Below are 115343 nucleotides of genomic sequence, written 5' to 3' on the forward strand. Positions count from 1 at the left end.
AAGTGGGTTGCGAAGAGCTCGCGCCGCTTTCGGGCGCCTGCTGATTGGTTTCTTCTGCCATGTTGCGTATCCTTCTCCGCCGGCTGTTCTCCGGCGGTGACAATTTTTTGATTGCGGACAGCCTGGGCTGTCACCAGTGGCGGCTCGCCCGGGGGCGTGGCCGCCTGTAAAACTAAGCGCTGGCCGGAGCCGACTCTTCCTGAGCCGCGGGTGCAGCGGGTGCCTCTGCAGCCTCAACGGCAGCCGGCTGATCGCTCACCTTGGTGCGGCTGGCGCGAATGGCCTTGATCTTGTTGAGGCGCTTCTCTTCCTCATCCATGCGCACGGTGATGAACTTGATCACCTGCTCGGTTACGCGCAGGCGGCGCTCCAGCTCTGCCACCAGCGGGCCATCGGCATCGACGGTGAGCAGAATATAGTTGCCTTCGCTGAACTTGCGAACGAGATAAGCCAGCTTGCGGCGGCCCATCTTCTCGGTGGAGCGAATTGTACCGCCGCCGTTGGTCACCGTCTGTTCGAGGCTGGCGATGATCTTGTCCACTTCTTCTTCCGCCAGGTCGGGGCGGACAATAAACATCACTTCATAAAAACGATCCATGTGCTTCTCTTTTCCCTGAGAAACCGGCAGCGGTTAGCCGTCTGCTTCTCGAATAAATTCTGTTACGCCGCCGGGCCGTTGTTTTCCCTGCGGTTGAACTCGTTCATGGCCACGCCGATACCGCGCGTCACCACTGTTTCCACGGCCCGGGCGGTGCGTTCCAGCGCGCCGTCGAGCGTGGCCAGATCTGCCTTGCGCATGGGCGTCAGCAGATAATTCTTACCCTTGCGGAAGAGGTCATCCTCCCCCGAAGGTCCTACGCCAATCCGTACCCGCGGCCAGTCCGCAGTGCCAAGCGCCGAACAGATAGAGCGAGCGCCGTTGTGGCTGGCCGGGCTGCCGCGCTCCCGCACGCGAATGGAACCAATCGGCAGATCCAGCTCGTCATACAGCACGAGCAGGTCGCGCACGGGGTCGGCATTCAATTCACGAACCAGAGCGGAGACTGCAACTCCGCTCAGGTTCATATAAGTCTCAGGCTTGGCGAGAATCACTTCGCGTCCCCCGAGTTGAATCTTGCCGGTGAGCGCCTGGCAGCGGCGATTGCTCACCACTGCATTGTGCTCGGCGGCGATGGCGTCTACCGCGAGAAAGCCGGCATTGTGCGGCGTGAACTGGTACTCGATGCCCGGATTGCCGAGACCCACCACCAGAAACACACCGGGCACTTACTTCTTGGCCTCGTCGGTCTTGCCCTTCTTGGCCACTTCCGGCTCGGCCGGACCCGCGGCGGCCAGTGCATCGGCCGAAGGGGCTGCTTCTTCCTTGACCGAAACGATATGCGCCACGGTGTTGCTCTCGTCAGAGATGTACTTGAGCTTGTCGCCGTGCGGCAGGTCGGCCACGCGCAGAATGGTGCCGAAGGCCAGCTCGGTGATATCGACATCGATGTGGCTGGGAATGTCATTGGGCAGGCACTCGACTTCGACCTCGCGCAGCACCTGATCGAGAATGCCGCCCTGGGTCTTCACGCCCACCGGCGTACCGGTCAACTGCACTGGCACCGAAACACGAATCGGCTTGTCGAGCGCGATGCGCTTGAGGTCGATGTGAATCAGGTTGCCCTTGATGGGCTCATACTGCCAATCGACAATCATGGCCTTGGTCTGCGTCTTTACGCCGCCAATTTCAAGGTCAAAGATCGAGTTGTGGCCCGTTTCAGAATGCAGAATGCGGGTGATCTGCTTGGGATCAAGCTCGATGGCCTGGGGCGGCTCGGCCGCGCCGTACACCACGGCGGGGATGCGGCCCCGGACGCGCACGCGGCGCGCTGCGTTTTTGTTGAACTTGCCCTCGCGGGGCGTTGCGGAAACAACTTCCTGAGTAATCATGCTCTCGCTTTTTCCTTTCGGGCACGGGAAGAATAGCTTTTAGCTGTTAGCTACTAGCTTTTAGCTGTTAGCTCTCGGCTCGTTTGCTGTCTCTTTCGTCCGCTCCCTTTGTGTACGCTCTGCTTCCGCAGAAAACGCGTATTTAGTTTTGGCATACCAGCTAATAGCTAAAAGCTAGTAGCTAACAGCTTGTTAATTGAACAGCGAACTGACGCTGGTCTCCATGTGAATGCTCTCGATGGTCGCGGCCAGCAGGCCGGAGACCGAACGAACCTTAATCTTTGCCACGCGCTGCGCCTCGGGGCGCAACGGAATGGAATCGGTCACGACCAGCTCTTCAAGCCGCGAGTTGGCGATGCGCTCGATGGCCGGGCCGGAAAGCACGGCGTGCGAAGCGCATGCGTAAACTTTGGTGGCGCCTTCCTGCAGCAGCGCATCGACGGTCTTGACCAGCGTCCCTGCCGTGTCCACGATGTCATCGACAATGAGGCAGGTGCGGTCTTTGACGTCGCCGATCACATGCATCACTTCGGTCACATTGATGTCGGTGCGGCGCTTGTCCACGATGGCCATGGGCGCATCGACCTTCTGCGCAAAGTGCCGGGCGCGCTCGACGCCGCCAGCATCGGGGGAAACCACGGTGAGATTGGGCATGTTCAGCTCACGAAAGTAGCTGACCAGCACCGGGCTCGCAAACATGTGGTCTACCGGAATATTGAAGAAGCCCTGAATCTGGGCCGCGTGCAGATCCATGAAGAGCGCGCGGTTGGCCCCGGCGGTCGTGATGAGGTCGGCGACCAGCTTGGAGGAGATGGCCACGCGAGGGCGGTCCTTGCGGTCTTGCCGGGCATAGCCGTAATAGGGCACCACCACAGTGATGCGGCCGGCCGAGGCGCGCTTGAGCGCGTCAATCATGATGAGCAGCTCGACCAGATTTTGATCGACGGGGTAGCAGGTGGGCTGCACCAGGAAGACGTCAGCGCCGCGCACGTTCTCAAGCAACTGAAAGTAGATTTCGCCATCGGCGAAGCGCTGCAGCTTGGTTTCGCCCAGCGTCACCCCCAGATGCTCGCAGACCTTTTCTGCCAGGTCGCGATTGGCCGAGCCGGCAAAGATCTTGAAATGCTTGTCACCGCTCAGGCTGAAGCGGCGGCGGCTCGACGTGGCCGCGCTGCCCTTGGCGCGCGTGGCCTGAGCCGTGGAAGAGCCTGTGGCTTCCTGCATCTCGGTGGTGGTGGTCGTGGGCGTCACTGTTTCCGTTGCTTCCGTCTTCACTAGAGTCCTCCCAAGCTGGTTGGCGTTGGTGTCCCTGCGTTTCACCGGCGTCCTGCTGCCGGAACTTAACATCAGGCAGACCTGGCCGCATGGGTTGCTGCGGAACAGTATGCCTGTAGCATCACTGGCTGGGCGACTAGGATTCGAACCTAGACAAAGTGCTCCAAAGGCACTTGACCTACCATTAGTCGATCGCCCAGTAAAAACTGGTTTCTGCTAGAACTTGTGGCCCGGCGGCGTAGACTGCTCCACCACCATCGAACTCCAGTACTGCCCGCGCGGAAGGGTTTCGGTCCGCAACGAGCGAATGCCGTGTTCGGTGAGCCGCTGCTCGGCGGCTTTGGCGGCCGCTTCGGTCCGGTAGAGGCCAAACAGGGCCGATCCGGAGCCGGACAACGCGGCATAGAGCGCGGACTGCTCCGGGCTGCTGGAATCCGCAAGTATGCGCTTGATAGGACCGAGTGAGGGATGCTGACGAAACACGACTTCTTCAAAGTCGTTTTCAATCCCGGTACGGACAAGCGCGAGAACTGGATTCTCGGCAAGATCTTCGCCAACAGGCAAGACACCGGAGGAGTGCGGCTCACACATGGCCGAAGCCAGAGCACGACTCAACTGAGATAGTTTATCGGACGCCTGCAGGTGGGTCAATTTCTTATAGAAAGCCATCCCCGGCGCGGGACCGGCCGGAAGGGTGTACAGCGCGTCCCAGTCGCGAAAAGCCTGCGGTGTGGATACCCCGACCTCGGGCAGCGCCAGCACGCAGGGCATGGCCGGCAGATCGGGCAGCGGATAGACCTCTTCGCCGCGACCGACCCCCAGCACCGAGCCGCCGATAAGAAACAGCGGCACATCGGAGCCGACCTCAGAGGCGAGCAGCAGCTTTTCCGGGCCAGACAGGCCGGCGGCTGCCCACTCGGGCCGAGCGGAGAGCTCGCGCTCCAGCGCCACCAGCGCCGCCGCCGCATTGGCCGAACCAGCGCCGAGACCGCCCTGCACGGGTAGCCGCTTCTCTATGTGGATGGTCACGTCGGCCGCGATTTCGGTGACCTGGAGAGTCTTCTCGACAATTTTGTAGGCGGTGTTGCGCTCGGCGTCGCCGGTGGCCGTGGAAGGCACGCGCGCGTCGTTGCTCGTGAGCGTGAGGGTACGCTTGCGGCCAGCGACCGGCGCGGCGGAGACGGTTACCAGATCATGCGCCGCCACGGTCTGGTAGAGCGTGGTGAGCGCGTGATAGCCGTCAGCGCGGCTGGGTCCGATGGCCAGCCCGAGATTGATCTTGCAGTACGAGCGAACGGTGGTCGACATGCAGGTGTGATTGTAATGGCCTTACAAGGAGCACGCACACCTGCGTAGAATGACCCGGAGTTTTCAGGAGGGCGTTCTTGCCGCGGATTCCGGGTTGGCTCAGGAAGCATTGGGTATCGCTGGCGGTGGTTGCGCTGCTGCTGATTCAGGTGGCGCAATTCACTTATGTAGTGCATCGCGAGTCGCTTACGTTTGATGAAGGCGACCACTCCTTCTCGGGCTACATGATGTGGAAGACTGGCGACTATGGGCTGAATCCCGAGCATCCGCCGCTGGTGAAGCTGCTGGCCGCCGTACCGACGCTGGGGCGGCAGCTTTGGACGCCGCCCTTGCAGGGCCGCTTCTTCAAGAACGAAGCTTATCTGGATGGCCGCGACTGGCTGGCCCGCAATGATGGCGGGAGCCAGCATCTGGTCTTTGAAATGCGCATGATGACGGGGCTGCTCGCCGTGGGGCTTTCGCTGGCGGTCTTTTTTATGGCGCGCGAGTTCTTCGGGACCGGCGCGGCGCTATTTGCGCTGACGATGGCGAGCTTTGACCCGAACCTGCTGGCGCACTCCGCGCTGGTGACGACGGATATGGGCGTGACGCTGTTCTTTCTGACGTCGATCTATGCCTTTTACCGCTACGTGAAGAAGCCGGGCTGGGGACGCCTGCTGCTGGCCGCACTCTCGGCCGGGCTGCTGATTGCGAGCAAGCATTCGGGCATTCTGCTGGCGCCCATGCTGGTGGTGCTGATTGCGTGGGAGGCCATTGCGGCAGCGCGCGGGCAGCGCGGGCGCACGGCATTGCGGCTGGCGGGAGCGCTGGTATTTATCCTCGTGGGCGGCGTGCTGGTGCTGTGGGCGTTTTATGGCTTCCGGTATGCTGCCCGGCCTGCCGGGCTGGAGCTGCATCCCTCGCTGGCGGCGTATGCGGCGGGGCTGAGCCACTTTGACCAGTCGGTGATTTTGACCTTTGCGCACTGGCACCTGCTGCCCGAGTCAGAACTGATGGGGCTGGTGGACGTGAAGCTGATGGCGCAGGGGTATCCCACCTACATTCTGGGCCACGTGTATGCGCATGCGGTGTGGTGGTACTTCCCGGTGGCGGTGCTCATCAAGACGACGCTCGGACTGCTGGCGCTGCTGGCCCTGACGGCCTTTGCTCTCGTGACCGGACGCCTGCGCCGGGGGCGCGAGGTGGCTTACCTGGTGCTGCCTGCGGCGCTCTACTTTGCGATTGCGATGTATGCGGGCATGGACATTGGCGCGCGCCACGTGTTGCCGCTCTATGCGATGGCCGCCGTGCTGGTGGGCGGGGGTATCATGGCGCTCGCACGGCGCGAGGGGCGATGGGTTCCGGCATGGGCCGCCGTCTGCGGACTGCTGGTTTCGGCGCATGTGGCCTCGGCGCTTTCGGTGTTTCCGAACTATCTCGCGTATGCCAATCGCGCGTGGGGTGGTCCGGCGAATGTGCATAACCTGCTCAGCGACGCCAATGTGGACTGGGCGCAGCAGCTCTATCAGGTGAAGGAGTGGCGCGACCGGCATCCGGGGCAGCCCTGCTGGTTTGCCTACTTTGCGAATCCTGAGATCAGGCCCTCGGTGTATGGCATCGACTGCCAGATGATGCCCACGGCCGACACCATGTGGATGGGCGGATCGAGCCTGGTGCCGCCGGTGATTCATGGGACGGTCTTTATCAGCGCGGGTGATCTGAGCGGCTGCGAGTGGCCGAGCAATCAGTTGAATCCTTACCGGCCTTTTCAGCATGCCAAACCGGTGGCGATGATCGACTACGGCGTGATGGTCTATCAGGGCACCTTTGCCGTGCCGCAGGCGGCGGCGATGAGCCGCGCACAACATGCCGAAGCGCTGCTGGGCCAGCACCAGCCGCAGGCCGCGCTCGCCCTGGCGCAGCAGGCGGTGACGATCGACCCGCAAAGCATGTTTGGGCAGACGGCGCTGGGCGATGCCGAGGCGGCGTTGGGGCAGAAGCAGCAGGCCGTGGCAGCATGGAGGGCAGCGATAGCGGTCGCGAAGAAGATGAGTCCGGCCGCGCAGAAGGGCTTTGTGCCGGATCTGGAGAAGAAGGTCAAAAGCATGTCGTGAGGCGGGGAGCGCGGAAGGACGCCTAGTAGAATCGCTCCATTGATGTCCTCTTCCGCGCAGCCTCCGGTGAACTCGCCTGCCCCCGATCCGCGATGGCGGCAGGCGATGCGCCTGTTGCGGCCCTCGCACAGCCACTCGGCCTTTACCGCGACCGTGCTGCTGATGGCAGCGGCGATGCTGTCGCGCGTGATCGGGCTGGTGCGGGTGAAGTACATTGCCTGGCTGCTGGGCACGGGCGCGACCGCCGACGCCTTCAACGCGGCCTTCATGCTGCCGGACAAGCTGCAGTACTTTCTGGTGGGCGGCGCGACTTCGATCATCTTTATCACGATGCTCAACCGATATCGCAGCGAGGGCCGCGAGGCTGAGGGCGAGCGGGTGATGTCGGTGATTCTGAGCACCATGCTGGTGGTGCTGGGCACGGCGATTGTGATTGCCGAGTTCGCGGCGCCGGCCTACGTTCACCTGGTGCTGCACGGCTTCAGGAGCGACCCGGGCAAGGCGGCGCTGTGCGTGCGGCTGACGCGCATTCTGCTGCCGGCGCAGCTCTGCTTTCTGGCCGGAGGCGTCTTCAGCGCCGTGCTGCTGGTGCGCAAGCAGTTTGCGCTGCAGGCCATTACGCCACTCATCTACAACGTGGGCATCATTGTGGGCGGGCTGCTGCTGGCGCGGCATCTGGGCGCGTCCGCTCTGGCGCTGGGCGCGGTGGCCGGCGCGTTTCTGGGTCCCTTTCTGCTCAATGCCATCTGGGCGCACCGCGCAGGCATGCGCTTTCGTTTTGAGATCGACCTGAAGAACCCGGGGCTGCGCGAGTGGGTGGGGCTTTCACTGCCGCTGATGCTGGGCGTCTCGCTGGTAACGGCCGATACCTGGATCATCAACTACTTTGCCTCGAGCACGAATGGCGCGGTGACGCTGCTGACGTATGCGAAGCAGTTCTTTAACGCGCCGGTAGCGCTGGGGCAGGCGGCGGGCGCGGCCTCGCTGCCGTTTCTGGCTTCGCTCTTCACGGAGCGCAATGTGCCGGCCTTCAGCAATGCCGTAAACCGGGCGGTGTCGCGCATTCTGGCCTTTTCACTGCTGCTGACGGGCTTCATGCTGGCCATGGGGTTTCCGCTGCTCGACCTGATTCTGCGAGGCGGCAAGTTTCAGCGTGCGGACTCTCATGCCATGGCGCTCTACTTCAGCGTCTTCTCGCTCTCGCTCTGCCTGTGGGCGGCGCAGGCCATCTATGCACGCGCCTTTTATGCGGCAGGCAACACGCTGCTGCCGATGATTGCGGGGACTGCTGTGACGCTGGCCTCGCTGCCCGTCTATTGGCGGCTGTACCACTCGATGGGGCCGCTGGGGCTGCCGATTGCGTCGGACATCGGCATTCTGCTGCAGACGCTGACGCTGGCCGTGCTGCTGCACAAGAAGCGGATGGTCTCGATTGCCGAGCTGGAATACGGCGAGATGGGCCGCGCGCTGGCGGCCTCGGCCGTGGCGCTGCTGGTGCTGCTGGGGCTGCGCCGCGTGATTCCGTTCCATTCAAGGCTCGAAGAGCTGGGCCTACTGGTGCTGGCCACCGTGATCTGGCTGGGGGTGGGCCTGCTGGTGCTGCGCGTGACCGGGTCGGCGCTGCCCGATCAACTGCTGCGGCGCTTTCGGCGGCGGGCCACGTGAGATCGCAGCCGATGATTTGGATAAGAGTGAAGGTAATCCGCATTCTGTTACCTGTTGCGAGAAGGATGACGACAGGCACACGCTGAGATGACTGTGAGTGCCTATACTGATGGGGTATGACGTTGACTCCCATGACTGCTCCTCGCAAAATGATTCGTTCTCACATGCTGCGCGAACGCGCGGAGCGTTTGCTGCCAGGCGGGGTGGATTCCCCGGTGCGGGCCTTTCGGGCGGTGGGCGGCGAGCCGCCCTTTCTGGTAAAGGCCGAAGGCGCCTGCCTGTGGGATGCGGACGGGAACCAGTATCTGGATTATTTCGGCTCGTGGGGGCCGATGATTCTGGGCCATGCGTTTCCTCCAGTGATTGAGGCGATTCAGAAGCAGGCGGCCTTCAGCACGAGTTTTGGCGCGTCCACGCCGTCAGAGGGTGATCTGGCGGAGCTGGTGGTGCGCGCGTATCCCTCGATGGAGAAGCTGCGCTTTGTGAGCTCGGGCACCGAGGCCACGATGTCAGCCCTGCGGCTGGCGCGGGCCTATACGAAGCGCAAATACATCGTGAAGTTTGATGGTTGCTATCACGGCCACTCCGATGGCCTGCTGGCCAAGGCCGGCTCAGGGCTGGCGACGTTTGGCATTCCCGGCTCGGCCGGAGTGCCCGAAGAGATTGCGCAGCTCACGCTGACGCTGCCTTTCAACAACCTCGACGCGGTGGAAGCCGCCTTTGCCGCGCACCGGAATGAGATTGCCTGCATTATTGTGGAGCCGGTCGCGGGCAACATGGGCTGCGTGGTTCCGGACGAGGGCTATCTGCAGGGGCTGCGCGAGCTGACCCGGCGCGAGGGCGCGCTGCTGATTTTTGATGAAGTGATGACGGGTTTTCGCGTGGCCTTTGGCGGCGTGCAGGAGCTGCGCCAGGTGCGGCCGGACCTGACCACACTGGGCAAGATTGTGGGCGGCGGCATGCCGTGCGGCGCCTTTGGCGGCCCGGCGGAAATTATGGACCTGCTGGCTCCGCTGGGGCCGGTGTATCAGGCGGGCACATTGAGCGGCAATCCCCTGGCAATGGCTGCGGGCATGGCGACGGTGAGCCACCTCGAAAGCAGCAAGGAATGGCTGTATCCCCAACTGGAACAGATGAGTGCAGCGGTGGCGCAGGGCGTGGCCGAGGAAGCTGCGCGGGCGGGGATTCCGCTCACCACGAACCGGCAGGGATCGATGTTCACGTGGTTCTTCACCGGGCAGCCCGTGCGGGACTATGCCACGGCCGAGAGCTGCGACACGCGGCGGTTTGCGCAGTTCCATCGGGGCATGCTGGATCATGGCGTGTGGCTGCCGCCGTCGCAGTTTGAGGCGGCTTTTCTGGGCGTGGCGCACACCATGCACCATGTGGAGCAGACGGTGACGGCAGCGCGGGAAGTATTTGCCGCGATGCAGAGCTAGATTCTTGGGTTCGGAACACGGACCCGGGGCACATAGCCTGTGCCCGAACGGCCAGTTCTTCTAGCCTGGGGGCCAGTGCATGGCGCGTCCGCCGAGGACGTGCATGTGCAGGTGATCGACGGTCTGGCCGCCATCGGGGCCGGTGTTGATGACGGTGCGGAAGCCTTTGCCGAGTCCCTGCTGGTGGGCGATTTCGCTGGCAACGTTGAGCAGGTGGCCGAGCAGAGAGGCGTCAGAGCGGGTGGCCTGCGCATGCGACGAGATGTGGCGGCGCGGCACGATCAGCACATGCACGGGAGCCTGCGGGCTGATGTCAGCAAAGGCGATGGCGTGCTCATCTTCATAGAGCTTCTTTGCGGGAATCTCTCCGGCGATGATCTTGCAAAAAAGACAGTCCATGGCACTGGTTGTATCACGGTGCGGGCGGGTGCGGCTGGGCGACTCTGGAGACGGGCGGCCGGGTGCCTCATAATAGAGGAGGTTCAGATTTCCGGAGCGCGGACACTCCCTCGAACCGCGCACCCGCTGCGCGAACTCCACTTATAGATCAGCGAGCACTCAAAGAACAGCATGGCATTGAACTGCGGAATTGTCGGACTGCCCAACGTGGGCAAGAGCACCATCTTTAACGCGCTGACGGCGGCCAAGGCCCAGGCGGCGAACTATCCTTTTTGCACCATCGACCCGAACGTGGGCGTGGTGACGGTGCCGGATGAGCGGCTCGACAAGATATCCGCTATCTGCAAGACCAAGCGCACGGTGCCGACGACGATGGAGTTCATCGACATTGCCGGCCTGGTGGCCGGAGCGAGCAAGGGCGAGGGGCTGGGAAACCAGTTTCTGGGGCACATTCGCTCGACCGACGCGGTGGTGCATGTGGTGCGCTGCTTTGATGACCCGAACGTGATTCACGTGGCGGGCGGAGTGAATCCGCTGAGCGACATCGACGTGATCAATACGGAGCTGCTGCTGGCGGATCTGGATTCAGTGGAAAAGCGCTACGCCAAGGTGGAGAAAGCCGCCAAGAGCAGCAGCGACCACAAGGTGAAGGTGGAAGCCTCATGCCTGGCCAAGCTGCTGGCCGCGCTGCAGGAGGGCAAGCCCGCCCGCACGGTGGAGCTGACCGACGAAGAGAAGCCGGTGGCGCGCGATCTGTTTTTGATCACCGCGAAGCCGATGCTGTACGTCGCCAACGTGGATGACGCGGGCCTGAGCGGACACAACCCGTATGTGGATGCTGTGGAGAAGCGGGCCGCCGAGGAGAACAGCCAGGTGGTGCGGCTCTCGGGCGCGATGGAAGCCGAGATTGCGCTGCTGGAGCCGGCCGAGCGCGCCGAGTTTCTGGCCGAGATGGGATTGCAGGAGCCGGGATTGAACCGGCTGATCCATGCGGGCTACCGGCTGCTGGACCTGATCACGTATTTCACGGCGGGCGAGCAGGAGTGCCGGGCGTGGACGATTCGGCGCGGGACGAAGGCGCCGGGCGCGGCGGGGGTGATTCACTCGGATTTTGAGCGCGGGTTCATTCGCGCGGAAGCCTACCACTGCGACGACCTGTTCACGCTGGGCAGCGAGCAGGCGATCAAGGACAAGGGCCTGTACCGGTCGGAAGGCAAGGAATACGTGGTGAAGGATGGCGATGTGCTGTTCTTCAAGTTCAATGTCTAGTTGCCAGTTGTCAGTTTTCAGTCCCCAGTTTTCAGTTGCCGGTGATCAGTGAACGGACAGCCCCGGCGCCCCGAGGCTGTCCGTTTCCGGGTAAACTAGCACTGCATGATCCTGCCGTTTGTCCGCGATCTGCTTGCGGATCTGGAACACACTGCCTCGTTTGAACAGGCGCAGCGGCATCTTTCGCTGAGCCGTGGGCGCAGACGTGTGTCTGGACTCACCTCGACGGCACGCTCCCTTTACATTCCTCTGCTGGCCCGGGCGGCCAAGGTGCCGGTGGTGCTGCTGGTGGCCGACAACAAGGCCGCCGATGCGATGCACCTGGCGCTGCGGGCCGGGTGCGAGCTGACGGGTGCGATTGCCGCGGAGCGCGTGCTGAAGCTGCCGGCGCATGATGTGCTTCCCTTTGAAAACATGTCGCCGCACCCGGAGGTGCAGGAGCAGCGCGCCACGACGCTGTGGAAGATTGCCACGGGCGATGCCGCGATTGTGATTGCGCCGGTCGAAGCGGCGGCGATGAAGCTCTTCCCTGCCCCGTTTTATGGCGGCCTGGCGCAGGTGCTGCGGCGCGGCGAAGAGATCGACGTAGACATGCTGCTGACACACCTGGCCTCGGTGGGCTACGAGCAGGTGGACGTGGTGGAGATGCCGGGGCAGTACACACGGCGGGGCGGCATTCTGGATGTGTATTCGCCCGAGGCCGACCGGCCGGTGCGCATGGAGTTTTTTGGCGATGAGATTGAGACGATGCGCAAGTTTGACCCCGAGTCGCAGCGCTCGCAATCGCCGCTGGATGAGGCGCGGCTGCTGCCGCTGACGGAGACTCCGGTGACGGAGCGTCTGCTGGCGGCGGTGCATGCGCGGCTGAGCGGCGCGCGCTTTGAGACGAATGACGAAGGGGAGATGGTCGCCGAGATGGTGGCGGCGGGCGGCGTTTCGGTGTTTCCGGGCTGGGAGTTTTTTGCCGGAGTAGCCGGAGCGAACAAGACGCTGCTTGATCTGTTCCCGCGCTGCGTGCTGTTTGTGGAAGAGCCTGGGATGATCAAGAACCAGGTGGAGCGCTGGTGGAACAAGGTAGAGCAGCGCCATGACCGGTCGAGCATCGGTACGCTGATTCGCCCGGAAGACATTTATCTGCGGCCGGAGTTGCTGGAGGCGCAGCGGAAGTCGCATCCGGGGCTGGACATTGATCAACTGGGCGCGGTGGATGTGCTGGAAGACGATGAGACGCTGGGGGAGATTGCCTTCTCGTCACGTCCGACGCTGCGTTTTCATGGATCGATTCCGGCATTTGTAGAGCAGATAAAAAACCTGATGCAGCAGGAGACGCGCATGCTGCTGGCCGCGCCCAACCAGGGCGAGGTGGAGCGGCTGGCGACGCTGCTGCGCGAGTATGAACTGCCCTACCGGCTGGGCAGCCGCGTGATGCACACGGGCAGCGAAACCATGTATGACGAGGCCAGCCACCTGGGCGGCGATCTGCGCACGCCGATTATTTTGCGCGCGCCGATCGCGACGGGCGTGAGCCTGCCGGACGCAAATCTGGTGGTGTTTGGCGCGAACGACCTGAATGACGAAGCCGATGTGACGGCGCGGCCGGCGGCGCGCAAGTCAAAGACGGCGGCGTTTATCTCGGACTTTCGCGATCTGGCCGTGGGCGACTACGTGGTGCACGTGGAGCACGGCATTGCGCGCTATCTGGGCCTGAAAGAGATTGCGCAGGACGGCACGACGCTCGAGTTCATGATTCTCGAGTTCGCCGAAGAGGCGAAGCTGTATGTTCCGCTGACGCGGCTGGACCTGATTCAGAAATACCGCTCGACGGAGTCGGGCCCGGCGCCGGTACTGCATCGGCTGGGCACGCAGCAGTGGGCCAAGACCAAGGCCCGCGTGAAGAAGGCCATGCAGGACATGGCCGATGAGCTGCTGAAGCTGTATGCGCAGCGCAAGGCGGCGCAAGGGCACGCGTACTCGGCTGACAATGAGTTTCAGCGCGAGTTTGAGGATTCCTTCGACTACAACGAGACGGACGACCAGCTCTCGGCGATTGCCGACATCAAGCGCGACATGGAATCGACCACGCCGATGGACCGCCTGCTGTGCGGCGACGTGGGCTACGGCAAGACCGAAGTGGCGATGCGCGCCGCGTTCAAAGCCGTGCAGGATGGCAAACAGGTGGCGGTGCTGACGCCGACGACGGTGTTGAGCTTTCAGCATTACGAGACGTTCAAGAAACGCTTCCGGCAGTTTCCGATTCACATCGAGATGCTGTCGCGTTTTCGCACGGCCAAGGAACAGAAGTTGATTGTGGAACGTGTGGAAGCCGGCGAGATTGACATTCTGATTGGCACGCACCGGCTGCTCTCAAAGGATCTGAAGTTTCATGACATCGGCCTGCTGATTGTGGATGAAGAGCAGCGCTTTGGCGTGCGCCATAAGGAACGTCTGAAGCAGTTGCGCGCGCAGCTCGATGTGCTGACGATGTCAGCGACGCCGATTCCGCGCACGCTGCATATGTCGCTGGTGGGGCTGCGCGACATGAGCGTGATTGAGACTCCGCCGAAGGACCGCATGGCGATTCAGACCATCGTGGCGAAGTTTGATGAAAAGCTGGTGCGCTCTGCCGTCGAAGTGGAGCTGGAGCGCGGCGGGCAGATCTATTTCGTTCACAATCGCGTGGAGACGATCTATGAGATTGCCGCGAAGATCCAGGAGCTGGTGCCGCATGCCCGCATCACGGTGGGGCATGGGCAGATGGGCGAAGCAGAACTCGAAAAGGTGATGCTCGCCTTCATGAATCACGAGTACGACGTGCTGGTGGCGACGTCGATTATTGAGAACGGGCTGGATATTCCGCTGGCGAATACGATTCTGATCAATCGCGCGGACCGGCATGGACTCTCAGAGCTGTACCAGTTGCGCGGGCGCGTGGGACGGTCAAACCGGCGGGCGTATGCGTACCTGATGATTCCGCCGGAGCAGGAGCTGACCGAGATTGCGCGGCGCAGGCTGGCGGCGCTGAAGGAGTTCAGCGACCTGGGAGCGGGCTTCAAAATTGCGGCGCTTGATCTGGAACTGCGCGGCGCGGGCAACATGCTGGGCGGCGAGCAGAGCGGGCACATCGAGGCTGTGGGCTTTGAGCTTTACACCACGATGCTCGAAGAGGCCGTGAACAAGATGAAGGGCCAGGAGACGGTGGAGCGTCCGGTGACGCAGTTGAGCCTTGGCATTCCGCTGCGCATTGATGACAGCTACATTCCGGAAGAGAATCAGCGGCTGCGCATGTACAAGCACATTGCGGGCGCGCAGGATGAGCGCGCAATTGCGGGCATTCGCGCGGAGCTGGTAGACCGCTACGGCGCGCTGCCCACGGGCGTGCGGCACCTGCTCGATGCCGCCGAGCTGCGCATTGCGTGCGAGCACATGGGCGTGGCCCAGGTGGATCGCAAGCGCGACCAGATTCACCTGAAATTTACAGAGAAGGCTAGCATCGATCCCGGCATCCTGATGAAGCTGGTGTCAAAGAACGCGAAACGCGGCGCGCAGTTCACGCCGCAGGGCGTGCTGCGCTTCCCACTGAGCGGGACTGATCCGGAGAGCATCTTTACGGAACTGCGTGTGCTGCTGGATGATCTGGCCACCCAGCCAGCAGCGGCGCGCCAGGGTGCATCCTAAGTAAATTGCAAAGCGGCGGCGCAGAGTTGCCGCAGCCGGATGGTATGCCTGTGGGCAACCGCTAAGATGTTCGATAGAATCCTCTGTCGCCGCACGCAAGGGCAGCACCGATGGAAAGGGTGAACCAAAAGCACAATGAAGAGCAGAGTACGCAAAGCAGTTTTTCCCGCCGCGGGTTTCGGAACCCGCTTTTTGCCGGCAACCAAGTCCATCCCCAAGGAGATGCTGCCGCTGGTTGATAAGCCGATCATTCAGTACGGCGTGGAAGAAGCCATTGCCGCCGGCTGCGACCAGATCGTGATTGTGACCGGGCGCGGCAAGTCGGCCATCGAAGATCACTTTGATATCAGCTATGAGCTTGAGAACACGCTGGAAAAGCGCGGCAAGAAAGAGCTGCTTGCGGTCTCTCGCAATGTGTCCAATATGGTGCGCCTCTCGTATGTGCGCCAGAAGGAAGCGATGGGCCTGGGACACGCTGTGCTGATGGCGCGCGATCTGATTGGGGATGAGCCGTTTGCGGTGATCCTGCCCGATGACGTGATTGATGCGAAGGTGCCTTGCCTGAAGCAGATGATTGACCAGTACGACAAACTGCAGGGCTCGATTCTGGCCACGCAGGTGGTGGAAGGACCGGCCATCTCTTCGTATGGCGTGATTGACGGCACGCCGCTCAAGGATGATCCGCGGGTGATGGAAGTGAAGGGGCTGGTCGAGAAGCCGAAGATGGAAGAGGCTCCGTCGAAGAATGCCATTATCGGCCGGTATGTGCTGACGCCCAAGATCTTTGAACTGCTCGAGAAGACGCCTCTGGGCGCGGGCGGCGAGCTGCAGTTGACCGATGGCATCAAGGGCCTGCTGCAGAGCGAGAAGGTCTACGGCTACACCTTCGAAGGCAAGCGGTACGATGCGGGCGACAAGGTGGGCATGCTGACAGCTACGGTGGATTTTGCGCTGAAGCGCGACGATCTCGGCCCGAAGCTGCGCGAGCATATCCAGTCGCTGGGCCTGTAGAAATTCCAGCAGCAGAAAGCAGAAGACCCGGCGCGCAGCCGGGTCTTCTGCGTCTGGTTGTGGTTTTCGAAGCCTGAGCATTTCACGGCGACGCTTCGTGGAAGTGAAAAAGGTAAGGCACAGGGGCTAAAGCCCGCTGATTATTTCGCCGATATTACGGCACGGCTGAAGCCGTGCCCTGATACAGCGCGAGGCGTGCCGCAGACTGCCGCGTGGTGTTCCGCGAGCCAACGCTGCGTCGCGCTTTCAGCCAGACGGGGCTGCACGCCCCCCCTCTAAAACAGCAGGTTTCCTTTGCGCGGCAAGGGCAAGCCGAAGTGCTCATAAGCAGCGCGCGTGGCGACGCGGCCGCGCGGCGTACGGTCAAGAAATCCATGCTGAATGAGGAACGGCTCGTAGACCTCTTCGAGCGCATCCTGCTCTTCGGCGAGGGTGGCGGCGAGCGTGTTCAAGCCTACGGGTCCGCCATCATATTTCTCAATGATGGTGAGCAGGAGGCGGCGGTCGAGATCATCGAATCCGTGCGCATCCACTTCGAGCAGTTCGAGCGCCTGCATGGCGGTTTCACGATTGATTTCGCCGGTGCCGCGCACCTGGGCAAAGTCGCGCACGCGGCGCAGCAGGCGGTTGGCGATGCGGGGTGTGCCGCGCGAGCGCATGGCGATTTCAGCCGCGCCATCGGCATCGATGGGCACGTGCAGCACCTCGGCCGAGCGCTGCACGATCACGCGCAGGTCGTCGTCGGTGTAGAACTCCAGACGCAGCAGAATGCCGAAGCGCGAGCGCAGGGGCGAGGACAGAAGCCCGGGCCGCGTGGTGGCGGCGACGAAGGTGAAGGGCTTGATGTCCATGACATGGGTGCGCGCGGCCGGGCCCTGGCCGATGATGATGTCGAGTTTGTAGTCTTCGAGCGCGGTGTAGAGCTTCTCTTCGAGCACCGGCTGCAGGCGATGGATTTCATCGAGAAAGAGCACCTGCTTCTCGCGCAGGTTGGTGAGGATGGCCGTGAGGTCGCCCTGAATCTGGAGCGCCGGGCCGGAGGTCTGCTGAAAGCCGACGGAGAGTTCATTGGCAATGATGGTGGCGAGCGTCGTCTTGCCCAAGCCCGGAGGTCCGAAGAGCAGTACGTGATCGAGGGCCTCGCCGCGCGAGCGGGCGGCTTCGAGAGCAATGGCTAGCTGCTCCTTGGCCTTGTTCTGCCCGATGAATTCGCGCAGGTGGGTGGGGCGCAGCTTGAGCTCAAAGGAATCCTCCTCATCCGCGCGGGCCGCGCTGATGAGCCGCTCCGTATCGAGGGATTGCTTGCGGGCCGGGTCCCGGCCGGGGGTGGAAGAACTGCGGACCATTTGTCCCGAGTCTAACGGCAGCCGGAGACGATGGGAAGAGTTGGATAGAAACGGCGCAATGACGAGGCTCAGGAGATGCGGGGCGTTCTGGGCGCCATGGCCCGCCGCGCCGCTGACGTGGAGCCACCGGCCGGTGTCTTCAAAGTGGAGAATGCGGCGGGCGGCGGCGAATCCACGCAACAGATAGGGCCGGCCTCCATAATGGTCATGACGCTGCCGAGCACATCGCTGTGGCGGCTGAAGATGGGCGCGGCCGTGAGGCAGAGGGAGACGCGAGTTCCATCGGCCTGACGGTAGTCCAGTTTTTCAAAACGCACCATGCGCGCCTCGCGCATGGCCCGCATCAGCGGGAGGGTGCCCCAGTCGAGAGGCTGGCCCTCTTCACTCAGCGCGTGCCAACAGGCACCGGCGGCGGGCTCGTCAGGATGCAGGATGGGGTGACCGAGCAGCAACTCTGCGCGGGCATTCGCGAGTAGCACCCGGCCTTCAGGAGCTGTCGCCGTGACAATGCCGACCGGAACCGCATGGAAGACGGCGAGCAGGCTGGCCTGCGACTGCTGGAGCAGCTCTTCGGCACGCTTGAGATCATCGATGTCTTCGACCACTCCGTACCAGCGAATGATGCGGCCCTGTTCGTCGCGGCGAGGCGCGCCGCGGCCCCGCACCCACTTGAACTTTCCGTGTGGGGTACGAATGCGGTACTGGCGGTACTGAATGTCTACAGGTGCGCCGGTAGCAACAGAGTGTAGCCAGAGAGGCTGAATGCGCGGCAGATCCTCGGGATGCACGGCGGTGAGCCAGCCGTGGCCCATGGATTGCTCCGGTGTAAGCCCGGTCAGCTCTTGCCACCGGTGGTTGGCTGTCATGAGATTCCCTGCTGCATCGCAGGTCCAGTTCACCTGCGGATTGAGCTCGACGGTGTGCCGGTAGTGATCCTCGCTCTCACGCAGGGCATTCTGCGCAAGCCTGCGTTCGGTGATGTCGATGAAGGAGAGAGAGACGCCCACAACCTCATTGGCCTCGTCGCGGGCTGGCTGAAAAGACACCAGCGCGGTACCGGCTTCCTCGGGCGTGCAGACGCGGGAAAGCGGCACTTCCAGATCGCTGATGCATTCGCCATCGAGCGCGCGCTGGATGGAGGGCTTCATCTCTGCGGCAATCCGAGGCATGGCCTCGTCAATATTCCGGCCCACAAAGCTGATGGCGGAGGTGCCCATCATCTGCGCCAAGCGCTTGTTCACGCTGGTGAAGCGCATTTCACGATCAAGAAAGCAGAGACCGACAGGCGCGGCGTCATAGAGCGCCTGCAAGTGCGCGAGACGGCGCGAGGCGGAGTTGTCGAGACGGAACTCCTCATCAGTGGAAAGCGCGCCGGAGCCGCTCATAACAGGCGGAGTCAGCTCCATGCGCTCAAGAAAGACACCGAGGTGCGCGGCGGGCATGGGACGGCCAAAGAGCCAGCCCTGGCCGACGTCGCAGCCGAGCCACTGCAGCATGCGCTCCTGGTCGGGAGTTTCGACGCCCTCGGCGACGGTTCTCAAGCCGAGTGTCTGGCCGAGGCCGAGCACGGCAGAGACGATCTTGCGGCTCTCTCGCCGCTCGACCATGCAACGCACGAAACTCTGATCGACTTTAATGACATCGAAGGGTAGCGCCTGCAGGTGCTTCAGACTGGAATAGCCGGTGCCAAAATCATCGACGGCAAGCAGCAGACCGAGCGATTTCAAGTCAGCGGCAATGCTGGCGGCGCGATCAAGATTGTCAATGAGCGCGCTTTCGGTGATCTCCACCGTCATGCGCTGTAAAGGATATTGCGCGGCGGAAGCCGCAGCTTCAAACATTTGCGGCAAGGTGTCGTCGCGCAACTGCAGCGGAGAGACATTGACGCTGAAATGCAGATGGTCGGGCAGTTCGACGGCGGCGGCCATGACATGACGCAGGAGATTCCGGGTGAGGGGCGTGATCAGGCCGGAACGTTCTGCGAGAGGAATGAACCGGTCTGGCAGAATCAGCTCTCCGCTGGGATGTTGCCAGCGAATCAGCGCCTCAAAACCGACCACCCGGCCAGTCTTCATCTCAAAATAAGGCTGGAAATGGGGGACAAGCTCGTCCCGCTCCAAGGCCCGTTCAAGATCTGACTTCTTCAAAGCCATCAGAAACCTTCTACGTCGTGAACAAAAACCACCAAGCCTATTACGAATATCGAAGGGTTGATGATTTTCCTATGGCTAATTCAGGGGAGTAGGGATGACGCTGTTAGCTCGGAAGTGCGCGCGAAGAGCTGAGGCCCTACGGTAACCACTTTGCAATCAGCACGGAAAGACTGCCGAGGCTAAGAACGGCTTGCGCCGCCAACAGCGTGGCGGACAACACAAAAAATGGCTTGCGAAGGCGGCTCTCGAGCGCGTCCGCCCAGACTCCGCCTAAAAACGTCAGGAGAAAGGGCAGAGCCCAGAGCCAGGGACTGCCCTCCATGGCGGGCAGACGCAAGAGAGCCAACAGCAACAAGAGGACAAGAGGCACGGTGTTGCCGAAGTATCGCGAGCGGGGAAAGATTCCATAAAGGATTAAGGCGATAGCGAACGCGGCGGTCAAAGATAGTAATTGGGGCAACCACTGGCCGCTGGACAAAGCCTCTGGCAAGGGACGCAGAGAAAAGCCAACATGCGCGAAAGCATGCGTAAACACTGCGGCGAAAACCGATGAGCGAAAGCCGGTCTCTGCCCAGAGGAGCAGCAGTGCGCCGGCCGTCCAGGTAAATACCAGTCCGGGCAGGTATTTGCGCTGCTTCTCTGCCAACCAGATGAGCAGCAGCGTGCCGGGAATGATGGCCACCAGAAATGCGACCAGATGCGCGGCCGCCGTGAAGCCGAGCGTAACGGTCAACAGCAGGATGCGCTTGCGCCACTTGCGGCGCGGCCCTTGCATGGCATGAGCCACGCCAATCGCGGTGTAGAGCGAGGCGAAGAGTCCGAAGGCCGCGAGGATTTCATTGTTGGGCGTGGCGCTGGCGGCCAAAAGGGGCGGGGTGAAGCAGTAGAAGCCGAGCGCGATGTATCCGCCGGGGTTGCCGTAGAGCCGGCGCGTGACCCACCAGAGGCATCCGCCGAGAGCGAGGCCCGCCAGCATAAAAGGCAGGCGTATGAAGAAGGCCAGAGATGTGACGCCGGTCGAGGCTGCGGCCAAAGCGGCGGAAGCGCGGCCCGTCGCGAGCTGATCGAGCGCGACCGGCAAACCGGCCAGCCGGTAGCCCAGGGTGCCGTCATAAACAGGAGCGCATGGCGTCGCGGATGCCGGCTGAGGCGCGACTCCCCAAAGGCTTGCTCCGCAGGCGGCGAATTGGCGCGCCCGGGGTGTGAGTGGAGTGTGCGTGCTGATCCAGAAGCCCTGCCCGAGGAAGAAAAGCAGCAGCAGCGCAGCCACGCGCTGCGGAAAATTGAACCGGAATTTGCGCAGCCGCTGGGCAGGTAAATGAGACATTGCGATGAGATCGACAAGGGCCAGTGTAATACGCAGGGATTGCTAGAGTTCTGTACCCTCGTTCAACATTGCGACGTATTCCGTGTAGCGATACACCCTATTTCGATTGCGCCCGCTGATTTCATGAAGAATGTTCAAACGAATCAACTCTTCGAGGGCGCGGTTCACTGTGGGCAGGCTGAGCCTGGTCTGCCGCACTAATTGATTCGCCGTTGTGAAGGGCGTGTACTGCAAGGATTTCAAAACCAATAGCAGGGATGCCTGCTTGACTCCTTTGTTGGTAAGCCGGCCTTCATCTGCGCGAAATAATTGCAGCACCCGTTTTGAGAGTTCCACGGCCTGTTCAGCCGTAACCGCGATCGCTTCAAGAAAAAACTCGATCCACTGCTCCCAGTTACCCTCCAAGCGAACCTGCTGTAGAAGTTCGTAGTAGCGGGTCCGGTTTCGTTTGAGATAGAGCGATGGATAGAGCAGTGGCTCCGACAATACCTGCCGTTCGACGAGGAGAAGAGTTACCAGCAATCTGCCCATTCTTCCATTCCCATCCAGAAACGGGTGGATGGACTCAAACTGCAGGTGCAGCATGGCCGCATGAATCAGCGTTGGGAACTCCTGCTGGCCGTCATGGAGAAACTTTTCGAATGCATTCAATGCATCGTGCATTTCATTCACAGGCGGAGGAACGTAGGTTGCATTGCCCGGCCGGCTGCCGCCAAACCAGTTCTGCGTCGTTCGGAATTCGCCCGGAGTCTTGTCGCTCCCCCGGCCGGTTCGCAAGAGCCGCTCATGCATTTCCCGTATCAATCGAAGCGACAGAGGAAATCCACCCTGTAGGCGCTCCAGACCATGCCGCATGGCGTCCAGATAGTTGAATACCTCGCGAATCTCCTGCTGATGCTCGGGGAAAAATTCATCTGCCTCAAACAAGAGCAATTCGGAAAGGGTGGATTGCGTTCCCTCAATTTGAGAGGAGAGCACAGCCTCTTTTCTGCTGTAGAACGAGATGAAGAGATTGGTATCCGGAAGAACCCTGCTGATGCCGTCCAGGCGACCCAGCATACTGTCTGCTCTTGAAAGCGCGTTGCGAATCTCTGGAGTCCACTGGATTGGAGGATCAGGAGGCAGCGGCGAAGGGAAGAAGGCGTTGAAGGGTTCCTCCGACTTCGGGAGTTGCTTTAAGAACCGGCCCTGTAAGCCTCGCATCACAGGGCTATCGTAAATTAAAAAATAGAACATTTTTTAATTTACGAGCCTCGCTAGTAACTTTTTTTTATTAGAGAGCTGCCTGGCAACCGCAGCGCGCCGTAACCCACTGATTCCAGTGGGCCGCCAAGCCCGCTGTACGCGAGCTAAGCCATGATTTATCATAGAGATAGTCTTCGCCGCGGCCAGCTCACTCCATTGGCGGCATAGGGCGATTCTCAGCAAACGATATGGCAGACGATCAGAATCCTCAGCTTCCGCTCGGTAATGGTTCGGGCGGCGACTCCACGGGCGGCCCTAACGGCGGCGCCATGAACCTGGTGCCCATCAACATTGAAGAGGAGATGCGGCGCTCGTATCTCGACTACTCGATGTCGGTGATCATCGGCCGCGCGCTGCCCGACGTGCGCGACGGCTTCAAGCCCGTGCATCGCCGCATTCTCTATGCCATGCACGAGATGGGGCTGCAGCATAACAAGAAGTACACCAAGTGCGCGAAGGTGGTTGGCCAGGCGATGGGTGTGTACCACCCCCACGGCGACTCTGCCATTTATGACACGCTGGTGCGCCTGGCGCAGCCCTTCAGCCTTCGCTATCCGATGATCGATGGCCAGGGCAACTTCGGGTCAGTGGACGGCGATCCGCCGGCAGCGATGCGCTATACCGAGTGCCGCATGATGCGCATTGCCGGGGAGATGCTGGCCGATATCGACATGGAGACGGTGGACTTTACCCCGAACTATGACGAGTCGACGCTCGAGCCCACCGTGCTGCCCACAAAGATTCCCAACCTGATCGTGAACGGCTCGAATGGCATCGCGGTCGGCATGGCGACGAATATTCCGCCGCACAACCTGACCGAGGTGATCAACGCCACGATCGAGATGGTGAACAATCCGCATGCCGGGCTGGCCGAAGTGCTCCAGCACGTGCAGGGGCCGGACTTCCCGACGGGCGGATTTATCTATGGGCGCAGCGGCATTGCCAATGCTTACCGGACTGGGCGCGGCCGCTTCCTGATGCGGGCCAAGGCCTCGATTGAGCAGTTGCCGCAGGGCCGCAGCGCGATCATCGTGACCGAGATTCCTTACCAGGTGAACAAGGCCAAGCTCATTGAGCGCGTGGCCGACCTGGTGAACGACAAGGTGATTGACGAGATCTCGGACATTCGCGATGAGAGCGACCGCGACGGCATGCGCATTGTGATCGAGCTGAAGCGCGGCGCCGAAGCGCAGATTGTGCTCAACCAGCTTTACAAGCACACGCAGATGCAGGAGAGCTTCTCGATGATCTTTCTGGCCGTGGTCAATGGCCAGCCGCGCGAGCTGCCTCTGCCGGATGCGATTCGCCACTTTATCGATCACCGCGTCGATGTGGTGCGCCGCCGCACGGCCTACCTGCTGCGCAAGGCGCGCGAGCGCGAGCATATTCTGCTCGGCTACCAGATTGCGCTCGACCATCTCGATCACGTCATCAAGATCATTCGCGGGTCGAGCTCCCGCGCCGACGCACGCGAGAACCTCTTCCAGTTCTTCTCAGGCCGCACGATCACGGTGCGCGACGAGGCGCTGGCCGGGGTCAAGCTCGATCCTCAGAAGTATGCGATTGACCCGGCCACGATGATCGAGGCCACGCTGACATTGAGCTATCGCCAGATTGACGCGATCCTCGAACTGCAGCTCTACCGCCTCACCCAGCTCTCGATTGACGAGCTGCTCAAGGAACTGGCCGAAGTTCGCGAGCGCATTGCCGAGTACGAGTCGATTCTGGCCTCGGAGAAGAAGCTGCGTTCGGTCATCGTGAAGGAGCTCGAAGACGTTCGCAAGGCCTACGGCGATGAGCGCCGCACGCAGATTGTGGACGAGACCGCCGAGTTGCAGCTCGAAGACCTGATTGCCGATGAGCAGGTGGCGGTGACGGTTTCGCACTCCGGCTACCTGAAGCGGACGCCCATCTCGACCTACCGCCAGCAGAAGCGCGGCGGCACGGGCCGCATGGGCATGAAGACGCGCGAAGAAGACTTTGTGCAGCAGTTGCTGGTGGACTCCACACACGCCTACCTGCTGTGCTTCACCAACACGGGACGCGTGTACTGGCTCAAGATTTACGAGATTCCTGACGTGGGCGCGGCCGGCAAGGGCAAGTCGATTGCCAGCCTGCTCAACCTGCAGCCGGGCGAGCAGGTGCGCGCCATCATGGCCGTGCGCGACCTCACGGAAGAGGGCAAGTTCATCTTCTTTGCGACGCGCAACGGCACGGTGAAGAAGACGCCGCTCAAGGACTTCTCCAATGTCATGGCGCGCGGCATCATCGCCATCGGCATTGACGAAGAAGATGAGCTGATGGGCGCGACGATTACCGATGGCAGCCAGATCGTTTTTCTGGCGACGCACGAAGGCATGGCGATTCGCTTTGATGAGAACGATGTGCGCTCGATGGGCCGGCCGGCCCGCGGCGTGCGCGGCATCGACCTCGGCAAAAAGGATCACGTGGTCGGCATGGCCGCCACGCCCAAGGATCGCGGCGTGGGCGATGATGGCAAGGCCTGCGCCTGTCTGATTCTGAGCGTGACCCAAAATGGCTACGGCAAGCGCACCGATGTGGATGAGTACCGTCTGCAGACCCGCGGCGGCAAGGGCGTAATCAACGTGAAGACGACGGCCAAGAACGGCAAGGTCGTCTCGATTCAACTGGTGGATGACACCTCGGAGCTGATGGTGATCAGCCAGTACGGCAAGATCATCCGCATTGACACCAAGGGCGTGCGCGCGGCCGGACGCTCGACGCAGGGCGTGCGCCTGCTGAATCTGGATACGGAAGACAAGGTGGCCGCGGCCGTCGTGATTCCGCCGGAAGAGGCCAAGGAAGAGCCGGAGACCGGCACGCTGCTGCAGTAATGGCAGGGTGGTTTCACCCGATTAAAAAGGGCGCCTCGAAAGGTGCCCTTTTTACTTTGCAGCGGGATGGCATCTGAGAGAGTGGAGTAGCACCAAGAATTTCATGCAGGAGCATCGTATGTTTGACACTGTGAATCTGGAAGACGCGCGCCGCGTGATCGCCGCCGCCGAGAAGAAAGCGGCCGCCATTGGCCAGCCCATGAACATTGCCGTGGCCGATGCCGGAGGCAACCTGGTGGCGCATGTCCGGATGGATGGAGCGTGGCTTGGCTCGATCGATATTTCGATCAAGAAGGCTTACACCTCCCGCGCCTTTGACATTGCCACGAAAGATCTGGCGACACACTCGCAATCGGGCAACCAGTTTTTCGGCATTCACGCCTCAAACAACGGCAAGATCATGATTTTTGCCGGCGGCATTCCCCTCAAGCGCGACGGGCGCGTGGTGGGCGCGATTGGCGTGAGCGGCGGCTCGGGCGAGCAGGATCACGCGGTGGCCGAAGCAGGAGCCGCGGCCCTGTAATTTTGGCGGCTGCGCTGGAGCACTTAGGCTTTGGCGCGGCCTGCCCGGAAGAGTGTAGATCGCGCAAGAGGCGGAAACCGGAGTAACCATGGCTCCGGGAAGCGGACGATCCGCTCATTGACCCTGCAAAACCACACTCCTACACTAGAGTTGGAGACCTGTCCCGCAGGGCAGGCTGAGACGCCCATGGCACCGGAAACCCGCATCAGCCCTCGCGAGCGGCTGGTGCTCACCTCGATCATCGAGCATTACATCGAAACCGGCGATCCGGTGTCGTCGCAGGCGGTTGCGCGCGATTTTGCGCATCGCAACGGGATGAGTTCGGCGACGATTCGCAATGTGATGGCTTCGCTGGCGGAGAACGGCCTGCTGGAGCAGCCGCATACGTCCGCAGGGCGCATTCCGACGCCGCGCGCTTTCCGCTACTACGTGGAGCATCTGGGCGCGGTGGGCGCGCTGGCTGGTCATATCGTGGGCGCTCCTCTGGGACAACAGCCCGTGGCGCTCTCTGACAACCGGCGCGAACAGATTGATGAGAGCTTTTCGGGCGTCCACACGAGCCAGCAGTTTCTGGAGCGCACCTCACACGTGCTGGCGCTGCTCTCGAGCGGCGTAGGCATTGCCTTTGCGGCTCTGCGAGAGACGCATGCGCTGGAGCACATTCACTTCTCGCGCCTTGCGCCCAATCGCGTACTCGCCGTGGTGGTGACGGTCAGCGGAGTGGTGCTGGACCGCATGCTGCTGCTGGACCACGACCTGTCGAGCGCGGAGCTGGAAGTCTCAAGCCGCTTTTTGAATGAGAACTTTCATGGCTGGCCGATTGACTCCATTCGGACCGAGCTGAACACGCGGCTGGAATCGGAGCGGAATGAATATGACCGGCTGATGCAGTCGCTGCGCGAGCTGCACCGCAAGGGCGCGCTCGACAACGCCGCCGAGCCGGTGATTTTTGTGGAAGGCGTGGGAAACCTGCTCGATCACGAGGCAGACCGCGACCGGCTGCGTGCCATGCTGGCGGCGCTGGAGACCAAGCAGCGGCTGATCGAGCTGCTGACGGCTTATCTCGACGCGCGGCAGAAGAACGTGCGTGTGGTGGTGGGCCTGGAAGAAGCCATGCCGGAGATGGAAAACCTGGTGCTGATTGGCGCGCCGGCCCGCGTGGGCGAAGAGAGTATGGGCACGGTTGCTGTGCTGGCCCCGACGCGCATCCATTATCAGGAGACGATTGGAGCCGTCTCCTACATTGCCCAGTTGTCTGCCCGTCTGCTGCAGCCGCCGCAATAGGCGCTGTTTTGTTGCGCGGGGGTTACGCAGCGGATTTGGGCGGCGGCTCTCGATTCCAGAGTGCCATTTAGACTGAAACCAGAACCGAATCACGGGAAAACGACTATGAGCCGTAAATTGCACGAAGAAGAACTGACTCCGGAAGGCATGGACGCCGCACAGAACGCAGATCCAGCCGGCGATCCGGTAAGCGAGAACGAAGGCGCGCTACCTGCCGCCGAGCCACAGGCACAGATTTTGCAGGAAGAGGTCGAGCGCCTGCGCGCTGAGCGCGATGCGGCGCTGGCCGACCGCGAGGCCTTTCAGGATCGCCTGGCGCGCCTGCAGGCGGAGTTTGACAATGCCCGCAAGCGCGAGGCCAAGGAACGCAGCGAGTTCCGCGACTACTCCGTGGCGAGCACGGCAGAGGCATTTTTGCCGGTGCTGGACAACTTTCAACTGGCGCTGGCCTCGACCGGCACGGCCGAGCAGTTGCGCATGGGCGTCGAGCTGATTGTGAAGCAGATGGATGAGGCGCTGCGTTCGCTTTCAATTATCCCCATCGAGACGGTGGGCGCGCAGTTTGATCCGCGCGTGCATGAAGCGCTCGAAATGGTGGAGCGCGAGGACGTGCCCGATCATCAGGTAATTGAGGAAGTTCGCCGCGGCTACCGCATCCGGGAGCGCCTGATGCGCCCGGCGTTGGTGCGCATCGCGAGCAACTCCAAACAGACACAGGCATGAGCAGAACGGCAAACGTGACCAAACTCGACTATTACGAAGTCCTCGGCGTAGAACGGACCGCGAACGATCAGGAGCTGAAGACGGCTTATCGCAAGCTGGCGCTGCAGTATCATCCTGACCGAAACCCGGGCAATCCTGAGGCGGAAGAGCAATTCAAGGCCTGCAGCGAGGCTTACCAGGTGCTCAGCGATCCCCAAAAGCGAGCGGCCTATGACCGCTTTGGCCATGCCGGGGTGAATGGCGGCGGCCCGGCGGCGGGCGGCTTTGACGGCTCGCCTTTTGGCGGCTTTGAGGACCTGGGCGACATTTTTGGCGACCTGTTTGGCTTCAATGTCGGCGGGCGCGGCAGCCGGGGCGGCAACTCGCGCGTGCAAAAGGGCCGCGATGTGCGCTGCGACCTCACGCTGGCCTTTGAAGAGGCGGTGTTCGGCAAGGAGACGCACGTCACCATTCATCGCCGCGAGGCGTGCGGAGACTGCAACGGCACGGGCGCGGCGGCCGGGCGCGGACCCGTCACCTGCGGCCAGTGCCAGGGACGCGGCCAGGTGCGCTATCAGCAGGGCTTCTTCTCGATTGCGCGCACGTGCAGCGCCTGCGGCGGTTCCGGACAGGTGATCAGCGACCCGTGCCCTACCTGCCGGGGCGATGGGCGCGTGGACAAGCAGCGCAACATCGCTGTGCATGTGCCGGCGGGCGTGGAAGACGGCACGCGCATTCGCTACCAGGGTGAAGGCGATGTGGGCCGCTTTGGCGGTCCGGCGGGCGACCTGTACGTGGTGCTGTCAGTGCAGCCGCACAAGTTTTTTGAGCGCGACGGCAATGACCTGCACTGTGCGATTCCCATCTCGTTTCCTCAAGCCTCGCTGGGCACCGAGCTGACGCTGCCCTCGCTCGACGGCGAGGTACGGCTGAAGATTCCCGAGGGCACGCAAAGCGGCAAGGAGTTTCGCGTGCGCGGCAAGGGCGTGCCGCACCTCAACGAGCATGGACGGGGCGACCTGATTGTGCAGATTGTTGTGCAGACGCCGACCAAGCTCAGCAAGGTGCAGAAGGAACTGATGCGCCAGTTGAGCGACTCGCTCACGGTGGAGAACACGCCGACCTCGCGCAGCAGCCTGTTTGAGAAGGTGAAAGAGATCTTCTCGTAGCGATTCGATTTACGACATCCGCGCCCGGCCTTTGAAGAAAGGGGCCGGGCGCATTGTTTTATGGGAGTGAATTTCGCTGCCTGCCGCGCTTTCCTCCGCACCTTCGACGGGGTGGCTCACATCCAAAAAAGGCAGAAGGAGTACATGCATCATGCCGAAGATTGTTCGCTTTCATGCATTGGGAGGCCCGGAAAACCTGCGCATCGAAGAAGCCGCGACGCAGCAGCCGGGCGAAGGAGAAGTTCGTTTGCGCGTGCAGGCCGTGGGCCTGAATCGCGCCGAGTCGATGTACTATCACGGCTACTATCTGGAGCAGCCGGCGCTGCCCTCGCGGATCGGCTACGAAGTTTCGGGCATCGTCGAGGCAGTGGGTACCGGTGTCGATGCCGAGTGGGTGGGCCAGCGTGTTTCCACCGTACCGGGCTTTTCGCAGAACCGCTACGGCTCGCTTGGCGAAGAAGCCATTGTGCCCGCTTACAGCGTGCAGCGCTACCCGGAGAAGCTATCTCCGGTGGAAGGTGCGGCCATCTGGATGCAGTACCTGACCGCCTACGGCGCGCTGGTGCCGCTGGGCAAAATTGGCAAGGGCGACTTCGTGCTCATCACTGCAGCATCGAGCAGCGTGGGCCTGGCGGCGATTCAGATCGTTAAGGCAGAAGGTGCGGTTGCCATTGCCACCACCCGCACCTCGGCCAAGAAAGCGGAACTGCTCGCGCTCGGCGCGGACCATGTGATCGCCACGGAAGAAGAAGATTTGCCCGCGCGCGTGCACGAAATTACAGGCGGCAAGGGAGCTCGGGTGATCTTTGATCCCGTCGCCGGGCCCTATGTGGAGAAGCTGGCCGAAGCCGCTGCCGACCATGGAATCATCATCGAGTATGGCGCGCTGTCGATGGGGCCCACACCGTTTCCGCTCATTCCGGCGCTGCACAAGGGCTTGACAGTGCGCGGTTACACGCTGCATGAGTTCACGCTTGACCCGGCAAAGCTGGGCGAGGCGGTGCGCTATGTTAACGAGCGGCTGAACGACGGACGCCTTACGTTGAAGATCGCGAAGGTCTTTCCGTTTGAAAAGACGGTCGAGGCTTATCAGTACCTGGAATCGAACCAGCAGATCGGCAAGATCGTGATTCAGGTGAGCGAATAGCTCAAGCTCGGGCAAACCGGGGCGCGGTCACGTCCGGGCCCCGGTCTGAATCAGATACCGGCAAACCAGGCATAGCCGCCATCGGCCGCGCCTGATCCCTTACCGTAGCCCTTAAGGCTGCTGACCACGGTAATCTGCGAGAGAAATTCGACGCTTTTGTAGCCGATCTGACGCGGCAGGCGCAGGCGCAAGGGAGCACCGGTGAGCGGGGTCATGTCACTGCCATTGATGCCATAAGCAATCAGGGTCTGCGGATGCATCGCCTCGTACATGTCGATGCTGTCCCAGTCCCACTGCCCCTGAAAGGAACGGTAGACGACGTAGCGTGCTTCGGGTTTGACACCCACAGCCTTCAGTAGATGCGAGAGCGGTGCGCCGGTCCATTCTCCGATGTAAGACCATCCCTCCTCGCAGGAGAGCATGGTGACTTGGGAGCGCGCAGGCAGAGCGCGAATGTCTGACACGGAGAAAGAGGCAGGTTCGGCGACCAGGCCATCCACCTTGAGACGCCAATCGCGAAAGCCATTCCTCTCCATCTGGAAATACTCCGGAGTGAGGGCGGGAGCGATCTCATTGCGAAACGGTGGCCGCGTAATCTGGCTGGGCGAAAATTCACGGGCCAGGGCATTGCGCTCAAAGAGCCGCTGCGTGGCGTAGCTGAGCGTCTCTCCCGGACCATAGAGCGTGCCGGCATCGGGCGGAATCAACCCAAACCTGTCCGCCAACTTGCCGGCGAGGGCCAGACCTCCGACTCCCGCAGTGGCGGCCACGCCCGCGGTAAGAAATTTGCGGCGATTCATCCGGCTCATGCTGCCTCCTGATTGCTTTTGCCGCCGCTGACCCGGCCCGTGATCATGGCGCAGGTGCGGCGCAGGAATCCGGCGCGGGCCACCATCAGCAGATGGAAAAATACGAAGAGCGTGAGCGCGATGGAATCAAAGAAGTGCAACGTGCGCGCCGATTGCTGGCCGCCCAGCAGCTCCACTGCCCAGGGAAAGGCCGCGTCAAAGCTCAGCGACATCGCAAGGCCGGTCCAGACCACGAGCGGCACCAGCCCGAAGATGACCGCGAGATAGGCGATGCGCTGCAGGGGATTGTAAGAGTGCGCCTCGGCCTCGGCGGGCTTGCGAAAACCGAGGTGGACGCGCAGAGCGGCCCGCCAGCCACTGCGGTTCTCTGCAGGCCATAGGTTTCCGCGGAAGTGGCCGCTCCACAAACCCCAGGCCACATAGATCAATCCTGTGAAGACGAGCAGCCATGCGGCTTCAAAGTGCAGATAGCGGCTCCAGCCGTTCTGATCGGGAAGCACGAAATGGTAGCGGGTGGGCACCATGTCCCGGGAAGAAGGCACGGGCAACTGGAAGAGCGGCTTGCTCCAGTCATCGCCCGTCTCGCCCCAGTAGAAACGCGGATGTGAGAGGAGAATTTCAACACCGGAGAGCAATAGCGCAAAGAAGCACAGGGCCGTGGCCCAATGCGTCACCCGCACCAGCAGGGCATGCCGCTCTGGGGCGTGCGCCGCTTCGCCTGCGGATTGCGGGGCTCTCAGAGCGCTGGCGGTGATGGCTGAGTCTCCCATAGCTGAGGATGGTAGCACTCAGAAATTGCCGAGGACAGGGAGAAATCGTGTTGGGAGAATTGCCGGAGGCAAAGCAAAAAGCCGCGCACAGGGGTGCGCGGCTTTGTTGTGGAATCCTGCAGGCGCCTAGGCCTTGGTCTGCGTTTGTGTGGTGGTCACCGCATCGGTCTTGGCGGCGGCGTTCTCCTGCTTGGCGGCATCGGGCTGGCCCTTGATGCCATCCTTGAAGCCGCGAAGACCTTCGCCCAGGCCCTTACCGAGTTCGGGCAGTTTGCGCGGGCCAAAGATCAGCAGCGCGATCACGAGGACGATGATCAGGTGAGTCGGTGTAAAGAGATTGTCCATTATTGAGAATGCCTCCCGCGCTCTGTGTTGCCCCGGGCGCGATGGGTGTAACCCTGCGAATATTGTCTCACACGGCCGGACGGCAACAGGGCGTATTGGTTATACGCGGTTTTGATGGCAGCCGGATTCCTGCACGGCCTTGCCGGCTCAGTTTGCCTTGGCGCGAGCCTGAAGCGCGGCGGAAACCTTGGCGTAGAAGCTGGCCAGATCTTCGGCGGGGCCCATCGTGAGGCGTCGCTGCACCTTGAGCAGGGGGTAGAGCTGGGAGCCGCTGACCTCAATGACCGGCATGGACAGGTCACTGCCCGGATACACCGCCATCACCCAGTTGCCGGGATGATTGTGCCGGAAGACCTCGCCGAAATAGCCGCCCCAGAGCCTGGTGGCCCATTCGAGGTCGCTGCCGGTGCCGGGCTTTTCGGCCGCCAGAACGGTGTCGAGCCGCGCGACCGACTCGGGCGAAAAGTCGAGCATCATGCCGTGCGACTCGGCCGCCTGCCGCACTGCCTCCTGGGCAAAGGCGCCCATCATCTCGTCCAGGGACCCGAACTGTTGTTGTTGAAGCCTGTCTTTGGCGCTCATTTCCTTTAAGATTATCGTGAATCGCCCCTTTGGCTCGAAAGAATGGCTGCCGGTCCTTTCACGGGACAGCAGACGAGAGGGGCATGTATCTTGAAATTGGATTCGCAGTTCGGCAACGCCGCCGGCCCTGTGGGCTTCTGGCTGGGTCGTGGTGCAGTCCCGGAGGTCTCACCGTTTTGAAATCCTTGCGCACGATGCTTTTCGCGCTGCTTCCCGGAGCTGTTCTGGGCACGGCCAGCCTGCTGACGCCCGCCGCCTTTGCGGCTGCACCCGCGGCACCCGCTCCGCAATATGTGCCCCCCACCGTAGCGGTGACCAACCCGCTCGCCGACGTGAAGTACAACAACAAGTGGGAGATCTATGGCGGCATGGCCTACTCACACTTTGATGCCGGCCCGCAGTTGATTCAGGGCGCGAGCCTCGGCGGCGTGGATGCGCAGGTGGCCCGCTTCTTCAATAAGCGCTGGGCGGCCGTGGCCAACTATCGCGGCTACTTTGGCACCAGCGGCGTGCAGCCGAATGTGTACAACATTCGCGGGCCGTTTGTGGCCGAGCACATGTTCGTTTTTGGGCCGGAGTACCGCGCCATCTATAACCAGCACCTCTCGCTGAACTTTCACGCCTACGCAGGCGGAGCCTATGGCGACTTTCAGCGTGCAACGGCTCCGCTGACCAACCCAGAGGTGCAGAGCCAGCTCGGCCTTTACACCAATCAGTTCAGCATTGCCAGCGTGATCGGCGGCTCGCTGGACCTGAACCGCTCGGCGCGCTGGGCCTTCCGCATTGAGCCGGATGCGACGCTGACCCGCTTCAACAATCCGGGCGGCCCGACGGGCATTCAGCAGCAGTTTGCGCTCTCGGTGGGCGTGGTCTACCGTATTGTTCCGCACCCGAAGGGCTACAAGAAGCCGGTGCACCCGCACCATCACCGCCGCTTCGGCGTCTTTTAAGCTGCTCGCCAATACAGAGAAACCAGCACCCGGCCTGATGCGCCGGGTGTTTCTTTTGCGTGCCGTAAGCGCCATGCACGGCTGCTCGTGAAGGGCTTGCGGAGCGCTGATAATTTCCTCACATTGACCCCCATTCCGGCTGGATTTACCGTAAAAGGTTCACACTTCTTCTTTTCAGGGTCATCTTCCAGTGTCTACTTCCGCACCTGCCGCTCTTCGCAAGACCGCCCTCAATGCCGTACACCGCCGCCTCGGCGCCAAAATGGTCGACTTTGGCGGATGGGATATGCCGGTCGAATACTCCGGCCTGATTGCCGAGCACATGGCTGTGCGCACAGGCGTGGGCCTGTTTGACGTGAGCCACATGGGCGACATTCAACTGCGCGGCCCGGGCTCGCTCGATGCCGTGCAGCATATCTGCATGAATGACGCCTCAAAGCTCGCCGTGGGCCAGGCGCATTATTCGGCCATGCTCTACCCGCAAGGCACCTTCGTGGATGACGTGATCGTGCACAAGTTCAGTGATAACGACTACCTGATCGTCATCAATGCCGGCACGCGAGAGAAAGACTACGAGTGGATTCGCTCGCACGCGCAGCCCTTTCACTGCCACGTGAGCAACTACAGCGACCTGTATACGCAGCTCGCCATTCAAGGGCCGCGTGCCGCTGAAACGCTGGCCAAACTGACCAGCGTGGACCTGGCGGCCATCAAGAACTACCGCTTCACCTGGGGCACGGTCTGCAACCTGCACAATACGCTGATTGCCCGCACCGGCTACACCGGCGAAGACGGCTTTGAGATTTATATTCCCTCAGACGAAGCGACCAGCGAGCGCGTGTGGAACGAAGTGCTCGAAGCCGGCAAGGAATTTGGCATTGTGCCCTGCGGCCTGGGCGCGCGCAACACGCTGCGGCTGGAGTCGGCCATGGCGCTGTATGGGCATGAGATTTCGCAGGATATCGACGTTTTTGAGGCGGGTCTTGACCGCTACTGCAAACTGGACAAGGGCACCTTTGTAGGCTCTGAGGCGCTCAAGCAGGTGGTGGCGCAGGGCGGCCCGAAGCGCAAGCTGGTGGGCCTGGAGATGATTGACCGCGGCATTGCCCGCGACGGATACCGCGTGCTCAATGACACACAGCAGGCAGTGGGCTATGTAACCAGCGGATCGCCTGCCCCGTTTCTCAAAAAGAACATTGCCCTGGCCTACGTTCCCACGGAGCTGGCCACACTCGACCGCGAAGTTTTCGTTGAGATTCGCAACAATCCGGTGAAAGCACGCATCGTCCCCACACCTTTTTACCGCCGGCCCAAAAAGCAGGCGTAACGTCATCGGCAGCAGCGTTGCATCGACTCTAGAATTGGAGAAAGACCGGATATGGCATATCCCGCGAATTACCGTTACACCCGCGAGCATGAGTGGATTGAGATCGACGGCAAAACAGGCACCGTCGGCATCACCGATTACGCGCAGAACTCGCTCGGCGACATCGTGTTTGTGGAGTCGCCCAAGGTTGGCGACAAGATTGAAAAGGGCAAGGTATTTGGCAGCGTGGAGTCAGTGAAGGCTGTCTCGGATCTTTACGCGCCTGTCTCCGGCACCGTAACGGCCGTGAATGAAGAGCTGGCCAACGCGCCCGAGAAGATCAACACCGATGCGCACACCGCATGGATCATGAAGATTGAGCTGAGCGACGCCGCCGAGGCCGAGAGCCTGCTCGACGCCACCGCTTACGAAGCATTTGTGAAGGAAGAGACGGGCCACTAAGCCCGTCTTTTGCCAACAGAAGGATCAGAATGCGTTATCTGCCCAAATCTCCGGCCGATCGCGAGGCAATGCTGCGCGAAATCGGCGCTGCCTCGATCGACGAACTCTTCGCCATCATTCCGGAAGAGTTTCGCCTCACGCGCGACCTCGCGATTCCCCGCCAGATGGGCGAATCAGAGATTGTCGACCACTTTCAGGCCGCCGCGGCCCGCAACGCCAATGGCTATGCCAGCTTTCTGGGCGCCGGCGCTTACCGGCACTACCGCCCGGTACTGATTGACACGATTGTGCAGCGCGGCGAGTTCCTCACCTCGTACACGCCCTATCAGGCGGAGATCACACAGGGCACGCTGCAGGCCATCTTTGAGTTTCAGACGATGATCTGCGAGCTGACCGGCATGGACATTGCCAATGCGTCGATGTATGACGGCTCGACCGGAGCGGCGGAAGCTGTGATGATGGCGATTCGCGTCACCGGACGCGACAAGGTACTGGTGTCCCGCTCGGTGCATCCGGAGTATCGCGAGGTGATGCACACCTACGCGCAGCACCAGGGCCATGACGCGGCGGAAGTCGAGTACATTCGTGAAGGCGCGCAGGCGGGCCGCGTGGATCTGGCCGCGCTGGAAGCTGCCGTGACCGAAGAGACCGCGTGCGTGCTGGTGCAGTCGCCCAACTTCTTTGGCGTGATTGAAGACATTCCGGCCATTGCTGAAATTGCTCACAAGAAGGGCGCGCTGCTGATCGTCTCCATTGCAGAGGCGCTCTCGCTTGGCGCGGTGCGGCCTCCGGTCGAGGCTGACATTGTTTCGCTCGAAGCGCAGTCGTTTGGCGTGGCGCTCAGCTATGGCGGCCCCTATTGCGGCGTGCTGGCCGCAAAGGAAAAATACCTGCGCCAGATGCCCGGCCGGCTGGTGGGAGAGACCAAAGACTCCCAGGGACGCCGCGGCTTTGTGCTGACGCTTTCAACGCGCGAGCAGCATATTCGCCGCGAGAAGGCGACCTCAAATATCTGCACCAACCAGGCACTGGTGGCGCTGATGGCGACCGTCTACATGACGATCTACGGCAAGCAGGGTATCAAGGATCTGGCCCTGCAGAATCTGGCCAAGGCGGATTATGCCGCGAAGACTCTGGGCCAATCGGGCAAGCTGCTCTTTGCGGGGTCGCCGCGCTTTCACGAGTTTGTGCTTGAAACCAGCGAGACGCCGGCACAGGTGAACGAGCGGCTGCTCGAAGAGAAGATCATCGGCGGACTGCCGCTCGGCAAGTGGTATCCCGAACTCGGCCATGCGGCGCTGTGGTGCGCCACCGAGGTGACCACACGCGAGCAGATTGACCGCGCCGCACAGGTATTGGCCCACGCACCGGCGCTGGCTGCCCGGTAAAGAAGGGATTTGCAATGTCTACTGTTACAGAAGAGAAGTTCACCGGCACGCCGCGCAAGGTGACGCCGCACATCACGCAGAACGAGCCCCTGAGCTTTGAGAAATCATCGCCGGGCAAGAAGGCCTATCGCCTCGCCCCGCTGGACGTGCCCGAGGTAGACGCGAAAGCCTTGCTGGGCGATGCCGCACGCGAAGACACCGGCACGCTGCCGGAGCTGAGCGAAATTGAGATCATCCGCCACTTCACGCGGCTCTCCACCTGGAATTACGCCATCGATCTTGGCATGTATCCGCTGGGTAGCTGCACCATGAAGTACAATCCGCGCGTGAACGAGTTTGTGTCACGGCTCGCGGGTATCGCGGAGGCGCATCCTTACCAGCCCGAGGCTCTTTCACAGGGCGCGCTGGAGGTCATGCAACTCTTGCAGGACTGCCTCATCGAGATCACCGGCATGGATGCGATCACGCTGCAGCCGGCGGCGGGCGCGCATGGCGAGTTCACCGGAATCCTGCTGATTCGCGCGTATCACGAGTCGAAGGGCAACGCGCGCAAGCACGTGATTGTGCCTGACTCGGCGCACGGCACCAACCCGGCCACCGCGGCGGTTTGCGGCTACGAGGTTATCAACCTCAAATCGAACCCTGATGGCGGCATTGATGTGGCCGCGCTCGAAGCCATTGTGAATGAGGAGACGGCAGCGCTGATGCTGACCAACCCCTCGACCATTGGCGTTTTTGAAAATCAGATTCACAAGATTGCCGACATTCTGCATGCCAAGGGCGCGCTGCTCTATATGGACGGCGCGAATATGAATGCGCTGGTGGGCAAGACCCGCCCCGGCGACTTTGGCGCGGATGTGATGCACCTGAACCTGCACAAGACCTTCTCAACGCCGCATGGCGGAGGCGGTCCTGGTTCCGGGCCGGTGGCCTGCAAGAAAATTCTTGAGCCGTTTTTGCCCACGCCCGTGGTCGAGCGCGGCACGGATGGATTGTTGCACCTGAACTATGACCGTCCGCAGAGCGTGGGCCGCGTGCGCATGTTCTATGGCAACTTCGGCATGTTTGTGCGCGCGCTCGCCTACATTCTGGCCAATGGGCCGGACGGTCTGCGCCAGACCACCGAAGATGCGGTGCTCAATGCGAACTACATTCGCGCCAAGCTCGAAGATTTGTATGAGCTGCCGTACAAGACACCGTCCATGCATGAGGTGGTCTTCAGCGACAAGCGCCAGACGAAGAATGGCGTGAAGACGGGCGACCTTGCCAAGCGGCTCATCGATTACGGATTTCATCCGTACACGACATCGTTTCCGCTGATCGTGCCGGGGGCGTTGATGATTGAGCCGACGGAGAGCGAATCCCGCGAAGAGCTGGACCTCTTCATCGACGCCATGCGCCAGATCGCGCGCGAGGCAGAGGAGAATCCTGAGCTGATCACGAGCGCTCCGCACTCGACGCGCATCTCGCGGCTGGATGAAACCACCGCGGCCCGCAAGCCGGTGCTGCGCTGGAAGGGTCCTGCCGCGGGTACGCCGCTCACGCCGGACAACTCTCCGGCGAAGGAGTGGTAGCTTCTGATGTCGATTTTTCATGAGCGGCGCGACGAGCTGGAGAAGCATGAATTCATGATGGGCACGGCGCGCGGCCGTCTGGCGGTCGCGCTCGATACCCTCACGGATGCACTGATCCTCGTCGGGCAGCACGGCGTGTATTGCATCTCGAATCGCAACCCTTCGAAGCCCGCGCTCGATCTGCAGACCGTGACCAGCGAAATCAATGGGGCGAAGGAACTGATTCAATCCGTGATGGAAGAGCTGCGGCAGGCTCGCGAAAAAGAGCTTGGCGAGCAGTCATCGTCGTGACTATGCCAGCTCGCCGGTAAAGTCGCGCGCGGGTCGCACATCGACGATTCCCCACAGCATGGCGCGATCCTCTTCCGCAAGGTTTGTGTCGCTTATGCTGTGCGGTTCTGCAAAGCTGCGCCAGACCACCACGGCATGCTCGCTGGCGGCGTGGCGCACGGCGCAGGCCAAACGCGCACGGTATGCCGGGGTTGCCCCGTCCATGATGTTGGAGAGGCTCAGCCCGTCAAAGCTGCCAGCAGGGCACGACTCAAGATACGACGCCGCATCGCTATGCATAAACGTGATGCGGGTGGAGTGCTCGCAGGGTAGCCCCATCAGCTCGCCCAGCAGCAGCATGCGAGCGTAGGGGTTCCATGCGTTTTCGTGGCGTGCAAAGCCTCGCGCCAACCTGCGCCGCAGTACCTGGCCGAAATGCGGCGGCAGGACCTCAAGAAATTTCGCAGAATAGACGGCGCGAAGCACCGGATGGGAGAGCAGCACATCGCACCCGGTGCGAAAGAGCGGCGTGTCGAGTTGCTGCCGCCAGAAGAGCGTCTGCTCTTCAAGATTCTGCATGGCGAGAAATTTCTCCAGCCTGCGGGTTTGCCATCCGGCCAAGGGAGCTAATTGCCGGGCCATGCGAATGGTGCGCTCGGCATCACCAGGGCGCAGCCGCGCACCATGCACGCGAGCCTGCGCATACTGCAGCTGCACAGGATTCAGATCGCACGCCACCACCGGATGCCGGCCTGCCAGCCGCAAGGCTGTATCTCCGGCAGACGCAATGCAGAAGACGCGCTCTGCTGCTGCGAAAGCGGCGCACTCGATCTCAACATCTTCGTACATCTGACCGAAGAGCAAACGGAAGGGCGCAGTGCGCCATCCTCGCGGCGCCCCCTGAGGCGAAACTGGGGGCGCATGGAACGTACCCTGCTCCCAGGCTGTCATCGGCATCTCTGGAGTGGCTTTTGTCACCATCTTCGTCTCTCGCACTTATCTCCCGGACCATGCGCCGCCAATCCAGACCAGCAGCAGAAAAGCGACGTTCTTGATCACCATGCCCGCTGGGTCATGAATGAGATGCCGCGCCCAGAAAATTCCATTGGCGTTGAGCGCCAGCAGCAGCCCGGCCTGCGTCAGCGCGCAGGCTGCCGGAGCGTCACCGCTCAACACCCACAGTGCAAGCGACATTTCCACCAGCCCCAGCAGGCGCAATAGCAACACGGCCCGCTCGGCGGTGCAGCCGGGCAGCTCAATCATCATGGCAAATTGCGAGGGCATGCGCCCCAGCAGCTTGCACCAGAGGCCTTCGTAGGCCCACACGGCTGCGATGCTGACATGAATCAGCGCTAATGTGGGCATGGGCAACAAGGGCAGCATCAGGTGCGGCTCTCCTGCCGCTCGCAAGTGCGCTCATTTTGGGTTTGCATGCTGGCCAGAATGTGGCGGTGCAACTGCGTGAGAAAGTATTTCTCCAGCGGCCTCCAGAGCCACCGGGGATGCATGCGGGACTCGTAATGGGTCGCCAGCGTCACGCTGCAGCCCTCTAGCTGCGGCGCAAGCTCATAATAGCCATCGAGGGCACGTACGCCGTCTTCGATGCCCAGGTTCTGGTCAAGCACTCGAAAGCAGAGGGTGCGAGGCGGAGCCATGACGGTCACCTGCTTCATCAGCGAACCGCCCCGGTAGACGCACTGCACCAGCGCACCGGCTCCGTTCTTCTCGCCTCGCACCCCGAGCGGCTGTGGCAGCACAGCGCGCAATGGCCAGCGCAGGGGTGCCGGGGCTTCCTCATAAAACACGATGCGCCGCCATGCCTCCGGCTGCGAGACCGTGAAAAGGCTCTGGGTTTCGACCAGCTCTGTCGCCGTGCGCCCGGCAAAGACACGCGCCATGCGGTTGCGCCAACCAGTGCCCGGAACCGGTGTAGGCATCATTGGAGGCGGTGCTGCCGATGGCGAGGAAGCCTCTTCGCGCAGTGTCTCGTGCAGGGTCATGGCCGTTCCTGCCGGGGATGGCCTGCTTCCGGGTGATAAGAAGCGGGCCGATCTCAGGCGTAGGCTCAACTTGCCACGAGACGGTTCGCGGAGATGTGACACGGGTCACGGAAGCGGGTGCTGTGACACAAACTTCATTTGTGACGGTGAAAGACGAAAATATCAGAATGGGAGAAGAAGGAATGGTGCGCCCGGAGAGATTCGAACTCCCGACCTAATGCTCCGGAGGCATTCGCTCTATCCAGCTGAGCTACGGGCGCGCTCTTTCAGCATACTACGGGTCGCGGAAGCCGGTCAGCAGAAGCGGGCTCGGGGAAAGAGCAATCAGGCCGCAGCACTGTGGCGGGTTGCCGGGCCGGGAAAGTCGCTCGGGCAATACAGAGATGCCGACATGCCCCGCGTGAAGCGCTCTGAAGCGGCGGCGTACTCCGAAACCCGGGCCTTTCTGCTACACTCAAGAAAGCCTGTGGCATAAACGAGGGCCCAATACCAGGGTGGCCGTCGCACAGGTTCCTCACCAACAAAATCGGGGAGTGGCTCAGCCTGGTAGAGCACCTGGTTCGGGACCAGGGGGTCGGAGGTTCAAATCCTCTCTCCCCGACCATTCTTTTTCGCGGCAGTCAACTTCTTCTTGATGGTCAATTTATTTCAGAACCATTAGGACAGCATCCAGCGAGCGCGTAGATGCTGTCCTATGGCTGCTCAACCGCGTGTACCCGACGGATATGGCCGAGGCGTGGTCGTCGCCGGGGAATGACCGGCGTCCACGCCTCCGGTGGCCGGGCTTGTGGGCACTGACTTGTAAATCAATGCATTCCCTTTCTCGCTCACAAGCTGAATCAGATGCCTGCTGAGCAGATAATCGGCCTGCGTCGCATCGGAGCCTTTCATGTTGATGGCGAAGTTGACGGCGTAGAATTTGGGATTCTGCCTGAGAAATTTCGAAACCCCTTCTACCGGGAGGTCGGGATTGATTGCCTTCCAACGCTCGACCTGATGTTCGTTAGTGGGGTCTCCAAATCGAACGTTCGTGGGTAAAGTCAAATAGACGATGCGGTTACGCTGCGCAGCAGGAAGTTGCTCCATAAGCGCGAACCACGTGTCTCCATTGATGATCACAATTGGGCAGGTTCCGGGGATGCTTGCTACTGCGGGCTCATAGTTGAACCTGTTTTCGAGTCCGCGCATATAGCCGAGATCCAGCACCAGCGCCACAGCAAGGATGGCGGGAATCGTGCGCCGAAAGAAACGGTTGATCCGAATGGATCCGCAGACGATAGCTACTGCACCAATGATGGTTGCAATGCAGTAGCGCGCGTTGAAGGTTTTGGTGACCACCACGCTGAAGGCAAACACGATCAGGGGAAAGAGCATGATCCCCGTCCCAATCGCCCAGAATCCTACCTGGTCTTTTTGAAGGTCCGGCTCTTCTACCGCATGCTCGCGTCCCAAAAGGCGCCCCACTCCGATCAGAACTAGCGCAAAGATGACAATCACCGTGTAAGGAATGCCGTCCATGAATATTCTTTTTGTTGACTGAAGCAAACTTGCGATCGTTGGATGCGCATAGTAGCTGGGACTTCCTGAGTCATTGGCAACAAAATGGCTCATGGTCGAAATCAAGGGGAGCCATGCAAAGATGGATGCCCCCGCGAAAAAGAGTGCGATCCAGACTCCGGGCCGGAAGGTGCGGCGTTTCAGTGAATAGAAGATCTCGATGCCTCCCAGACACGGCACCAGCAACACAGCATAGAAATGAAGCGATATACCAAGAGCTAAGAAAAGAACAATGGCGACATAGCGCCACCATGATTTCTTTTGTTCAAGGTCATTCCAGAAGACAAGGGCCACCGCAAAGCATGCGGTAACAAGATCGTACGGTCTGATATTGAGCACGTATGGAAGAAGCCCCTCGAGCAACAAGCAAAAGCCGAGCGCGCCTAGCGCAAGCCCAAAATACCGGCGGATAAGAATGAACGCGCAGAAGCCTGTGACGAAAACGCTTGTGATCTCTGGAATACGCAACACACGGTAGCCGCCGCCCAACCCCTTCGCCAGAAAATGCAACAACAGAGGAAAGACGGGCGGAGCAAATTCTGAGCCGTGCGCGATGGCCGAGTAGACCGCTTTTGCCGAAGGCTGGCGGCTAGCCCACACCGAGAGAACCTCGTCCATCCACAGCACGGTATGTCCTGCAAAGTACAGACTGCAAGCCAGATAACCGATCGCGAAGATCGCCAGCGAACTATATATGAGCAGATTTTCCGATCTTTTTGAACTCATGCCGTTCAATTCGCGTTTTTCCATTTTGCCAGTCAATCTCATGCTCCTCTTCTCCGGCCAATCCTTGCTGGAGGGCAGCTACAGCGGCCCACCCCATAGCTCAGTCGACCACTTACATCAAGATGGGCCGCAGCATGAATGGTGCCAACCAAGTCTCTGGATATTTATAACAACGATTCATTTCTGAAGACGCAATCCGGCGGCCAAAGCACATGGAAATCTCCCGAAGCTGCCTCGCGCTGCTACCGCATGTGATCTACATAGGCGCAGACGCGATGGATTGCGCCGTCGCCTCGTCAGAATATGGGACACCGGGGCAGGAGTTTAGCCGTACTAACAGGCGATGCCGCTTCTCGTTTGAGAGAAGCGGCATCGGGGTGGAGTGTTGAGGATGAACCGGCTCAGTGCAGGTCCACCGTGGCATGCAAGGGCGTCGCCGCGGACGAAGGTCCGGCGTAGACACGGTAGGTGCCGGGCAGCAGTTTCCAGCCAGACTTCTGCACGTCGTAGACCTTGAGCATCTGCTCAGGAATCGTGACGCTGACGGTCTTGGACTGTCCGGGTTCGAGGCTCACGCGGTCCCAACCCACCAGGCGGCGATAGTGCTCGCCGGCTGCTGCGGGCAGCGATGCGTAGACCTGGGCAATTTCGGTGCCCGCGCGGTCGCCCGTGTTCTTCACGGTGAAGGTGGCGACCGGCTGGCTGCCGCTGTTCTCCAGCTTGAGCCCCGAGTAGGCATAGGTGGTGTAGGAAAGGCCAAAGCCAAAGGGGAACAGCACCGGCTTGTGCTCGGCCTGATACCACTTGTAGCCCACCTTCGCGCCCTCAAAGTAGTTCACCGAGTAGGTGGAGGCAACGTCTGTCTTGCCATTTACCGCGCCCGTACCCTGCCCCTTGTCTCGGGCCGGCAACGGAGCAATGACCGGACGGGGAAGCTCCTGCTCATTGAGCGGGAAGGTAATCGCCAGCTTCGCCGAGGGGTTCACGTTGCCCACCAGCACGGCTGCCAGAGCCCGCTGACCGCTGCTGCCGGCGTACCAGGCATCCACTACGCCCTGTACCTTGCTGATCCACGGCATGGTGACGGCGCTTCCATTTTCGAGCACCACAATGGTGTGGGGATTGGCCGCCGCCACGCGCTCGATGAGCTCATTCTGATTGCCCGGCAGCGAGAGGTTCGGCAGGTCCATGCCCTCGGACTCCCACTGGTGAGCAAAGACAATCGCCACATCGGCGCTGCTGGCCAGTTTCGCCGCCGAAGCCAGATCGGTGCCAGGATCATAGTTGATCTGCGTGCCCGGCATGGCCTTGCGCAGAGCCTTCAGGGGCGAGGTCGGGAACCAGATATGCGCCTGCCAGTAGGTGAAGCGGCGTCCTGGAGGAGCAATGGCGTTGCCGCCCGGAGGGTCAACCTGCGCGGAACCGCCGCCGGAGAGCATGGCGATATCGGCGTGACCGCCGATGAGCGCAATCTTATGTACATGCGCGCTGTTCAGCGGCAGAATGTGGTTGTCATTCTTGAGCAGAACGATGCTCTTCTCTTCCACCTTCTGCGCGACGTGGAAGCCCTTCATAACGTTCACGACGCTCTTTTGAATCGGATGATCGACGACGCCGGAGACAAACTCGGCATAGAGCACGCGGCGCGCGCTGTCATTGATCTCAGCCATGGAAACCTGGCCATCTTCGACTGCCTGCTTGAGCTTGGCGCCGAAGTAGGTATCCATGGGCTCTTCGTTGTCGAGACCGGCCTTGATGGCCTTGACCGTGCTGTGCGTGCCACCCCAATCTGACAACACAAAGCCCTTGAAGTCCCATGCATCCTTGAGGGTGTCGCGCAGCAGATATTTGTTTTCGCAGGCAAAGTCGCCATTGACGCGGTTGTATGAGCACATAACCGCGCCGGGGTGCGCAATACCAATGGCGATATGGAAGGCGAGCAGATCGCTTTCCTGCATGCCCTTCTTCGAGATGATCGCGTTGACGATGTTGCGGCCCGTCTCCTGATCGTTCATGGCATAGTGCTTGATGTCGCCAATCACGTGCTGGGCCTGTTCGCACTTCATCAGGTGGCCGACCATGGTGCCAGCCAGCAGCGGATCTTCGCCTGCATACTCAAAGTCGCGTCCGTCGCGCGGATCGCGCGTCAGATCGACGCCGCCGCCGAGCGTCATATCATAGCCCTGCGCGCGCAGCTCGCTGCCGATCACGCCGCCATACTGGCAGGCCAGTTGAGGGTCCCAGCTCGCGGCCAGACCGAGATCAGAAGGCAGCGCCGTCGAGTAACGGCCATTCGCGCCGCTGCCCCGCACGCCATACGCCGCGTCTGACATCACGATGGGAGGAATGCCGAGCCGCGGCACGCCCGGCACATACCCGGCGCCACCGTTGGCAAAGCGCGTGAGCGGCATCTGCCAGTTGGGCACACCGGCCATACCGTTGCCGTGCAGCAGCGCCAGCTTTTCATCGAGCGTCATCTGCTTGAGCGCCAGATCGGCGCGCTGGCTGGCCGAGAGCGATGGATTCATCCAGGGACCCGTCGGCTTTGGCGACGGAGCCTGGCCAAGGGCGCTGGAAATCATCAGCGGCAACGCCACCGTGACAGCCAGGGCCTGCCATAAACTTTTTTTAAGAGCGAGCATACGGTTCTGCATCTTCCCCTCAAGTGAGTTCGGGTCCACGCAGAAGTCTGCTGCGGCTTGCGACATGAGAAGCAAACAACATCTTCTTACCGGGTGGTCCCGTGATCTTGGTTGCGATTCCGGCCGTGGCAGGAACCGCCAGTCAATCGATTAACTATTAAAGCGAATCGAGCGAGCAAAAGCTATTAAGAATTATTCACAGAGTTGGCTGGGGCGCCTGCTTTCGACTAAAAACCCATCCTACTCTGTGCCCGGATAGAGCCCTCGGACCACGAGACAACAACGTGCGGGAGCGCTCATTGCCAGACCGAGCCGTCTTTGCGAATGCGGGCGTCCATGTAAATCATCATCAAGCCGATCCCGTAAATGGGTACGCTCAACAGGGTCAGGACAAATCCAGTGACCAGTTCATATACCCTGGCCGCAAGCGGCAGATGCCCGGGCAGATGCGGAAAAGCTTCAAGTACCGGCACTGAAGCAGCAAAGCGAAACACCATGCTCAGCACATAGACCAGCAGCACGAGCAGGAATATCTTGAGCCGAAGCCCTTCAGAGAGGCGAACACTGCGCCGCATGGAAGCCGCAATCCCCTGCTTCTCGACCACGCAGACCGTCATGCACAGGGCATAGCGGCACAACAGCCAGATACAGGCTGGAATGGCAATCAGATACTCCAGAAGCAGCCATGGCCACGAGACCGCGCCGGGCATGGCCCAGGCCTGCCACGCCGCAAAGGCCACGAGCAGCGCCAGAAGCGGCCACGTCATTCCCAACGCCGCCACGGCACTCAGACGCAGATAACAAAATGCGCGGGGCCATACCTGCAGGTATGAGGTTGCCATTCCGATGTGCTTGCCCCGCAGCAGCGCGGCCGTTGCAAAGGTCATTGCAGCCAAGGGAAGCGCATACGCCAGCAGCGCCACGTATACATCCAATAGCGAGCAGGCTCCCTGCCAAACGGCGGCTGGTCCCGGAGCGGAAAACTCAGCGGACCATCGATGGGTGCCGAACTCCCGCCATGCGGCCTCTGCCGTACACACGACGGCCGCGACCACCGCACAAGAAGCGAATAAACGAAACTGCGCCCGATATATCTGAAAGGTGCGCTCCAGCACCTCCCCGGCCGTCAGTGGGTGCCATTCCTGTTCCATTCCATTCACTCACAGCAAACTAAATGCGCCTCAGCGTAACACATGCGAAGGCGCGGCGTGGATGACGGAGAACTGCATAAGCCGGGTAAAAGCAGCGAGGCTCGTGCCGCCAGGTTACCAACAGCACGAGCCTCTGGATGGTGTTTTGAAGGCTGCCCGAAAATCTTCTTAGAAATCTTCGTGAAAGGCGACTTCTCCCGCCACAGCGGTCTGATAGGCCGAGACGCGGCGCTCAAAGAAGTTGGTTAGCTCCTGCACATCTTGCAGTTCCATGAAGGAGAAAGGATTCTTCACGCCAAAGGCCGGCGCAATGCCCAGCCGTTGCAGGCGCGAGTCCGCCACATAGCCGAGATACTGGCGCATGTCACGGACGGAAAGCCCAGCGACTCCACCACTCAGCAGATCCTCAGCAAATTGCGTCTCGGCATCGACGGCCTCATGCAGCATCTCGACAATGTCGGCCTCCAGTTGCGCGTCCCACAGGTCGGGTTCCTGGCTGCGGACCACGTTCACGACTTCAAAGGCAAACTCCAGATGGCAGCTTTCGTCGCGAAATACCCAGTTGGTGCCCGACGCCAGCCCATGCAGCAGACCCTTGGAGCGCAGAAAGTAGACATAAGCGAACGCCGCAAAGAAGAAGAGCCCTTCAATGCAGGCCGCGAAGCAGATCAGGTTGAGCAGGAACTGCCTGCGGTGCTCGCGCGTCTTCAACTCGTCGAGTTGCTGAATCGAGTCCATCCATTTCATGCAGAAGTCAGCCTTCTTTGAAATGGAAGGAATATTTTCGACCGCCGCAAAGGCTGCCGCGCGCGCTTCCGGGTCAGGCACATAGTTGTCGAGCAGCGTGAGATAAAACTGCACGTGCACGGCCTCTTCATACAACTGCCGCGACAGGTAAAGCCGGGCCTCAGGCGAATTGATGTGCTTATAGAGATTCAGCACCAGATTGTTCGAAACAATCGAGTCGCCCGTGGCAAAAAATGCCACCAGCCGCTGAATCAGGTGCACTTCGGCCGGGCTCAACCGCTGCTTCAGGTCCACCAGATCGGTCTGAAAATCCACTTCCTCGACCGTCCAGGTGTTCTTGATGCCATCGCGGAACATGTCGTAGAACACCGGATACCGCATTGGCCGCAGTGTCAGGCAGAGGCCCGGATCGAGAATCGCTTCTGGCGCTTGTACAGAGGACATCACCAACTCCTTTTACTGGCAGGCTTCGCAGGAGCCTGGATTTTCAAGAGAACACGCTACGGCGGCTGTGGCATTCTTGGCGCTGGCCACCGTCGTCTTCGCAATGCGGGTCGCCGGACGTGAACGCAGATAGTAGGTCGTCTTCAGGCCGCTCTTCCACGCATACATATACATCGAGCTGAGGCGGCCGATATTCGGCGACTCGGCAAAGAGATTCAGCGACTGGCTCTGGTCAATGAAGGGGCTGCGTTCGCGGGCCAGATCGATGATGGCGCGCATCGGCAGCTCCCAGACGGTGCGGTAAATCTGCTTCAGGTCGTCGGGAATTCCATCGATGGCCTGCACCGAACCCTCGCCCAGCTTCAGGCGCATGCGCAGTTCCTCGTTCCACAGGCCGCGCTCCTTCAGGTCTGTAACCAGATAGCGGTTGACCTGCAGGAACTCGCCCGAGAGGGTCTCGCGCTTGAAGAGGTTCGACACCTGCGGCTCCGTGCACTCGTAGCAGCCCACGATGGAGGCAATCGTCGCTGTCGGCGCAATGGCGATCAGCAGCGAGTTGCGCACGCCATGCTGCTGGATGCGCGCGCGCAGCGTGTTCCAGCGCGCTTCATCCGCCGGCTTCACACCCCACAGATCAAACTGCAGTTGTCCGGCCGCCAGACGCGTTTCCGCAAAGGCAGGATGTGCACCCTGCTTCTCGGCCAGTTCGCAGGAGGCCGCGAGCGCGTGATAGTAGATCTCCTCCTGAATGTGCGTGGAAAGCTGCTGTGCTTCAGGCGAATCAAATGGCATCCGCAACTGGAAGAACACGTCCTGCAGGCCCATCAACCCAAGGCCCACGGGCCGCCAGCGTGAATTTGCGCTCGCTGCCTGATGCACGGGGTAGTAGTTGATGTCGATGACGCGATCGAGCATCGGCACGGCCACGCGCACCGTCTCGGCCAGCTTCTCAAAGTCAAAAGCGCCATTGGCCACGTGCCGCGCCAGGTTGATGGAGCCGAGGTTGCACACCGCCGTCTCGTCGCGTGAGGTCACTTCAGTGATCTCGGTACAGAGGTTGGAGAGATGCACCACATTGCCCGGTTTGCCGGTCTGGTTGCACTTCAGGTTGCAGGCGTCCTTGAAGGTCATCCAGCCGTTGCCCGTCTCGGCCAGGCTGCGCATCATGCGCGCATACAGGTCGCGCGCCTTGATCTGGCGGGCGTAGAGCTGCTCGGCCTCGGCCTTTTCATAGGCCGCGTCAAACTCCACGCCATACAGATCGGGCAACTGTGGCACCACCTTGGGATCAAACAGCGACCACATGCCGTCTTCTTCCACACGCCGCATGAAAAGGTCGGGAATCCAGTTCGCGAGATTCAGATTGTAGGTGCGGCGCGAAAGATCCCCCGTGTTCTCGCGCAGTTCGAGAAACTGCTCCACGTCGGCGTGCCACGGCTCCAGATAGACGCAGCATGCACCCTTGCGCTTGCCGCCCTGGTTGACTGCGGCCACGGAACTGTCGAGCGTGCGCAGCCACGGCACAATGCCATTCGACAAGCCGTTGGTGGCACGAATCAGCGACCCCTCGGAGCGCACGCGGTGAAAGGCCAGCCCGATGCCACCGGAGAACTTCGACAGCAGCGCCACGTCTTTGTAAGTGTCGTAGATCGATTCGAGCGAGTCAGACGGCGAATCATGCAGATAGCAGGACGACATCTGCGGATGCTTGGTGCCGGAGTTGAACAGCGTCGGCGAACTCGGCATATAGTCATGCGAGGCGATCAACCGGTAGAACTCGATGGCCTCATGCGGCGTGCCCGCGAGCCCGCAGGCCACACGCAAAAAGAAGTACTGCGGCGTCTCAATCACCTTGCGCGAGAGCGGGTCGCGCAGCAGATACCGGTCATAGACCGTGCGCAGGCCAAAGAACTCAAAGCGGTCAGAGAGCTGCTCATCAATCGCGTAATTCAGCTTGCGAGCATGGGTACGCACAAACTCAGCCGTCGCCGCATTCACCACGCCTTCCTGATGCGCATATTCAATAGACTGCGAGAACGAGTGCAGGTTCTGCCCGGCGACCTCTTTCAAAATCGTGCCCAGCAGCAGCCGTGCCGCGAGCTTGGAGTACTGCGGCTCCTCGGCGATCAGTGAGGCCGCCGTATCAATCGAGATGGCATCCAATTCGCGCGTCGTGGCTCCGTCATAGAGGCCGCCAATCGTCTTGCTGGCCACGCGAATGGCGTCCACCTGCGACAGCCCGGCGCTGCATCGCTGCACGGCACGCACAATCTTGTTCACGTCCACGGGCTCAAGCTCGCCGTTGCGCTTGCGAACGTGCATTACCGGAATTTCTTCCTTGGCCGGGAAACCGGGCAGAGTGCCCGATACGCTGGGGTGGGTGGTCGCCATTACTGCTCTCCTTCATCTCCACACGACAAAAGAAGGAAGAGACAGCGCATGCCCGTGCTGCAGGCACATGACACCACTGCCACATCCTCTCCCCTCGGAGATTCCGCGAATGTCTTCGTGGCAGGTCTTCGGACTCGCAGGCTGCCTATTTGCTCCCGCTTCCCAGCCCATGCCCGGGCCAGTGCTTACCCTTGGAGCTTTCGTTCCTGCTTACCGCTGCGGGGCAGTTCCGGAATTGCACCGGATTCCCTTTTCAGCCGGATTTCTCGATCCGGCACCGCGAAGTAAAACCACCGTATCAGGCACATCTGGGTGAGTCAAACGCTAAATATTGTGGTGCTTGTGCAAATGTGGAAGCCCCTGTGTGAATCGCGTCCATGTGCTTTCAGTGGCGCAGTTTGCGCAAAATGTGTCGCGCGGCCAAGGCTTCATGCAGAGCGCCGCAGCCTCGGCTGTGTACCATGGCGAGAGCATTGCCCCGCATGAATTCTTCGCTGCATCTGCGCCGCCTTTTGTTTGCGCTTGCCCTCACGCTGAGCGCCTGTGCCGCTCGCGCGCTCGACCCGCGCGTGCCGCTGCGGCAGGATGGCGCGCAGGTCTGGCAGACCGAGAGCGGATTGCCGCAAAACACTGTCCATTCGATTTTGCAGACGCGTGACGGCTTTCTATGGGCTGCCACTGAAGGAGGACTGGTGCGCTTTGACGGCGAGCAGTTCACCGCCTTCACCAGCCGGAAGAATAAGGGCTTGCCGAGCGACCTCATCTATCACCTCATGCAGAGCCGAGACGGCTCGCTCTCAGACACACTCTGGATCAGCACGGCAGCCGGCGTCGCCCGCGAGCGCAATGGGCACTTTCACTCCTGGCCCACCGGCGAGACCTATGCCACCTTTCAGGACCGCGCCGGAGACATCTGGGCGCTGACAGCTTCCGGCATTGAGCGCTTCACCGGGGGCCGCTTCATGCTGGCCACCGAGGCCACGCTCACCGAGGCCAGCAGCATGCTGCAAACGCCGGATGGCGCGCTCTGGGTGAGCAGCAGCGAGGGCCTGCTGCGCGCCGCAGCCGGGTCCAGCCATTTCGTGGTGGTGGGCGCGCGTGTCCCGGTGCAGGCGATGGCGCCCGGCCCCGGGCACACACTCTGGGCTGGCACCCCCACGGGCGTAGAAGTATGCACGGCAAAAGACTGCAGCACGCTGCACGTGTTGGGTCTGTCCGGTCCTTTTTTTGTCTCCGCGCTCGCGCCTTCGACAACTTCGCCAGACAACATGTGGGTCGGCACGGATGAAGGCCTCTTCCTCGTGGGCCACCATCACGCCCGCCGTTACGGAATAAAAGATGGCCTGCCCTCGGGCCAGATCAATTTTCTCTTTCATGATCGTGAAGGCGCGCTGTGGATCGGCACCAATCGCGGCCTGGCGCGCTTTGCCAACGGCCTGATGGAATCGCTGCCGAGCCGCAGCGAAGTGGCCGGCAACATCGTGCTCTCAGCTTATGAAGACCGCGAGGGCGATCTGTGGCTCGGCTTTGAATCCAATGGACTCGGCGTGCTGCGCAGTCTGGCCTTCTCCAGCCTCACGGTTCGCGATGGCCTGGCCGGCAATTATGTGCTCTCGGTCACGCAGGACACTCATGGCACCCTTTGGGCAGGCACCAACGGAGCCGGGCTCAGCGGCGACAGTGACGGTCACTTCACCACGCTCACCACCGCGCAGGGACTTTCCAGCAACATCGTCATGGCGCTTGCGCCGGGCCGCGACGGCACCCTATGGGCAGGCACTCCCGATGGGCTGGATGAGATTCGTAACCATCACGTGCGCATTTTCACCACGGCCGATGGCCTGCCTGATGATTTTGTGCGCTCGCTCTTCGTCGATGCACTGGGGACGCTCTGGATCGGCACCCGCCGGGGACTCACGCGGTACTCCGGCGGACAATTCACCACGTATACCGATCTGGACGGCCTCGGCGGCAACCTGATCGGCGCCATGCTTGAAGACCGCCGCGACCATGCCCTGTGGGTTGCCACGCTGGGCGGTCTCTCCCGGCTGCGCAACGGAAAATTCCAGAACTTCACAACCGCCGATGGCCTCTCCAGCAACATTGTCACCGCGCTTTATCAGGATGCGCAGGGCACGCTCTGGATCGCCACCAAGGGCGGCGGCCTCGACCGCTACCAGAACGGCCATTTCACCAGCATCTCGTCCAAAGCCACGGGTCTGCCCGAAAGCATCTACGGCATTCTTGGCGACACGCGCGGCTACCTGTGGCTCAGCTCGACGCATGGCATTGATCGCGTCAGCGAGGAAGCACTCAACCGCTTCGCCGCGCACCAGATTCGCAACCTGCCGATCGCCACATTTGGCGCGTCAGACGGCATGGGCATCAGCGAGTGCAGCAGCGGCGGACATCCGGCAGCGTGGCGCGCGGCAAATGGAACGCTCTGGTTCGCAACTCTCAAGGGGCTGGCCACGGTGAATCCCGCGCACATGGCCATGGATCGCGTGCCGCCGCTGGTCGCGCTCGAGAGTGTGCGCATCGATGATGCACCTGTGCCGCTCGCTGCGCATCTGCGCGTGCCGCCGGGCCGCACGCGCGTGGCCTTCCACTATGCGGGCCTCAGCTTTGCCGCGCCGCAAAAGGTGCGCTACCGCTATCAGCTCAGCGGCTTTGACCCCCGCTGGATCAACGCCGGAAACCAGCGCACCGCCTACTACACCAACCTGCCGCCCGGGCGTTACACCTTTCGCGTGCTGGCCTCAAATCAGGACGGCCTCTGGTCGCAGAACGCTGCAGTGGTCGCGATCACCGTGGAGCCGCAGGTTTACCAGACATGGTGGTTCCGCCTGTTGCTGGTGCTCGGCGTGGCCTTGCTGATCTACCTTGAATATCGCCGCCGCGTGCGCCGTGTGCGCTCAGAGTTTCAGGCCGTATTGCGCGAGCGCACCCGCATCGCACGCGAAATTCACGACACGCTGGCCCAGGGCTTCGCGGCAGTCTCGGTGCAGCTTGAGGTGGTTTCGCGCCTGCTGCCCAACGCCACCGAAGGCGCGCGTCACGCCCTCGACACCGCTCGTTCGCTTGCACGCAGCAGCCTGCAGGACGCCCGCACCTCCATCTGGGACCTGCGCTCGCAGAGCAGCGAGCAGGAAGATCTCGCCACGCGCCTGCGCAAACTGGCCGATCATCTTTGCGCGCCCGCAAATATCAAGGCGCAGCTAGAGGTGAATGGAGCCTATCGCCCGCTGACTCCGGAAGTGGAAACCGAGCTGACGCGCATCGCGCAGGAAGCGATCGTCAACGCTGTTCGCCACTCCGAAACCGCATCGATTGCCCTGCGTCTCAGCTTTCATGAGCGACAAATTGAGCTCTCCGTGCGGGATAATGGCAGAGGATTCTCCGGCGCACCGCCTGCCGCGCGTCCCGGGCACTATGGCATCACGGGGATGCACGAGCGCGCCGAACGCATCGGAGGCAAGCTGACCATCGAGAGCCGCCCCGGCGAAGGCACCGAGGTACATCTGACGCTGCCTTTGAAAAGGGACGGAGGAGAAAAATGATGGACGACACTACCCACACCGCAACCATCCGCATTCTTGTGGTGGATGACCATCACATCGTCCGCCAGGGGCTGGTCGCGCTGCTGAACACGTTGCCCGGCTTTGAAGTCATTGCCGAGGCCGGCGACGGCGTCGAGGCCATCGCGCTGCATCGTGAGCATCAGCCCGACATCACCATCATGGACCTGCGACTGCCGCGGATGAATGGCGTCGAGGCCATCACGCGCATTCGGGAGGAATCTCCGGGCGCTCGCATCGTGGTGCTCACCACTTTTGACGGCGATGAGGATATCTATCGTGCCCTGCAGGCAGGTGCCCGAGGCTACCTGCTCAAGGGCATGGACGCGGACGACCTTACCGCCGCCATCCGCTCGGTGCATGCGGGCAAATCACGCATTCCCACGGTGGTGGCCGAGCGACTCGCCGAACGCATGAGCGGCTCTGAACTGACCGCCCGCGAACTCGATGTGCTGCGCCTCATCGTGCAGGGCCGCAGCAACCGCGAAATCGCGGCCGATCTGCACATCTCTGAGGCCACCGTGAAAACCCACATCAACAACCTGCTCAGCAAGCTGGGCGTGAGCGACCGCACGCAGGCAGCCACCACGGCGCTGCAACGCGGCCTCGTGCATCTGGAGTAGTGCTCAAAAGAGGCTTGATGCGAATTCTTCGTCCCTTGCTCGTCTTCGCTGTTTGTGTCCCGCTCTTCGCGCTGCCCACTGCAATCGTCTGGGCTGTGCCCCGCGCCTTCGCCCAGTCCTCGCCGGCCGAGGCTGCCGCGTGGCACGCCGCAAGCCGCAGCGAGCTGCAAACTTATCTGCCCGCCCGCGCGCCGGTTGTGACCGAGCGCATTGAGACAGAGATGCCCGCCGCTTCGGGCATCATCAACAACAAAGACCAGTTCATCGGCGGCGTTGTGCTCATCACCGCCGGCTATTCGGCAGACGGCAAATACTCGCACTACTTTGTGACGCAGGTGCCTCTGGAACTCGGCTCGGCCAGCCACCCCGTGAAGCTGGCGCCGGGCAATTATCTGATCGGCTACGTGCGCCAGGATGAGGCGCTGCAGGTTCGCATTTATGAAGCCGCCAGCGGCAAGCCTGCCGGCGACGTGAAAGCCGTGCTCGACCCCGCCATTCACGGCGTGACGGCCTTCCGCATCTGGCCGCCGTCAATGCACCGGCTCATCCAGATTGGCCGGTTCACGTTCCCCTATCGCATTTTGAAGTAGGGGTCAACCGAAATAGACGTCACACAGTTACATATAAAAACTGGCGGAAAACTATCATTTTGGGTGCCCCGGGTCCGTGTGTCCGGACCCGGGTAGAATCCTCTACCGCATGCCGTCGAGCAACGAGCCCACAATGCCGCCCACCACGCCGGCTTCCGCCACCTGACGATTCTCGCCCTGCGGCAGATACTCCATCAACGCATGCGCCAGATTTGCCAGCGGAAGCGTCTGCAACCACACACGGCCAGGGCCGGTGAGCGCCGCCAGAAAGATGCCGTCGCCGCCGAAGATCATGTTTTTGATGCCGGGCACGCGTGTGATCTGGAACGACACACTGTTCTCAAACGCGCCCACATGGCCCGGATGCACCCGCAGCGTCTCGCCCGGCCGCAGGTCTTTCACCACCACCTCGCCAGAAAGCTCGAGCCACGCGACGCCGTTGCCGCCCACCTTCTGCAGTAGAAATCCGTCGCCGCCGAAGATGCCCGCGCCGAGCGACTGCTGAAAGCCAACACCCAGCGTGACCTGCTCAGTCCCGCACAAAAATCCATGGCGATGAATATAAAACTCGCGGCCTTGTCCTACTTCCACCGGGACAATGTGTCCCGGCACCTTGGTGGCAAAGGCGACCTCGCCTGGAGCGCCGATGGCGCGATACTCGGTCATGAACAGCGATCCGCCGCCGGCCATGCGCTTGATGGCGCCAAAGATTCCGCCGCCGCCGCCCATCTGCGTGTGCGTGCGCATCTGAATCGGCGCGGTCATCCACGACAGTTCGCCAGACTCGGAGATGATGACCTCGTTCGGTTCAAGAAGAAACTCAATGGCGGGCATCGTCGTGCCCAGAATGCGGTTTTGCATGCAGCGCTCCTTATCGCTAGGAGTATATCTCCGTCCTGTTGTTACGGAATTCGCCAGCCTGCGGTTCCCGCGTTCAGCCCATGGCCTCCTTGATGCCCTTGCCCACCAGCCAGCGGTTCATGGGAGCCGTCGTCAAAAATCCGCACACCATCGCAATTTGCATCATGAGCCAATATTGCGGTTGCAGCGGGGTGAGATGCGGCGCGGGGAAAAACACAAAATACGAGAGTGCCATCCAGCCATACATGCCTACCTGAAAGGCTGCAATCGAGAGCGTATCGGCCTTGATCGCCTCTGCCAGGGCCTGGCCCACCGGCAAGTGCCGCATCGGCTGAATGGAGAAGTACTGAAAGGCAATCCCCAGCAGCCACGCACCGCCGAAGTCGATGATGTACTTGGTCAGCAAGTCGCTGCCAAAGAGCGTGAGCCCGGCGAAGAAAACGCCAAAGTCGCACACCACGTCGGCTAACGTGCAGCCTGCTCCGCAATGGCTGGCCGCCATCGCAATTTGTTGCCAGGTTGGATCGCGGCGTGCCATCTTCATATCATCGTCATTTCCTTCCCAACTGCTGTGATGGCTCATCTCATGATGATGCCCGTGGCCGCTCTTGTTTCTGCCAAAGCTGAAATAACCCCAGAGGGCAAAGACGCTCAGGTAGAGCGCGGTGATGGGCCACACCAGATTCATCACGCCCATCTTTTGCGGATGCCGCACCTCATCCAGCGCAATGATCAGGGCACAGGCAAAGGCAACGCCCAGCGAAATCCACGCAATCTCCGCCAACATTCGATTCGCTCCTTTCCTGACTGTTGTGATGCACGAGAGCGCATCTCAAAAGCACGCCCTAAAGGCCAGCCCCGGAAGCCTGCAAAGAAAAGAGCGGACGGGGAATCCCCGTCCGCTCTCTGTGAGGAGTGCAATTCGCAGCTAGCGCCGCGCGTTGATCACCTTGCCGCCTTGCGCTCGTTTTCTTGCGGCGCGCTTTGCGGCCAGCTCCTTCATTTCGCGGCCCATGCCAGTGCTGTTCATCACCCACTGCTGGCCCACGCCGAGAATGTTGCCGCCGGCCCAGTAGAGTGCCACGCCTGAGCCGATGTGCAACATCATGAAGCCGAAGAAGGCCGGCATCATGAAGGCCATCATCCGCTGTTGGGCCGGGTCCACGCCGGGCGACGGCGTAAAGAACTGCACCAGGAACATCGACACCACCACGAAGATGGGCAGGATGTAATACGGATCGGGCGCTGAAAGATCGGGCAGCCACATCCAGTGCGCGTGCCGCAAGGCAATCGTGACCTCAAGCATGCGGTAGAAGCCGATCAGCAGGGGGTACTGCAGCAGCATTGGCAGGCAGCCGGCAAACATGTTGATGCCTTCCCGCTTCTGCAGGTCCATCATCTCCTTGTTCATTTCCTGCTTGCGCGGATCGGTCGCCTTGTACTTGGCATACTTGGCCTTGATGGCGTCCATCTGCGGCTGAATGCGCATCATGGCCAGCGACTTCTTCATCATGGTCACGCGGGTCGGCATCATGGCCGCATTCAGAATCAGTGTGAGCAGCAGAATCGCCCAGCCCCAATTCGGAATGCCGTGATTATGGAAGAACTGCAGCACCAGGAACATCGGCTTCGCAATCCAGCCCCAGAAGCCATAGTGCACAATGCCTTCAAGATTGAAGTGGTACGCCGTGTGAATCGACTTCAGCACATCGAGCGCCTTGGGCCCCACAAACAGGCGGTCATGCACCTCACCAGTTGTGCTGCCCACGGCCGCGCCCAGCACCGGCACCTGGTCCATCTTTGAGGTTTTCGGATGCGCGGGGTCGCGCGGCAGTTCGAGCGCGTGATGCAGCGTAACCATTAAGGCGTTATCGGGGTTCGGCGGCAGAAAGATGCTCGCGAAGTAAAGATCGCTCACGCCCGCATAATCGAGCGGCCCCTGCACGGTGTCACCGCCGGAGACCTTCTTCGGCTCGATCTGCTTCACATTAGGGCCGCCCGCCAGATGAAAGCCCGTCTTCGCGCCGGTCTCCTGGTCAATCTGCGCGTTCTGGTACTGAGGCAGCGTCTCCTGATCGCCAAAGCCGGAGGGCCACGCCAGCAGCGCGGTGACTGGGGCGCCATTGCGCGTCACCTTCACGTCCGTCTCAAGCACATAGCTCTTTTCAAAACGGAAGGTCTTCTCCACCGTCAGGCCATTGGCCGAGTAGCGGAAGGTCAAGGTAGCCGGCGCCTGAATGGTTCCCGTTGCCGAAGGCACGTACATCGCCTGATTCAGCTGCTGCGTCAGGGCCGCATCGTAGGTGTAAAGCGACAGGGGATAGCCGAACTGCTGCGCCGCCTTGTCATTCACCATGTCGAGCGGGCGATTCTGGGCGTCATTGGTGTACTTCTTCAGAATCCACGACTTCGCCACGCCACCGCGGTTGGTGAAGGTCACGCGATAAAGCGGGCTCTCAACGGTCGTGGTGGTCTCGGCCGCAGCCAGCACGGCCGGGGTGGTCGCGGCTGCAGGTGCGTTGCCCGAGGCTGTCTGTCCTGGCGCGCTTGCCGGCGCGGCAGATGGCGCAGGGCTGTTCTTCTGCGCGGCAGGCGTGTGCTTCCCGTTGGGCGGCGCAGGTGGGGCGTTCTTCGAGCGGAAATACTGCAGCCCAAGGAAGATGGCGAGGAAAATGACGGCATAGATGAGCAGCGTCCGCGAGTCCGGTCCACCGCTCTGCTGATTGGGATTCTGTATTTCTGGCAAGACTACCTTTTCCTGACTGTCGTTGGATTCCAGTCTGACACTTCTATGTTAACGGGCATCGCGGCTTCGCGGTTCCCTGCGAGAGGCCTTTGCCTCGAAATTTGAGCCATTCGCACGCAGATGTGGGCCGCCAGGCTTTGGCCTCAGCGGCACAGGATCAAACCCTCCCCGGCTCAACGGATGGCAGCGCAACAGCCGCCACATCGCCATAACTGCACCTCGCGCGAGTCCCCACTCCGCCACGGCGATCGCGGCATACTCCGAACACGTTGGCTGAAAGCGGCAGCCTCCGGGAGCCAGCGCATGCAGCGTGGGCGAGACCGCGCCGCGATAGAACGCCAGTCCTGCCGCCGCCAGCCTCTCACGCATTTTCACGGCTTTGCCTGCTTCTGAGGGGTGGGCTTGCGGGCTCGCCCGGGCCATGGTTTCCGTGGCTCGGCCAGTTGCCGCTCCTGCTCGGCGCGCAGGGCGTCCACGCCTTCGCGCTCGATGCGGGCCGCAATCTTCGCAAAAATCTCGGCAACTTCACGCGAGAGCGCGGTAAACTCCATCGTCATGACACTCTTGCGGGGATGCAGCACCACGTCCACGCAGCCCGGCAGCAGTTGCAGATGCTCGCGCACCGCCTCACGCATGCGCCGCTTGATGCGGTTGCGCTCCACTGCCTTGCCCATCACGCGGCCGGCCGTGAGCCCCACGCGCGGAATTGCCGCAGAAGGGAGCACCGGGGGCGCGTCCGCAGGGCGCACGCGGCAAAAGTAGGTCATCGAAGCGGAAAACTGCTTGCGGCTCGCCGCATACACGCTCTGATAGTCGGCGTGCTTGCGCAGACGCGCCTCACGCCAGGAGTTCATCGCATGCTGGGCCACAGGGTTCATCGCAGAGAAAAAGGCAGCCGGCTCATCGGGAGCCGCTGCCTTGGGTAAAACACATAAACTGGCTTTGCGCACCAGTAATGGGCGCAAAGGCTGGGACTAGTCGCGGTAGCCCGCGCTCACGGCAATCTTGTGACGGCCCTTGGCGCGACGGCGCGACAGAACGGCGGCACCGTTCTTGGTCTTCATGCGGCTGCGGAAACCATGCACCTTGGCACGGCGGCGGCGGTTCGGTTGAAATGTGCGCTTCGGCATAAAACGGCGCTCCTGAATCTTTAATCTTGAGAATCTTGCGGCCCGTGGGCCTCAGTCCGTGCCCGTGGCTACTGTGACAAAACAGCGAATGCGGACAGAACTTGAGTATATCGCAAATCCGGCCCAATCACCAAGCATCTGCCAGCCGACCCCGCTTTGCGAGCCGCTGCATCACAACCTGCGGCGGCCACCTGCCGGGGTCTGACGCCACGCCGTCTCTCAACCACTCGCAGCACACCCGCAAAATGGCGTCAAATCACCATCGTGCGCCTCGAAATGTGCAGAATCGCTAATATTGATGCGGCTCCGCGGGTTTTCACCAGGAATGGTGCAACTTGCCGGGTACCACAGATTCCGAGGCAAAACCACATTCAAAAGCACGGTCTGACTGTGCTAGTATCGCCTCCGTTCAAGTTATTTTTTTTCGACGCCTCGCGGCAGTCAAAAAGGAATTCAGACCAGACGCCGAAACGTGACAGTTCGGCGCTTATCCCGGCCAGCGAAATACGCTCCCTCCGCCCGATTCTCCACAGCCGGGCGTGGCCTGCGCATTCCTCAAAGGCCAGCTTGTGTCATTTTCCTCCCCCTCCGCGGGCGTGTGGTAAGGAAACCGCATGTCATCGTTCGCAACCGCACCGGCGGCTCCCCTGAACCCATGGGTTCGCATCCTCGGAGCGCTCGAGAAGAAGGTCAATCGTCAGTCGTATGACACATGGCTCAAGCCCACCCGCTTCAGTCACGTCAAAGACCGCACGCTCATTGTTCGCATTCCCACGACGGATTTCCGTTATATCGCTGATCGCTACGATGACCTGATCCACGAGGCCATCGAGAACCTGCAGCTTGAGTTCGACGAAGTCAGCTTCGTCACGCCGGAAGAAGATCCCATGCTGGCCCGTGCCCGCGAAGACGGTGGCTTTGCTCCCGCCCCGGCGCACGCGCCCAACACACCGGGCAATGCCGGTGCCCAACGGCCTGCACAGCGCCTCAACGGAGCAATGCCCCAGCAGAGCCGCTTCGACTGGTCCACCGCGGCGCAGCTCAACCCGCGCTACACGTTCGACGCCTTTGTGATTGGCTCTGGCAACCAGTTCGCGCGCGCCGCAGCCGAGGCCGTGGCGGAGCGCCCCTCCAAGGCCTACAACCCGCTCTTCCTCTACGGCGGAGTGGGCATGGGCAAGACGCATCTCATGCATGCCATTGGCCACGAGGTAAAGCTGCGCAATCCCAGCGCCTCCATTTGCTATGTGTCGGTGGAGAAGTTCACCAACGAGATGATCAGCTCTCTGCGCTATGACAAGATGACGACCTTCCGCGACAAGTTCCGCTCGGTCGATCTTCTGCTCATTGACGACATCCAGTTCCTCTCGCAGAAAGAGCGCACGCAGGAGGAGTTCTTCCACACCTTCAACGCGCTGCACGAGAACATGAAGCAGATCGTCATCGCCTCTGACCGCCCGCCCAAAGAGCTGCCGGAGATCGAAGACCGCTTGCGCTCGCGCTTTGAATGGGGTCTCATTGCCGACATTCAGCCGCCCGATCTTGAAACCAAGGTCGCTATTCTGCAGAAGAAGGCCGAGAGCGAACATGTTCTGCTGCCCACCGACGTCGCGCTCTTCATCGCTTCGAACGTACGCACCAACGTGCGCGAGCTTGAGGGCGCGCTGACGCGCTTGTTTGCCTGGTCACAGCTCAACGGCGTTGAGATCTCTCTGGCCACCACACAGCAGTGCCTGAAGCAGTTCATTGACACGCAGGTGCGCAAGATCACGATTGAGGCCATTCAGCGCGCCGTTGCCGAGCAGTTCGGTATGCGTGTTGTCGAGCTCAAGCAGAAGAACAACTCGCGCGCTGTCGTCGTGCCCCGCCAGATTGCCATGTACCTGGCCAAGCAGATGACCGAGGCCTCGCTGCCCGAGATCGGCCGCCAGTTCGGCGGCAAGCATCACACCACTGTCATGCATTCCATCGGCAAAATCGATGAGCAGCGCCGCACCGACAAGAACCTGAACAGCACCCTCAACAAGCTGCAGGAGACACTGAACAGCTAGGCAACTGCCGTCCAGCCGCACGCGCATTGGGCGCAGCACAGAGCCCGCATCCCAGGATTCAGGATGCGGGCTTTCCTTCTGCGACAGGGCGCCGTCATTGCTCTTCAAGCAATCGCGGACTGCTGCACGCCGTATGACCTGAATCACAGACACAGAGCCGTCACGCTCACACCTTTTTCATAAACCCGAAGGCTTGATCAATTTTCTTCTACGCTATACTGACCTTTCATTCGCGCTAAGGGCCAACACCTGATGTGGCGTTATGACTTCTGGCAACGGCATCCAAGCATGCAAAATTCGTACCCGCTGGGGAGCAGGCACGTAGAGTCCCGCGCAATATTTACCTACCTGCTGAACGCACTGGAATAGCTTTCATCAACAGCAATCAGCGACATTCGCTCGTGCACGATTCCAGTAACCATAAACGGCAAGAGTCGATGCCTGCATCGTGACTTGATTTTCAAACGGGATCAGCATCCAACCGCAATCAAAGCCCAGATCAAAGAGGTATACCTTTTGAACGCGAACTCCGTCACGAACGGAATTTTTGAGAGCCGAGAGAACAACCTCGATTTCCTTCGCTTGCTTCTGGCTCTGTCCGTTATTTACTCTCACAGCTTTCCGCTTGGCGGCGGGCCGTCCGCAAATGAGCCTTTGAACTGGTTCACCCATGGGCAGTCCACGATCGGAACGATGGCTGTAGATTCGTTTTTCATTCTCAGCGGATTCCTGGTCACCAACAGCTTCCTGCGCTCAAAATCTGTTTTCAGCTATTTCAAGAAGAGAATCGCACGCATATATCCAGCTTTTATTGTCTGCATGTGCCTCTGCGTTCTTGCGGTATCGCTGCTCGGCGAGGCCAAGCTTGCCGGCAATGGCCTGGCTGGAAAGTTGTCAAATCTTGCTTTCCACCTGGCAATATTGCATGAACCGATTTATCTTCATAGTTTTTCCTATAACTTCAGCCACAAGGTTGATGCGTCGGTATGGACTATTTGTTATGAGTTTTACTGCTATATCGCCGTAGCCGTACTCGGAATCATAGGTGTGCTCGGCAGTCGAAAGTTCATTCTGGGATTGCTCATCTTTTCAGTGGTCGGGATGGTAGCCTTCTCGATTGCATTCAGTGTGGCTCCTCCGCACAGCTTTCTTGGGCATCTCTTTGCAACCCATGCATACCTGGCAGAACGAATCGATCTCCGCGATCAACTGATTCCGATGTATTTGTCCGGGGTTGCTTTTTACCTGTTTCGAGACGTCATTCCACACAAAATTCAACTTGCTCTTCCGGCCGCACTACTGCTGCTTGTTTCTGCATTCGTCCCTCATCTGTGGTTCGCGACCTTCTCGATCGCGGGTGCATATCTTCTGTTCTGGGTAGGTTTTCACCCTAAGCTGCACCTGCAGCGCTTGACCAGTACGGGAGACTACTCCTACGGCATCTATCTGTACGCTTTTCCTATCCAGCAAATCATCCTGGCAAAGCACGGACATGCGATGGCGCCTTTCACGCTCTTCTTGCTCGCCGTGCCCATAACGGCCCTTTGTGGCGTGCTGAGCTGGCATCTGGTTGAAAAGCGATTCCTGTCGAAGGGGCGGCGAAAGGGCAAAGACGCACCTATTTTGCCAACGACGGCGGTCTATCAAAGCGGCAGCGCTAAATAGACTTCTTTGTCGACGCTTTCAGCTTTGCAAGGGTATGAGGGACTTACGCGCCAGGCTTATGACGTTCATTGCGCGTCCTCGGGAAACACGCCCGCATCTTCGTGATGCGGGCGTCTCAATTTACCAGGAAGAGTGAGTGCCCATGCAAACCCGGCATTGGCGTCCATGGGACCTTTTGGGTTGAGTGCCCAATTCTTGCACTGTGCGCCCCAGATCCGCGTGTCCAGACCTGGGATTTCGCAATCGCGGCAACGAACCATGCCGCACTACTGCACCCGCAACGCCTCTGTGGGCTCAATGTGCGTGGCGCGCATCGCTGGCACGGCGCAGGCCAGCGCCGCCGTCACCGCGAGGCATGCGGCCATGGCTGCCACCACGGCCCCGTCGAGCGGCTGCGTGTCATAGAGCATCGAGCGAATCAGAAATCCCACGCCCACGCCACCGGCGATGCCAATCGCCAGCCCGTACAGCACCGGACGCAGTCCATCCACCACCACCAGCCACAATACCTGCACACGCTGCGCGCCCAGAGCAATGCGAATGCCGATCTCCGTGGTGCGCTGCGTCACCAGATAGGAGAGCACGCCGTACAGCCCCACAGCAGCGAGCAGCAGCGAGAGCACCGCAAAGGCCAGCAGCAGAGTCGCGCTGAAGCTCGCCGTATTCGTGGACTGCCCCACCACCTGGTGCAACGTAAGCACCTCGGACAACGGCAGCGAAGGATCGAGCGTCGCAAACATCTTTTGGATCGGCAATGCCATGTTCAACGGATCGCCCACCGTCCGCACCATCAGTGTGGTGTTGATTGCATTCATGGAACCCGAATACATCGGAAAATAGAGGGTTGCTTTCGTGGGCTTGGACGCACGGTAGAGCGTGTCACCCACCACGCCGACAATCTCGTAGTCCTCCGGTGTCGGACTCGTCCGGGCAATGCGAATCTGCTGCCCCACTGGATCCTCGCCGTGAAAGTACTGCGCGGCAAAGGCACGGCTCACGATCACATATTTGCTATTCGCCAGCCGCTGATCATCCGTGAAGAAATGTCCACGAATCAGCGGAATCTGCATTGCCTGGAAGTACCCTGGATCAGCCGTGCGCACCAGCGCATCGTCCATCAGAGGATTCGCCGGCACAGGCTTGCCGGAAACGGTGAATACCTCGTCGCCCTGCCAGCCCGCACCCGGCGCGGTTGAAACCAGCCCGGGCGCCACCACTCCCGGCATGTGCCGCACCCGCTGCAAAAGCGCCTCATGAAAGGCCACAACTTTGGCTGGCGTATCGTACTGCTTACGCGGCAAGGAATACCGCATCGTCAGCACGTGATGCATCGCGCAACCCAGCCGCGTGCCGCGCATTCGCAAAAAGCTCTGAAAGAGCAGACCCGCGCCAATGAGCAAAACCACGGTCAGCGCAATTTCCGCTGTCAGCAGTATCTGCCGCATGCGTGCTTTGCTGACGCTGCCGCCCAACGAGCGCGAGCCCTCCTGCAATGCCTGAAGAACTCCCTTGCCGGTGGAAGAGATTGCCGGCAGCAACCCGGCCACGATCGCAGTCACAAAGACCAGACCGAGAGAAAAAGCCAGCACTGCGCCGTTCACATGCACCGTGCTCGCACGCGGCAAATCATGCCAGTGGCTCGCCAGCCAGTGCGTCACCAGCATCGAGAGTCCGACTCCCAGGCCGCCGCCCGCAATGCAGATCAGCAGGCTCTCGGTCATTTGTTCGCGAATCAGCGCCAGGCGGTTCCCGCCCAGCGCACTGCGCACCGCGACCTCCTTGCGCCGGGCCGCGCTGCGAGCCACCAGCAGATTCGACACATTCAGGCAGGCAATCAGCAGCATGCAGAACACAGCGCCCATCAGCACCAACAGAGGCGTGCGAATATCCTGCACCATGTCGCTCAGCATCGGCCGGAAGCGCGCTCCCTCGCTCACCGGTTCACTGGCATGTGCCAGGTGGATCCGGTACTGTACCGCGCTCACCTGCGCGGTTGCCGCCGCAGCGCTCACGCCTGGCTTCAGCCGTGCTACCACCAGGCTTTGGTGATTGGCATTCTGCGCGTACTGAACGGGCGTAAAGGTCTGCCCATAAGGCAGCCAAAGCTCCACCGACGGATCGGGATAACTGAACCATCGCGGCAGCACGCCGATGATGGTGTACGGTACGGAGTTCAAATGCACCTGCTGCCCCAGCACCGCGGGATTGCCCCCGAACCGCCGCTGATACAGGCTCCACGTCAAAATCACCACCGGATGGCCGCCCGGATGGTCCTCGGCCTTCGTGAATCCCCGCCCCAGAGCCAGCGGCACGCCCAGGGTCGAAAACAGATTCCATGAGCCACCCGCGGCCTGCACGGCCTCGGGCAACTGCCCTTGCGCATTCGTCAGGTTCGCTCCCCACCACCGCCACGCGGCCATGCTTTGGAAACCATGCGTCTGCTTTTGCCACGCAAGATAATCGCCCGGGGCCACTACATTGAGCCCATCCCCGCCATTGAAGCTGTGAGCAAAGTGCTCGTACACCATCACCAGCTTGCCGGGGTCCTTGAACGGCAAAGGACTCAGCAGCACCGACTGCACAATCGTGAACAGCGAGGTCGTCGCCCCAATGCCCAGCGCCATCACCAGCACGGCCATTACCGTGAAGCCCGGCGTGCGGCTCAGCGTGCGCACCCCATAGCGCACGTCGCGCCAGATTTTTTCCAGACTGTTCCAGCGCCATGTCGCACGCGCATCTTCGCGAAGCAAAGTTGGATTCCCAAATGCGCGCAGCGCCGCCGTTCGCGCATCTTCGGCAGACATTCCGGCCGCGCGATTCTCCGCCATCTGCTGCTCCAGATGAAAGGCCAGCTCGTCGCTCAACTGCTCCGTCGCCTGCCGCCGCCGAAACAACGTCACCATGGCCATCCGCACCCGCTGCCACCACCGCATTCGCCTCTCCTTGCGCGGCTTACGCGCTTTCCACCACGAGCTGAATTGCTGCCGAAAGCCGGTTCCAGCTCTCTGTCTCTTTTTCAAGCTGCTTCCGCCCGGCCGCCGTGAGCGAGTAGAACTTCGCCTGCCGCCCGGTCTCAGTCTCGCCCCACCGGGCCCGCACCCATCCCTGCTGCTCCAGCCGGTGCAGCGCCGGATACAGCGAGCCCTGCTGCACCTGAAGTACCTCGTTTGAAATCTGCTGAATGCGCTTGGCAATCGCCCAGCCATGCCGTGGCTCCAGCAGAATCGTCTTCAATATCAGCAAGTCGAGTGTGCCCTGCAAAAGATCGCTCGGTTTTCCCATACTATGACTATCTACACATCGAATTGTAGATAGTCAAGGCATCTATACGCGCTTCGCTTTCCGATTGTTCCCGGCAAGCCCAGAAACAAAAAGCCTGCACTCGCTGAAAAAGCGAATGCAGGCTTTAAATCTTGCCGGATGCGGCTTTTGCCGCTAATTCTCGCGATAGCTGCGCTGATAGGTGCGCGTCATGCGGTCGTGCCAGCCGAGGCGGTCCTCGTCAAAAAACGACCACAGATAGCCCAGCCCAAGCGGCAGCGCCGCCAGCAGCAGCGCGACGATGCGCTGGCGCATGGCTTGGCGCGTCGGGTTTTCATCATCAAAGGTACACAGCGCGATCTTCGCGTAGCGCATGCCCGGCGTGCCTTCGGCAAAGGTGAAGAACAGCCACTGGTACACCGCAAACAACACCAGCAGCGCGGCCCCCGCGCCAGCCAGCGCCAGCTTGCCCGTGGGCGGATGCGGCGTGCATGCCACAAACGTCGCCACAAAAGCCAGAAATCCTGCGCCCACCAGGCAGGCGTCCACCATGGCGGCCATCAACCGGTCTTCCAGGCTCGCGCTGTAAATCGGCGCATCCAGCAGCAGCTCGGGCGTCGCCAGCGGCAGGTCCTGCGCCAGAGCGGCGGCGTGGGCCACAGGTTCGCTGTCCAGGCGAATCGAGTGCCACTCCGGCAGCACCGGCCCTTCGATCACCGGCTCATGCGAGATGGCCTCGGGCTCCACTTCAAAGATGCGCAGTTGCGACTGCTCCTCTTCGGCGATGCGAAGCGGCCCCTCTTCGAGCCGCGGCCGGGCCTTGCGCGAGGCGATCAATTCACGCGGAAACTCGATCACCCGCGCCGGCAAGGGGTGCGCCGGCTCAATCGTGGCTGCCTCCACGGGATCCTCAAACAGTTGCGGAGTCTGCTCTGGCTCCGGGTTGTATGCGGATTCCGGCGCCCGCTCCTGCCTGCGCTTCGCTCCCGAGGCGTAGGCCTCAGCCGGGGTGCGCAGCGCGGGCGGCAGCGACTCTTCGCTGATGCGGTACACCGGTACCGGGGGCTCCTCGACGACAGGCGCCGCCATCTCTTCCCAGCGATTGCCTGCAACCTTCTCTGCCTGCTCCTCAAGAGCCGCCTGCTGCATTGAGCGGCTACGATCGCCAGATTCATTCCGCTCTATCTCCGCGGCACGATCCAGCTCAAGCCCTTGCAGCATCGCCTGTGCAGCGGCATGCGCCTGATGCGCCGCCTCAGCTGCGGCGCGGGCAGCCTTGGCTGCCTCCTGTGCCAGCATTTCGCTGTAGCTAGGGGCCTTCGCATAGCGCTCTGCCACCTTGGCGGCAATGCGGCGTCCGGCACGCTCCCCGGCGGCCGGCTGCAGAGCATCCATGCCGGGCAGCAGATTCTGCTGGTCCCCGGGTACCGCAACCCGTCGCGAACGATGCGCGCTCAGCTTGGCGTTAATCTCATCTTTCCAGGCAGGCAGGCTTTGCGTTTGGCTCAAAGTTTTCCTCATCCTTCCCGTTTCGCGAGGGTCTCTTGCTGCTTGCAGTGGACCGGGCGCGACCGGTGTTTCTGTTGTTTACGAACCAGAAGGCGAACAGCCGGATCGAAAAAGAAGACCGCGAAGACATGGGGCAGCTTTCGCGCGGAACCTCCGCAAACGGCGACCACTCCAACACTTCCTCACCAGAGCCGCGGTACGCACCGCAAGGCGAAATATATGCGCCAGCTTTGCTATGCTGGTGCTTTCCGCTGCGATGAATTTCCGCTGGTTTTGGTTTATCACGCTGTTTTCACTGTGTCATCCGCAGGTTCATGCGCAGGTGGTAACCACTCAGCTACCTCCCGCTCAAGCCGCCGCGGAAGCGCTGCCGAATGACCCTGCCCTCACAAGCTCGCTGCCCGAGGCGCATGTGGTTCCGCAGACGCCCAGGGGCACGCCGGTCACCATGCGATGGGACCACCTGACCGTGCGCTCGCTGCCCGATGGCAACGAATATCTGCTCGACGGGCATGTGGTGCTCTATTACGGCCAATACATTCTGCATGCCGATCACGCCACCTACAACGACGCGACCGGAGAGATTGAGGCCCACGGGCACCTCATGGTCGATGGCGGCCCGGATGACGAGCACATCGTCGCCAGCCATGGCAGCGTCAACATCTACCAGAACACGGCGGACTTCTTTGATGTAACCGGCTCGCTCGGCGTGCGCCGTGTCAAGCACAATCAAGTCGTCTTCACCTCCCTGAACCCCTACCTCATTACCGGCAAGGAAGTGCGCCAGCTCGGCAAGGGCCACTATCTGGTGCTGCAGGGCACCATGACCGCCTGCCGCCTGCCCCGCCCCGACTGGCGCTTTTATGCCCGGCGCATCGAACTGAACCACGGCAAAGCGCAGGCCGCCAATGCCAGCTTTCACCTCTTCGGTATTCCGCTGCTCTATGTGCCCTACGTCAAGCACGAGATCGGCGCCAATCGCACCAGCGGAATCCTGCTGCCCGTGGCCGGCAACAATTCCACCTACGGAGCCGTGGTGGGTGAGTCGGTCTATCTCACGCTCGGGCGCAGCGCCGACCTTGTTGCCGGAACCTTGTATTACTCCAATCGCGGCCCCGCGCCTTTTGCCACCTTTCGCTATCGCGGGCGCGGAGATAACTACGCCCAGGTCCGCTTTCACAGCCTGCTCGACTATCACACAGAGGCCGGCAACAATCTCGGCGGCATCGACTTCTTCGCCGATGGCCGCTACGACTTCACTCCCTACACCCGCGCCGTCATTGACGCCGAGTACCTCAGCTCGTACCTCTATCGCCTGACGTTTGAGCAGAACTACGCAGCAGCCATCAACTCCGAGGTGCAGTCGCAGCTCTATCTGGAGCATGAGCGCGCGGGCTTCAGCCAGGCGATCCATTTCAATCGTTATGAGAATTTTGAAAGCGTCTCGCCCGAGGGCAATGAGGTCCGCATCCTCCACCTGCCGCAGGTGGATCTCGACGCCGAAGATCATCAGCTTCCCGGCCTCCCAGTCGAATACAGCTTTCACGTCTCCTCCGGGGCGCTTTCGCGATATGACTACAATCCCTTCGGCACCGCCTTCCGCACCGGTGCCGAGATTCCGCGCGTCGATATCTGGCCGGCTCTGAATCTGCCCATGCACTTCGACGGATGGAACTTTCGCCCTGAGTTCGCCGTGCGCGACACCTGGTATGACAAGAGCCAGAGACCGGCTACCCTCACGCAGTTCCCGCGCCTGGTGGGCGCGCCCATCAACCGCTTGGATGTGGAAGCCGGCTTCACCCTTCGCCCACCCGTGGTGGGCCGTGACTTCGACCAGCGCTGGGTGCAACACCTCTTTGGAGGCGAACTGCGGCACACGCTGTCGCCCATGCTGCAGTACCGCTACGTCTCTGGCATCGACAACTTCAATCGCATTCTGCGCTTTGACGATACCGAGGTCGCCAGCAACACCAATGAGTTGGAGTACGGCCTGACGCAGCACCTCTACCGGCGCACGCAGAAGCCGCGCCCCTGCACCGGAGCCGCCCTGCTCCATCCGCAAAAGAACTGCGGCACGCACACCGTCGATTGGCTCACCTGGCGCGTCGCGCAGAAGTATTACTTTGACTCCACCTTCGGCAACGCAGTCACGCCCGGCACGCCCAATCCATTGCTCGCTACACTCGATTTCACCGGCGTGGATTTCCTGGAGGCCCCGCGCCATTACTCGCCCGTCATCTCACGCTTCAAATGGACGGCCCAAAGCGGCGACAGCGCGGAATGGGATATTGACTATGACACCAAGGCTGGACGGCTGCTCTCAAGCAACGTCTACACCAATTTTGAGCATGGCAACTATCACCTGCGCCTTGGCGACGCCTATTTGAACACTGTGACCGGTGCGCCTCCGGGAACCGGCCTGCGCGCCCTGGTCCAGGCCAGCAAGCCCACGGCGTACAACCAGCTCAACATCACGGGCATTTACGGCTCGCAGAGCCGCCTCGGCTTCAATACCGGGGCCAGCACCGGCTACGATCTGGAGCGCAATGGCCTGCAATACGGTGCCGTGCAAGCCACCTACAACTGGAACTGTTGCGGTTTCTCATTCGAGCTGCGGCGCTTCTCACTGGCCAATCACCTGCGCAATGATACCGAAGAGCTTTTCAGCTTCACCCTCGCAGGCTTCGGCTCTACCGGCATTCCCCACAGCGCACGCGTCTTCTGACTTTGCCCGCATGCAAAGAGGCCCGCTTCCGGCTCGGGCGCAAACACCCAAAGTGGGATAATCAATGCAGTGAATTCTCGTCCCAGAAGGTGGACCTCCCTTTGTCTCGTATCCGAATGATTCTTGCCTGCTGCGCGCTGGCGCTTGTGACCGCCGGCTGCCGCGCCCAGGCCCCCGCACAAAAGCCCGTCTCCGTTCTTCATCAGCGAATCGAAACCGCCATTCGCAACGAGCTCAACGTTCCGCCGGAGTACGACATCACCATCAGCCCGCAGAGCCCCAGCAAAATGGCCGGCTTCAATGCCATCACAGTGACCTTTTCGCTGCCTGGGCACCCGGATCACACGCAGCAGTTGCGCTATCTGGTTTCGACCGATGGCGACACTCTGGCGCGGCTCTCGAAGTTCGATATCAGCCAGGATCCTGACTTCGTACTGCCCATCCAGGGCCGCCCCGTGCGCGGCAACCCCAAGGCCAAGGTCACCATTGTCAACTTTGACGACCTTGAATGTCCCTTCTGCGCGCGCATGCACTCCGAGCTATTCCCCGACATTTATGACCACTACAAGGGCCTCATCAAGGTCATTTATGTCGATTTTCCGCTCACGGAGCTGCACCCCTGGGCCATGCACGCCGCCGTCGATGCCAACTGCCTCGCCGATGAGAGCCGTACCGCCTACTGGAATTTCGTCGATTACGTACACACGCACGGCGAAGACATCAGCGGCCCTGATCATGACACGGCCAAGTCCTTCTCTCGCCTGGACAAGATCGCCGAGGGCGAAGGCCAGCGCGACCATCTCGACACCGCCAAGCTCAATGCCTGTGTCGCCAAGCAGGACGAATCCGTCGTCAAGAAGGAAATGGCTGCCGGAGACAAGCTCGGCATCTCCGCCACCCCGACCTTCTTCGTCAACGGTGTCCGCTGGTCCGGCGTGCTTGACCCGGCCGAGCTCAAGATGATGATCGACCGCGCGCTGCGTCAGCAGGGCATCACACCTCCACCGGATGCGGATGCGCCTGCCCCGGCCACCACAGCAGCGGCGGCGCACTAAGCTCCCGTCTAACCCGGGTCCGGCCTTCCGGACCCGGCTCTCTAACCACGCCCGGGCTCTTTTTCTCTCCTTTTCGCCGCCGTCTCGTCAAACCCTGCCCGCACGCGTATCCTGTAGGTGGCCCCGGCTTTCGCGCGGCCGTTACAGGAGATGGACTTTTTGCTTTCCCGATCGATTTCTCATCGCAAGTCTGCTTTCGCCTTCCGTTTCTCTCGCCCTGTTCGCGCCGTGGTTGGCGTTGCGGTGCTGGCCGCCAGCGTCGCCGCCATCAGCGGATGCAATCGCGCCCACAAGGCCGATGTGCTCGCGACCGTGAACGGCAAGCCGATCATGAAGTCGCAGGTCGACCTGCTGTATGAAGCCAACGTCGGCAAGCAGCCCGAAAAGCCCACCAAGGTTCAAGGCGACATCGTGCGCCTCAATATTCTGAGCCGTCTCATCAATGAAGAGATTCTCATGCAGCGCGCTGCCAAGATGAATCTGGTCGCGAGCAACGAGGATGTCGAGTCGCGCCTCAACGAAATCAAGGCACCCTTCACCCCGGATGAATTTCAGAAGCAGCTCGCGCAGCAGCACCTCACGCTCGATGCGCTCAAACAGCAGATCCGGAACCAGTTGACCGAGCAGAAGCTCTTCAACAAGGAGATCAACTCCAAGATCGACGTCACCGACGATCAGATCACGGCCTACTACAACGCGCACAAGGCCGAGTTCAATCTGCCCCAGCCGCAGTTCCATCTGGCACAGATTCTCGTCACCAACATTCCAGAGAACGCCAAGAACTCCGGCAATCTGCAGAACAGCAAGGCCATGAACGACGCCGAGGCAAAGCGCAAGATTCAGATGCTCGATGATCGTCTCAAGAACGGAGACGACTTCGGCACGCTGGCTTCGAATTTCTCCGAGAATCCGCAGAACTCCAGCAACGGCGGCGACATGGGCTTCATCTCCCAGCAGGAACTGCAGTCGGATCCCGACGTTTGGGGCGCTGTCAGCAAGCTCTCTCCCGGCGAGATCACCCCGGTGCTGCCGGTCTACGCCACTCAGGACCACAAGAAGGTCATCGGCTACGCCATCTACAAGCTGCTCGACAAGGAAGGCGCGGGCCAACTGGAGCTGAGCGATCCCCGTGTGCAGCAGTCCATCCGCCAGCGCCTGCATGAGAGCCGCTCGCAGCTCATGCAGAATGCCTATCTTGAGATGCTGCGCGACCAGGCACACGTAGTGAACTATTACGCCGAGTCGATCTTCAAGAACGGCCCGCAGTAATCGCAGAAGCTTTGCTTCAAAGACGGCTCGCGCCTCCAGCGCGGGCCGTTTTTCTTTGGAAGGCTACCCTGCCCGCTGCCCAATCGCGTTTACCATCGACGCATGACCCGTTACGGCATCCTCGGCTTTGGACACCACGCCCGCAAGCGCCTCATCTCCGCCTTTGAGGGAGCGGCCCACTCGCAGCTCGCCGGCTTCTGGCGGCACAACGAGCAAAAGGCCGCGGCCGACGCCGCCGAGTTCGGCATCGCGGCTTACCCCACCGCCGATGCTCTGTGCGCCTCACCGGAAATCGATGCGGTCTTCATCACGTCACCCGATGCCATGCACCTCAACGATGTGCTGCTGGCCCTGCATCATGGCAAGCCAGTGCTCTGTGAAAAGCCTCTGGCCATGCGCACGCCAGAGGTCGAGCAGATGCTCGCCGCCGCGCAATCTGCAGGAGTTTTTCTCGGCGTCGCCCAGAACATGCGCTACTACCAGAGCGTCGAGCTCATCCGCCGCTGGATCGCCGAGGGCCGCATTGGCGCGCCTCAACTCGTGCATGCCCAGGTCTGTCATGACGGCACCCGCAGCCCGCGCACCTGGATCTGTGACCCCAGTCTCGCCTGTGGAGGCCCGATCGGCGACGTGGGCATTCATTGCATCGATGCGGTTCGCTATGTGCTCGGCGATGACGTCTCACAAGTCGCTACGCTCGGGCATGGCGATGCCATCTCCGGTCAGGTGGAAGCGCACGCAGCCCTCTCGCTCGCCTTTCATTCCGGGGCTGTAGGAGCCGTTACTCTCACCACGCGAGGCCGTTACCGCTCGCGCCTGGAAGTCACCGGCACCACCGGCGTCATTGCTTGTGAGAACGCGCTGACCGTCGATCATGACGTAGAAGTGCAGTTGCTGCGCGGCTGGGACGGAGTGGAGCAGCAGGAACGGGTTTCGAATGCCGATGGCTATAGCCGCATGCTCGATGCTTTTTCCGCCGCGATCCAGGGCAAGGAGCCCTTCCGCGCTCCCGCCACGGATGGCCTGCTCAATCAGCGCATCCTCGATGCCGCCTACGACTCCATGCGCTCAGGCCACGCGGTCAGGCCCTGAGATAGTGCGGCGCGGCGTAGCGGGTGCAGATATGGAGCGGCATGCTGCCTTAGCGTGACCGGCTACTCAATCACCGCCAGCACCTGCCCCGCGCTGACGGTGTCGCCGGCAGCCACCATCAATTGCGCCACCGTGCCATCCTTGGGCGATTTAACCTCGTTCTGCATCTTCATGGCCTCAATCACCAGCACACCTTGCCCGGCAGCCACGCTGTCGCCCCGCGCATGCACCACGCGCACCACGCGGCCCGGCATGGAGGCCTTCAGCGTCGCCGGCCCATCGCCACTCTCGCCGCTCCGCCGCCGTGAGCGCAGCGAGCGCGGGTCATTCAGTCGATAAGCAATGCGTTCCCGCCCCACATGCACGGCCGTCTCCTCGACGGCCTCTTCCAGCACCACGCGATGGGCGCGGCCGTCCACGATCAGAGACAGGACAGCGGGCCGCAGCATTTGTGCATCCACCGCGATCGGCTCGTCATCGAGCCAGGTCCGGATGCGTCCTTCGGCGTCCCGCTCCACGCGCACCTTCCGCTGCTGGCCTTCCATCTCGAGATAAATTGTCATCGCAGGCTCTCCCGCCGGGCTGCGAGCTTCCAGGCTCCGGCATGCATCGGACTGCTTCCGCCGCCGTTCTGACTTGCGCCAGCAGTGGAGCGTGCTTCTTCGAGGAGTGCCGCACCAATCGCTGCCGTGGCATGCCTGCTCGTCCCGTCCGCGTGTTCGGATTCGTCCCCGCGCGCCTCATGGGCATCTCCGTCAGGTGCGCCCAGTGCCAGCAACCGGTCCAGATAGCCGGTGTCGATGGCCGCTGTACGGAATCCCTCGTCCCGCAGAATGCGGCGGAAGAGCCCCAGATTTGACCGGATGCCGCCAATCACATACTCATCGAGCGCGCGCAGCAGGCGCGCAATCGCCATCTCGCGTGTTGGCGCATAGGCGATCAGTTTGGACAGCATCGGGTCGTAATCCATCGGCACGGTCCAGCCTTCGTAAACGCCACAATCCTCGCGAATGCCCGGCCCTCCTGGTTGCAGCAGCCGTGTGATTTTTCCTGGCGAAGGGAAGAAGTTATTCTCCGGGTCTTCGGCATATACGCGGCATTCGATGGCGTGTCCGCGCAATTGAATCTCTTCCTGCCGGATGCCAAGCGGCTGCCCCTCGGCAATTTGTATCTGTAAGTGAACTAGATCAAGTCCCGTGACCAATTCCGTGACTGGATGCTCCACCTGAAGCCGTGTATTCATTTCGAGGAAGTAGAAGTTTTCTTCCGCATCCACCAGAAATTCGACCGTTCCGGCATTCGTATAGCCGGCCGATTGCGCTAGCCGCACTGCCGCTTCGCCCATTCGCTGCCGCAGTGCCTCACTCACCGCCGCAGAAGGCGCTTCCTCAATCACCTTCTGGTGCCGCCGCTGCACCGAACACTCCCGCTCGCCCAGATACAGGCAGTTTCCGTGCTCGTCCGCCAGCACCTGAATCTCAATATGCCGCGGCCTCTCGATCAGCTTTTCCAGGTACACTTCGCCCGAGCCGAATGACCGCTCTGCCTCGCTGCGAGCCGACTCAAAGGCGGAACCCAGCTCCGTAGGGTCATTGACCGCGCGCATACCCTTGCCGCCGCCGCCCGCCGCCGCTTTCAGCATCACCGGATACCCGATTTGCTGCGCCACCGTATGTGCCTCTTCGAGCGATGCCAACCCTTTGGTGGAACCGGGCGTGCGCGGCATTCCCGCTGCATCCGCCGCCTGCCGCGCGCGCGTCTTCGAACCCAGTGCCCGCATGGCACTCGCTGGCGGTCCAATGAACTTCACTCCAGCCGCTTCGCATGCCTCAGCGAAATCGGCGTTTTCCGATAAAAATCCGTATCCGGGGTGAATGGCCTGCGCGCCTGTCTTCTTTGCGATCTCCAGAATCAGGTCGCCGCGCAGATACGACTCCTGCGCCGGAGCTGCTCCGAGCCGGTATGCTTCATCCGCCTCCAGCACATGCAAACCCGCACGGTCGGCGTCGGAATATACCGCCACCGTCGCAATGCCGCGCTCCCGGCAGGCGCGGGCAACACGCAATGCGATCTCTCCCCGGTTCGCAATCAGAATTTTCTTGAACATAAGCTTGTCTGTACCACCCGCGCCCGAGGCCTGTGCCCGCATGCGCAACCAAGGATTCTAGCGGATGAGCTACTCGCTCTGCACCGCTCTCGTTCGTGCAAAGGAAAAGGCCTCCGATTGCTCGGAGGCCTCAGGGTGAAGAACAAGTCTCTTACTTGCCTTCCTGAATCACGATACCGCGTGCAACCTTCGCCTTCTTCTCTTCGTTCTGGCGGCGGGTCGTCAATGCCTTGGCAGCCCACTGGTCCGCCGTCTGCACGTCCTGCTTGCGGGCGCTCTCATCGCCGCAATCCAGATTAGCCTTCTGGCGGTACATCAGATTGAGGTAGGACATGGCGTTGTCATAGGTCGGATCAATCTGCAGGGCCTCGTTCAAATACGTCATGCCCTCGTTCACGATGTCCGTATTTTGCTGCTTGATCTCCTGGCAAACCTGCTTCGGCATCTTGGGATTACCCTTGCCGTCGTCGGTCAGGTTTGCAGTCTTCAACGCGCCTTGGGAATTCTTGTAGGCGATGCGCCAGTCGATCACGCCAATGGTGTAGGCGGCCTGGGAGTTCTTCGGATCTGCCTGCAGAACCTTCTGATTCCATGCCTTTGCCTTGTCGAACTCATCCAGATCCATGTACAGATTCGCAATCTGCGCGAGGCTGTTCACGTCGTTCGGAGTCTGCTCGAGAACCTGCTTGAAGATATTGATCGCCATCTGGGCGGTCTTCTCATTCTGCGGAGTCTTCAGATCGGGCACAACTTCAGAGGCATAGGCAGTCGCCAGATATGTCCGTGTCTCAGGATAAGTAGGATCCAGATCCACGGCTTTCTGGAAATGATTGATGGCGTCCTCGTACTGGGCTGCTTTGAAGGCCTCTACGCCCTTGTTGAGCTGATCCCGCGCCTCCAGCTTTTTGCACCCGGACATGGTGGTCAGCAGAATCATCGTCGCCGCTGCCAGCACCGGAAAACGTGCGATTCGGTTCATTCTTTTCCTTCTCCTTGGATCGCCAGAGGCTGGGATCGACAAGCAATTTTATCCGCGAAGCGATTGTAATTCGTTGGCGTTGAGGGGCAAGCCTGAAAGCAACCTTGCGGTTATTTTCCGGTCGGCGCCCGCTTCTCTTCCGGTTGGCCTTCCGCCTGCGCGGAAGGCCAATGCCGCAAAATCCTTACTGACCTGCCGCGATCTTCGGCGTGATGATGCCAATATGATCCACGCCGGCAGCCGTACCAATGTCGATCACCTTGGCGACTTCCTGAAAGTCGCAGTTCGGATCGCCCTTGATGAACATGACCTTCTCGGCGCGTGTGGCAAAAATCTGGCTCAGCTTGGCCTGCATATCAGGCAGAGCAATATCGGTCTGGTTGATCTTGTAGGACGCCGTGCCATTGCTGCCATTGAAGACCTGCACCACAATCGCAGTGTCATTCTCTGTCTGCGTCTTGTGCTTCGGCGGTAGCGGCACCTGCGCGTTCAGGCCATGCGGCGTAACCGGCACGATGACCATGAAAATGATCAGCAGCACCAGCAGCACGTCGATCAGCGGTGTGACGTTTGGGTCGGACGCCAGTTTTCCCGGGCCGCCCCCTGTTGACATTGCCATAGCAAAATCCCTCTTTCGGCTATTCGCCAGCCGGACTGGTTTGTGCCACCGGGGCGGCTTGCTGATCTGTCAGCATGGCTACCTGTTGCACGCCCGCGGTGCGCACCGCATCAATCGCGTCCATCACGGTTCCGTACCCGGAGCGGGCATCGGCGCGGAAGAAGACGATCTTGTTGGTGCGATTCTGCAGGTCGTTCTGCACATCCTGGCCAAGCTGACTCAGCGATACTTCATTCTGGCCGAGAAACACCTTGTTGTCGCGCGTGATGGCTACAATCTCGGCATCCGACTTGCTCGCATCTTCCATTGGAATGGCGTTGCGGCTGTGAACCAGGTCTACCTGAACCTTGTTTTCAAGCAGCGGTGTGATGACCATGAAGATGATCAGCAGCACCAGCATCACGTCCACCATCGGGGTGACGTTGATGTCTGAGTTGACCTTGCTGCCTTCGTTTCTGACTACGATTCCCATTGTGTATGTTCCCCCGCGCTTTCCGGCATGTTTCCGATCGCGTCTTCCGGTGGGCGGCGATTCAGCGGCCGGGGAGAATCTCACTCCCCGGCCAATCGCTCGCTCTCCTGGGACCTCCGCGGCTTAGCGGCGGCTCTGCTTGATGAAGTAATCGACCAGTTCGCTCGAGGAGTTGTCCATCTCCACGTCAAAGGATTCCACCTTGTTCGTGAAGTAGTTGAACGTCCACACAGCGGGCACGGCCACCAGAAGGCCGAATGCCGTGGTCACCAGCGCTTCAGAGATACCGCCGGCGACTGCGCCGATACCCGGCGTCTTCATCGTGGCGATTTCATTGAAGGCCTTCAGAATACCGGCGACCGTTCCGAACAGACCCACGAACGGGGCCGTCGAACCGATGGTGGCCAGCGCGCCGAGGCCGCGCTTCAGCTTGGCGTGCACAATCGCTTCGGCACGCTCAAGGGCGCGCTTGGACGACTCAATCTGCTCCGGGGTCACCGCGCTGCCGCCGCCACCGTAGTTGCGGAACTCCTGCAGACCAGCGGTCACCACTTCGGCGAGGTGAGACTTCTTGTTGCGGTCGGCGACCTTCACGGCCTCGTCCAGCTTGCCTTCGCGCAGCGCACCGGCAACCTTGGGGGCGAATTCGCGCGACTGCTTGCGGGCAGCGCTGAAATAGAGCCAGCGGTCAATCATGACGGCCAGCGACCAGATGGACATGATGAACAGCACAAAGACCACGCCCTTGGCCAGGTCACCCATCTGGTGCCACATGTCCGGCAGGCTGAAGCCAACGGCCTGCTGATCCTGGAAGAAGGCCAGGTTGGCCAGATGAGAAGTTGCGTGCGAGAGATGAGCGAGAATCACTGAATCTTTCCTCCTGAGGAGTAACTGCAAAACACGGTGAGAATGCCAGAGTTTTGCGCCTCCGCTTACCCCCGGAGGCGCAGGAAATCACGAAAGACTAATCACCCAGGTTAAAGACCACGTTGATCTGGGTTTCCACCTGCACGGGCTCACCGTTCAGGATGTAAGGCTTGTAGCGCCACGTGCGGACGGCTTCCAGAGCTGCATTCTGCAACATCGCCGGACCGGAGACAACTTTCAGATCTTCGATGGTGCCCGCCTTCGAAATCAGCGCGGAAAGGACCACTGTGCCCTGAATGCGTGCTGCCTTGGCGATCGGAGGATAGGACGGATTCACGCCGCCAATCTTGTTACCCGAGACTACACCGGCAGAGACGCGCAGCGGCTTTTGCGGAGCAGCCTTGACCACGGGAGCAGGACCGGAACCCAGACCGCTGAAGATGCCGCCCGGTACGCCGTCGCCAGCGCCTGCCACACCCGCGCCCATCACGCCGGTGCTCGGTGGCGGCTGCTGCTTGACCATCTTGATCACTTTGGGAATCTTGGTCGGCACAGCCATCGGATTCACCTGCATCTGCACCTTGGGCTGCGGCGGTGTCGGCGGTGGCGGCGGAGGTGGTGGCGGCGGCGGCGGCGGAGCGACCAGCAAGGTCGTCATCATCGCCTTCGGCAGCGCCTCTGGATAGATCAGCGGATAAAGAACAACAGCGGCCAGAATCGAGCAGTTCAGGAACACGCCGACCCAGACGTAGTACTTGCTCTTCGTTTTAATCTTGCCGCCGGATTCCATCAATGCATCTTCAAACATGGCCGACCTCGAAGGTTCAGAACTTGGTTCAACTATTTAGACACCGATGTAGGGTGGTTTGTTCCCGGACGATTCTGGGGGAGAAATTCCGGTTCTCGTTTTCTAACACACCAGCATTACATCTGAAAAATCGTTTTCCTGTTTGCATCCAATACTGCCCCGCATTTGGTGCAGCTTGCTTCTCCATTCACGCCGGAGAACCCATCTCTGGGATGCAGTTTCCTGCGAAAATGCGGGCCGCCAATTTTGGCAGACCCGCATTTTTTTCATCAGATTTTTGCTTTCTTCGCCGCCGGTAATGCTGCCGACTTGCCCCGCTTCGCGCGCCAGTTCTGATAGGCCACCAGCATCGGCGCAGCCACCGCAATCGAGGAATACGTGCCGATTGCAATGCCCACGACCAGCGCGAAAGAGAATGGATGCAGCACCTCACCGCCAAAGAAGAACAGCGACAAAGCCGTCAAAAACGTCAGTCCAGAGGTCAACACCGTCCGGCTCAGCGTCTGGTTGATGCTGCGGTTCACCACGTCAGCCAGAGGCTCGCGGCGGCTCATGCGCAGGTTCTCACGAATGCGGTCAAAGACCACGATCGTGTCGTTCATCGAATAACCGATAAGCGTCAGAATGGCGGCAATCACCGTGAGCGACATTTCCATGTCCCGCAGGCTGAAGGCGCCAATCGTGATGATCGTGTCATGGAAGACGGCCACCACGGCCGCCACGCCGTAAATCAGCTCAAATCGGAACCACAGATAGATCAGCATGCCCGCCAGTGAATAGAGCACCGCCATCAATGCCTGGTGGCGAAGCTGCGCGCCCACCTGCGGGCCGACAATCTCCACGTTGCGCACAGCAAATCCTGACAGGTACGCGCCCTGGTCCAGCGCCTGCACCACGGCCGGGTCGGCCACGCTTTTCAGCTCACTCACCGAATTCAGCAGGCCACCATGCGCATCGCGGTAAGCGGCAATGGCCGCCGCCTGCTGCGCATACTTCAGCTGTGCATTCTGGTTGTCCGTGCCCAGGTGCTCGGGGTCCTGCTGGTCGAGCCAGTTGGCGAGCGCACTCTTGCTCGCATTGTCCAGATCCAGCTTGCCGGCGGCTGTTGAACCCGTCTTTGAGTAGTTCCGCGCCAGCGTCTGCACAATCGCCGCGCGGCTCTGGTCCAGAGAGGCATTGTTGGTTGCCTTCTCGCCCAGAGTGATCAGCACTTCGTTGTCCGTAGCGGAGCCGTACTGCTCAATCACCGCATCGCGCAGGCCCGCGCGATCGGTGGCATGGCGAATCTTGTCCACATTCGGCTTGCTCTCAAACTTCACCTGCACCACGGTGCCGCCGCTGAAGTCCACATCGAGCGGCAAATGGTGCCAGAACAGCAGCGACAAGATGCCCGATACGCTGAAAATCAGCGAGAATCCGAGGAAGTACCACTTCTTCCCCAGCCAATCGATCTTTACGTCGTGAAACAGTTCCACAGAATTATCCTTAGCTTCCAGCTTTTGGCTTCCAGCCTTCAGCGCCCGTCTCGGGGCTGCCTGCTATCGGCGTCTCGCTCTGCTTCAAAACTCTCTTGCTCAGTTCGTCAGCCCTCCGCTCTGGCTCCACCGGAGCCGAGAGCGAAGAATGACAAGCTCACAGCTAAATTGAAATTGCTTCTCCGCGCTGCTTCCGGTTCAGGTTCGCCTCAAAGATGACGCGCGACACAAACACTGCCGTGAACAGATTCGCGAGCAAGCCAAAGGTCAGCGTCACGGCAAAGCCGCGCACCGCGCCTGTACCGAAGATGAACAGAATCGCAGCCGAAACCACTGTGGTCACGTGCGTATCCAGAATGGTCGTCCAGGCGTGCGCAAAGCCCTGGTCCACAGCCGCCGAGGGCGCCTTGCCCGCGCGCAGCTCTTCACGAATGCGCTCGAAGATCAGCACGTTCGAGTCAACGCCCATACCGACCGTCAGAATCACACCGGCAATGCCAGGCAGCGTCAGCACCGAGTGCGTATAACCCATGAAGCCGAGCAGGATCACAAGGTTCAGAATCAGTGCCAGATCAGCATTGATGCCCGCGCCCTTGTAATAGATCAGCATGAAGATCAGCACGGCCGACATGCCAAAGATGGACGCCATCACTCCGGCGTGAATCGAGTCCATACCGAGAGAGGGCCCGATGGTGCTCTCCTGCAGATACTTGATCGAAGCCGGCAGCGCGCCGGTGCGCAGCATCAGCGAGAGGTCCTTTGCCTCCTGCATCGAGATGCCGCCACCCGAGATCGTTCCCTGATCGCGAATCGTATCGTTGATGGTCGCCACTTCCTGCAGGCGATTGTCGAGCACGATGCCGAGCGGCTTGCCCTTGTTCGCCGTCGTGAAGCGGCCGAACTTGTCGCCGGCGGAAGTCGTCAGGTAAAAGTTCACCTGCGGCTCATTCGTGTTCGGATTGGTGCCCGGCTGCGCATCGCGAATATCCGTGCCGCCCACCACCGGAACCTTCGTGACCTCATACCAGGCCGCCGGGCTGCCCGGCCCCGAGGCGCCAATCACACTCTGCACCAGCTCGGAGTCATACGGCACAGAGCCGCCGATGGCCTGCAAAGCCGATTGCTGATCGGGCCATGGCCCGCCCTCAACCAGGTGGAACTCCAGCTTCGCCGTGGACTGAATCACGTTGCGCACGCGCGCCGGATCATCGACGCCCGGCAGTTCCACCAGAATCTGATCGCTGCCCAGGTTGTAGGGCGCCACCACCGGCGAGGTCACACCCAGCGCATCCACGCGCTGCCGGATCACCTCGATCGACTGCGTGACGGCCTTCTGCTTCATCTGCGTCTCGACCGTCGGCTTCATCTGCAGAGTCCACGACGTGTTGCCGTTTTGCGAGATTGTGTATTCCTGGCTGAACTGCTGCTGCAGCACCGAGTTGATGTCCTGCACGTGCGCCGCCGGCGCGCCTTGAATCGTCACCAGCCCCGGGTTCTGCTTCGGCTCAGGATTCGTCACCTGCTCGCCCGTGATGCCGTTCTGTTGCAGGTCGCCCTGAATGGTTTCGGCATCCTGTGCAGCCTGCGCGGCCACCGCCTCGTCCGTCATCACCTGCAAAATCAGGTGCGTGCCGCCCTTCAGGTCGAGTCCAAGCTGAATGCGATTAAGAATCGCCGTCTGCAGCGCCGCCCCGCTGAAGCCCTTGGGAATACCGAAAATGCCATAAACAAAGGCAATCAGGATAACGACAATAAGAATTGTTTTTGCTCTGAGATTCGTACGCATTGACTGATGGCTCACTGGCGCAGCGGTTCACACCTTGCGCGGTAATAAATGGGAATCTACTTCTGGCTCTCGTCCTGGGTTGTGACCGCCGCAATCGCGCTCTTCACCACTTCCAGCCGAACATTGTCCGGGGCCACCCGAATCTGCACCACGTCATCCTTAATGGACAGAATGACGCCCCGGATGCCGCCCGTCGTCGTGATGCGGTCTCCCGCCTTCAGGCTCGACAGCATCTGCTGCCATTTCTTCTGCCGGTTCTGATTCGGGCGAATCAGCAGAAAATAGAAGACAAGAATGATAAAGAGGAAAGGAAGCAGCTCGGTCACGCCGGCAGGCAACGCGCTGGCGAACAGAAAGAGCGCCAGTATAGGCTTCCCGGCGGGCAGGGCAGACAGAAGTAGGGTCAACACAAAATCCTTCTCACTGGAGTTCGCGGCACGCAGCCCGCACCCATCTCACACGGCGCCTACGCGCTTCGTATGTCAGACAAGCCGGGATTTTTTTCTCCCGCGCCTCGACTCCGGAACATCTTAATTTGTATCCGCGGAAACTCTCAGCTCGTCGCGCCGCTGAGACCGGACCCCAGCCTCACGCCGAGACTGGGCTTCCACCACCGGTGAAACTCCTGCATTCGCAGGCCGCACACGTGTGCTCCGGCGGGCCCTCAAGGCTCGCAGGGCCGTGGAAAGCCGTGCAATTAAGCATCGCGTTCCCGAAGCCCTAGTGTCAAGGAAAACGGGGCGCCGCTCGCCGCTGCCGGCGGCCTTGCCCGCATGCCGGGGCACTTCAAAGCGAGATGGCCAGCGCCGCCAGTTGCGTGCCCACGCCCACGGCCTGCGCAATGGCCCCCAGTACGGCGGCAATATTTTGACCGCTATCGATCGTCGCCTGCAGGGTCAGCTTCAGAGTATTCAGCTGCGAAGTCAGGCTCTGCACCTCAGGATCATCATCATGCAGCACCTTATTGATGGCGCTCCAGTAGTTGGTGCGCGCCGTGGTCAGTTGTTTTAGCAATTGGGCCTTCTGGTCGTCGGTCGCGCATTGGCCCATAAGACTACCGTAATTGTCATTGATCAGAAAATACTGATCTTCAAGAGCCGTTAACGCATTCCCCATGGATACTTCCTCCTAAGGCAGCACCGTCTTCGTCCAGGCATCCACCGCCGTCAGCGAGGCAGGGGCAGGAATCTTCCCCAGCGGCTTGCCGGCAGCGAGCTGCGCTGTCTGCTGGCTCATTGCATTCAGATTGCTGGCCAGGGCTGCCGAGGCCGTCTGCTCCTGCTGTGAGAGCTGCGCCGCCTGCCGGTGCAGCAAATCCGGCGCAGCCGTCTGCAACTGCTGTCGCAGCGCCGCTGTCATGGAACCCGTCGAGAGTCCAAAGGGCTTCAGCGCCGGAGCCAGCTCGGCCGTCAGCGAACCATCGCTGATCTGCCCGCCTTTCACCAGCACAATGGCGACCGACGCGGCCTCCCGGTTATAGGTATCCACCACCGAATCGTAGACCGGCTTCTCTCGCGCAAAAAGGCTCGACATCGCATCGGCGGTTTTCGCAAAGCTGCGGGCAAAACCGCGCTCCTTGCGCGTCTGCCACCACTGCATCAACCCTTGCGCGCTCTGGCTCATCGCGCCCGGAATCGCCGTCGCCGTCCCACTCGAAAGCGGCAGTCCCTTGAGCCCGGTCATGTCCGACGCCAGCGTATTCACTGAAGCGCCCACACTCGCCGGCGCCGTGCTGCCGGTCAGTGTTGTCAGTTGCGAGGCCAGCGTGGCCAGCGCGGCGGCCATCTGCTGCCGCTGCTGAAAAGCCTGCATCACCTCCTGCAACTGAGCCACATTTTCCGCACCCAGCGGCTCGTGGTTCAGGGCCTGCTCCAGTTCCAGCACACCCAGCTCAGAGTTCACGCACTGCGCGAGCGCTCCATAATAGGTGCTCAGCTCATTGGCCGTCACTGTCATCTGCTGCGCCAGCGCGACGGCATCTTTCCCGTGCGTGCAGCCGGTCTGCGCCGCGCACGCCGCCAGCAGAACCACCACGGCCAAAGGATTCGTTCGCACTCGCCGCATCCGGAACTCCTGCCCCGTTGTCTCTGCATCTGGAGAGGGATGCGAGGACTTTACTCCGAATGTGCGTGGAAATTCCTAATATTTTTCGCGAATTCTCCCCCTCCGGGAAAGTCGCCTCCGCTACCTCAATACCGCCGCAACCGCTTCGGCGGAGCCTTGCCCTGCCGCCCGTCCAGCAGCCAGTCCAGATAGCCGCGCACGTCCGCATCCCGGGCCTCGCCCTCGATGCGCCCCACCACATTGCCCTGCCCATCCAGCACCAGCGTCGCCGGAACCACGTTTCCGAACCCCAGCCGCCCCAGCGTGCCCAGATCCGCGCCCGTCCACACCGGCAGCGCAATCTGGTGCCGCTCAAAGTAAGGTTTAATTTTTGCGAAGTCCTTCGGCTCGTCCACCGAAACCGCCACAAACTTCACGCCCCGCCCGGCATACGCCGCCTGCAGGGCTGAGAGCCGGGGCAGCTCCTCCTTGCACGGGCCGCACCAGGTTGCCCAAAAGTTCACCACCGCCGGATGGCCCCGCAGACTATCCAGCCGCACCGTGTGCCCGGCCATATCTTTGAACTTCAGATTCGGAACCGGTTTCGCCCACGCCGTGCTTGCGCCGCAAAGGCACATCAGCAGCCACGCCGCTGCCACATTCCACACAAAACCGCGCCCGGACCTCCGCCCGGGCGCCTTCCTCAACCGCAAAAACCTTCGCATCATGCTTACCTCTTAAAACCGGTAGGTGTAGCTGGCCAGCCACAGATACTGCGCAAACGCCGCATCTCCGTGCCCGCCATACACATGATCGGGATAGCTTCGCGTCCGGTCGCGATGCACCGCGTCATAGATGTTCGCGGTCAAAATCGTCTTGTGCCAGGAATACTCCAGCCCCGGGCCCACGCTGACCGCATAGCCCGGCCGCCGGAAGCCATCGTTGCTGACCGGCAGCAGGTTGTACGCCGGCACACCCTCCCACCGCGCACCCGCGGTCATCGCCAGCCCCTTCACCTGCGGAATCGGAAACTCCACTCCTCCTTCCCACAGATACTGGTCCGCAATCGCAACGTCGTTCTCGAGCGGCGTCTTCGGATTCTGAAAGAAGCCTCGCGAAATTCCATTCGTGCCGCCCTGCATCGCGATGTAGTCGCCATCGGTATAGAGGACAAAGTTGTTCCCCACCGTGTGATACCCCACCCACTGAAACACTCCGCCCCAGCCGCCCGTTCCCGGCTGAATCGAATAATCCACCGGCACCGTCTCCTTCTGCGGCGATCCCGTGCCCGTGGTGTTCGTATCAATCGTGTTCGTCACGCTGTCATTGCCCGTCGGCATATACAGCCCCAGTCCCAGTTCCACATTGCCCCTGGTGACATGATTCGGATTCCAGAGCCACGAGTTCACCGCCACAATTGTGTCCCCAGCACCGCTCGAGTTGTATTTGATGGGCGAGCTCTGCTGCTTGCGCGAGGCAAACAGCCACGGCATATCCCACTCCACGCTCACGCGCGGTGTCACCTGGTAGGTGAGATTCAGCGTCACCAGGTTGATGCGGTTCTCCACCTGCGTGCGATCCTGCGCGCGGTATTCCTGGTACACATCGCCCACATAGTGCTGGTATGAGAACTGGTGTCGCTCGCCAATCGTGAGCTGAAATTGGTGCGGCTGCAGTAGTCCGCCCTGCTCGGTCGGCAAGCCCGCCTGCTCCGGCGACCGCGCCAGAATGCAACCTTGCGCGTGCGCGGAAACCGCCGCCATCGGCACAAGCATCAGCGCAAACAGCGCGCACACGAAGCCCCTCGAAAAAATCCTGCGAATCATGCAATCTTCCTTATGGTTCTGTCTGGTGGAAGGCTCGCGGCAATCCCCAAAACAGAATTTGTGATCGATCTCTTTGCGGAGACAATGCGAGCGATACTAGGCAGCGGCCCATACCCCGCACATCCACCGCCGGGTGGATTTTTCTCTCCATCGTGGGCAAGTCGCCACGAGTACAACTTTCGTAACTACAACTTCACCCACCGGGAATATCGCACTCCCCTTTTTGCATGCCGATCGAGATCAGATCTTGGGATTACCCGAAGCCGAACTGCAACTTGGTCGCCTTGCAGGGCTTTGCCTGCGCTACACTGAGCGCAAACTTCCTCGTCTTCAGGCAGTGTTCAGGCAGTGCGGGTGCCATCCCATGACACGAACAGCAAGCGCGTTCAGCAAAGAGAAAAAGTCCGCTGCTGCCGGCGAAGATCTCGGCGCGCAACTGGCTGCTTCTCTTCCGCATCCTGATGCCATCGTCGTTTTTCTCTCGGCCCAGCACGACTACCCGGCTGTGCTGCGCCAGCTCACCGCGCGCTTCCCAAACAGCCAGATCCTCGGCTGCTCCTCGGCGGGCGAATTCAACACCGCCCACCAGGGAGAAGGCAGTGCCTCGGCCTTTGCCATCTCCTCGCCGGATATGCTCTTCACGGCCGCATTCGCCACTGGCATCTCGCGCGATCCCGCCAACGCCGCGCGCCAGTTGCTCTCAGGCTTTCGAGGATTCAAAGAGAATCGCTACCGGTATCGCTCCGCGCTCGTGCTCAATGACGCGCTGGCGGGCTCGGCGGATGAACTGGTGACCATGCTCAATATGGAGACCGGCGGTCACTACAAATTTTTTGGTGGCGGCGCGGGCGATGACGCCGCCTTTGTCAGCACGCATGTCTTCCACGGCGATCAGGCCGCGACAGACGCGGCGGTCGCGCTCGAGATTCTCTCCACCCGGCCCATCGGCGTGGGTGTACGCCACGGATGGGCCGCCGCCACCGAGCCGATGCGTGTCACCTCGAGCAAGGGCAATATCGTCGAGAGCCTTGAGGCCGTCGCCGCGGCCGAAATCTTCGCGCACCACGCGCAGCAGACCGGCCAGCCCTTCGATCTCGCATCCCCGCTTCCCTTCTTTCTGCACAACATTGCCGGCATGCACCAGCAGGAGGGCTTCAAGCTCCGCGTGCCGCTCGCCATCGTCAATGACGGCGCGGTTTGCTTCGCCGCTGAAATTCCGCAGGGCGCGGCGATCAGCATCATGTCCGCCACTCCCGAATCCGCCATGAAGGCGGCGCACTCCGCCGCGCAGGAGGCGATGCGCCAGCTCGAAGGGCACAAGCCCGGCGGCGCGCTCATGTTTGACTGCGTGGCCACGCGCCTGCGCCTCGGCAGCAACTTCGGGCAAGAAGTTCAGCTCGTGCAAAAGACGGTAGGCGACGTGGAACTGGCCGGATGCAACACCTACGGGCAGGTTGCAACCCTCGAAAACCAGTTCGCCGGTTTTCATAACTGCACGGCGGTCGTCTGTGTCTTCCCCGAGTAAATCGTGATCGCGCTCGATGCATTGCTCGAACTCGTCGAACAGCCGCAGCGCGCGGCCGGTGCGCCGCGCCTGGCGGAAAAGGTCGGCGCCACGCATCTCTGCATCTTCATTCGTGACCCTGAATTTGGCCGCTTCCTGCCTGCGCTTGGCTTTCCGCAGCGCCTGCCCGATGGCCTCGCGTGGAAGTCTTTTCTAGCCGATGTCGCCGAGGGAACGCAGACACAGGCCAATCTCATCTCGCCCTTCACGGCAAAGCAAACGCCGGTCTCCGCGCGTCTCATCACGCCGGACACGCTCAGCGTGCTCTTTGGCGAACGCACTCTCGCGGACGCGCACACCCTGCTCGCTCCCGCGCTCCGCTTGAGCGGCGCGCTCTATCTCGAAGAAATGCGCACCAGCCTCTCAGAAGTTGGCGCGGCGCTGGCCCGCCGCACCGCGCAGGAAGCGCGCAAGGCAGCTGCCACGCTCAACGGTGTCCACGAGCAGTTGGCCTCGACGCTGCATCACACGCGGCAACTTGCCGGTCACGTCCACCGGTATCAGCAGCAGCTTGAGCTCGCCTGCCGCATCTCTGGTCTCGGCGCGTGGGAGATGGATGCCACCACGCGCATGGTGACGCTCTCGCCGCAGTCCGCGGCCCAGCTCGGCCTGCCGCCGCAGCCCACGCACCACCATCTCAATTCGTTCCTGCGCGCCCTGCACACTGAGGATCGCAATGCCGTCGAGGACACATTCGCGGCCATGCTGCTCTCTCCGGAAGAGCACAGCGTGCGCTTTCGCCTGCTCTCCCCGACCGGCTCGCTTCGATGCATCGAATTGCGCGGCATGCTCATCGAGTCAGCGCACGAGGATACCCGCACCCTCATCGGCTTCACCCGCAACGTCGCCCGAACAGCACCCATGCTCACGGGCGCGGTCTAGCACACCGGCCCGGCGCATGATGCCCATCGCCGCTCCCCGCAACTTGCCACCTCTCCGCCCCGGCTGCCATCATCATTGCGCTCCAGTAAATCCTTTTTCTGAGGACTCTTCGCATGCGCCTCCTGCTCGCCGCCGCACTCCTCGCCTTTTCGCCCGCACTCTTCGCGCAGTCCCCGGCCTGGTCGCCTGCGCCCGGCCACACCACGCTGCATCTGTGGCCCCACGGCGCGCCAGGAGAACCCGCCCATCCCGCGCCTGAAGTCAACACCACCACAGCCAAGAGCGATCTCGTCGCCGGGCGCACCGTCATCCGTCTAGGGAATGTCTCTGACCCCACGCTCACGCTCTACAAGCCCAGGCACAACTCCGGCGCGGCCATTCTCGTCTTCCCCGGCGGCGCCTATCAGGTGCTCGCCATCGATCTGGAAGGTACGGAGGTCTGCCACTGGGTCAACTCTATCGGCGTGAACTGCATTCTGGTGAAATACCGCGTGCCTGACACCGGTCCCTACCCTCGCTCTGCCGCAGCCCTGCAGGACGCGCAGCGCGCCATGGGCCTTGTTCGCGAACACGCCGCAACCTGGCACATCGACCCGCATCGCATCGGCGTGCTCGGCTTTTCTGCCGGAGCGCACCTGAGCGCCGCCCTCAGCACTCACTTCCAGAAGCGTCTCTATGCTCCCGTGGACGCGGCCGATCAGCTCAGTTGCCGCCCTGATTTTGAAATGCTCATCTACCCCGGCTGGCTTGCACTGGCTGAAAAGCACATGGAGCCGAACCCCAGCCTGCCCGTCACCGCAAACACTCCGACCGCCTTTCTCGTGCAGGCCGAGGATGACCCCGTCCACGTCGAAAACGTCATCGAATACTTTCTCGCGCTTAAACATGCCGGCGTTCCCGCCGAGATGCATGTGTACGCCAAAGGTGGCCACGGCTACGGACTCCGCCCAACGCCAGTCTCCGTGTCCATCCACGACATGCCGCCCACCAGCACCACGCCGTTGCCCATCACCCACTGGCCGAGCCTCGCCGCCACCTGGCTGCATACCATCGGCGTGCTGAAGTAGGCACACAGTTGTCGGAGAAGGGAATACCCCGGGCAATCCTCACCCGCCCGGGAGTTCCTCACGTCATCTCTGTCACGAACAACACTCGCTCCGATCGCAATATCTTCCCCCCGTTCCGCATAATTTCGATGGAACGGGATTCACGGCATGCACCGCACGTTGGCATTTGAAGCGGAATAATCCCGGCCTCCGCACACTTCTGCTCCATTCAACTTCGCGCTCTTTTCGCCTTGGCGGTAGATTTCCCGCAAGCCCGCGCTGTGCTCTTTCTGGGTCCGCATTCTTGACTCGACAACCGAACACCAGCATCATCAAACTAGCCCTATGAAGATCTCCCTTCGATCGCTGAAAGTCTTCGCGTGCCTGATGACTCTGGTACTCGTGTCTTTCATGACGGTCGAGGTGGCGCACAATCATCCGGCCAATGACGTCTCGGGTGCCCGCTGCCAGATATGCGCCATGGCGCATATCGCGGTCGAAAACCATCCCTCCATCTTCACTGAGCGCATCCTGCATGTCATCGCAGCCGTCTCAGCCGGTGAGCCGTTGCCCGGCTCCCGCATGGTGGTCTTCACCGGATTCATCCGGCCCCCGCCTGCATCCTCCAGCTCACTCGCATAAGTACTCTTCGCACTCTGCCGCTTCATCTTGCGGCGGACGTGCCCCCGTACCTCAAGCGAACGAATGCCTGGAGGCATAATGTCTTTCTCCACTCTTGCGAGGAAGGTGCTGATCCTTTCTCTGCTGTGCTTTCCCTTTTTTCTCGCGGCCAACGCATGGGCGCAGGACACCGCTACGCTCAACGGCACCGTCACTGACAACACCGGCGCCGTCATTCCCGGCGCAAAGATTTCAGTTCATAACGCTGTGAGCGGCCTCGCGCGCAGCGCCGTCACCGACGACAGCGGCAACTTCATCTTTCACAACCTTCCCTACGGCAACTACACCGTCACGGTGCTGTCGAAGGGGTTTGCCACCTCAAAGCAGACCATTGGCCTCACGTCCGCCGTGCCGGTAAATCTCAATATCGGATTGAAGATCGGCGCCGCCGCCCAGACCGTGACCGTGCAGGGCGCCGCTCCGCTCACCACGGACACCAGCCTGCGCACCTCCATGGACCGCCACGCCTTCAGCAAGATTCCGCTCGAGAATCCAAGCTCCGCGCTCAGTTCACTCGTCACCATGATGGCGCCCGGCGTTGCGGCAGATTCCAACGGAATGATGCATGGCCTCGGCGACCACGCGTCGAACTCCTATTCAATTGATGGGCAGCCCGTCACCGATCAGCAGAGCAAAATCTTCTCCAACCAGTTGCCCGAGCAGGCCGTGCAATCCATTCAGGTCATCTCTGGCGCGCCACCGGCCCAATATGGAGACAAGACCAGCCTCGTCATCATCGTTCACACTCGCTCCGGCGAAGGCGTGACCACTCCGACCGGCAGCATCACCAGTTCCTACGGATCTTTCGGCACAGCCGTTGGTGGATTCAACATCGGTTATGGCGGCAAGGACTGGGGCAACTTCCTCCTCGTCAACGGCCAGAACAGCGGGCGATTCCTCGACACTCCCGAGCATGCCGTGATGCATGACAAGGGGAACGAAGAGAGTGCCTATGATCGCATCGACTATCAGTTCGACCCCAAAGACTCGATGCACCTCGACCTTGAGTACAGCCGCTCCTGGTTTCAGACCCCTAATACCTACGACAACCTCAACGTCCAGAACGTTGTCAGCGGCGGCTCAACCGCTGATCCAGTCTTCGCAAACGCCGGCAATGCCGATCAGCGCAGCAAGATCGGCACATTCAACATAGCTCCTACCTGGACCCGGATCCTCAGCAGCAATGCCATTCTCAATCTCGGCGTCTATGTGCGCCGCGACGGCTTCAACTACTATCCCAGCAACAATCCGCTCGCTGATCTTGGCCCCGCCGACCTGCAACAGCAGTCCGTCGCCCAGCAGCGCTCGCTGCTCAACGCCGGAGTGCATAGCGACCTCACCTGGACACACGGAGTTCACACGGTAAAAATCGGAGGGGACTACAACCAGACCTTCCTCAACGAGGATTTCCAGCTCGGCATCGTGAACAATCTCTTCAACGCTCCGTGCGTTGATGCCGGCGGCAACCCGGTGTACGGCTACTCCTCGCCTGCGAACTGCCCCGGCGATGACTCCGCCAATCCCAATTACGATTCCGCACTCGCGCCTTACGATCTGACCCGCGGCGGCACTCCCTATCACTTCAACGGACACACCGATGTGAAGCTGCTGGGCGTCTACGCCGAGGATGAGATCAAGACCGGCAACTGGTTCTTCAACATCGGCCTGCGCGGCGACGTCTACAACGGCCTCAGCGATGCCAGCCAGGCCGAGCCCCGCATCAGCATGGCTTACACCATCAAGCAGACTGGCACCGTGCTGCGTGCCTCGTATGCGCGCACGCTGGAAACGCCATTCAATGAGAACCTCGTGCTCTCCAGCGAAGGCTGCGCCAATCCTGTGCTTAATCCGCTGCTGGCCTGCGCCTCCGGCTTCGCCACACCGCTCGCGCCAGGCTATCGCAACGAGTTCCACGCCGGACTCGAGCAGCACTTTGGCAAACACATTGACTTCAGCGCTGACTACATCTGGAAGTACACGCACAATGCGTATGACTTCAGCGTACTCGGCAACACGCCCATCACCTTTCCTATCGAATGGCATAACTCCAAAATCCCCGGCTTCGCAGGCCGCATTGACGTTGTCAACTTCCGTCACCTGCTCGCCTACACCGTCTTCTCATCCGTCGCCGCGCGCTACTTCCCGCCACAGGTCGGCGGCGCGGGAGCCACCGTCGGCCAGACCGGCCTTCCCTTCCGCATCGACCACGATGAGCGCTTCAATCAGTCCACCCACATTCAGTACGCATTGCCCTTCAAGACTGCGCCCTGGATCGGCTTCAACTGGCGCTATGACAGCGGTCTCGTTGCCGGAGCGGTGCCCTGCTACAACCCACTCTCACACGATCCCAATTCCGCCTGCGCCAGCACATCAACCATACTCAATGGCAAACCCGCCATTGACCTCAGCAGCCTCACCGCCGATCAGGAGTTTGAAGCCGGACTCATCTGCAATGGCGTCAAGGCGACGCCGGGCCATCCGCTGCCCGCCGTCTGCCCAGCCAATGAGCTCACCTCTTCGCTCGTGAAGATTCCCGCGCCCGGCACGGGCGACAATGACCGCAATCCGCCGCGCATTCAGCCGCGCAGCGTGTTTGATCTTTCACTCGGGGATGACGATCTTTTTGTTCGCGGCAACACTCGATGGAGCGTGCAACTGACCGGCGTCAACATTGCCAATAAGTATGCTCTCTACAACTTCCTATCCACATTCAGCGGCACTCACTATCTCACGCCGCGCTCACTGACGGCTCAAATAGGCTTTCACTTCTAATTTGCACTCATGCCAATGGCCCCGGAGATCCCTATCCGGGGCCTTTTTTTGCCGTTTTACTGATGATTTACTCACTCGTATCCTGATCGGAAATAGCCCAGCCACACCCGTTATACAGGGTAAAAGCAAGCTCGCCCCACTTCTTCAGCACACTGTGGTTACATACCTCTGCAACCTGTTTACGGGACTTATAAAGTCAAATGCGCTAGACTTGTCGCTGTGAATACTCATACCTTGGTCTCTGAACTCGACAAGCAGATAGCTCGCCTTCGTGAAGCACGTGACCTGCTCGCCGGCACCGTATCCACCCGCCGTCGCGGCCGTCCGTCAACCAAATCGGCCCCCACGCGCAAAAAGCGGACGCTCAGCCCGGAAGCTCGCGCAAAGATGGCTGCCGCGCAGAAGCGCCGGTGGGCTGCTTACCGCAAGAGCAAGCAGTAGCTTCCATGCTCGCGCAGGGCGCGCAAGCTACCCTTCCTGTCTCTTTGTTACTCTTTTGACGCGCACGCCGTGCCGGTGAGAGTTTTGCATTTTTGCGCAAACTCCTCACCGTCATGCCGCACCACATCAAGCTGCTCTCCCGGGACAGACTGCTGCGGCCTCTCGTTATGGCATCACCTATCTCGCACAATCCCGGTCTCAGGCATCCGGAGAAAACTCAAAAACATCCCACAAACGTGACAGGTAATTTCTCCCTTTTTTCCAGCTACTTTTTACTTGCCTTGGGAACGAATTACTTCCATCTCGTTGATTCTGCTAAAAATGCGTGCTTTTACCGTGTTTCTCGCGCCTGAGTGACAAACCTTCCTGTTTGAGCGTACGTCCCACTTATCGATGTGGTTGTGAACGCAAAACAGCCTGCATCACGCAACTGCGTGTGAGCGGGCGGAAGGGCCACGTAACATGGAAAGACAAATTGTTTTGATTGTGGAAGCGGAACGGCCGGATGGTGTTTCTGCCCGCAAATTGATTCTCGAGAGCCTGCAGCATCACGTCATGATTGCCTACACGGCAAAAGAAGCCTTGGAGATGCTGCGGCGCGTGCAGATCGACGTGATTCTTATTCACACCTCACTGTATGGCACAGACTGCCTGCAGCTCGCAGAAGATGTGCGCAGGCACAACCCGCGGATCACGATTCTGGCACTGAGCCCGGGCGGCGTGCAAAGTTGCGGCTCGGTCACCACGCTCGACAGCCTGCGCCCTGACCAGTTGGTGCGGTACTTCACCGGCCTTAGCTAGCCGAAGAGTCCGCGGCTGCGTTTATTGTGCAGCCGCAGCTCGGCTCATCTCCTCGCGCACCTCGCGCATCGTGTTCAAATAAAACGCCAGGTTGTGAATCGAATTCAGAACCGCCGAGAGCGGCTCCTGGGCCGCCATCAAATGCCGCAGATACGCACGCGTGTATCGCCGGCAGACCATGCATCCACAATGCACATCCGGCGGATTCTGATCTTCCGCATACTGGCGGTTTTTGATGTTCATGCGGCCTTCTGAGGTAAACAGCAGGCCGTGCCGCGCCGCGCGCGTGGGCAGCACGCAATCCATCATGTCCACGCCCATGCGCGCGTACTCGGCAATTTCATCGGGGTATCCCACGCCCATCACATAGCGCGGCTTGTCTTTGGGCAGCAGCGGCAGGGTCGCTTCGATCACTTCGCGTGTACGCTCGCGCGGCTCGCCCACGCTCAACCCGCCAATGGCATAGCCGGGAAAATCCATCTCCACCAGCCGCTCGGCGGACTCGCGCCGCAGGTCGAGGTACATGCCGCCCTGCACAATGCCGAACAGATTCGGCGTCTGGCCGGCAAAGCGCTCGTCCCACGGCCGCTCGTATTTGTGCGCGTCAAAGTGGCGTTTGCTGCGCTCAGCCCAGCGCAGCGTCAGATCGAGTGACGAACGCGCGCGCGCATACTCGGCCGGATACTCCGTACACTCATCAAACGCCATCGCAATGTCTGAGCCCAGGGCAATCTGCACATCCATCGAGTGCTCGGGCGAAAAGAAGTGCCGCCCACCGTCCAGGTGCGACCGGAACTCCACGCCATTTTCGGTCACCTTGCGCAGCTCGCTCAGGCTGAAGACCTGAAAGCCGCCGGAGTCCGTCAAAATCGCACGCTCCCAGCTCATGAAGCGATGCAGCCCGCCCAGCCTCCGGATCGCCTCATGACCCGGCCGCAGATACAGATGATAGGTATTGCCCAGAATAATCTGCGCTTCCAGCTCTTCCAGAATGTGCTGCGGCACAGCCTTGACCGTAGCGACCGTGCCCACCGGCATAAAAACCGGCGTCTCCACTGCGGCATGTGGCAGTTGCATCGTCGCGCGGCGGCCGCCCGCTTCTGTCGTGTGATGAATGTTGAAAGTCAGAGACACTTTGTCGATTGTAATGCTCTCAGGACTTCTGCAAATAAAAGCGGCGGCCACCCGGGCCGCCGCCATAGCTACCTGCGTAGAAGTTAGAACGTGAGTTGCACCGCCAGTTGCAGTTGGCGCGGCGTATACGCAAAGCCGGAGCTATTGGTATTGGTTACCTGCCCATACTGCGGCGTATAGCTACCGTTCTTGTTGATTGCGTTAAAGCACAACTGGTTTGCCCCGCACGTCGCGGAAGAAGACGAGCCGAAGTTATAAGCCGTCGTGTTGATGCCGGTCACGTTCTGGTGATTGAAGAGGTTGAAAGCTTCAGCGATGAATTGAAAGTTCGCCTTGCCCTTGATCGGGAACTCCTTCGTCATGCGCAGATCCACGACCGCCGTGCGCGGCTGCTTCGCATAGTTTCGATCCAGCCCGGGCGCGCGGCCCGCACCCGCCGAGCCCGTGGGGCCCGAGCCGATGTAGCTGAGCGTCTTGCCGTTCAGTTGCACATAGGGATTGCCGTTTGTGCCGGCGGAGTATGGCAGCCCGTTCTGCACCTGCACGTCAGGGGCAATCTCATACCCGTTCGTCAGGTAGCCGAGGAGCCCATGTGTCTGCCACGGGCTGGTGAAGACGCCATTCACCACCAGCCGGTTCGGCACATTTTGATTGGAGTTGCCGTAGTCAAGCCGCAGGTTCGCGGGATCAAACAACGCATTCGTGCTCGTGCCCGATGTGTTGTTTTCTCCATAATCGAGCGCGTGCGACCAGGTATAGCTTGCATTGAACTGGATGTGGTTGGAGAGCTGATGCTCATACTGCGCAACCAGTCCCTCATAGTTGGAGTTCACGCCGCTGAAGATATCCGTCTCCGCGCCATAATATGGATTCGGACGTCCGCTGCTCGTGGCCGTCACTCCGTTCGAGAGCTGTACCTTGCTCGTCGCCGCCTTCACGTAGAAGTCAACCGGCAGCACCTTGCCGTTTGGCAGCGGTCCCTGACCCGTCGGATCATTGACCATGTAATTCACCTGCACTGGAGCGGGCAGGTTCTGGTCCACAAAGTCCGGCAGCCTGCGTCCCCATGCACCCAGCCATGTCAGGCTCAGCACATCGTGACGGCCAAACTGCTGCTGCACGGTGAGGTCGGCCTGCTCAATCTCAGGCATGCGGAAGTGCGGGTCAAAATAGATCACGTTCGGCGGCGAGCCTGCGGTTCCCGCGCTCGTCACCACTTCCGGAAACACCGGCGCTCCGGCCGTCGTGGGGTTGTAGCTGAACTGCAACTGCGCCAGCGGATTTCCGTTTGGATCAGTCGTCAGCACGCCCGTCTGCGCAATCGCGTTGTAGATGGTCGAGTTAACCAGCCGCGCGAAGAACAGCCCGTAACCGCCGCGCACGACCGTTTTGCCATTGCCGAAGACGTCATACGCAAAGCCCACGCGCGGCCCGACGTTCGTCTTGTCTTTCGGCAGCACGCCGGTCTGCGGAATGTTGTACGCCGGATTCGCATTGTTTGTATTTGGCAACTGCGGATCGGGCGTCTGCTCATACTCCCAGCGAATGCCCATCGTCAGGCTCAGCTTCGGGCTCACCTTCCACTCATCCTGAACGAAGGTCGCATAATCGACCGTGCTGAAGCCGAATCCCTGCGAACCAAATCCCTGCGAGTAGGTGGAGTAGTTTCTCGCCTTCGCTGCCAACGCGCCGCCCTGCGCAGCCAGATAGTAGTCAGTGAAGTAGTTGTAGAGCTGCGTGTAGGAGAAGCTGCCGTACTGGTTATAAAGATTCTCGCTCAGGTCGTGCGTATGCACCATCTGATAGCCGAACTTGAAGTCGTGATTGCCGCGCGTCCACTCCACCGTGTCATTGAACTGCCACGTGCGCTCGTCAGGATAGGCGGGCCGCTCCAGAAAAGCAGGCGTGCCAAACTCAAAGCCGCCATTGCCCGGCGTGATGTAGACCTCCGGCGGAATCCCTCCAAACGGATTCGTATATCCCGCCGCGTTCTTGATCAGCGTGTTTTGCTCATAACTGGTCGGCTGCTGGCTGAACTCAAACTCAAAGTCGCGGCCATACTGGTAGAGCGCCTGGTTGCTCACGTTTGGCGTAATAAAAGTATCGAGCCGCGCAATGCCCCAGTTATCGCGTACGTAGTCATTGCCGTAGCTGCGCTTGCCGTAGTTCAGCGCACCCGCGCCGGTCTGAATGCCCGCGGGGGAGTGCCAGTTCAGGCGGTTGTACTCAAATGACGCGTGGTTCTTCTTGTTGATCTGCCAGTCCAGCTTCGGGAAGTAGATCATCTGCGACCCAAAGCGCGGAGCCACGCCGAGCATGGTGTTCAGTCCGGCAATGCCGTTGTTGTAGTCCGCCACTGCCTGCGTGTAGCTGGTCGGCAAGCCGGCATTGGTCAGGTTATTGGCCAGCGAGCACACATCGGCATCGATGGTGCTGTAGCTCTTCACCGCCGATGCGGAGCAGCCATTCGAGACCGTCGCGTCGGGCTGCGAATAGAAGAAGGTGTTGCCCGGCGTCGAAACACCTGGGAAGTCATGATAGAAGCGATCCACCGCCAGGAAGAAGAACAGCCGGTCTTTGAGAATCGGACCTCCCACGCCAAAGCCATACTGCCGGCGCAGATCGGTCGGTTTGTAGGGCTCGGTCGTGAAGCCGGTTCCGCTCGGCACCGTCAGCTTGGTGTAATCGTTATAGGCATTCCAGATGCTGTCGCGGTCAAAGTAATAGACCTGGCCGTGAAAGTGATTCGTGCCGCTCTTTGACACCGCATTCACCACGCCGCCGGCTGAGAAGCCATACTCCACCGAGTAGTTGGAGGTGTTGACCTGAAACTCCTGAATCGCCGCCTTCGCCGTTGAATAGCCCGCACGCGTGCGCCCGCGTTCTTCTGAGAAGAACGCCTGGTTGTCATCCGCGCCGTCGAACTCCACATTGTTCAAAAGCGTGCTCTGGCCGCGAAAGCTCAGCAGCCCATAGCCGTTGGAGTCATTGACCACGCCCGGCGTCAGCAGCGCATACGATGACCAGCGGTAGTTGTTCACGGGCAGATGCGTCAGTTGGTAATTGTTGATGACTCCTGAAAACGTGGGCGTGCTCGTGTTCACCAAGGGAGCCGCACCCGAAACCGTCACCGTCTGCGCCGCCGTACCCGGCTGCAGATGCGCCTGCACGCTCGTCATGACGCCGACATTCACGGTGAGGTTTTTCGACTGGCTGTTCTGAAATCCGGAGGCCGCAATCGTCACCGTATAGGTGCCCGGCTGCAGATGCACCACGCGGAAATATCCCGAGCCGTCTGTCACCGCATGCTGATCCGCGTTTGTACCGTTGTTATGCACCGTCACTTGCGCGCCCGGAATCACCGCGCCGGAGCTGTCCGTCACCGTTCCGCCGATTGCGCCGTCCACTGCCGTCTGTGCGCCGGCAAAGGTTACCATCATGGTTGCAAATAGAAACAGGGCCGCCAAAGCGCCCCAGCGTATGCCTCTCCTCATAAAGACCTCCAGTTAAGCCGTCCCCCGAATTGCGCACTCACCCGTTGTCTCCGTGGTTTCTATGCGGATCATCCGGACACTTCTGCCCGGGAAAAATCCTGTGCGCATAAGACAGGTTGCGTTGATAACAGTTTGCCTTGCCTTGTTTAAAAGAAGGTAAACAGGTTACGGATGGCCCATGCAGCCGGGCACCCGGCTGCGCAGGCGTCGATTTGCCGCCCCTCCCGCGAGAGAGAAATCACCCCTTGCCTGCCGATCAGAAAATCAAGCGCAGCACCAGCTCAATTTGACGGTCCCGGTAGGTGGAGTTGTTGTTCCTCGTCGTCACCACACCGAACTGCGAGTGCCCGTTCGTTCCGCTCAGATACGTCAGCTTTCCGGCGCCGGTGCTCGACTTTTCGCCGCTCACGACATAGCCGACCGTTTCCAGATGAGTGACGTTGCTGTGATTCATAAAGTTGGAGACGTCCGCACCAAACTCGAGCGCCTTTCGCCCCCCAATGCCGGTACGCTTCTCAAAGCGCAGGTTGCCATCAAAGGCCGCCGGATACCGGTATGTATTCCGCCCAACCCCCGGCAGCCAGCTTGCGCCGCCTGCGCCATTCAGGCTTGCTCCCAGTGACTCCACCGGCACCGGCACGCCCGTGATCACGCCGGCTGGCGCGCTCAGCACGCAATCGTTGCCGGCCTCAAGCCACCCTTGATAGGAGCACGCAAAGCTCGGCACCGCTCCCACCGTCCGCATCGTATAGGGCCGCCCTGACCGGTAGCCGCCCGTCACATCGAGCGTATAGCCGCCCAGCAGACTCTCCGCCCAGCCGGAGGCATGCCATGGCTCATGTAACACCAGCCCTCCGGTGAGGCGGTCGCGAATGTCAGAGTTCGACGTGCCCCAGTCCAGCGCCAGGTTCGACGGGTCCTCGACCATCCAGCGACCGTTGTAGGCCGTCGCATAGGGGCTGTCATCGAGCGCATGCGCGTTGCGATAGTCCAGGGTCAGCAGCATTCCATGCGGCAGACGGCTGCGTAACGACACGCCCGCAGCCTGGTAGCGCGAATGAGCCGTGCTCTGCATCGCAGCCATTTGATTGAAGTTTGCATTCAGCCGCTTATAGAAGAACTTCGACTCATAGGTGCCCGTCAGCGGCCCCATGCGTGCCGGGTCATTCACGGTGTACGCAATCTTGCCCACCGCATTCAGATCGATGTTTTCGTCCACCACCTGCGGCAGATCGCTCCCAAAGCTGCCCCAGTAGCTCAGCGTGAGCGTGGTGTTGCGCCCCAGGGACTGCTCCACCGAGAACTGGGCCTGCAGGGCTCTCGCATGCTGAAAGCCTGTCGCAAAATATGTCACGTTCGGCGCTATCTGCAGGTCAGGATGCGCGCTGAAGACCACCGGAAACTGCGGCGCGCCCGTATCGAGCGGCTTGAAGATGTAGTTGCGCTCCGCACTGGCCGTGCCCGTCTGCGAGATTGCATTCAATACAGTTACATTTGAAATGCGCCCATAAAATACGCCGACGCCTCCCCGCACCACGGTCTGCGCGCCCGGCCTGCGCCCGCGCCATGGCAGCGCCCATGCAAAGCCCACGCGCGGGCTCACATTTCCGCCAGAAGGCAATGAAGCTGTCTCAGGAATCGCCGGATTCACCAGCGCCGCATTTGGATTGGGCAGGTGCTCATAGTCATAACGCGCTCCCGCCGAGAGCGTCAGCCCGGCCCGCAGCTTGAGCGTGTCCGTCGCAAAGCCCGCATAGTCGGCCGTATCAAAGCGGAAAGTATTCGGCCCCACCGTCTGCTCATAGCGTGACCAGCACGGCAGATTGCCTGTGCCGGTGGTCGAGGCATCGCAATGGTTCGGCGAAAGCAGATCGGCCACGAACGCCTCGCGCGTGCTGTAGCTGTATCCGCCCGCGCCATAGTTCAGGCCGCTGATGTCATCCCTCGCATAATCGAGCGCATAGCCCACGCTCATTTGATTGCGTCCGCGCACCCACGTCAGGGTGTCGGCCGCCTCCTGCCGAAACTCGTCGGGATAAGCCACCTTATCCAGATAGGACGGCGTGCCAAATCGAAATCCCCCGCTGCCGCTCGCCACGCTGATCTGCGGCGTCATGCCCAGCGGATTCTTCGCCAGCGCCTGCTCAAAGCCGCTCGGCGCCACCGGCATCTCGCTCTCCACGTCATGCGCGACCGTGTAGCGCAGTTCGTTCAGCAGGTTCGGTGTGACAAAGGTGTTCCATTTGCCGGAGACGGAATCGAGCGCCAGCGTCCGCGTGCCATAGCTTCCCGTGCCCCACGTCTCGGTCGGCGCGGACCACACGCCATCGTGCGCCGTGAGCCGGATAAAATCGTAACCCACTGAGATACGATTGCGATCATTCAGCTTCCAGTCCAGACGCGGAAACGCGATGACCTGCCGCGTCGAGCGCGCCACACTGCCCAGCAGGCCATCCAGTTGCCCCATGGTCTGCGTGTAGAGCGCCGCAGCCTGCCCGGTATCGAGCGCCGCGCTCATGCTGCCCTGCAGCCGTGCCTGCAGCGTCTGTAACTGCGACGATGTCAGCGGAGCAAAGAACTTGCTCGGCTCGCTCACCACCGCCATGCCGGGATTGTTCCGCTCGAGCCCGTCCACCGCGACAAACCAGTGCCCGCGCCCATTTGCGCCCAGCGGGCCGCCCAGCTCCAGCGCGGCCTGCAACCTGCGGTCAGCCGGCTTGTACGGTGTCGTGACAAATGCGCCCGCCGCCGTCTGCGTGGTGAGTGTGGTGCCGGCGTTCTCCGCACCCCACGCGGCGTCGCGGTCCTCGATAAAGCTCTGCCCATGCACGCGGTCTACCGGATGATCGGATCGCACCTCGAAGCTGTCCGTGCTGTCGCTTCGCGAGCGCCTGGATACCTCGATCGCGTCCTCTCCGGCGGGTTCGAATGCAGAGACGTCATCTTCTCCGGTGGAATGCGCGGCCCGATTCGGATCACCATCTGTGGCGACATCGCTATTTGTAACTGCTGCACGGCGAATATCGCTCTGATCTTGCTCTCCGCGTTCCGGAGCTTGAGGCGCAAAGGCCTCGGCCAGTTCTAAGGTGTTGGCGGATGTTTTCGCGGGCGCGCTCCGTGTTGCGGTTGACTCATGATCATCCGCTGCCGTCGCTTCTGCGGTCGAGTCCTCCACAGTCATGTGCTCATTCAATGGCGGCACCGGTGGCACATCCAGCGAATCAGACTCCGCTGCCTGCGTGGCGCCATGATTTGCGTGCGGATTTGCGTGCGCGATCGCGTCTGATTGTTCCCGCATGCGAACGGCACCGGGAAAGCCACCGCCCGGCTGACTCGCTGACTCGCTAACCCGCTTGCCCGCTGGCCTGCTGGCGGGCTGACTTGCTGGCTCGCTGACTTGCTGCCGTCCCGGCTCAAATGCAGCCCAGTCCGTCGTACCTGCCGGGACTACGGGCTTCTCCGCAATGGTTGCTTCCACAAGACCCTGCGGCGTCGTCACCGAGACACGCGCATGCACGGTTTGCGCATTCCGCAACCGCGTATAGATTTGCAGCGGGCTCGCCGCGGCAGGCGCATGTGCCACCCGCGCGAGAGCCGGAGCAGCTTCCGGCTCTTGCAGCGCAAGCGGCTCCGCGAGCGCTGGTTCCCGCACATGCAAACTTCTTTGGCCGCCCTGCCTTTGCAACATACTCAGTGTCAACGCTGACTCGCTGACTCGCTGGCTGGCGGACTTGCTCCCCTGCGGGCCTGCTGCCGGACGCGGTTGCTTCTTCGCAAGCAGGCTCTCGAGCCTCGGGCTCAGTTCGCGCTGCTGCCCGGCGCTCACTTCCACATCGGGCAGCGTCCATGCGGCAAAGCCGGGTGCCTCGACCGCTACCTTATAGGCTCCGGGAGCGAGTTGCGGCAGCAGAAAATTTCCATTGGGGTCGGTGCCCAGGTCATAGGTGGTTCCAGAGCCGAGCGCCTCAATCATCAGCCGCGCGTGCTCCACTGGAGCGCCATCGCCATCGAGAATGCGGCCGGCCATCGAGCCGCCATTGCCCCACTGGGCCGCGCACACAGCCGCCGCGCACATCCACAACCATGCGCACGCAACCCCCACGCGAAGACTGCTCCAGCGGTACACAGCTCTGCCCCGGCCTTGCAAGGCCTGTTTGCGAAGCGCCCCCGCGCCTCTTTGGGCGTTTGCCGCGCTTGCGCCTCATTTTCATCTCAATCCAGGGGAATCGTGTTTTGAGCCTAGCGAATTGGCTACACTGAAAGAAGCAAATGTTTATCGACGAAGCGAAAATCCGGGTCAAGGCCGGTGACGGTGGTAATGGCTGCATGGCCTTCCGCCGCGAAAAGTTTGTTCCGCGTGGCGGACCCTCCGGTGGTGATGGCGGCCGCGGCGGCGACATTGTCATGGAGTCGACGCAGCGCCACAACACGCTGCTCTACTTCCGCTACAACCCCGAGCACAAGGCCGAGCGCGGCGAGCACGGCATGGGCTCCAACTGCACGGGCCGTGACGGCAAAGATATCATTCTCAAGGTCCCCGTCGGCACGGTCGTTTACAACGCCGAGAGCGGCGAGCTGCTTCACGACTTCCAGCAGCCCGATGAGCGGCTCATCGTCGCCCATGGCGGACGCGGCGGTCGCGGCAACCAGCACTTTGCCACCAGCACCCATCAGGCTCCGCGTGAGCATGAGATGGGCTACCCCGGCGAAGAGTTCACGCTGCGCCTCGAGCTCAAGGTGCTCGCCGACATTGGCATCGTCGGCTATCCCAACGTGGGCAAGTCCACGCTCATCTCTCGCATCTCCGCGGCGAAGCCGAAGATTGCCGACTACCCCTTCACCACGCTGGAGCCCAACCTCGGCGTGGTGACCGTCGGCGAAATGCCGCATGAAGAAACCTTCGTGGTCGCCGACATTCCCGGCCTCATCGAGGGCGCGCATGAGGGCGCGGGCCTCGGTGACCGCTTTCTGCGCCACGTCGAGCGCACGCACCTGCTCGTGCATCTGGTGGATGTCTCTGACGCCAGCGGACGCCCCGATCCCGTGGCCGACTACAAGACCATCGCCGCCGAGCTGGCCAACTTTGGCGGAGAGCTCGAAGACAAGCCGGTGATCGTGGTCGCCTCCAAGATCGACTCCGTGAATCCGGACAAGCTCAAGAAGCTGGCCGCAATGGCCAAACGCCGCAAGCTGCCCTTCTATGAAATCTCCGCCGTGACCGGCCAGGGCGTGCAGCAGCTCAAGTACGCCATGGCGGAGCGCGTGCGCGAGCTCCGCAAGCAGACTCAGATCGAACTGTAGTTACCTAAACCATTCCGGCCATCCCGCGTCCGCTTCTATCGGGCGCGGGATGTGCTCCTGCTCTTGGAAGTGCGCCGTTCCTTGAATGGTTCTCGACGCCCGGCGTTCATAAGATCCGCCCCTCGGAAGCGCTCCGCATAGTGAACAATAGAAACGTGTCATCCCCGTTCACACGCCCGGTCTGGGCAGAGATCTCTCGTGCGCGCCTGCTGCACAACTTCAGCATGCTGCAGCAGCTTGCCTCGCCCGATATTCGCCTTGCTGCCGTCGTCAAGGCCAACGCCTACGGCCACGGCGCAACGCTTTGCGCCCCGTGGCTTGCGGCTGCCGGAGCCGAATGGCTCGGCGTGACCTCGGTTGAAGAAGGCGTCGCCGTGCGCGCCGTCTGCGCCACGCAGCGCATTCTCGTCATGTCAGGACTGTGGCAGGGTGAGGCCGAGGCCGTTCTGGAGCACTGCCTCACGCCCGTCGTCTGGGAGCCCTTTCATCTCGACCTGCTCGCCCGCGCTGCCCGTCAGGCCAAGCTGCCGCCGCAGGCTCTGCCCGTGCATCTGGAGATCGACACCGGCATGTCCCGCCAGGGTGCTGCGCACGGCGGTCTTTTGGAGGAATTGCTGCGAAGGCTGCGCGAAGAGCCAGATTCCCCGCTGCTGATCGAGGGCGTACTGACGCACTTTCACTCGCCCGACGAACTGGACTCGCCCGTCACGGCCGCGCAGATTGCCGCATTTGCCACCGCAGTGGATACAATTGCCGCCGCCGGGCTTGCACCGGCTCTGCTGCATGCGGGCAACTCCACCAGCCTGCTGACCGGCCACGGACTTGACGCCCTGCGCGCTCTCGCCGCGCGACATCATGCGCAGCTCATGCTGCGCCCCGGACTGGCGCTCTACGGCTACACGCCCCAGGCCGGCGGCAGCGTCTCTGAACGCGAGGAGCAGAGCCCGCGTCTGAAGGCTGAAGGGTACGGGCTTCAGCCCGCACATTCGCATAGCTTGAGAGGAGGGGCTTCCGCCCTGGAGGGGTTCCAACCGGTCCTCAGCCTCAAGAGCCGCATCGTCTCGCTGCGCACCATCGCTGCCGGGGCCACGGCCGGATACAACGGCACCTTCCGCGCCGCCCGGTCCACGCGGCTTGCGCTGCTGCCCATCGGTTACGCGGACGGACTCTCGCGGCTGCTCTCGGGCCGCGGGCATGTGCTGGTGCGCGGCCACCGCGCGCCCATTGCCGGGCGCATCTCCATGGACCAGACCATCCTCGATGTCTCCGGCATTCCCGAAGCCGCCATTGGCGATGAAGCGGTCCTGCTGGGCGAGCAAGGCAACGACCGCATCACCGCGGAAGACCTCGCCGCGCTCTGCCAGACCATCCCGTGGGAGATTCTGACGAGCATTGCCGCCCGCGTGCCGCGCGTGGCTGTCGATTAGCGAAACAGCAGCTTCTCGTTTCCGGGTGCCCCCTATCTCGAAGAGATGTGGGTGATACGGCCGGTTCCTACGGCAGCACGAAGCCCGGATTCAGTTGCCAGACGCCCCAGTTGAGATAGGCCGCGAAGCTGATCCAAAGCAGATAGGGGATCATCAGCGCGCCCGCCCACTTGCGCACGTGCCAGAAGTGCACGGTCACGATGAGCACCATCAGCCATAGCGCCAGAATGTCGATCAGGCCGCCGAGCAGATGGCCGCCGCCAAAAAACAGGTAGCTCCACAGCAGGTTGAGGCCGAGTTGCACCCAGAACCGGAAGACGGAGCGTGTTCTCAGATAGCTCGCCGGTGACTCCCACACGAGCCAGACAGCTACGGCCATGAGTGTGTAGAGCAGCGTCCAGACCGGCCCAAAGACCCAGTTGGGCGGAGTATGCGCGGGCTTGGCCAGGGACCCGTACCAGGTGGCCACGGCGTGCGTCGTCGGCACGGTGCCCAGCGCGGCCACCGCATAGCAGACCAGCAGCCACACGGCCAGTGCTCCCAGGCGCGGGCTTCTCTTCGTCAACTCCTCTGGCACGGAACCACCTCCTTCAACCTCTACTGTCGCATCCGCCCAAGCCTCGGGGCGACGGTTCGCAGTATCCTTATATGTACGCTCATCATGGAAAAGCAAATTCAAGTCACTCTTCCCGACGGTACCGTCAAAACCTTCCCGGCCGGCACCACACCATTCCAGGTGGCCGAGAGCATTTCTCCGCGCCTGGCGCAGGCTGCGGTGGTTGCGCGCATTCAAACGACACAGCCCGCCGCTGCCACGGTCACGGCAGGCTCTGAGGCCGACAGCAAGACGGCGAGCGAAGCCGCCATGTACTCGGCCGCCGATCCCGGCGCGCCGCGCCTCGTCGATCTTTCCACGCCGCTCGAAGAAGACGTGCAGCTCGCGCTGCTGACGGAGAAGGACCCGGAAGCGCTCAAGGTGCTGCGCCACTCGGCCGCCCACCTGATGGCGACCGCCGTGCTCGAGCTCTTCCCGGAGACCAAGCTCGGCCACGGGCCCGCCACCGATGCCGGCTTCTTCTATGACTTTTATCGGCCGACGCCCTTCACGCCTGAGGATCTGAAGCTCATTGAAGGCCGCATGGCCGAGATTGCGCAGCGCAATGACAAGTTTGTGCGCGAGTTCATTCCCCGCGAAGAGGGGCTGGCGGAGTTCAAGGCCGGGGACGACTTCATGAAGGTCCACTTCATCGAGCGCTTCACGCAGCCCGGCGAAGCCATCTCGCTGTATCGCAACGGCAACTTTGTCGATTTCTGCCGTGGACCGCACGTGCCCTCGACCAATCGCATCAAGGCCTTCAAGGTCACCAACCTGGCGGGCGCGTACTGGCTGGGCGATGAGAAGAATCCGCAACTGCAGCGCCTGTATGGCACGGCCTTCTTCTCAAAGAAAGACCTCGACGAGCACTTTGCGCGCCTGGAGGAGATTGCCAAGCGCGATCACCGCGTGCTCGGCAAGCAGCTCGACCTCTTCTCCATTCAGGAGATTGCCGGAGCGGGCCTGATCTTCTGGCATCCGAAGGGAGCCATGATCCGCAAGATCATGGAGGACTGGATGCGCGAAGAGTGTATCCGTCGCGGTTACGATCTTGTTTACACCCCGCACGTGATGCGCGTGCAGCTCTGGAAGACCAGCGGCCATGAGGGCTTCTACTCGCAGAACATGTTCACGCCCATGGAGCTGGACGACGCCGAGTACCGGCTGAAACCGATGAACTGCCCGGGGCACATTCTGATCTACAAGTCGCAGCCCCGCAGTTACCGCGACCTGCCCGTGCGCTACGCCGAGCTGGGCAACGTCTACCGCTATGAGCGCTCCGGCACCATGCACGGCCTGCTGCGCGTGCGCGGCTTCACGCAGGACGATGCGCACATCTTCTGCACGCCTGAGCAGATTGAAGATGAAGTGGTCGCCTGTATCGATTTTGCACAGTCGGTGCTGACCACTTTCGGCTTCATGGATTTTCAGGTGGAGCTTTCCACCTGGGACCCCAACGACCGCAAGAACTATGCCGGCTCGGACGACAAGTGGAACCTCGCCATCTCGTCGCTCGAGAGCGCGTTGACGCGCAAGGGCATCGCCTACAAGACCATCGCGGGCGAGGCAGCCTTCTATGGGCCGAAGATCGACATCAAGCTGGTCGATGTGCTCGGGCGTCTCTGGCAGCTCTCAACGGTGCAGTTTGACTTTAACCTGCCGGCCCGCTTTGAGCTCGAGTACGTGGGCGAAGACGGCGAGCGCCATCAGCCTGTGATGGTGCACCGCGCGCTCTACGGCTCAGTGGAGCGCTTCTTCGGCGTGCTCATTGAGCACTACGCCGGGGCCTTCCCGCTGTGGCTCGCGCCGGTGCAGATTGGCCTCGTGCCCATCAGCGAGCGGCACCTGGCATACGCGGAAAAGGTGCAGCAGCAGTTAGAAGCCGCCGGCTTCCGTGTGGAACTCGACCGCCGCAACGAGAAGATGAACGCCAAGATTCGCGACTTCACCCTGCAGAAGTTCCCCTACGTGCTGATCATGGGCGACAAGGAAGCGGAAGCCGGGGCCGTCAGCGTTCGCACACGCGGCAAGGGCGACCAGGGCAGCCTGCCGCTGGACGAGTTCATCGGCCGGGCGACGACGCTGATCGACACGAAGTCGGGGGACTTGTGATCGATCAGGATAAAGTGCTCGAGTTATGCCGCGATCTGGAATCTGATCATGTCGAACGAACCACTACGACAAGGGATACGGACAAGTTTGCTAAGGCCGTGACAGCCTTTAGCAACGACCTTCCCGGTCATGGTTTTTCCGGCTATCTTCTCGTAGGCGTCAAAGATGACGGCGCCCTGAGTGGCCTGACAGTGACTGACGAATTGCTGCGAACCTTGGGGTCACTACGTGACGATGGAAACATTCTTCCAGCGCCGGCGATAAATGTCGCAAAATTTTCATTTCCCGAGGGAGATGTTGCGGTTGTGGAGGTCATCCCATCGGACCTGCCACCCGTTAGATACAAAGGACAGGTCTGGATCCGCACTGGGCCACGAAAGGGCGTTGCCAACGAGCAGGAGGAGAGAATTCTCACCGAACGCCGCATCGCGCATGCTCGCACTTTCGATGCGCAACCGGCGCGGGATTCCTCTATTGAAGATCTTTCGATTGATTTATTCCGCTCAAATTACCTCACCCAGGCAGTGGCCCGCGAGATCATCCAGGAAAACCACCGAAGCATAGAGCATCAACTTGCATCGCTGCGCTTCTACGATCAAAAGAGGATGTGCCCCACAAATGCTGGAATCCTGCTTTTCGGAAAGAATCCGCTACAGCACTTGCCGGGTGCCTACATTCAGTTTCTTCGTGTGCAAGGCACGACGCTGAATGACGAGATATTGACCGAGCGTTCGATCTCGGGCGACCTCCTCACTGTTCTCAGAGAGCTGGACCTCCTGATCAAGATTTATCTGGACCAGAAGCCTTTTTCAATCTCTCCGCTTCGCGAAGAGATGATTGTGAGCTATCCAGAGGTAGCGCTCCGCGAGTTCCTCATGAATGCGGTTTTGCATAGATCCTATGAATCGACGGCGCCCATTCGCTTTTATTGGTTTGAAGACCACATAGAGATTCAAAATCCGGGCGGCCTCTATGGCGAAGCAACTCGCGAGAACTTTCCCCAACAGAACAGCTATCGGAACCCCATCATCGCCGAAGCCATGAAAACCCTCGGATTCGTGAATCGATTCGGCAGAGGTGTAATTCGCGCCAAGGATGTGCTGGCGAAGAATGGCAACCGTGAACCGGATTTCACATTTGATCCAAACTACGTAGGCGTAACGGTATGGGCAAAACCATGATCACGATCGCGTTTTTCAATAACAAGGGCGGCGTGGGCAAGACGTCCCTTGTTTACCACCTGTCGTGGATGTTTGCCGGACGTGGCAAACGATTGATCTCTGTTGATCTTGACCCACAAGCAAATCTCACCAGCATGTTCCTCGATGAGGACCGCCTGGAGGAATTGTGGCCTGACGGCAGGCACCCTCTGACCATAGACGGCGTGATTGAACCCATCCGGCGCGGGAAGGGTGATTTGGCGGAGCCACACGTCGAAACAATCCTCCCGAACCTTGGATTGCTGGCTGGCGATCTCTCTCTGTCGACCTTTGAAGATAAGCTCTCTGCTGCTTGGCCTCTCTGCCACAACCGCGAAGAGGCTGCCTTCAGAACAATGACGGCCTTCTATCGTGCGATTCGTCAGGCAGGTGACAAGGCGGACGCAGAAATAGCTTTGATTGATGTTGGACCCAATCTAGGGGCGATCAATCGAGCCGCTCTCATTGCGTCGGATTACGTCGTTGTCCCTTTGGGTTCTGACCTCTTTTCGCTGCAAGGATTGCGGAATCTCGGGCCACGGTTACATGACTGGAGAAAGACATGGCAGGAATTGAGGACGAAGAATCCAGACCCCGAGCTTCTGCTTCCATCTGGCAACATGCGTCCAGTCGGATACGTCAGCATGCAGCACGCGACTCGGGCGGATCGGCCGGTACAGGCGTACCGCCGCTGGATGGACAAGATTCCAGCCGAATACCGGAGATCTGTTCTGGCTGAGCCTGCCGATGGGGATGTTTCAGTAGAGCGTGACCAGCACTGTCTAGCGATGCTGAAGCACTATCGCAGCTTGATGCCGATGGCGATGGAGGCCCACAAGCCGATTTTCTTGCTGAAGCCGGCAGACGGCGCGATCGGAGCACATGTCTACGCAGTTCGTGATTGTTACACCGACTTTGATAATCTTTCCCGAAAAATCCAACAAGCTGTCGGAATCGAAAGCTAGCAGAGTTTGCTAGAAATCCGATGAGAGTCTAAGACTCAGGCTTTATGGCCGATTCTCCGTGAAGACACCGAGCCTCTCCGGCACTCATCATGCCGGAAATATCCCCCATTCCAGCTACTATAAATACAGGGTCTTTTTCCTATCGCTTTCTCCGGAAAAACGTGAATCCGGAATCACATTTTGGCCTGCCTGTAAAACAATGAAATAGCAGGAGTTACGGAGGTAAGGCCTCTTTCTGGGATCTCCGGGAAAAAACAGGGACAAAAGTGAATCTGAATTCACATTTCTCGCAAGCGATTGCAAAACAAGACCTTAGGATCCGTTTTCCCGCGAATTTCCGCAATAAACGTGAATCCCTATTCACATTAATCACAAATCACTCAAAATAAAAGGCTTATCTGCCGTGCTCACCGGAAAAGCGTCTAAACGTGAACCCGCATTCACATTTTCTTTAATCTTCGGCTGCAACCGGCCTGTATTCAGCAAGTTACGCACTGCCTTCGGAACCTACCCCTGCCGCGCGCCACAATGCGGGCAGAACTGGGCTGCTCCCTCGTAGTACTTTCCGCAGGTGGCGCAGAGGCGCGGGCCCGTGCTCACCGGCCCGGGCACTCCCGGCGGCAGCACAAGCACCACAGGATTGCGCAGGATCAGGTACAGCGGAAAGAAGACGATGCAGAAGAGCAGCGTGCCGAGCGCCCACAGGAAGGCGTTCATGCCACGCTTCTGCGCATCAGTGTAGACGAAGATGGCGATCACGATGACAATCGCAAACCCAAAGGCAAAGGACATCCCAGACCTCACACAAGATTGTTGAGCAGAAACATCGCCAGCAGGCAGACGGCCAGCGCGCGGTGCACGACAGGCTTTGAAAACCAGTCAAAGCGCCTGCGCCGCCAGGCCGTTGCCACGGCCACAGGGTACACCCCGTAAATGACGAATGCCATAAACGGCGATGCGGGATTGAGGGCGGGACGGTGCCCATGCAGCATGGCGGCGAAGTCTCGCGTCATGCCGCAGAACGGGCATTTCAGACCGAAGAGGGTTTTGAGGCCGCAGTGCAGGCCGAGGCCGAGGACCCATTCCGGACGGAAGCACAGGAGCGCCGTCGCGAGCACCAAAAGGCAAAGCATGACGGTGTGCAGCCGGGCAGCCCGCGGGATGGCGGAGCGTATTTGCATGAGCCTCTTCACCATAGAACAACGGAAGCGGCCCGGACCAGCAGGAAGGAGCCGGGCCAGCCGGGTGCGAGCCTGGAGCTTCTCAGTGGGCTCTCGGGTCCTTTATCTCGGACCTTTTATCTGGGCGGCCCGTGCTGCGGGTGGTTGTCAGGATGTTGCGGCTGCGCGTGCTGCGGCGGGCGGGCTTGCGGCCTTGGCTGGGGGTGCGATTCGGGCCGCTGCTGGGGCTGAGGTCTGTTTTGGGGCCTCGCCTGGAACTGCTGGTGCTGGGGCTGGGGATGCTGCTCCTGCTGCGGGCGAGCCTGGGGCCTCGATTGCGGCTGCGGGTGAGGGTAAGACTGCGGGCGGCTCTGCGCGGGGTGAGTCTGCGGGACGCGGTTCACTCCGGGCCGGACGGCTTGTTGCGGAGGCTGCCGGTAGTTACCTCGATTTTCATTCTGGATGGGCCGCGGGGACTGTGGATACTGTGGAGACTGCGGCCGGTTGGGCTGCCGCTGCTGCTGAGGACGGGCAGGCTCGGTGTGCTGCTGCGGTTGCCCGTGCTGCGGCACGGCACGGAACTGCTGTGGAGAGGTGTGCGCCTGCGGGACGCGACTTGGCTCGCGGCCCGGTTGCCCGTGGTTCTGCGGCTGCTGCTGTCCGCGCTGGGCGGAGGGATTTGGCCCGGCGTGACGGAAGCTCGGCAGCACGTGCATATTGGCCGGAGGCGGCGCCGGAGCCTTACGCCCGCCGTTGAAGGCGCGGTGCTCCACGATGGTGGCGGGGCGGCCATGATTGAAGCGGGTGTACTGGTTGCGGTTGTTGCGCGCCGCCTCGATGAACTGCCGTTGCGCGGGCAAGGGACCGTAATGGCTCTCGCGGCGGGCGGCCAACTCCTCAGGCGTGGGGCGGAAGTTCAACCCTCCGCGGCCGCCGTTGTAGGCGATGCGGGTCTGGTTATAGTGATTTTCCACGCGGTAGTTGTAGTAGTTGCGCACGACGGTGATGTTCACGTTGGTGACGGAGCGGTTGTAGTAGAAATTCTGCTGACGCCAGTAGCCGCCCTCGTAGCCGTTGCCCCAGTAGCCGTGGCCGTAATTGATGCCGCCGTAGAAGCCCACGTGCGGCCCCCAATAGCCGTGATGCCACTCGTAGCGATTGAGCGCGAAGATCCAGTAGCCGGGGGTCCAGAGCGCGCCATAGTAAGGCGCAAGCACCCAGGCGCCGGGTACCCAGTAGTAGCCATACGGGCCCCAGGCCCAGTAGCCGGGCGTCCAGATGTAGTTGTCGCCGGGGCAGGCGGGCTGGGTGTACTCGGGCAGTTGGGGCGGCGGCTCGGAGGCATAGACGGGCTGCTCATCGACCGGGGCGTATTGCTGGCCGGAGTCATCCTGTTGCGGTGCATAGTCCTGGCTGGCGTATTGCGGGGAGTCATAGCTGGCCGCACTCACCGGCGCGGCCGCCTGGGCGGAGGATTGAGCCTCGTCGGCCGGAGGCGCGGGAGGGCTGGCCACCGTTTGCGCCGTGGATGCCGATGTGTCGGCCGGGGGGGCCGGCGGATTGGCGGATGTGCCGGTCTGAGACTGCGAAGTATTGCCGGCATAGGCCAGATTGGCTGCCGCGGGATCGCCCGACGCTGGCTGTTGCTGGGCTGCCGCGGCCGTGGCCGCGTTTTTGTGGCAGCCCGCCATCAGCAGGGTGAACGGCAATGCAGCCGCTAAGGTAAGAGCAGGAAAGACCCGGGGCACGCGCATAATCTTCTCCGGCCAAATTGGATGCCGAAGGAGAACGGGGCGCGCGGCCCGGGCCAGGGTTTATTTTGCGGGCGAGCCACTGGATGATGCAGTGGGCGAGCCGGATCCGCCGGAGGGCGTGGAGTTCATCTGCATGGAAGCCGGCTGAGGAGCGATGGGGCTCATGGGCATCTTCTGCCAGGCTGCCTGGACGTCGGGCGGCAGGTGGTCCATGTTCTGCATGAAGTTCACGACCGACCAGATGTCGTCGTCGGACATGCTGTACTTCCACGCGGGCATGCCGGTAAAGCGGATGCCGTGCTTGATGATGTAGTAGCCAAAGTCGTCGGGGCCCTTGTGGCCGTGATGGCCGCCGTGATGTTCGCCGTGGCCTTCCTGGTTGACATGCACAAACTGGGGCGCGCCGGGATAAACGCCGTTGCGCAGCTCACTGGGCGCGTAATTTGCCCCGCCGTGGCAGACGGCGCAGTTGGCCTGATAGAGGGCCGCGCCGTGCATCAGCGTCTGGTCATTGACGGCAACCGTGTCGGGAACATGCGGCACATGATGGCCGAGCCATCCATGCATGCTGACGTGAGCAGCCCAGGTTTCGAGGGCGCCGGGCTGCGCATCGGCGGTCATGGGAAGGCCGCCGAGCGAGACAAAGAGATAGAAGCCCAGTCCTGCGAGAACCTCCAACAGAATTACCCACAATACGCCACGCCAGAATCCTGCTCTTCCGTTTGCCATCAGCCATCCTTTTTACGAGTCGATTGAGCGTCTGTTTTTCTACGCGTTCGGATTCTACGCCGGTCACATTCGTTGTTCCTACCCGCGAGGAAAATTCATGACGAATTCGTGACGGCCATCAAGCACGGAAGCCGGGTCTGAGCTGAACTCTCCACCTGGAGGTGGAGGAAAGAACCCATCCCCGGGCGCAAGACACGGCCTGCGTCAGAGGCCTACCGTAG

93 protein-coding genes, 3 tRNA genes and 1 riboswitch (1 of these 97 only partly in view) are annotated in these 115343 nt (G+C 61.1%); of the genes, 40 read left to right on the forward strand and 56 right to left on the reverse strand.

Going from position 1 to position 115343, the window contains the following annotated elements:
* The 7 genes from rpsR to ispE form a co-directional block, all read right to left on the reverse strand.
* Window positions 1-61, reverse strand: the beginning of a protein-coding gene (gene rpsR / locus ACP_RS09855) for a 30S ribosomal protein S18 (protein ID WP_015897167.1). 257 nt of this gene lie to the left of the window's left edge; 61 of the gene's 318 nt are visible here — the first part of the coding sequence; it begins with the start codon at window positions 59-61; its stop codon lies beyond the left edge, outside the window.
* Between the two features lie 111 nt (window positions 62-172).
* Entirely contained in the window at window positions 173-598 is a 426-nt protein-coding gene (gene rpsF, locus ACP_RS09860; RefSeq protein ID WP_015897168.1) for a 30S ribosomal protein S6, read from the reverse strand.
* A gap of 62 nt (window positions 599-660) precedes the next feature.
* The gene (gene pth, locus ACP_RS09865) at window positions 661-1257 is read right to left on the reverse strand and encodes an aminoacyl-tRNA hydrolase (protein WP_015897169.1); all 597 of its coding nucleotides are present in this window, start codon (window positions 1255-1257) and stop codon (window positions 661-663) included.
* Between the two features lie 9 nt (window positions 1258-1266).
* Window positions 1267-1929 (reverse strand): 50S ribosomal protein L25, encoded by a 663-nt coding sequence (locus ACP_RS09870; protein WP_015897170.1) that lies wholly within the window; start codon window positions 1927-1929, stop codon window positions 1267-1269.
* A gap of 192 nt (window positions 1930-2121) precedes the next feature.
* A complete protein-coding gene (locus ACP_RS09875; protein WP_015897171.1) occupies window positions 2122-3204 on the reverse strand; it encodes a ribose-phosphate diphosphokinase in 1083 nt (360 codons plus the stop codon).
* Between the two features lie 125 nt (window positions 3205-3329).
* Window positions 3330-3403 (reverse strand) — tRNA-Gln (locus ACP_RS09880).
* Window positions 3404-3420: 17 nt separating this feature from the next.
* Window positions 3421-4512: a 4-(cytidine 5'-diphospho)-2-C-methyl-D-erythritol kinase gene (gene ispE, locus ACP_RS09885; protein WP_015897172.1), complete on the reverse strand. Its 1092-nt coding sequence runs from the start codon at window positions 4510-4512 to the stop codon at window positions 3421-3423.
* A 77-nt stretch (window positions 4513-4589) separates the two neighbouring features.
* Here ispE and ACP_RS09890 point away from each other — a divergent pair, with 77 nt between their 5' ends.
* The 3 genes from ACP_RS09890 (at window position 4590) to hemL (ending at window position 9709) form a co-directional block, all read left to right on the forward strand.
* Window positions 4590-6605, forward strand: a complete 2016-nt coding sequence (locus tag ACP_RS09890) for an ArnT family glycosyltransferase (RefSeq protein WP_015897173.1) — start codon at window positions 4590-4592, stop codon at window positions 6603-6605.
* 42 nt (window positions 6606-6647) lie between these two features.
* Window positions 6648-8270 (forward strand): murein biosynthesis integral membrane protein MurJ, encoded by a 1623-nt coding sequence (gene murJ / locus ACP_RS09895; protein WP_015897174.1) that lies wholly within the window; start codon window positions 6648-6650, stop codon window positions 8268-8270.
* Window positions 8271-8401: 131 nt separating this feature from the next.
* On the forward strand, window positions 8402-9709 hold the full coding sequence (hemL, locus tag ACP_RS09900) for a glutamate-1-semialdehyde 2,1-aminomutase (RefSeq protein WP_238525526.1): 1308 nt from the start codon (window positions 8402-8404) through the stop codon (window positions 9707-9709).
* 60 nt (window positions 9710-9769) lie between these two features.
* Here hemL and ACP_RS09905 read toward each other — a convergent pair whose 3' ends face one another.
* The gene (locus ACP_RS09905; protein ID WP_015897176.1) at window positions 9770-10108 is read right to left on the reverse strand and encodes a histidine triad nucleotide-binding protein; all 339 of its coding nucleotides are present in this window, start codon (window positions 10106-10108) and stop codon (window positions 9770-9772) included.
* A gap of 171 nt (window positions 10109-10279) precedes the next feature.
* Here ACP_RS09905 and ychF point away from each other — a divergent pair, with 171 nt between their 5' ends.
* From ychF to galU, 3 genes are all read left to right on the forward strand, one after another.
* Window positions 10280-11377 carry a redox-regulated ATPase YchF gene (gene ychF / locus ACP_RS09910; protein ID WP_015897178.1) on the forward strand — a complete coding sequence of 366 codons (1098 nt, stop codon included), beginning with the start codon at window positions 10280-10282 and terminating at the stop codon, window positions 11375-11377.
* 105 nt (window positions 11378-11482) lie between these two features.
* Window positions 11483-15052 carry a transcription-repair coupling factor gene (gene mfd, locus ACP_RS09915; protein WP_015897179.1) on the forward strand — a complete coding sequence of 1190 codons (3570 nt, stop codon included), beginning with the start codon at window positions 11483-11485 and terminating at the stop codon, window positions 15050-15052.
* A 135-nt stretch (window positions 15053-15187) separates the two neighbouring features.
* A complete protein-coding gene (gene galU / locus ACP_RS09920; RefSeq protein ID WP_015897180.1) occupies window positions 15188-16063 on the forward strand; it encodes a UTP--glucose-1-phosphate uridylyltransferase GalU in 876 nt (291 codons plus the stop codon).
* Between the two features lie 275 nt (window positions 16064-16338).
* On the opposite strand, the gene ruvB is transcribed toward galU, so the two are convergent.
* The 4 genes from ruvB to ACP_RS09940 all read right to left on the reverse strand — a co-directional run bounded on the left by ruvB (window position 16339) and on the right by ACP_RS09940 (window position 22125).
* Window positions 16339-17409 carry a Holliday junction branch migration DNA helicase RuvB gene (gene ruvB, locus ACP_RS09925; RefSeq protein ID WP_015897181.1) on the reverse strand — a complete coding sequence of 357 codons (1071 nt, stop codon included), beginning with the start codon at window positions 17407-17409 and terminating at the stop codon, window positions 16339-16341.
* A gap of 68 nt (window positions 17410-17477) precedes the next feature.
* Window positions 17478-19562: an EAL domain-containing protein gene (locus tag ACP_RS17390; RefSeq protein WP_015897182.1), complete on the reverse strand. Its 2085-nt coding sequence runs from the start codon at window positions 19560-19562 to the stop codon at window positions 17478-17480.
* A gap of 136 nt (window positions 19563-19698) precedes the next feature.
* On the reverse strand, window positions 19699-20889 hold the full coding sequence (locus ACP_RS09935) for a hypothetical protein (protein WP_015897183.1): 1191 nt from the start codon (window positions 20887-20889) through the stop codon (window positions 19699-19701).
* Window positions 20890-20931: 42 nt separating this feature from the next.
* Window positions 20932-22125 carry a Fic family protein gene (locus ACP_RS09940; protein ID WP_193760145.1) on the reverse strand — a complete coding sequence of 398 codons (1194 nt, stop codon included), beginning with the start codon at window positions 22123-22125 and terminating at the stop codon, window positions 20932-20934.
* A gap of 197 nt (window positions 22126-22322) precedes the next feature.
* Here ACP_RS09940 and gyrA point away from each other — a divergent pair, with 197 nt between their 5' ends.
* From gyrA to ACP_RS09970, 6 genes are all read left to right on the forward strand, one after another.
* The gene (gene gyrA / locus ACP_RS09945) at window positions 22323-24989 is read left to right on the forward strand and encodes a DNA gyrase subunit A (protein WP_041839472.1); all 2667 of its coding nucleotides are present in this window, start codon (window positions 22323-22325) and stop codon (window positions 24987-24989) included.
* 118 nt (window positions 24990-25107) lie between these two features.
* Window positions 25108-25512 carry a GlcG/HbpS family heme-binding protein gene (locus tag ACP_RS09950; RefSeq protein WP_015897186.1) on the forward strand — a complete coding sequence of 135 codons (405 nt, stop codon included), beginning with the start codon at window positions 25108-25110 and terminating at the stop codon, window positions 25510-25512.
* 186 nt (window positions 25513-25698) lie between these two features.
* Window positions 25699-26796 (forward strand): heat-inducible transcriptional repressor HrcA, encoded by a 1098-nt coding sequence (gene hrcA, locus ACP_RS09955; RefSeq protein ID WP_015897187.1) that lies wholly within the window; start codon window positions 25699-25701, stop codon window positions 26794-26796.
* Between the two features lie 105 nt (window positions 26797-26901).
* Window positions 26902-27519: a nucleotide exchange factor GrpE gene (locus ACP_RS09960; RefSeq protein WP_015897188.1), complete on the forward strand. Its 618-nt coding sequence runs from the start codon at window positions 26902-26904 to the stop codon at window positions 27517-27519.
* The gene (gene dnaJ, locus ACP_RS09965) at window positions 27516-28667 is read left to right on the forward strand and encodes a molecular chaperone DnaJ (protein ID WP_015897189.1); all 1152 of its coding nucleotides are present in this window, start codon (window positions 27516-27518) and stop codon (window positions 28665-28667) included. Before ACP_RS09960 ends, dnaJ begins: the two co-directional genes overlap by 4 nt.
* Window positions 28668-28818: 151 nt before the next feature.
* A complete protein-coding gene (locus ACP_RS09970; RefSeq protein WP_015897191.1) occupies window positions 28819-29814 on the forward strand; it encodes a zinc-dependent alcohol dehydrogenase family protein in 996 nt (331 codons plus the stop codon).
* A 50-nt stretch (window positions 29815-29864) separates the two neighbouring features.
* Here ACP_RS09970 and ACP_RS09975 read toward each other — a convergent pair whose 3' ends face one another.
* From ACP_RS09975 to ACP_RS09990, 4 genes are all read right to left on the reverse strand, one after another.
* A complete protein-coding gene (locus tag ACP_RS09975; protein ID WP_015897192.1) occupies window positions 29865-30623 on the reverse strand; it encodes a molybdopterin-dependent oxidoreductase in 759 nt (252 codons plus the stop codon).
* A complete protein-coding gene (locus tag ACP_RS09980) occupies window positions 30620-31393 on the reverse strand; it encodes a cytochrome b/b6 domain-containing protein (protein ID WP_148215116.1) in 774 nt (257 codons plus the stop codon). The genes ACP_RS09975 and ACP_RS09980 overlap by 4 nt, the downstream gene beginning before the upstream one ends.
* Before the next feature lie 126 nt (window positions 31394-31519).
* Entirely contained in the window at window positions 31520-31738 is a 219-nt protein-coding gene (locus tag ACP_RS09985; RefSeq protein ID WP_015897194.1) for a twin-arginine translocase TatA/TatE family subunit, read from the reverse strand.
* Between the two features lie 147 nt (window positions 31739-31885).
* A complete protein-coding gene (locus ACP_RS09990) occupies window positions 31886-32320 on the reverse strand; it encodes a hypothetical protein (RefSeq protein ID WP_015897195.1) in 435 nt (144 codons plus the stop codon).
* Window positions 32321-32496: 176 nt separating this feature from the next.
* Here ACP_RS09990 and ACP_RS09995 point away from each other — a divergent pair, with 176 nt between their 5' ends.
* From ACP_RS09995 to ACP_RS10020, 6 genes are all read left to right on the forward strand, one after another.
* Entirely contained in the window at window positions 32497-33270 is a 774-nt protein-coding gene (locus tag ACP_RS09995) for a hypothetical protein (RefSeq protein ID WP_148215117.1), read from the forward strand.
* A 190-nt stretch (window positions 33271-33460) separates the two neighbouring features.
* On the forward strand, window positions 33461-34597 hold the full coding sequence (gene gcvT, locus ACP_RS10000) for a glycine cleavage system aminomethyltransferase GcvT (protein WP_015897197.1): 1137 nt from the start codon (window positions 33461-33463) through the stop codon (window positions 34595-34597).
* A 51-nt stretch (window positions 34598-34648) separates the two neighbouring features.
* Window positions 34649-35038 (forward strand): glycine cleavage system protein GcvH, encoded by a 390-nt coding sequence (gene gcvH / locus ACP_RS10005; RefSeq protein WP_015897198.1) that lies wholly within the window; start codon window positions 34649-34651, stop codon window positions 35036-35038.
* A gap of 29 nt (window positions 35039-35067) precedes the next feature.
* Complete coding sequence (gene gcvPA / locus ACP_RS10010; protein ID WP_015897199.1) at window positions 35068-36426, forward strand: aminomethyl-transferring glycine dehydrogenase subunit GcvPA; 1359 nt, start codon at window positions 35068-35070, stop codon at window positions 36424-36426.
* Between the two features lie 14 nt (window positions 36427-36440).
* Entirely contained in the window at window positions 36441-38000 is a 1560-nt protein-coding gene (gene gcvPB, locus ACP_RS10015) for an aminomethyl-transferring glycine dehydrogenase subunit GcvPB (RefSeq protein ID WP_041839475.1), read from the forward strand.
* Between the two features lie 6 nt (window positions 38001-38006).
* Window positions 38007-38291 carry a hypothetical protein gene (locus ACP_RS10020; RefSeq protein ID WP_015897201.1) on the forward strand — a complete coding sequence of 95 codons (285 nt, stop codon included), beginning with the start codon at window positions 38007-38009 and terminating at the stop codon, window positions 38289-38291.
* On the opposite strand, the gene ACP_RS10025 is transcribed toward ACP_RS10020, so the two are convergent.
* The 4 genes from ACP_RS10025 to ACP_RS10040 form a co-directional block, all read right to left on the reverse strand.
* On the reverse strand, window positions 38292-39266 hold the full coding sequence (locus ACP_RS10025) for a DUF3419 family protein (RefSeq protein ID WP_148215118.1): 975 nt from the start codon (window positions 39264-39266) through the stop codon (window positions 38292-38294).
* Window positions 39267-39653, reverse strand: coding sequence for a DoxX-like family protein (locus ACP_RS10030; RefSeq protein ID WP_015897203.1), 387 nt, complete (start codon window positions 39651-39653; stop codon window positions 39267-39269).
* A complete protein-coding gene (locus ACP_RS10035) occupies window positions 39653-40270 on the reverse strand; it encodes a hypothetical protein (protein ID WP_041839476.1) in 618 nt (205 codons plus the stop codon). The genes ACP_RS10030 and ACP_RS10035 overlap by 1 nt, the downstream gene beginning before the upstream one ends.
* Before the next feature lie 183 nt (window positions 40271-40453).
* Window positions 40454-40530: transfer RNA gene (locus ACP_RS10040), tRNA-Arg, on the reverse strand.
* 267 nt (window positions 40531-40797) lie between these two features.
* Here ACP_RS10040 and ACP_RS10045 point away from each other — a divergent pair.
* Window positions 40798-40874 (forward strand) — tRNA-Pro (locus ACP_RS10045).
* Window positions 40875-40972: 98 nt separating this feature from the next.
* On the opposite strand, the gene ACP_RS10050 is transcribed toward ACP_RS10045, so the two are convergent.
* From ACP_RS10050 to ACP_RS10070, 5 genes are all read right to left on the reverse strand, one after another.
* Entirely contained in the window at window positions 40973-42595 is a 1623-nt protein-coding gene (locus tag ACP_RS10050) for a glycosyltransferase family 39 protein (protein ID WP_083770576.1), read from the reverse strand.
* A gap of 359 nt (window positions 42596-42954) precedes the next feature.
* Window positions 42955-45261, reverse strand: a complete 2307-nt coding sequence (locus ACP_RS10055) for a glycoside hydrolase family 3 protein (protein WP_238525527.1) — start codon at window positions 45259-45261, stop codon at window positions 42955-42957.
* 230 nt (window positions 45262-45491) lie between these two features.
* The gene (locus ACP_RS10060; RefSeq protein WP_015897208.1) at window positions 45492-46346 is read right to left on the reverse strand and encodes a hypothetical protein; all 855 of its coding nucleotides are present in this window, start codon (window positions 46344-46346) and stop codon (window positions 45492-45494) included.
* A gap of 168 nt (window positions 46347-46514) precedes the next feature.
* Window positions 46515-47537, reverse strand: coding sequence for a ribonucleotide-diphosphate reductase subunit beta (locus ACP_RS10065; RefSeq protein ID WP_015897209.1), 1023 nt, complete (start codon window positions 47535-47537; stop codon window positions 46515-46517).
* 12 nt (window positions 47538-47549) lie between these two features.
* Entirely contained in the window at window positions 47550-49928 is a 2379-nt protein-coding gene (locus tag ACP_RS10070) for a ribonucleoside-diphosphate reductase subunit alpha (RefSeq protein WP_015897210.1), read from the reverse strand.
* A gap of 102 nt (window positions 49929-50030) precedes the next feature.
* Window positions 50031-50225: riboswitch (cobalamin riboswitch) on the reverse strand.
* Window positions 50226-50410: 185 nt separating this feature from the next.
* Here ACP_RS10070 and ACP_RS10075 point away from each other — a divergent pair.
* From ACP_RS10075 to ACP_RS10085, 3 genes are read left to right on the forward strand one after another with little or no spacing between them, the layout of a single operon-like run.
* Window positions 50411-53488 (forward strand): sensor histidine kinase, encoded by a 3078-nt coding sequence (locus tag ACP_RS10075; protein WP_015897211.1) that lies wholly within the window; start codon window positions 50411-50413, stop codon window positions 53486-53488.
* Window positions 53488-54129, forward strand: coding sequence for a response regulator (locus ACP_RS10080; RefSeq protein WP_015897212.1), 642 nt, complete (start codon window positions 53488-53490; stop codon window positions 54127-54129). Before ACP_RS10075 ends, ACP_RS10080 begins: the two co-directional genes overlap by 1 nt.
* A 17-nt stretch (window positions 54130-54146) precedes the next feature.
* Window positions 54147-54719 (forward strand): hypothetical protein, encoded by a 573-nt coding sequence (locus ACP_RS10085; RefSeq protein ID WP_015897213.1) that lies wholly within the window; start codon window positions 54147-54149, stop codon window positions 54717-54719.
* A 102-nt stretch (window positions 54720-54821) separates the two neighbouring features.
* On the opposite strand, the gene ACP_RS10090 is transcribed toward ACP_RS10085, so the two are convergent.
* The 6 genes from ACP_RS10090 to rpmH all read right to left on the reverse strand — a co-directional run bounded on the left by ACP_RS10090 (window position 54822) and on the right by rpmH (window position 59456).
* The gene (locus ACP_RS10090) at window positions 54822-55580 is read right to left on the reverse strand and encodes an AIM24 family protein (RefSeq protein ID WP_015897214.1); all 759 of its coding nucleotides are present in this window, start codon (window positions 55578-55580) and stop codon (window positions 54822-54824) included.
* 73 nt (window positions 55581-55653) lie between these two features.
* Window positions 55654-56367 carry a DUF4396 domain-containing protein gene (locus tag ACP_RS10095; RefSeq protein WP_015897215.1) on the reverse strand — a complete coding sequence of 238 codons (714 nt, stop codon included), beginning with the start codon at window positions 56365-56367 and terminating at the stop codon, window positions 55654-55656.
* A 141-nt stretch (window positions 56368-56508) separates the two neighbouring features.
* Window positions 56509-58326 (reverse strand): membrane protein insertase YidC, encoded by a 1818-nt coding sequence (yidC, locus tag ACP_RS10100; RefSeq protein ID WP_015897217.1) that lies wholly within the window; start codon window positions 58324-58326, stop codon window positions 56509-56511.
* Window positions 58327-58374: 48 nt separating this feature from the next.
* Window positions 58375-58695: a membrane protein insertion efficiency factor YidD gene (gene yidD / locus ACP_RS10105; protein ID WP_015897218.1), complete on the reverse strand. Its 321-nt coding sequence runs from the start codon at window positions 58693-58695 to the stop codon at window positions 58375-58377.
* A gap of 2 nt (window positions 58696-58697) precedes the next feature.
* Window positions 58698-59195, reverse strand: a complete 498-nt coding sequence (gene rnpA, locus ACP_RS10110; RefSeq protein ID WP_238525529.1) for a ribonuclease P protein component — start codon at window positions 59193-59195, stop codon at window positions 58698-58700.
* Between the two features lie 105 nt (window positions 59196-59300).
* Window positions 59301-59456 (reverse strand): 50S ribosomal protein L34, encoded by a 156-nt coding sequence (rpmH, locus tag ACP_RS10115; RefSeq protein ID WP_015897220.1) that lies wholly within the window; start codon window positions 59454-59456, stop codon window positions 59301-59303.
* A gap of 614 nt (window positions 59457-60070) precedes the next feature.
* On the opposite strand from rpmH, the gene dnaA reads away from it, so the two are divergent.
* Window positions 60071-61507, forward strand: coding sequence for a chromosomal replication initiator protein DnaA (dnaA, locus tag ACP_RS10120; protein ID WP_015897222.1), 1437 nt, complete (start codon window positions 60071-60073; stop codon window positions 61505-61507).
* 516 nt (window positions 61508-62023) lie between these two features.
* Window positions 62024-63172, forward strand: coding sequence for an acyltransferase family protein (locus ACP_RS10125; RefSeq protein ID WP_015897223.1), 1149 nt, complete (start codon window positions 62024-62026; stop codon window positions 63170-63172).
* A 266-nt stretch (window positions 63173-63438) separates the two neighbouring features.
* Here the strand turns inward: ACP_RS10125 and ACP_RS10130 are convergent, their stop codons facing one another.
* The 3 genes from ACP_RS10130 to ACP_RS10140 form a co-directional block, all read right to left on the reverse strand.
* Window positions 63439-66105: an ABC transporter permease gene (locus tag ACP_RS10130; RefSeq protein WP_015897224.1), complete on the reverse strand. Its 2667-nt coding sequence runs from the start codon at window positions 66103-66105 to the stop codon at window positions 63439-63441.
* A gap of 19 nt (window positions 66106-66124) precedes the next feature.
* Entirely contained in the window at window positions 66125-66454 is a 330-nt protein-coding gene (locus ACP_RS10135) for a PadR family transcriptional regulator (RefSeq protein ID WP_015897225.1), read from the reverse strand.
* A 153-nt stretch (window positions 66455-66607) separates the two neighbouring features.
* Window positions 66608-67942, reverse strand: coding sequence for an RDD family protein (locus ACP_RS10140; RefSeq protein WP_041839479.1), 1335 nt, complete (start codon window positions 67940-67942; stop codon window positions 66608-66610).
* A 256-nt stretch (window positions 67943-68198) separates the two neighbouring features.
* Between ACP_RS10140 and ACP_RS10145 the strand changes: the two genes are divergently transcribed.
* The 4 genes from ACP_RS10145 to ACP_RS10160 all read left to right on the forward strand — a co-directional run bounded on the left by ACP_RS10145 (window position 68199) and on the right by ACP_RS10160 (window position 74083).
* A complete protein-coding gene (locus ACP_RS10145; protein ID WP_015897228.1) occupies window positions 68199-70667 on the forward strand; it encodes an LPS-assembly protein LptD in 2469 nt (822 codons plus the stop codon).
* A gap of 101 nt (window positions 70668-70768) precedes the next feature.
* The gene (locus tag ACP_RS10150; RefSeq protein ID WP_015897229.1) at window positions 70769-71722 is read left to right on the forward strand and encodes a DsbA family protein; all 954 of its coding nucleotides are present in this window, start codon (window positions 70769-70771) and stop codon (window positions 71720-71722) included.
* Between the two features lie 150 nt (window positions 71723-71872).
* The gene (locus tag ACP_RS10155; RefSeq protein ID WP_015897230.1) at window positions 71873-72991 is read left to right on the forward strand and encodes a SurA N-terminal domain-containing protein; all 1119 of its coding nucleotides are present in this window, start codon (window positions 71873-71875) and stop codon (window positions 72989-72991) included.
* A 102-nt stretch (window positions 72992-73093) separates the two neighbouring features.
* Window positions 73094-74083: a Gfo/Idh/MocA family protein gene (locus ACP_RS10160; RefSeq protein WP_015897231.1), complete on the forward strand. Its 990-nt coding sequence runs from the start codon at window positions 73094-73096 to the stop codon at window positions 74081-74083.
* A gap of 62 nt (window positions 74084-74145) precedes the next feature.
* Here ACP_RS10160 and ACP_RS10165 read toward each other — a convergent pair whose 3' ends face one another.
* From ACP_RS10165 to ACP_RS10230, 14 genes are all read right to left on the reverse strand, one after another.
* Window positions 74146-74646, reverse strand: coding sequence for a biotin/lipoyl-containing protein (locus ACP_RS10165; protein WP_015897232.1), 501 nt, complete (start codon window positions 74644-74646; stop codon window positions 74146-74148).
* On the reverse strand, window positions 74643-76190 hold the full coding sequence (locus tag ACP_RS10170) for an acetyl-CoA carboxylase biotin carboxylase subunit (protein ID WP_015897233.1): 1548 nt from the start codon (window positions 76188-76190) through the stop codon (window positions 74643-74645). The genes ACP_RS10165 and ACP_RS10170 overlap by 4 nt, the downstream gene beginning before the upstream one ends.
* Window positions 76191-76341: 151 nt before the next feature.
* Window positions 76342-77169 carry a tetratricopeptide repeat protein gene (locus ACP_RS10175; RefSeq protein ID WP_041839481.1) on the reverse strand — a complete coding sequence of 276 codons (828 nt, stop codon included), beginning with the start codon at window positions 77167-77169 and terminating at the stop codon, window positions 76342-76344.
* 184 nt (window positions 77170-77353) lie between these two features.
* On the reverse strand, window positions 77354-77788 hold the full coding sequence (locus ACP_RS10180; protein ID WP_015897235.1) for an ExbD/TolR family protein: 435 nt from the start codon (window positions 77786-77788) through the stop codon (window positions 77354-77356).
* Window positions 77789-77807: 19 nt separating this feature from the next.
* Window positions 77808-78260: an ExbD/TolR family protein gene (locus ACP_RS10185; RefSeq protein WP_015897236.1), complete on the reverse strand. Its 453-nt coding sequence runs from the start codon at window positions 78258-78260 to the stop codon at window positions 77808-77810.
* 123 nt (window positions 78261-78383) lie between these two features.
* The gene (locus ACP_RS10190; RefSeq protein WP_015897237.1) at window positions 78384-79127 is read right to left on the reverse strand and encodes a MotA/TolQ/ExbB proton channel family protein; all 744 of its coding nucleotides are present in this window, start codon (window positions 79125-79127) and stop codon (window positions 78384-78386) included.
* 97 nt (window positions 79128-79224) lie between these two features.
* Window positions 79225-79935, reverse strand: a complete 711-nt coding sequence (locus ACP_RS10195; RefSeq protein ID WP_041839482.1) for an energy transducer TonB — start codon at window positions 79933-79935, stop codon at window positions 79225-79227.
* Window positions 79936-80204: 269 nt separating this feature from the next.
* Window positions 80205-81410, reverse strand: a complete 1206-nt coding sequence (gene secF, locus ACP_RS10200; protein WP_015897239.1) for a protein translocase subunit SecF — start codon at window positions 81408-81410, stop codon at window positions 80205-80207.
* A gap of 163 nt (window positions 81411-81573) precedes the next feature.
* Window positions 81574-83196, reverse strand: a complete 1623-nt coding sequence (gene secD, locus ACP_RS10205) for a protein translocase subunit SecD (protein WP_015897240.1) — start codon at window positions 83194-83196, stop codon at window positions 81574-81576.
* Window positions 83197-83252: 56 nt separating this feature from the next.
* On the reverse strand, window positions 83253-83606 hold the full coding sequence (yajC, locus tag ACP_RS10210) for a preprotein translocase subunit YajC (RefSeq protein ID WP_015897241.1): 354 nt from the start codon (window positions 83604-83606) through the stop codon (window positions 83253-83255).
* A gap of 376 nt (window positions 83607-83982) precedes the next feature.
* Window positions 83983-84312 carry a hypothetical protein gene (locus ACP_RS10215; RefSeq protein ID WP_015897242.1) on the reverse strand — a complete coding sequence of 110 codons (330 nt, stop codon included), beginning with the start codon at window positions 84310-84312 and terminating at the stop codon, window positions 83983-83985.
* Window positions 84313-84324: 12 nt separating this feature from the next.
* A complete protein-coding gene (locus ACP_RS10220; protein ID WP_015897243.1) occupies window positions 84325-85260 on the reverse strand; it encodes a hypothetical protein in 936 nt (311 codons plus the stop codon).
* Window positions 85261-85385: 125 nt separating this feature from the next.
* Complete coding sequence (locus ACP_RS10225) at window positions 85386-85907, reverse strand: TlpA family protein disulfide reductase (RefSeq protein WP_041839484.1); 522 nt, start codon at window positions 85905-85907, stop codon at window positions 85386-85388.
* Between the two features lie 69 nt (window positions 85908-85976).
* Complete coding sequence (locus ACP_RS10230) at window positions 85977-87065, reverse strand: hypothetical protein (RefSeq protein ID WP_041839485.1); 1089 nt, start codon at window positions 87063-87065, stop codon at window positions 85977-85979.
* A gap of 364 nt (window positions 87066-87429) precedes the next feature.
* Between ACP_RS10230 and ACP_RS10235 the strand changes: the two genes are divergently transcribed.
* The 7 genes from ACP_RS10235 to ACP_RS10265 all read left to right on the forward strand — a co-directional run bounded on the left by ACP_RS10235 (window position 87430) and on the right by ACP_RS10265 (window position 95252).
* Window positions 87430-88590 carry an FIST signal transduction protein gene (locus ACP_RS10235; RefSeq protein ID WP_015897246.1) on the forward strand — a complete coding sequence of 387 codons (1161 nt, stop codon included), beginning with the start codon at window positions 87430-87432 and terminating at the stop codon, window positions 88588-88590.
* A 3-nt stretch (window positions 88591-88593) separates the two neighbouring features.
* Window positions 88594-89511: a PAS domain-containing protein gene (locus ACP_RS10240; RefSeq protein WP_041839486.1), complete on the forward strand. Its 918-nt coding sequence runs from the start codon at window positions 88594-88596 to the stop codon at window positions 89509-89511.
* Window positions 89512-89624: 113 nt separating this feature from the next.
* Window positions 89625-90578 carry an alpha/beta hydrolase gene (locus tag ACP_RS10245; protein WP_015897248.1) on the forward strand — a complete coding sequence of 318 codons (954 nt, stop codon included), beginning with the start codon at window positions 89625-89627 and terminating at the stop codon, window positions 90576-90578.
* A 366-nt stretch (window positions 90579-90944) separates the two neighbouring features.
* On the forward strand, window positions 90945-91199 hold the full coding sequence (locus ACP_RS10250; protein WP_148215120.1) for a hypothetical protein: 255 nt from the start codon (window positions 90945-90947) through the stop codon (window positions 91197-91199).
* A 78-nt stretch (window positions 91200-91277) separates the two neighbouring features.
* Window positions 91278-94010, forward strand: a complete 2733-nt coding sequence (locus ACP_RS10255; protein ID WP_015897250.1) for a TonB-dependent receptor — start codon at window positions 91278-91280, stop codon at window positions 94008-94010.
* Between the two features lie 219 nt (window positions 94011-94229).
* Window positions 94230-94451, forward strand: coding sequence for a hypothetical protein (locus tag ACP_RS10260; protein ID WP_015897251.1), 222 nt, complete (start codon window positions 94230-94232; stop codon window positions 94449-94451).
* 462 nt (window positions 94452-94913) lie between these two features.
* The gene (locus ACP_RS10265) at window positions 94914-95252 is read left to right on the forward strand and encodes a response regulator (RefSeq protein WP_015897252.1); all 339 of its coding nucleotides are present in this window, start codon (window positions 94914-94916) and stop codon (window positions 95250-95252) included.
* A gap of 21 nt (window positions 95253-95273) precedes the next feature.
* On the opposite strand, the gene tgt is transcribed toward ACP_RS10265, so the two are convergent.
* From tgt to ACP_RS10280, 3 genes are all read right to left on the reverse strand, one after another.
* Complete coding sequence (tgt, locus tag ACP_RS10270) at window positions 95274-96386, reverse strand: tRNA guanosine(34) transglycosylase Tgt (RefSeq protein WP_041840182.1); 1113 nt, start codon at window positions 96384-96386, stop codon at window positions 95274-95276.
* A gap of 83 nt (window positions 96387-96469) precedes the next feature.
* Window positions 96470-99880: a TonB-dependent receptor gene (locus ACP_RS10275; RefSeq protein ID WP_015897254.1), complete on the reverse strand. Its 3411-nt coding sequence runs from the start codon at window positions 99878-99880 to the stop codon at window positions 96470-96472.
* 256 nt (window positions 99881-100136) lie between these two features.
* Entirely contained in the window at window positions 100137-104006 is a 3870-nt protein-coding gene (locus ACP_RS10280) for a TonB-dependent receptor (protein WP_148215121.1), read from the reverse strand.
* A gap of 143 nt (window positions 104007-104149) precedes the next feature.
* Here ACP_RS10280 and obgE point away from each other — a divergent pair, with 143 nt between their 5' ends.
* Window positions 104150-105181, forward strand: coding sequence for a GTPase ObgE (gene obgE / locus ACP_RS10285; protein ID WP_015897258.1), 1032 nt, complete (start codon window positions 104150-104152; stop codon window positions 105179-105181).
* Window positions 105182-105336: 155 nt separating this feature from the next.
* A complete protein-coding gene (locus ACP_RS10290; RefSeq protein WP_041839488.1) occupies window positions 105337-106608 on the forward strand; it encodes an alanine racemase in 1272 nt (423 codons plus the stop codon).
* Between the two features lie 67 nt (window positions 106609-106675).
* Here the strand turns inward: ACP_RS10290 and ACP_RS10295 are convergent, their stop codons facing one another.
* Entirely contained in the window at window positions 106676-107173 is a 498-nt protein-coding gene (locus ACP_RS10295) for a TspO/MBR family protein (protein WP_041840183.1), read from the reverse strand.
* Between the two features lie 96 nt (window positions 107174-107269).
* On the opposite strand from ACP_RS10295, the gene thrS reads away from it, so the two are divergent.
* Genes thrS through ACP_RS10310 form a run of 3 tightly spaced genes read left to right on the forward strand, consistent with a single transcriptional unit; the run spans window position 107270 to window position 111479 of the window.
* Window positions 107270-109315 (forward strand): threonine--tRNA ligase, encoded by a 2046-nt coding sequence (thrS, locus tag ACP_RS10300; RefSeq protein WP_015897261.1) that lies wholly within the window; start codon window positions 107270-107272, stop codon window positions 109313-109315.
* Window positions 109312-110496: an ATP-binding protein gene (locus ACP_RS10305; RefSeq protein ID WP_015897262.1), complete on the forward strand. Its 1185-nt coding sequence runs from the start codon at window positions 109312-109314 to the stop codon at window positions 110494-110496. Before thrS ends, ACP_RS10305 begins: the two co-directional genes overlap by 4 nt.
* On the forward strand, window positions 110493-111479 hold the full coding sequence (locus ACP_RS10310) for a ParA family protein (protein WP_041840184.1): 987 nt from the start codon (window positions 110493-110495) through the stop codon (window positions 111477-111479). The genes ACP_RS10305 and ACP_RS10310 overlap by 4 nt, the downstream gene beginning before the upstream one ends.
* A gap of 507 nt (window positions 111480-111986) precedes the next feature.
* Here ACP_RS10310 and ACP_RS10315 read toward each other — a convergent pair.
* From ACP_RS10315 to ACP_RS17400, 4 genes are all read right to left on the reverse strand, one after another.
* Window positions 111987-112271: a zinc ribbon domain-containing protein gene (locus ACP_RS10315; protein WP_015897264.1), complete on the reverse strand. Its 285-nt coding sequence runs from the start codon at window positions 112269-112271 to the stop codon at window positions 111987-111989.
* A gap of 8 nt (window positions 112272-112279) precedes the next feature.
* On the reverse strand, window positions 112280-112660 hold the full coding sequence (locus tag ACP_RS10320; protein ID WP_041839489.1) for a DUF2752 domain-containing protein: 381 nt from the start codon (window positions 112658-112660) through the stop codon (window positions 112280-112282).
* Window positions 112661-112776: 116 nt separating this feature from the next.
* Entirely contained in the window at window positions 112777-114393 is a 1617-nt protein-coding gene (locus ACP_RS18470; protein WP_015897266.1) for a YXWGXW repeat-containing protein, read from the reverse strand.
* 60 nt (window positions 114394-114453) lie between these two features.
* On the reverse strand, window positions 114454-115122 hold the full coding sequence (locus ACP_RS17400; protein WP_015897267.1) for a c-type cytochrome: 669 nt from the start codon (window positions 115120-115122) through the stop codon (window positions 114454-114456).
* Window positions 115123-115343 lie beyond the last annotated feature (221 nt).

The sequence above is a fragment of the Acidobacterium capsulatum ATCC 51196 genome, from assembly GCF_000022565.1.
Classification (GTDB): domain Bacteria; phylum Acidobacteriota; class Terriglobia; order Terriglobales; family Acidobacteriaceae; genus Acidobacterium; species Acidobacterium capsulatum.

Coding starts and splice junctions, on each gene's coding strand:
- galU (WP_015897180.1), top strand. CDS start 15,188: ATGAAGAGCAGAGTACGCAAAGCAGTTTTTCCCGCCGCGGGTTTCGGA.
- ACP_RS09990 (WP_015897195.1), bottom strand. CDS start 32,320: ATGAGCGCCAAAGACAGGCTTCAACAACAACAGTTCGGGTCCCTGGAC.
- ACP_RS09980 (WP_148215116.1), bottom strand. CDS start 31,393: ATGGGAGACTCAGCCATCACCGCCAGCGCTCTGAGAGCCCCGCAATCC.
- ACP_RS10065 (WP_015897209.1), bottom strand. CDS start 47,537: ATGTCCTCTGTACAAGCGCCAGAAGCGATTCTCGATCCGGGCCTCTGC.
- obgE (WP_015897258.1), top strand. CDS start 104,150: ATGTTTATCGACGAAGCGAAAATCCGGGTCAAGGCCGGTGACGGTGGT.
- ACP_RS10275 (WP_015897254.1), bottom strand. CDS start 99,880: ATGAGGAGAGGCATACGCTGGGGCGCTTTGGCGGCCCTGTTTCTATTT.
- ACP_RS10320 (WP_041839489.1), bottom strand. CDS start 112,660: ATGCAAATACGCTCCGCCATCCCGCGGGCTGCCCGGCTGCACACCGTC.
- ACP_RS09870 (WP_015897170.1), bottom strand. CDS start 1,929: ATGATTACTCAGGAAGTTGTTTCCGCAACGCCCCGCGAGGGCAAGTTC.
- ruvB (WP_015897181.1), bottom strand. CDS start 17,409: ATGGTCCGCAGTTCTTCCACCCCCGGCCGGGACCCGGCCCGCAAGCAA.
- ACP_RS09975 (WP_015897192.1), bottom strand. CDS start 30,623: ATGAGCCGGATGAATCGCCGCAAATTTCTTACCGCGGGCGTGGCCGCC.
- ACP_RS09960 (WP_015897188.1), top strand. CDS start 26,902: ATGAGCCGTAAATTGCACGAAGAAGAACTGACTCCGGAAGGCATGGAC.
- rpmH (WP_015897220.1), bottom strand. CDS start 59,456: ATGCCGAAGCGCACATTTCAACCGAACCGCCGCCGCCGTGCCAAGGTG.
- ACP_RS10155 (WP_015897230.1), top strand. CDS start 71,873: ATGGACTTTTTGCTTTCCCGATCGATTTCTCATCGCAAGTCTGCTTTC.
- ACP_RS10165 (WP_015897232.1), bottom strand. CDS start 74,646: ATGACAATTTATCTCGAGATGGAAGGCCAGCAGCGGAAGGTGCGCGTG.
- yidD (WP_015897218.1), bottom strand. CDS start 58,695: ATGCGTGAGAGGCTGGCGGCGGCAGGACTGGCGTTCTATCGCGGCGCG.
- ACP_RS10055 (WP_238525527.1), bottom strand. CDS start 45,261: ATGTCGCAAGCCGCAGCAGACTTCTGCGTGGACCCGAACTCACTTGAG.
- ACP_RS10070 (WP_015897210.1), bottom strand. CDS start 49,928: ATGGCGACCACCCACCCCAGCGTATCGGGCACTCTGCCCGGTTTCCCG.
- ACP_RS10255 (WP_015897250.1), top strand. CDS start 91,278: ATGTCTTTCTCCACTCTTGCGAGGAAGGTGCTGATCCTTTCTCTGCTG.
- ACP_RS10080 (WP_015897212.1), top strand. CDS start 53,488: ATGGACGACACTACCCACACCGCAACCATCCGCATTCTTGTGGTGGAT.
- ACP_RS10020 (WP_015897201.1), top strand. CDS start 38,007: ATGTCGATTTTTCATGAGCGGCGCGACGAGCTGGAGAAGCATGAATTC.
- ACP_RS09950 (WP_015897186.1), top strand. CDS start 25,108: ATGTTTGACACTGTGAATCTGGAAGACGCGCGCCGCGTGATCGCCGCC.
- ACP_RS10315 (WP_015897264.1), bottom strand. CDS start 112,271: ATGTCCTTTGCCTTTGGGTTTGCGATTGTCATCGTGATCGCCATCTTC.
- ACP_RS09970 (WP_015897191.1), top strand. CDS start 28,819: ATGCCGAAGATTGTTCGCTTTCATGCATTGGGAGGCCCGGAAAACCTG.
- ACP_RS10075 (WP_015897211.1), top strand. CDS start 50,411: ATGAATTCTTCGCTGCATCTGCGCCGCCTTTTGTTTGCGCTTGCCCTC.
- dnaJ (WP_015897189.1), top strand. CDS start 27,516: ATGAGCAGAACGGCAAACGTGACCAAACTCGACTATTACGAAGTCCTC.
- ychF (WP_015897178.1), top strand. CDS start 10,280: ATGGCATTGAACTGCGGAATTGTCGGACTGCCCAACGTGGGCAAGAGC.
- ACP_RS10160 (WP_015897231.1), top strand. CDS start 73,094: ATGACCCGTTACGGCATCCTCGGCTTTGGACACCACGCCCGCAAGCGC.
- ACP_RS18470 (WP_015897266.1), bottom strand. CDS start 114,393: ATGCGCGTGCCCCGGGTCTTTCCTGCTCTTACCTTAGCGGCTGCATTG.
- ACP_RS09940 (WP_193760145.1), bottom strand. CDS start 22,125: ATGTTCTATTTTTTAATTTACGATAGCCCTGTGATGCGAGGCTTACAG.
- gcvPA (WP_015897199.1), top strand. CDS start 35,068: ATGCGTTATCTGCCCAAATCTCCGGCCGATCGCGAGGCAATGCTGCGC.
- ACP_RS10220 (WP_015897243.1), bottom strand. CDS start 85,260: ATGCGGCGAGTGCGAACGAATCCTTTGGCCGTGGTGGTTCTGCTGGCG.
- ACP_RS10135 (WP_015897225.1), bottom strand. CDS start 66,454: ATGGGAAAACCGAGCGATCTTTTGCAGGGCACACTCGACTTGCTGATA.
- ACP_RS10215 (WP_015897242.1), bottom strand. CDS start 84,312: ATGGGGAATGCGTTAACGGCTCTTGAAGATCAGTATTTTCTGATCAAT.
- gcvPB (WP_041839475.1), top strand. CDS start 36,441: ATGTCTACTGTTACAGAAGAGAAGTTCACCGGCACGCCGCGCAAGGTG.
- ACP_RS10175 (WP_041839481.1), bottom strand. CDS start 77,169: ATGAACCGAATCGCACGTTTTCCGGTGCTGGCAGCGGCGACGATGATT.
- ACP_RS10090 (WP_015897214.1), bottom strand. CDS start 55,580: ATGCAAAACCGCATTCTGGGCACGACGATGCCCGCCATTGAGTTTCTT.
- ACP_RS10085 (WP_015897213.1), top strand. CDS start 54,147: ATGCGAATTCTTCGTCCCTTGCTCGTCTTCGCTGTTTGTGTCCCGCTC.
- hrcA (WP_015897187.1), top strand. CDS start 25,699: ATGGCACCGGAAACCCGCATCAGCCCTCGCGAGCGGCTGGTGCTCACC.
- ACP_RS10250 (WP_148215120.1), top strand. CDS start 90,945: ATGACTCTGGTACTCGTGTCTTTCATGACGGTCGAGGTGGCGCACAAT.
- ACP_RS10230 (WP_041839485.1), bottom strand. CDS start 87,065: ATGATTCGCAGGATTTTTTCGAGGGGCTTCGTGTGCGCGCTGTTTGCG.
- murJ (WP_015897174.1), top strand. CDS start 6,648: ATGTCCTCTTCCGCGCAGCCTCCGGTGAACTCGCCTGCCCCCGATCCG.
- ACP_RS10310 (WP_041840184.1), top strand. CDS start 110,493: ATGATCACGATCGCGTTTTTCAATAACAAGGGCGGCGTGGGCAAGACG.
- dnaA (WP_015897222.1), top strand. CDS start 60,071: ATGTCATCGTTCGCAACCGCACCGGCGGCTCCCCTGAACCCATGGGTT.
- gyrA (WP_041839472.1), top strand. CDS start 22,323: ATGGCAGACGATCAGAATCCTCAGCTTCCGCTCGGTAATGGTTCGGGC.
- ACP_RS09985 (WP_015897194.1), bottom strand. CDS start 31,738: ATGGACAATCTCTTTACACCGACTCACCTGATCATCGTCCTCGTGATC.
- thrS (WP_015897261.1), top strand. CDS start 107,270: ATGGAAAAGCAAATTCAAGTCACTCTTCCCGACGGTACCGTCAAAACC.
- ACP_RS10170 (WP_015897233.1), bottom strand. CDS start 76,190: ATGTTCAAGAAAATTCTGATTGCGAACCGGGGAGAGATCGCATTGCGT.
- ACP_RS09935 (WP_015897183.1), bottom strand. CDS start 20,889: ATGTCTCATTTACCTGCCCAGCGGCTGCGCAAATTCCGGTTCAATTTT.
- mfd (WP_015897179.1), top strand. CDS start 11,483: ATGATCCTGCCGTTTGTCCGCGATCTGCTTGCGGATCTGGAACACACT.
- ispE (WP_015897172.1), bottom strand. CDS start 4,512: ATGTCGACCACCGTTCGCTCGTACTGCAAGATCAATCTCGGGCTGGCC.
- ACP_RS17390 (WP_015897182.1), bottom strand. CDS start 19,562: ATGGCTTTGAAGAAGTCAGATCTTGAACGGGCCTTGGAGCGGGACGAG.
- ACP_RS10145 (WP_015897228.1), top strand. CDS start 68,199: ATGAATTTCCGCTGGTTTTGGTTTATCACGCTGTTTTCACTGTGTCAT.
- ACP_RS10030 (WP_015897203.1), bottom strand. CDS start 39,653: ATGCTGCCCTTGTTGCCCATGCCCACATTAGCGCTGATTCATGTCAGC.
- secD (WP_015897240.1), bottom strand. CDS start 83,196: ATGCGTACGAATCTCAGAGCAAAAACAATTCTTATTGTCGTTATCCTG.
- rpsF (WP_015897168.1), bottom strand. CDS start 598: ATGGATCGTTTTTATGAAGTGATGTTTATTGTCCGCCCCGACCTGGCG.
- ACP_RS09905 (WP_015897176.1), bottom strand. CDS start 10,108: ATGGACTGTCTTTTTTGCAAGATCATCGCCGGAGAGATTCCCGCAAAG.
- ACP_RS10195 (WP_041839482.1), bottom strand. CDS start 79,935: ATGTTTGAAGATGCATTGATGGAATCCGGCGGCAAGATTAAAACGAAG.
- ACP_RS10060 (WP_015897208.1), bottom strand. CDS start 46,346: ATGGAACAGGAATGGCACCCACTGACGGCCGGGGAGGTGCTGGAGCGC.
- hemL (WP_238525526.1), top strand. CDS start 8,402: ATGACTGCTCCTCGCAAAATGATTCGTTCTCACATGCTGCGCGAACGC.
- gcvH (WP_015897198.1), top strand. CDS start 34,649: ATGGCATATCCCGCGAATTACCGTTACACCCGCGAGCATGAGTGGATT.
- ACP_RS10180 (WP_015897235.1), bottom strand. CDS start 77,788: ATGGCAATGTCAACAGGGGGCGGCCCGGGAAAACTGGCGTCCGACCCA.
- ACP_RS10035 (WP_041839476.1), bottom strand. CDS start 40,270: ATGACCCTGCACGAGACACTGCGCGAAGAGGCTTCCTCGCCATCGGCA.
- ACP_RS10050 (WP_083770576.1), bottom strand. CDS start 42,595: ATGAGATTGACTGGCAAAATGGAAAAACGCGAATTGAACGGCATGAGT.
- ACP_RS10095 (WP_015897215.1), bottom strand. CDS start 56,367: ATGTTGGCGGAGATTGCGTGGATTTCGCTGGGCGTTGCCTTTGCCTGT.
- ACP_RS10245 (WP_015897248.1), top strand. CDS start 89,625: ATGCGCCTCCTGCTCGCCGCCGCACTCCTCGCCTTTTCGCCCGCACTC.
- ACP_RS10185 (WP_015897236.1), bottom strand. CDS start 78,260: ATGGGAATCGTAGTCAGAAACGAAGGCAGCAAGGTCAACTCAGACATC.
- ACP_RS10130 (WP_015897224.1), bottom strand. CDS start 66,105: ATGCGGTGGTGGCAGCGGGTGCGGATGGCCATGGTGACGTTGTTTCGG.
- ACP_RS10235 (WP_015897246.1), top strand. CDS start 87,430: ATGACACGAACAGCAAGCGCGTTCAGCAAAGAGAAAAAGTCCGCTGCT.
- ACP_RS17400 (WP_015897267.1), bottom strand. CDS start 115,122: ATGGCAAACGGAAGAGCAGGATTCTGGCGTGGCGTATTGTGGGTAATT.
- ACP_RS10265 (WP_015897252.1), top strand. CDS start 94,914: ATGGAAAGACAAATTGTTTTGATTGTGGAAGCGGAACGGCCGGATGGT.